Source organism: Sorangium sp. So ce1335 (genome assembly GCF_051521615.1).
Classification (GTDB): Bacteria; Myxococcota_A; Polyangia; order Polyangiales; family Polyangiaceae; genus Sorangium.
This window is the reverse complement of the sequence record NZ_CP150363.1, coordinates 8,214,617-8,328,262: the sequence shown is the minus strand read 5'-3', so window position 1 is coordinate 8,328,262 and position 113,646 is coordinate 8,214,617. Positions and strand designations below refer to the sequence as shown.

Here is a 113,646-nt window from a genome sequence, read left to right as displayed (position 1 = left end):
CGCTGTGCGCGCGGGCCCCGGGCCCTGCTCGTCGAGCCATGCCGCGAGCGCCTGCGCGCCGTGCGGGTTGTGCGCACAGTCGAGCAGGACCTGAGCGCCGCCCGCGTCGATCGGCTCCAGCCGGCCGGGCCAGCGCGCCGCGGCGAGCCCCGCCGGCAGCGCCCGATCGATCTCGGGCCACCGGCCGGCGAGCTGCCATGCCACGCCGCACGCCACGCCCGCGTTCTCCGCCTGGTGCGCCCCCGGCAGGCCGAGCTCCACCTCGACGGCGCGGCCCCCCGGCCCGGCGACGCGCGTCGCGCGCGCTCCACGCCCCGCGCGCCCCACCGCGATGTCGCCCGCGCCCTCGCCCGCCCGCGCCACGCGCAGGCGCGGCCCCGCGTGGGCCGCCTGCGCGACGGCCTCGATGGCGGCGTCCGCCTCGGGGTCGAGCGGGCCGAGCACCGCGGGCGCGCCGGGCTTGAGGATGCCGGCCTTCTCCCGGGCGATGTCGGCCAGCGTCGGGCCGAGCAGCGCCTGGTGATCGAACGCGATCGACGTGATCGCCGTGCAGAGCGGCGCAGCGATCACGTTGGTCGCGTCGAGCCGCCCGCCGAGCCCCACCTCGAGGATCGCGAGATCGACCCCCGCGTCGCGGAACGCCACGAACGCGGCCACCGTCAGCGCCTCGAAGAACGTGAGCGGCGAGGGGACCCGCTCGAGCGCGGCGGCGAGCGCGGCCTCGAACGCCGCGTCGCCGATCGGCTCGCCGCCGACGCGGATGCGCTCCGCGAAGCGCGACAGGTGCGGCGACGTGTAGAGGCCGGTGCGGAGCCCGGCCGCGCGCGCGATGGACTCGACCATCGCGCACACGCTCCCCTTGCCGTTGGTGCCGGCGACATGGATCGCGGGGAGGACGGCGTGCGGGTCGCCGAGCGCCGCGAGCGCCGCGCGCACCCGGTCGAGCCCGAGCTCCATGCCCCGCGGCGCCCGCTGCCCCAGCGCCTCGAGCAGCGCCGGCAGCCGCGGCGCCGCGGCGCTCATCGCCGCGCCCGGCGACCGCCCGCGAGGTGCTGGAGCAGCGTCCCGAGGTACGCCTTCATCTCGAGGCGCGGCACGATCGCGTCGACCATCCCGTGATCGAGCAGGAACTCGGCCCGCTGGAAGCCCTCCGGCAGCGTCTGCCGGATCGTGTTCTCGATGACCCGGGGGCCGGCGAAGCCGATCAGCGCCTTGGGCTCGGCGATGTTCACGTCGCCGAGGAAGGCGAAGCTCGCCGCGACGCCGCCCGTCGTCGGGTGGAGCAGCACCGAGATGAACGGCAGCCGCGTCTTGCGGTAGCGCTCGAGCGCGGCCACGGTCTTCGCCATCTGCATCAGCGACAGGATGCCCTCCTGCATGCGCGCGCCGCCCGACGACTGGAGCAGCACCACCGGGAGCTCCTCCCGCGTCGAGCGCTCGAACAGCCGGGCGATCTTCTCGCCGACGACGGAGCCCATGCTCCCGCCCATGAAGGCGAAGACGAACGCGCCGTAGCCGATGTCGCGACCGCCGAGCCGGGCCCGGCCGATCTCGATCGCCTCCTTCGTGCGGCCCTTCTTGTGGAGCGCCGCGACGCGGTCGCGGTAGCTCTTGCCGTCGCTGAACCCGAGCGGATCGTTGGGGACGAGGTGATCGTCCCACTGGGCGAGCTCGCCGTCGTCGAGCAGGAGCCGCCGCCACCCCTCGGCGTCGAGCTTGTGGTGGTGGCCGCACTGCGAGCACACCTCGAAGGTCCGGGCGAGCTCGGAGGCGTCGTGCGTGTGCGCGCAACCGTCGCAGCGACGGAACACGCCCGCTCCCAGCGAGCGCTTCTCGCTCGCGTCGGTCGTCGGCAGGGTCTTTTCGGGCCAGGTCATCGGCGCACCTTCAGGCGCTCCGGAGGTCCATCTCCCTCACGTCGGAGGGGACCCGGAGCGTTGGTTGTGTCTTCTCCTGCACCTCTCGGGCGCTCACGCCGGGCGCGAGCTCGCGCAGCAGGAGCCCCTCGGGCGTCACGTCGAGCACGGCGAGGTCGGTGATGATCCGGTGGACGACGCCCCGCCCGGTGAGCGGCAGCGCGCACTCGTTCAGGATCTTCGGCGCGCCGTTCTTCGCCGCGTGATCCATGATCACGACGACGCGCTTCGCGCTCACCACGAGGTCCATCGCCCCGCCCATCCCCTTCACCATCTTGCCGGGGATCATCCAGTTGGCAAGATCGCCCTTCTCGGAGACCTCCATCGCCCCGAGGATCGCGAGGTCGATGTGGCCGCCCCGGATCTGCGCGAACGACTCGGCGCTCGAGAAGATCGCCGACCCGGGGAGCATCGTCACGGTCTCCTTGCCGGCGTTGATGAGGTCCGGGTCCTCCGAGCCCTCGGCAGGATACGGGCCGATGCCGAGCAGCCCGTTCTCGCTCTGGAGCACCACCTCGATCCCGGCGGGGATGTAGTTGGCGACGAGCGTCGGCATCCCGATGCCGAGGTTGACGTAGTAGCCGTCCCTGAGCTCCAGCGCGGCGCGCTGCGCGATCTGTTCCCGCGTGAGTCCCATCGTGTCCCCTGTCCCTGCGCCGCGCGGCTAGGCCGCCGAGGCCTTCCGCACCGTGCGCCGCTCGATCCGCTTCTCGTAGCGCTCGCCCTGGAAGATCCGGTGCACGAAGATCCCGGGCGTGTGGATGTGGTCCGGGTCGAGCGAGCCGACCTCCACGAGCTCCTCGACCTCGGCGATCGTCACCTTCGCGGCCATCGCCATCATCGGGTTGAAGTTCATCGCGGTGTGACGGTAGACGAGGTTGCCGAACCGGTCGCCCCGCCAGGCCTTCACGATCGCGTAGTCGCCGCGGATGGCCGGCTCGAGCACGTAGTCGCGGCCGTCGAACCGCCGGATCTCCTTCTTCTCGGAGTACTTCTTCACCGTGCCGTCGGCGTTGTAGAGCACCGGCAGGCCGCCCTCGCTGATGGCCGTGCCCGCGCCCGTCGGGGTGTAGAACGCCGGGATCCCGGCGCCGCCGGCGCGGATGCGCTCGGCCAGCGTGCCCTGCGGCGTGAGCTCGACCTCGAGCTCCCCGCTGAGGTACTGCCGCTCGAACTCCTTGTTCTCGCCGACGTACGACGAGATCATCTTCCGGATCTGGCGGTTCTGCAGGAGGAGCCCGAGCCCGAAGCTGTCGACGCCGCAGTTGTTGGACACGACCACGAGATCCTTCGTGCCGAGCTCCCGGAGCGCCGCGATGCAGTTCTCCGGGATGCCGCAGAGGCCGAAGCCGCCGGCGAGGACCGTGGCGCCGCTCGGGATGTCCCTCACCGCATCCAGCGCGCTCTTGTAGACCTTGTCCATGGCCGCACGAGAGGTACCCCAACTGGCCGCGAGGCAAAAGCCTCCGCTGCCGCCGCGGCACGCCGTCACGCCGGCGCCGCAGCGCGGCACAGGGGCCGGGCGGCGCCTGCCATGCGCGCTGCGCCGCGGCGCCCCGCGGTGATCCGCGCCGGCCGCGGCGCAGCGCGGCGCGGCGCGACGCGGCGTGCGAGGATCGCCCGCCCGCGCGCCTGAGGACCGAGGCGCTCGTACGTCCACGGTCGCCTCCGGCGCGGGGCGCGACAGGGGCCGCCGGCTTCTTGGCCCTGCCCGCCGAAACCCCGTAACGGACCGGTGTGCCTCGACCGCTCCCCCTGCTGCTCACGATGCTGGCGCTCTCGTTGCCCGGCTTCCGGTCAGCCGACGCCGCGCCGGAAGCGCCGGCGCGATCCGCCGCGAGATCGGCCGCGGAAGCGCCGGCGCGCGGGGCGTCGCCGCGCGCCGCGGGCGCCGGTGCGCGCGGCGTTGGCGCCGGCGCGCGCGGCGTTACAGCGCGCACGCCGCGCGCGCACGTCGCGAAGGAAACGGTCAAGGGCCACCGGCCGCGCGCTGGCGGCGCAGGCGCGCGAACGGCCGAGCCCGCAAAGACAAAGGCCGCGCCCCGCAAGCCCGCCGCGTCGGTCGGCCATCCCAACGAGGGGCGGCTCGAGGGGGGCGTGCGGCTCGACACGTCGCGCAAGGACATCCGCGTCGTGCCCGCCTACGCCCACGCCGACGTCCAGTGGGGGTTGCCGTCGCTCGTCGGGATGATCGAGCGCGCGGCGCGCGGCGTGGCCAGGCGATACCCGGGCGCCGTCCTCGAGGTCGGCGACCTGTCGCGCCGGCACGGCGGCGAGGTCCACCGGCACGGCTCCCACGAGAGCGGCCGCGACGTCGACCTCGGCTTCTACGCGCTCGACGCGCGCGGCAAGCAGGTGCACGCGCCGTTCTTCCTGCGGTTCAACGCGCGGCTCGCGTCGACGAACGTCCCGGGGGCGCGCTTCGACGTGCCGCGCAACTGGCTGCTCGTGCAGCACCTGCTCACCGATCCGCGCGCCCGCGTGAGCCACATCTTCATCTCCGATCCGCTGCGGCACGCGCTGATCTCCCACGCCAAGCGCATCGGCGTCTCCCGCGCGCTGATCGTCCGCGCGCAGCTCGCCATGATGCAGCCGACCGGCGCCGAGCCGCACGACGACCACATGCACGTGCGCATCTCGTGCCCCGGCGCGATGCGCGGCACCTGCATCGAGCTCGCGAAGAACGCGCCCTCGCAGCGCACGCGGACGGCGAAGGCGACAAAGGCGCTCCGGACCCCGGCCGCGCGCACCCCGGCCGCGCGCGGCGGCAAGGCGCCCGCTGCGTCTGTGGCGACCTCGGCGCGGCCCCGCGAGACCGAGGCCGGCCGGCGCGAGCCAGCGAGGCGAGCGCGCCGCGAGGAGACGCGCCGCGAGGAGACGCGCCGCGACGGCTCGCGCCGCGACGGCTCGCGCCGGGAGGAGCCGCACCCCGGGAAGGAGGCGCGCCGCGCCTCGCCGCGCGCGGGCGACCGAGATGCGCTCCCCGTCGCCGCCGCGCGCGCGGCGGCGCAGCAGCCCATGGGCGGCCTCGATCTTTCGTTCCTTCGCCCACCGGCGCCCTCCGCGTCCCAGGAGGAGCTCGAGGCAGACTCCGACGGCGCCGACGCGGGCGGCGTCGTCGACGAGAGCGGAGCGCTCAAGATCACAGACTGAGACCCGCGTCGCGCTCCGCACCCACGCGGGGGCACATACCCCATAACGCGTTGCGTCGAAGGTGGCTCCGCATTCTGGAACCGGGCGTTCTCCCATCTAGACCCGGCGAGAAATGCACGTGCAGACTGGGATGGTCGAGCGGGGGTGCTCATGCGTCAAGCGGACTCCCACACCACGATTCCCACGCTTCCATCCGCGCCCTCGCTCATCGCGAGGGGCCATGATCGCCGCGCGTTGCTCGCGGCGCTCACGTTCGTCGATCGTCCGCCCCAGAGCGCGGCGGCGCTCGCGGCGTGGTTCGAGAAGCACCTCGTGGCGCCCGGGTGGATGCCGCGCCCGGCCCACGTCACCGAGGGCTTCTCCGAGCAGGTGACGCTCGCCCCGCCCGCCGCCGCGGATCCGGAGGAGCCCGAGCTGCGGGAGCTCGTCGGCGCGGCGCGGTTCCGTGTGCTCGCCTCGCTCCGCGCCTTCATGCCCCCCGCCGCGGACGATCGCTTCCTCACCGCGGCCATCCGCGCGGGGCGCGTGCGCCCGGCCGGAGACACGGCGCTCTGGGAGCCGTGCCCGCGCGCGGAGGACCTGCTCAGCGACATCGTCCTCAGCCTCTTCGCCGCCGACATCCTGAGCTACCGCGAGTTTCACGACGCATACCTCTGCGTCTGCAAGACGTGCCTCCGCATCGACTTCGATCCGAGCACGTCCGGCCGCACCGGCTGCCCCGAGCACCAGCCGACCGCCACGGTCAGCGTGATGCGCCGCAGCCGTCCGCCGCTCTGAGGCGCTGGCGCGCACCGAGGCGCTGGCGCGCACCGAGGCGCGGGCGCGGCCCCGCGCTCAGAGGCAGCCGAGGCGGCACCTGGACGCCTCCTCCAGGCACGTCGACAGGCAGCCCTGGTAGCGCTCGTACTGGCTGCTCTGCGTGGGCTCGCGCCCGCACCGCGTCGTCCTGCACGCCTTGTGGCGCCGCTCGCACGCGCCAACACACCCGGCGTTGCCGGCGGCGACGGGGTTGCCGGCCGCCGCGGGCGCGCGGCGCTCCGCACCCGCGGCCGCGGGCGGCGGGCTCGGGGGCTCCGCGGTCGGCAGGTCGCCCTGCGCCGCCGGCGCCCGCTGCGCCGGCAGCGCGGGCGCCGGGCCGCAGCGCGCGAAGGCGCGGCGCATCACGTCCTCCGCCGCGCCCGGCGGGATCTCGCACGCCCGCGCCACGCTCTCGATGCGGCGCTCGAGCGCGGCGACCGCGCGCGCCGTGAGCCCGTCCGGCCGGATCGCCGGCGGCGCGGCGCTCGCAGGCGCGGCGGCCGCGCGGGCGTCCACCCCGCGCGCGGCCTCCTCGCCCGGCCCGCTCGAGGCCCTGCCGATCAGGAAGGCGACGACAAGGCTGGCCACCACGAGCCCCAGGGCCGCGAGCAGCAGCCGGGAGTCGACGCGGCGCGACCCGCGTGCCGGCGCGGCGCCCGGCGACCCGGCCGGCCGGGGCGCCGGCGCGGCGCCCGGCGCGCGCGCCCTCGCGAGCTCGGCGCCGGGGACGACCGGCGTGCGCGTCGTCGGCGGGATCGGCGGCGGCGCCAGCGTCGGAGGGAACTGCGCGGCCGGCGCGGGGGCCGCCGCCGGCGAGAGGTCCGGCAGCGGCGCCGGCCGCGGGATGTCGGTGTGCGCCTGTCCGACCGACGACGCGGGCGGCACCGTGCGTAGGTCAGGCCACTCCACGAGCGGCCTCACGGCGCGGAGGTGCTCGACGAGCGACCAGAGCTCGCGGCGCTGCTCGAAGCGGCGGACGAGCTCGTGCGCAGCGCCCTTGATCCCCTGCTCCCAGGGGATGTCCGGCACGCCGAGCTCCTGCGCGAAGCGCCGCAGCTCGGCCAGGCTGAAGCATGCCGCGATGCGCCCGCGGATCTCCGCGGCGTCGCGCGCCGCGCTTGCCGCGTTGCGCGGCGCCCCCGTGACGTCGTCCTCCACGCCCTGCAGTTTACCGCACGCGCCACGGAAGCCGAACCTGGTATAGGCTCCGAAGAACATCGCGCCCCGCGCTGCGGCAGCCGGGGAACGTGGAGGCCAAAGGGGAGATGAGCCGAGAGGACAGTGCAACTGGCGCGGCGCCGCCCGCGCGCGCACCGCTGATCGGGCGCGAGGCCGAGCTGACGGCGCTGGCCCGCGCCCTCGAGGCCGTCGAGAGGGGGCGCTCCACCCGCACCGTGACGCTCGTCGGCCCCCCCGGCATCGGCAAGAGCAGGCTCGTGCGCGAGTTCCTCGAGCGGCAGCGCGCGGGCGGCTCCGCGCTGCGCGTCACCTCGGGCAGCGCCGGCGACATCGCGTCCGCGTACGGCATCTTCACGCGGCTCTTGCGCGCGCGCTTCGGCCTCTCGGACGGCATGGACAAGGACGCGGCCCGCGCCGAGATCCGCGCCCAGGTCGCCCACGTGATGGGCGACCGCAAGGTCGGCGACCTCATCTACTTCCTCGGCCAGTTCATCGGGCTCGCGTTCGGCGACAGCCCGCTCACCCGCGCGGTGCAGGACGACCCGGCGCAGGCCGACCTCCTCCGCCGCGCCATCCTGAAGGCGTTCCTCGAGGCGGACGCCGCCCACGGCCCGCTGTGCCTCGTCTTCGAGGACCTCCACGCGGCCCACGACGACTCGCTCTCGCTCCTCCGCTACCTCGTCGAGTACCTCACGGGCCCGGTGCTGATCGTCTGCGTCTCCCGGCCGGACCTGCTCACCCGCCAGGACGACTGGGGCAAGGTCGGCGAGCGGCGCCACGCGCTCGTCGAGCTCGCGCCGCTCGGCGAGGCCGAGTCGGCCGAGATGGCGAGGGCGCTGCTCGCGCCCTGCATGCCGCGCGGGAGCGAGGACGTCGTCGTGATCGACGCCCTCGGCGCGCAGTCGCAGCCCCGGCCGGGCGCGCCGCCCGAGCTCGTCGAGGCGGCGTGCTCCTTCGCGAACGGCAACCCGGCGCTGCTCGAGCAGATGGTCCAGATCTGCCACGACCAGGGCGTCATCGAGGAGCTCACGCCCGACTCCGCGGGCGGGCCGCGCTGGCGCGTGCACCTCGGGAAGCTGTCGACCGCGCGCCTGCCGATGACGGTCGATGACGCCGTCAACGTCCGCCTCGCCGCGCTCGATCAGGACAGCCGGCTGCTGCTCGAGCAGGCCGCGACGATCGGCCCGGTGTTCTGGAGCGGCGCGCTGTTCGTGCTCGGCCGGGCGGGCAGCCAGGCCCCCGAGCTGTGGGGCGAGGAGGAGAGCGACAGGGATCTCGACCGCATCCACGCCGCGCTCCGCTCGCTGTGCGACCGCGGCTACCTGCGCAAGCAGAGCGAGTCGAGCTTCGCGGGCTCGGACGAGTACGTGTTCGTGCACGACAAGGAGCGCGAGGCGCTCCAGCGGCGCATGAGCGCCGCGGCCCAGCGGCGGTACCACCACGCGATCGCCGAGTGGCTGGAGCAGCAGGTGGCGGTGCGCGTCAGCGAGGAGTATCTGGCGCAGCTCGCGATGCACCGCGAGCGCATCGGCGACGCGGTGCGGGCGGGGCTCTCGCTGCTCGACGCCGGGGACGTGGCGCGCGGGCGCTACTCGAACGCGAAGGCCGCGGAGTACTACGCCCGCGGGCTGTCGCTGCTCGGCGACGCGCACGTCGCGCGGCGCATCGACGCGCTCCACGACTACGGCGACGTCCTGCAGCTCGCCGGGCGGATCGACGACGCGCTCGCCGCCTTCCGCGAGATGTTGACGCTCGCCTACCGGCTCGACAACCGGCGCAAGGGCGGCGCCGCGCACAACCGCATCGGGCGGCTCTACCGCGACAGCGGCTCGCTCGACGAGGCGGGCAAGCACCTCACGACCGCGCTGCGCCTGTTCGAGGGCGCGCGGGACGAGCGGGGGATCGCGTCGACCATCGACGACATCGGCAAGCTGCACTGGCTCCGCGGCGAGTACCAGGAGGCGCTGAAGTGGCTGCGGGACGCGCTCGCCCGCCGCGAGCGGATGGGCGATCGCCGCTCGATCGCGCTCTCGCTGAACAACCTCGGCCAGGCCCTGCAGGACTCGGGCGAGTTCAGGCAGGCGCTCGAGACGTTCGAGCGGGCGCTCGCGATCCGGCGCGAGATATCGGACCTGCTCGGCGTCGTGATGAGCCTGAACAGCCTCGGCATGATCGCGCAGGACCAGCGCGACCACCGCCGCGCGCTCAAGCTGTTCGAGGAGGCGCTCGAGGTGGCGCGGCAGGTCGGCGATCGCAACCGGACGGCGCTGATCCTGACGAACATCGGCGGGACGCTCTACCGGAGCGGCGATCCGGACCAGGCGGTGCGCGTGCTGCAGCAGGCCGAGGAGCTCTGCGACGAGCTCGGCGACCGGCTGGGGCTCGCCGAGGCGCGGCGGGCGCTCGGCAAGGCGTACATGCTGCGGGGCGACCTGGAGAAGGCGCGCGACTCGATCAGCCGGGCGGTGGATCTGTTCGCCTCGGTGCGGAGCAAGGTGCACCTCGGGATCGCGCTGCGGACGCTCGGGGAGATCACGGCGGCGGGCGGCTGGGGCAGCGCGAACACGAAGAGCGCGCGCGCCTATTTCGCGCGCTCGGTGAGCATCTTCGAGGAGACGGGGAACGAGCTCGAGCTCGCGCGCACCTTCCAGGCCTACGCGCGGTTCCTGACGACCGACCGGAGCTTCGTCGCGAACATGGCGGCGCGGCGCGAGGCGGTGACGATGAACGATCGGGCCGAGGCGATCTTCGCGCGGCTCAAGGTCACGGCGGCGCGCCTCGAGGACGAGCCGACGCTGCCGACGGGCCCGCCGGGGCTCGCGGCGAAGCCGCCGGTCGGGTCGAGCGCCGGGCGCGCGTCCTCCACGTCGGAGGAGCCGTCGCTCCCGGGGCCAGGCGCGGCGTCGACGTCGAGCTAGCGCCGCCCGGCCGGGGGGGCCGAGCGGGGGGGATCCGGGGGGCGATCGGGCCGCGGCGCGCGGGCCGGCGTGCTCTGGCGCGGGCGGCCGCCCGTGATACGGATGCCGGGTGAAAGCCCAGCAGGACAAGCGCGCCGCCGATTCGGTCACGACGATGACCGAGTACGTCCTCCCGACGCACGCGAACGCGCTCGGCTCGATCTTCGGGGGCCAGGTGCTCGCCTGGATCGACCTGTGCGCCGCCATCTGCGCGCAGCGGCACACCGGCAGCACGGTGATCACCGCCGGCATCGACGACCTCTCGTTCGACCGCGGGATCAAGGTAGGCCAGGTCGTCCGCCTGTCCGCGCGGGTGACGGCGACATTCCGCACGTCGCTCGAGATCCTCGTGACGGTCGAGGGGGAGGACGCCGCGACGGGCGACGTCTGGCCCACGGTCACGGCCTTCGTGACCTTCGTGGCGGTCGACGCGTCGCTGAAGCCGACGGCGGTGCCGCCGCTCCGGCTCGAGACGGACGAGGATCGTCGCCTCGCCGAGGCGGCGGCCGAGCGGCGCGCCCGCCGGCTCTCCCGGCGCAGCGGCGGCCGCGGCGGCGCGTGACCTCCGGCGCTCCCGGCGCGGCGGCGCGTATCCGCCGGCGCTCCCGGCGCGGCGGCGCGTATCCGCCGGCGCTCCCGGCGCGGCGGCGCGTATCCGCCGGCGCTCCCGGCGCGGCGGCGCGTATCCGCCGGCGCTATTGCTTGACGGTGATGCGGTCCGGATTGCCGAGGAACTCGAAGTGCATCGTGTCCTCGAGGTCGTCGTGCCCGAGCCAGTCGAAGCCGTAGCGCTCGAACGCCTTGATCCAGCAGCGGGTGAGCGCGGAGCGCTCGTAGGCCGAGCGGTTCTTCTCCTGGCACAGCGGGCTCGTGGGCCACGGATCGACGCAGCCGCAGCACGGGTTGCGATCGGGGTCGATGTCCACGGCGATGCCGAAGAGGTGGTTCGAGATCTCCGCGCCGCGGTAGCTGTTCGCCGTCCGGAACCCGCCGACCGCGCGCGGCGTGTAGCGGTGCGACTTGCTGGAGCACGTCTTGCGGATCCGCTTCTCGACGCAGTGGAGCGCGGGGGCGATCTTCTCGTGGATGGAGAGCGGCAGGCCCATGAACTGCACGGTCGTGGCCTGCGAGCGGGCGCTCTCCGCGTTGTAGCGCCGCGTCTCGTCGGTCTCGACGTGGCCGTAATGCTCGACGAGGTAGCGGACCGCCTTGGCGTGCTTCTTCGGGTTGAGCATGCCCTTCTGCACGAAGGTGCGCCGCTTCAGGAACTTCTGCGGAGACTGCAGGCGGCACGCGACCTGCGTCGTCTTCTTGTTCTTGGCCCGGGCGGCCTCCTTGGCCTCGGCCACGGGCCCGTCGCCGAGCCCCACAGGGCCGGCCGCGAGCAGGGCGATCGCTGCTGCCACGAGCAGGTGCACCCGTGTCCGGCCGTTCGCGTTCACGCGCCGAGGTTAAGCAGGCCGCGCGAAGGGCGGCAAGGACTTGCCGGTACATGTCCGTCAGGAAGGCACCGTCAGGAGGCGGGGCGTTCCCAGCCGGTGGATGGCGCGCTGCGTCGCCGGACGCGGCAGCGCGCTGGCGAGCTCAGCGCCGGGACGCGCTGCCGGCGCCGGATCTCCGCGCGCGGAGCGGCCTTGTCGCGCGGCGCGCCGCGGCCGGTCTCATGAGGGGATGCTCCACGGCGAGCAGATCTCCACGAGCACGCCGTTCAGATCGCGCACGTAGGAGATGCGCTGGCCCCACGGCACGTCGTGGGGCTGCGCGACGGGCGTCGCCCCGGCGTCGACAGCGCGCTTGAACGCCGCGTCGACGTCCTTGCTGGCGACGCAGAGCTCGAACCCGCCGGGGCGCGCGCCGGCCCGGTTCTGCGCGAACTCGGGGAGGCTCTTCCGGGCGAAGTCCTCGTGGACGAACCCGAGGGGCACCTCGCCCTGCATCTGGCAGTACTGGTTGTCGGGGGAGACGAATGTTCGCTCGAAGCCGAACGCGCGCTCGTAGAACGCCGCCGCCGCCACCGGGTCGGGTACATAGACGAACACACCGCCGAATTCTGCGCTCATGAGGTCCTCCTTGCGGGCCGCTGGCCCGCACGTACGGGGCATCATGGGACCGCCCTCCTGACAGCGTGCTGTCAGGAGATGAGCGCATGGTCCGGGGCGAGGACGGCGCGCGATACTCCCGCCCATGAACTCACTCTCGACGTTCCGCTCCATGGCCGAGAACAACGCCTGGTCGAACCACAGGCTCCACCGCGCGTGCGCCGAGCTCACCTTCGACGAGCTCACGGCGGAGCGGACCAGCTTCTTCCCCTCCATCCACAGGACGCTGACGCATATCCTCCACGTCGACTGGTACTACCTCGACGCGCTCGAGCGCGGCGGACGCGGCCTCGGCATCTTCAAGGACGCCGCGCCGTTCACCGAGTTCGCCGCGCTGCGACAGGCGCAGCGCGAGGCCGACCGCCGCCTCGTCGCGTTCTGCGAGCAGCTCTCCAGCGACGCAGCGCTCGACGCCGAGGTGCAAATTCAGCGCGCGAGTTACGTGCAGGTCGATCGGGTGGGGAGCGTGCTGCTTCACCTTTTCGTGCACCAGATCCACCACCGTGGGCAGGCGCACGCGATGCTCGCCGGCACGCGCGTGAAGCCGCCGCAGCTCGACGAGTTCTTCATGGCGGCGGAGCTGCCGCTGCGCGAGGCAGAGCTCCGCGAGCTCAGTCTTCCGGTGCGATGACGCGGCGTGCCTCCGGCGGGCGTGCGTGCGGTTCTGTGCCCGCGCACACGCGCGCGCACGGCCGGAACGGAGGTGCGGATCGCCCTCGACATCGGCGCCGGTTGCAGCGCTGAAGCGGCGTTGCATCCATGCAAGGGAATTCTGCCGAGAACCCCCGTGGTTTGCGCGGTACGCGTCTCAGGGTGAGACGGCATGGCCATTGCAGCGTGGGGGACGTTCCCTCCGCTGCGGTGGTTGCCGCAAGCGGCCCTGAGTCGAGACTATTTCCGCGGCGAGCTCCCCATGAAAGAGGTCCGAAGCGACCAGCGCCGGCACGCGAACGAGACACCGATCCCCAGGAGCGGTGTCGTGCGCACGGCGCCCCGCAGCATCATGCCGTCGAGCGCGCCGGCCAGCGAGGGTACGCTCGTCGGGCCGAACGGCGCGTCGTTCGAGGTACGTCCGTCCGATCCGCTCCTCGGCAACATCGACATCGACGCCGTGGTGGCGGGGGTCCCCGACTACTACGCGATGAAGGGGATGTTCTTCAACGCGCTGGCGGCGACGCTCGGGGAGCGGTTCGTGCAGGTGGTGCCGACGCTGTCGAGCCCGCCCCGCGGTGGGCTCTACCTGCCGTTCTCGGACTATCCGATGCGCGACTTCCTGCGACTCTATGACGCGGCGGCGCGGCTCTCCCACCCGAACCGGAGCTCGCGCGAGGCGTACCGTCGGCTCGCGCGGCAGCAGGTGACGGCCTTCCGGGAGAGCGCGCTCGGCCGGATCACGATGCACCTCGCGACCGATCCGGGGGCGGCGCTGATGCGCTACACGGGCAGCCTCGGCGCCCTCGTGAAGGGGCCGTTGGCGCGGGCGCGGCAGCTCGGACCGTCGGAGGTGCAGATCGACCTCGGCAGCTTCCGCGGTGTGCTGGAGTACCCGCTGGGGAACTTCGAGGCGCTCGTCATGGGCTACGGGGCCAAGCCGACCATCTCGGTGGAGCTGCGAGGGCCCGATGCGCTGCAGTTCGTCGTGAGCTGGTAGCGCCCGCGTGGCGCCCGCGCCGGCGAGAGGGTCGGCGCGGCGGGGGCGGGTGGGCGCTCGCCATCCGCCAAGACGGGCGGCCGAAACGCTCGCGCATGGGAACACCGCCCGGCATGTCTCCCTTCGGGCCATGCCACCTGGGACGTTTCGTCGCGCGCCACACAAGGCGCGCCTGAGACGTGGAGCCCCTCGAATCCTTGTGGCACCTCGGTCGGTGCTGGATCGCGCCCACCCGCCCCCGCCGCGCCGACCCTCCCGCCGGCGCTACGGTGGTTGGAAGGGAGGGGAGAGCCGGGGGCGGAGCGCTCGGTGAAGAAGCTGAGCGCTCGGTGACGCCGAGCCCCTGCCCGTACAGCTCGGTCCAGCGCCGCAGGCGACCCACCTCGCCCGAGAGCCCGAGCCGCTCGACTGCCGCCTTCACGTCCTTGCGATAGGGCGCCTTGATCATCGCGCCCATTGCTGCGCGTGGTGAACCCATGTGTCCGCCGATCGCGCGAAGGCCACGTCGGCCCCATCTCACGCGCTCAGCTTTCGGCCGCTCGGACATCGACAAGCCCAGTCGTGAGATCCATTGTCCGCTGCCCTGGCTCGAACAATCTCCTCCGACAACATCGTTGATGCCGCTCCCTCGGCTCGCAGCTCCCGTCATGCCAGGTGCAACATTCCTCTGGCGCTCCAGCGCGCGGCGATCTCGCCGGCGTCCTCCCGGCCGGTCTTGCGCTCGGTCCCTGCCTTTGCGAGGGTCGTTGCCGGGCCGACGGGCCCGTCCCGAGGATGACGCCATGACCACCAGCGAGATCGCGCTCTTCGTCTACGACAACCTCATGAAGGGCGAGGACCAGCACGAATGGCTCGCGTCGGCCCGCCCGCTGGGGGAGGCGACAACGACACCCCGGTACGCGCTCGTCGACCTCGGCACGAGCGGCGCCCTCGTAGAAGGCGGGCTCGTCGCCGTGACCGGGGAGCTCTACGCCCTCTCGCCCGCCGCCCTCGCCGCGCTCGACGTCCATCGGGGACACCCGATCTTGCACCGGCGATCAGCCATCCGCCTCGCCGATGGGCGGGAAGCCCAGGCCTACCTCCTCTCGATGGAGCAGGCCGCTGGGTGCCGGCGCGTCCGCGAGGGCGACTGGCGGAAGCGCCGCGGCGCGCCCGGCGCCGTGCGCTCCCGGGACAACAGCCCGCTCGTGAGCTGGGCGAAGCGCCGCTTCGATCCCCCCCGCTGACCGCACGGCCCGCGCGTTTCTGCGCGACCGCCGCGCCCGACGCATTGTCCCGTCCGGACCGCAACGACCGGTCATCCGCTCGAGCGGCGCCTCCCTGCCCAGGTGCTAGGCCATGATGTGAGGCACGCGTGACGAGATCCTCGGGACATGACCGGCTCCCGGGCGCTACCGGAGAGCCGGGATCGGCCGCTCCGCTCGCGGAAGCGATGGCGGAGGCGTCCGCCGCCCTCTCCGACAAGCTCGACCCGCAGGAGCTCCACCGCACCGCCGTCGAGCTGGCCGCCCGGCTCTAGGAGGCGCGGTCCGCGCTCGCCGAGGCGGAGGGCCGCCTCGCCGCCGAGCGGCAGTGGCTGCGCAGCGTCATCGAGGGCTTCCCCGTCGCCATCGCGATCTTCGACGAGCGCGGCGGCCGCTCGCTCCTCGCCAGCCGCCGCTGCGAGCAGCTCTGCGGCGGCGCGCACCCGCTCAGGGCACCCGAGCTGCCCGAAGGCACGCCGTACGCTCGCCTGTGCGAGCCAGGAGGACGCCCGCTTCTGCACAACGAGATGCCCCTCGTCCGCGCGGTGCGCGGCCAGGCGACGACCTGCGAGGAGCTGTGGTTCCACAGGCCCGACGGGAGCTTCGTCCCCGTCATCGTGAGCGCCGGCCCCATCCGCGACGACCACGGCGCGATCCTCGGCGCCATCGCCAGCTACGAGGACGTCACTCACTACACGGAGCGCGCGCGGCTCCGCGAGGAGTGGACCTCCATCGTCGCGCACGACCTGAAGCAGCCGCTCTCCGCGATCGCCGCCTACGCGGGCATGCTGTCGCGAAGGCCCGAGGCCGCCGACATAGCGGGGTGGAGCCAGAAGATCCTCGCCAGCACCCGACGCCTCGAGCGGATGATCGAGGACCTGCTCGACGCCTCGAAGATCGAGGCGCGGCGCTTCTCGATCGAGCGGCGGCCGACCGATCTCGGCGCCCACCTCCGCGCCGCCGTCGAGCTCGCGGCCGCCGAGCGGCCCGAGCGCGCCGTCGTGTTCGCCGTGGACGAGGGCGTGCCGCCCGTCCTCGTGGACCCGGCGCGCATCGACCAGGTGATCGGCAACCTCCTCCTCAACGCCGCAAAGTACGGCGATCCCATCGCGCCGATCCGCGTGACGCTCTCGCGCCGCGGCGCCGAGGTGGAGATCGTGATCGAGAACCGTGGCCGCGGCATCCCCCCGGACGAGCTGCCCCGGCTGTTCCAGCGGTTTCAGCGGCTCTCGTCAGGCGAGTCCAGCAAGGCCCCGCCCGGCAGCGGCCTCGGGCTCTACATCTGCAAGGGGATCGTCGAGGCGCACGGCGGCCGGATCTGGGCGCGGAGCACGCCGGACGAGACGACGTCGTTCCACTTCACGCTCCCGCTCGCGGGCGGCTGATCCAGGGCCGTGCCCGCGCCCGTCACGCCGGCCGCAGGGCCGTGCCCGCGGCCGTCACGCCGACCGCAGGGCCCCCGCCGCGTCGGTCCGCCGCTCTCGCGGCGCCGCTCAGCCGTTCTTGATGCGCGCCACGATGGCGTCGGTGAGCGTCTTCGTGTCCGCCTTGCCGCCGAGATCGCGCGTGCGCACCCCGTCGCCGTTCAGCGCCCCGTCGATGCCGGCGCGCAGGCGCCTCGCGAGCTCCTGCTCGCCAACGTGGTCGAGCATCATCGCGGCGGCCAGCATGAGCGCGATCGGGTTCGCCACGCCCTTGCCGGCGATGTCCGGCGCCGAGCCGTGCACCGCCTCGAAGATCGCGGCGTTCTGCCCGATGTTGGCCCCCGGCGCCATGCCGAGGCCGCCGACGAGGCCCGCGATCTCGTCCGACAGGATGTCGCCGAAGAGGTTCGTCGTCACGATGACGTCGAACTGCCACGGGTTCAGCACGAGCTGCATCGCGCACGCGTCCACGATGCGCTCGTCGGTCGCCACGCGGCCCTCGAACGACCGGCCCACCTCGCGCGACGTCTCGAGGAAGATGCCGGTGAGCGCCTTCATGATGTTCGCCTTGTGGACGATGGTGACCTTCTTGCGGCCGTTCTTCTCGGCGTAGTTGTAGGCGAACTCGGCGATGCGGCGCGAGCCGACCCGGGTGTTCACGCCCGAGCCGATCGCCACCGCGTGCTCGTCGCTCCCGATCGGGATGTAATGCTCGAAGCCGACGTACAGGCCCTCGAGGTTCTCCCGCACGAGCACGATGTCGATGTTCTCGTAGCGACCCCCGGGGATCAGCGTGCGCGCGGGCCGCACGTTCGCGAAGAGCTGGAACTCCTGCCGCAGGCGCACGTTCGAGGACCGGTATCCGCCGCCGATCGGCGTCTCCAGCGGCCCCTTGAGCGCGAGCTGCGTGCGGTGGATGCTGTCGAGCGTGGCCCGGGGCAGCGGGTCGCCGAAGTCCTTCACGCCGGCCATGCCGGCCACGCACGTCTCCCACTCGAAAGGCGAGCCGAGCGCGTCGAGGGCGCGCAACGTCGCCTCCACGATCTCGGGGCCGATGCCGTCACCAGGGATGAGGGTCGCTGTGTGCTTCTGTGATGTCACGGGCTGTGTCTCTTGGGCTCGGGGTCAATCGCGTCCACCAGGAAAGTCGCACGCATAGCCGAGGTCCGTGCCGCGATCTACCTCCCGGGACGGTAGATCTCGCCCTCGACGGAACGCTGTTCATCCTGCGTGCTCCACATGTTTCAATTGTTTCACGCGATCCGCGTTGGTCCGTATTGGCCCGCATCGCTCGGCGCCTGCAGCATCGCCCGGCGCTCGCCGCGTCGCTCCGCGGTGGTCCGTCGTGTTTCACGTGATGGTCCGCGTTGTTTCAGGTCGATCCACGTACGGTTGCCCACCGGGGCGCATGTCCCTTGAGGATCCCCGCCCCCGCCGCCATCATGTCGCGCGCCCATGATCTGCCCGCGCTGCCACCGCGGTTACGCCGACCGTTCGTACGCGTTCTGCCCCGACGACGGCGCCCGCCTTGTCCAGTCGCTGTCGGCCGCGCCGCCCGCGCAGCCGACGCGGCAGTTCGGCGCCGTCCTCGAGGATCGCTACGTGATCCAGGGCTTCATCGGCGCGGGCGGGATGTCGCGCGTGTACCTGGCCTCGGACAGCCACACGAAGGAGCAGGTCGCGATCAAGATCCTGAACCGCAACTTCGCCGCCGACCGGACCCAGCGCGAGCGCTTCCTCCGCGAGCTCGAGGTGGCGGCCGAGCTCGGGCACCCGAACATCATCCGTGTCCTCGACGCGGGCGAGCGCAAGGACGGCTCGCCCTTCATCGTGCTCGAGCTGCTCACCGGCGAGTCGCTCGGGGTCCTGCTCCGCCGCGAGGTGGCCGTGAGCGAGGCCGTCGCGCTGCCGCTGATCCGGCAGGCGGCGTCGGCGCTCGCCGCCGCGCACGCGGCCGGGATCATCCACCGCGACGTGAAGCCGGACAACATGTTCCTCGTCCGCACCGCCGGCGGCCCGCGCGTGATCAAGATGATGGACTTCGGCTTCGCGAAGGTCCGATCGGGCCCGACGACCGCGGCCGGCCTCGTGCTGGGCACCGTCCCCTACATGGCCCCGGAGCAGGCCCTCGCCGACCCCGTCGACGGCCGCACCGACGTCTACGCCCTCGGCGTCACCATGTTCCGCATGCTCGCGGGCCAGCTCCCCTTCTCCTCGCCGGACGACGTGGTGGTCGTCGCCCAGCACGCGTGCGCCCCGGCCCCCCGGCTGAGCGCGATCCGCCCCGGCATCGACCGGCGCATCGAGGCGCTCGTCGCCACCGCGCTCCGCAAGCTGCCCGGGAACCGCTTCGACTCGATGCAATCGCTCCTGGAGGACGTCGAGCGCATCCTCGGCGTGCGCCCAGGCGAGCCGATCGGCGCGCCGCTCCGGAAGAGCCCGGACGTCTATGAGCCGGTGAACCCGGCCGCGCGCGAGGCGCTGAAATTCCTGCGCCGCCAGCTCCCCTGAGCGGACCGGTCGCCTCGCGCCGGAGCGCTCGGGTCAACGCGCGCCGAGATCCTCGATGCGGTAGCCGTCCGGGTACGTGCGCGTCTTCTTCGCTGTGAGCAGGCGCGGCGAGCGCCGGCGGGGCATCGCCCGCAGCACCGGGACGCGCGCGCGGATCGCCCCCTCGACGAGCCGGCGCAGCGCAGGGGAAGGCCGCGGCAGCCCGAGCGCGTCGAGCAGGCGATCGTCGAGGATCGCGTGGACGACCCGCGCCCCGAGGGGCCGAAGGGGCCTCGGCAGCACCCAGCTCAGCAGGAGGTCCCGCGTGGCGACGGCGAGCTTCCGGTTGTCCTCCGAGAACCGCATGTGCTCCGCCTCGAAATCGACGTTGAAGCGCTCGAACGCCTCGTAGCTCGGCGGGATGTCCCTGATGTTCATGAGCGCCCCGACGCGCGCCCAGTAATGGTACGTCGCGAGCTTCTCCTTCTCCGTCAGCGGGCGCCAGCCGAAGCGCTCGTTCCAGCGCACCGGCTCGAACACGAACGTCGACAGCGTGTACAGGTACTCGTCGTTCGGGATGGTGTGGCGCCTGTGCTGCTGGTTCATGCGCCGCAGCGCCGCCCGGCCGCGCTCGCTGTCGTATCCGTTCTCCAGCATCTCGGAGAGGATGAGGACGGTGTCGTCGTAGCGCTTCTGGGTGCGCTCCAGGAACTCCCCGGTCTGCACCAGGAGCCGTGAGCTCCGCGCGATGCCGAAGACGCGGATCAGCGCGAGCTCCAGGGCGCGCTGCGTGTCCCACGGGAAATCGTAGCACGTCGAGAGGAAGGTGATCTCCTGATGATCTTCGACCGGTTCGAGGTTCGCCTCGATGTGGTCGCGGATGGCGTGGCGCGATCGCGATCCGGGAGGAATCCAGCGCATGAAGATGTCCTGACGCGTATCCCCGCGAAGTCGACTCGGTATCTGTAGATATACGTCCGTGGTCCCGTCCCGGAAACGTCATTGACGTCGTCGCGCGCTCGTCGAACGCTGCTTATTGAAGCGAGGAGATGGGGGGAGGGCGCACGCGGCGCGCTCCGGCCGTGGCGCGGGCGAGGCGCCGCCGGGCCGGCAGGCCGGGGCGGCCCCGGGCCGGCGGCCGGGCGCTCGCGGACACACGACCGGGGCGCTCGAGAGACTCAGTCGTGCGGGCATCGGGGCGTGCGCGGCCTGGGCGCAGGTGCCACCCTAGCTCCGTGCGGCCTGTCATTGACGACATGATCCAGGAACTCCTCACACGCCACCGCTCTAGCGGCCGGGTGGACCTCAACGACATCGCCGAGGTCATCGACCGGCGGGCGGTCTCGTACGAGGAGGTGGAGTACATCATCGATCGGCTCGAGTCGGAGGGCCTCCGGGTCGCCGAGCCGCTGGACCCAGGTGACGTCGAGGTGCTCCGCGCCGTGCTCGCGAGCGCCAGGCGGCTCGCCGCCGAGCTCGGGCGCAGGCCCACCATCGGCGAGGTCGCGCTGGCCTGTGGCCACGCCCCGCACGCGGTGCGCCGGGCGCTGGAACAAGCGGGGCGCGCCAAGACTTGTTGAACTTGTCGAGACGACGGCTGCGGTCCGCGCCGGGCGCGTCGCGGCGCGTCTCGACACGGCGCGGCGCGGGGCGGGGCGGGGCGGGGCGGGCGCGGAGCGACGGCGCACGGGAGCGCACCAGAGCGAAACCAAGAAAACGAAAGGACACCCTCGTTTGCAGGACCGTAGCTCTACAGGGGTGTTACTATAGAGATGGAGGGGTGCTCTGTAGCCGTAGTCGATTGTTTCATCTACGCATCAGCGGAAGGAAGGCTGGCCCGATGAACATCACGATCACGTTCCGGCACATGGTGGGTACGGAGGCCGTCAAGCGGCACGTTCACGAGAAGGTGGCCAAGCTTCAGAAATTCCTTAGGCAGGCGATGACGGCGCAGGTGACCCTCTCCGTCGAGGGCCTCGATCACATCGCCGACGTTCGCATCTCGTCCGGCAGCCTGGCGTGCCAGGCGACGGAGCGGGGTGAGGACATGTACGCTTCGATCGACATGGTGCTGGACAAGCTCGAGCGGCAGATCCGCGATGGCAAGGGACACACCATCGCCCGTAAGCGCAACGGCACGAGCGCCGGCGAGTACGCCGCCGAGGTCGAGCGAGAGGCCGCGGCGCGCTCCAGGACGTGAGCCGCCTCGCCGGCCCCTGAGACCGCGGCGCGCTCACGGAGGTGAGCCGCGCCGCCGCCGCGGCCCGCCGCCATGGCCGCGTGATCTGCCGCGCCGGTCGCGGGCGCGGCAGCGGCGCGGGCCGCTCGTCATCGCGTGCGCCCCCGCGCGGCCTGCCGCGCGTGCGCCTCGGCGCAAGCTGCCGCGCGTGCGCCGAGGCGCAAGCTGCCGCGCGTGCGCCGAGGCGCAAGCTGCCGCGCGTGCGCCCCCGCGCGCAAACCTGCCAAGGGAACGCTGCCGCCTTGCGGCGACCGCAACGAGCGCGACGGCCGCCCGCGGCGACCGCGACGCGAACGCGGAAGATCACCTCCCTCCGGACGGCGCCTCGCGATAGCGTGCTTGAGTCGCGTACCCGAGGTACCCAGGGTACGATGGCAACGTCGGCGCGCCTGGCCCCGGCCGAGCGCAGCGCCGTCCGTGCCACGTGCGCCATCCCCGTGCCCCTCACCTCGTCAGAGCGCCGAAACCAGCATGCAAGTCTGCGACATCTTGACCGCGCACCAGGTATCCGTCGCCAGCGAGCAGGAGGGGGTCGTCCGCTCGAAGGCGGACGCGCTCCGCAGGCTCGCCGCCCTGCTCGCGACAGGGCAGCAGGGGATCAAGAGCGAGGACATCGAGCGGGTGCTCGCCGAGCGCGAGCGGCTCCAGTCCACCGGCGTCGGCAGCGGCGTCGCCATCCCCCACGGCGCCATGGAGGGGGTCGAGCGGCTGATCGGCGCGGTCCTGCTCTGCCCGAAGCCGATCGACTTCGACGCGATCGACGGGGCGCCGGTGTCGATCCTCGTCGCCGTGATCGGGCCGAAGCGGGCCACCGGCGAGCACCTCAAGACCCTGGCGCGCATCTCCCGTCTCCTGCGGGACGAGGCGTTCAGGAAGCGGTTGCTCGGCGCCTCGACCGGGCGGGCGGCGTACGAGCTCATCGCCGCTGAGGAAGGGAGGTCGGTGTCGTGAGCGGCGCGCACGGCAGCAGACAGGAAGGCGGCGGGGGCGCCTCCCCGGCCGGCGGCGGGCGGATGGACCGCCCGGCCCTCACCGTGCGGAGCCTGATGGCCGACGAGGGGCTCGGCATCGAGCTCTCGCTCATCGCGGGCGCCGCGGGCCTCGACCGGCCCATCATGAACACCCGCATCCAGAAATCGGGGCTCGCGCTCGTCGGCCACTTCCACGGCATCGTCCCGACGCGGGTGCAGATCCTCGGCCAGACCGAGCTCTCGTTCCTCCACAAGCTCTCGCGCGAGGACCGGCTCCTCTCGCTGCGCGGCTTCTTCGAGCTCGGGCTGTGCTGCGTCATCCTCACGCAGGGCGATCAGCCGTTCGACACGAACAGCTCCGGGATCGGCTTCTTCCCCGTGCCGGAGCTCGCGCAGTGCGCCGAGGAGTCCGGGACGCCGCTCCTGATGTCGGCCGTGCGGTCGAGCGTCACGATCACCGCGCTGCACGCGCTGCTCGACGATCGCCTGGCGCCGCGCATCCGCCTGCACGGCGTGCTCGTCGACGTCTTCGGCGTGGGCCTCTTGCTCATGGGGTCGAGCGCGATCGGCAAGAGCGAGTGCGCGCTCGACCTCGTGATGCGCGGCCACCGGCTCGTGGCCGACGACGCCGTGGAGTGCGACTACCGCCCGCCCGGCATGGTCTTCGGCGCGCCGGCGGAGCTGCTCCGCTACCACCTCGAGGTGCGCGGCCTCGGCATCCTCAACGTGAAGGACCTCTTCGGCGTCACCTCGATCCGCGAGCGCAAGCGCATCGACGTCGTGGTGAAGCTCGTCGAGTGGTCGAAGGACACCGAGTACGACCGGCTCGGGCTCGACGAGCGGTACCACACGATCCTCGGCGTGAAGATCCGGGAGCTCGTCATCCCGGTGCGGCCCGGCCGCGACATGGCGTCGATCCTCGAGGTCGCCGCCCGCAACGAGCTCCTGAAGAACGCCGGGTTCCACGCGGCGCGCGAGTTCTTCGGCAACGTCGAGGGCGAGCTGCTCGGCGAGCGCTCGCCGGAGGAATCGTCGGTGCCGCCGCCGGCGCGGCTCGCGGAGGAGTGGACCCAGCGGAGCGCGGCGCCGCCCGGCGCGCCCCGGCCGCCGCGGCCCGGCCAGGGCGCGGACGCGCCGGTCCCGCCGAGCAGCGCCTTCCGGCAGCCTCCGGATCGCGGGAGGCCGCCCTCCGACCGCTCCGGCACCGGGTTCGTCGCCACGGAGTCGTCCGTGAGCCTGCCGCGGCCGAGGAGGCGAGGATGAGCGGCGCGAGCGGCCCCCCCCAGGCGCCGTCCGACGCCCCGCCGCGGCGGGTCGTCGTCGTGACGGGGCTGTCCGGCGCGGGAAAATCCACGGCGCTCCACGCCCTGGAGGACCTCGGCTTCTTCTGCGTGGACAACCTCCCCACGTCGCTCGTCCGCGCGGCGGTCGAGGCGTGCGAGGCGGGCGGGATCACCCGCATCGGGCTCGGCATCGACGTCCGGGTCGGCTCGTTCCTCGCGGGCGCGACGGCGGCGCTCGACCAGATCCAGGTCGGCCGCGACGTCGTGATCCTCTTCCTCGACGCCTCGGACGAGACGCTGCTCCGGCGCTTCAGCGAGACGCGGCGCCCCCACCCGCTGACCACCGGCGGCAGCGGCGCCATCGCGATGCTCGACGGCGTCCTTCTCGAGCGCGAGCGGCTCGCGTCGCTGCGCGCCAGGGCGACCATCGAGCTCGACACGACGCGGCTGTCGACGCACGACCTGCGCCGCGTCGTCCTCGAGCGGCTGCGCCCGGCGAAGGTGGATCTGCCCCTGATGTCCACCCGCTTCGTCTCGTTCGGCTACAAGTACGGCATCCCGCTCGACGCCGATCTGCTCCTCGACGTCCGCTTCCTCGACAACCCCTATTTCGTCCACGGCCTGCGCGAGCTGACGGGCAACGACGAGCCGGTGCGGGAGTACATCCTCAAGAACCCGGATGCCCTCGAGTTCATCAGCAAGACGGAGCAGCTCCTTTCGTTCTGCATGCCGCGCTACGCGAGCGAGGGAAAGAGCTACCTCACCGTCGGCATCGGCTGCACCGGCGGTCGGCACCGGTCCGTGGTGCTCACCAACGTCCTCAGCGACAGCCTGCGGCGGAAGACCGGGCTCCCGATCACGGTCGTGCACCGGGACGTCGCCCGGGCGGGCGGGAGTATAGTACCCTCGGTGGGCGAGGGGTTGGCCGGGACCCCGAGCGTGGACCTCCGGCTCACGCCGTCGGGGGTGTCCGCGCCGGAGTCCCGCCCGGCATCGGACAAGAGCGCGACGGGGGGCGAGCGGTGACGACCGAGGCGGTGACGAGGCGTTTCACCATCATCAATGTGCGAGGGCTGCACGCGCGCGCCGCGACGAAGCTCGTGCAGCTCGCCGGGCGGTACGACTGCGAGATCTCCCTCACCGGGCCCGACGGGCAGTCGGCCAACGCGAAGAGCGTGATGGGCGTGCTCCTGCTCTGCGGCTCGATGGGCACGCAGATCGAGGTCAACGCGACAGGCGATCAGGCCGCCGACGCCGTCGACGCCATCGGCCAGCTCATCGCCTCGCGCTTCGGAGAGCCCGAGTGAGGCGCGGCCCGAGCGCGCTCTCCGCGGGGGGCGACCCTCCCGCCCCGGCGGACGCCGCCTGCGGCGAGCTCGTCGAGTCCGGCGTCCGGAGCGACTCGAGGCCACCCGCGGCCCGGAGCGACTCGGTGCCACCCACGGCCCGGAGCGACTCGGTGCCACCCACGGCCCGGAGCGACCCGGCGCCGCCCGGGACCCGGAGCGACTCGATGCCGCCCGGCGCCCGGACCGAGACGCTGCGGGGCATCTCGGGGTCGCCGGGCGTCGCCATCGGCTCGGCCGTCGTGATCGGCGGCCACAGGACGGATCACCCCCGCCGCCGCGTCAGCTCCAGCGAGATCGCGGCGGAGCTCGCGCGCTTCGAGGCCGCCGTCGAGCGCGCGCAGGACGAGCTCCGCGACATGGCGAAGCGCCTCAGCAACCACCGCGCCGAGGCGTCGATCCTCGAGGCGTACCTCCTGATGCTCGGCGACGAGACGCTCGCCGACGCCGTGAAGCGCCAGGTCATCGAGGAGCGGCGCTGCGCCGAGTGGGCCGTGGCGACCGCGTGCGAGGCGATCGCGGGCCGCTTCGCCGCGCTCGACGACCCGTACCTGCGCGAGCGCAGCCACGACGTCATGTTCGTCGGCGAGCGCCTGCTGCGCGCCTTCACCCTCCCGCCGCAGGAGCCGCCGTCGTCGCGGGACACGTCGCCGCTCTCCACCCGCAGCCTGATCGAGCTGCAGAACTCGATCGCCATGCCGGTCACGTTCGGCGCGGCGATCCCGCGCTTCTCGGGGCCGACCATCGTCATCGCGCACGACCTGTCGCCGGCGGACACCGCGGCGATGGTCGACGAGCCGGTCGTCGGCTTCGTCACCGAGGTCGGCACCCGCACGAGCCACACCTCGATCATGGCGCGCGCGCTGGAGATCCCGGCCGTCGTCGGCGTGAACGACGTGCTCCAGCGCGTGATCACGGGGGACGTCGTCGTGATCGACGGCCTGCGCGGCACGGTCATCGTGCGCCCCGGGCCCGCCGAGCTCGCCGAGGCGCGCGCCCGGGCCGAGCGCCACGTCGCGCTCGCCAAGGAGCTCTCCGAGTCGCGGCACCGCGCGGCCGAGTCGAAGGACGGCGTCAAGGTGTCGCTCCGCGCCAACGTCGAGCTCCCGGCCGAGGCGATCCTCGCGCGCGACCAGGGCGCCGACGGCATCGGCCTCTACCGGACGGAGTTCCTCTACATCGATCGCACGTCCCCGCCCAGCGAGGACCAGCAGTTCGAGATCTTCCGCGCCGTCGTCGAGGCGCTCCGCCCGAAGCCGGTCACGCTGCGCACGTTCGACATCGGCGGCGACAAGTTCGTCTCCACCTTCCAGGTGCCGCCGGAGATGAACCCGATGCTCGGCCTCCGCGCCGTCCGGCTCGCGCTCTCGCGCCCCGACGTCTTCCTCGAGCACCTGCGCGCCATGGTGCGCGCCTCGGCCTACGGCGACGTGCGGATCATGATCCCCATGGTCGCGGGCCTCGGCGAGCTCCGGCAGGTGCGCGCGATGCTCCGCCGCGCGCAGGAGCAGGTGCGCGCCCGCGGCCTGCCGTGCGCCGACGACATCCCGCTCGGCGTGATGATCGAGGTGCCCGCGGCGGCGATCATGGTCGACCACTTCGCGCGCGAGGCCGCGTTCCTGAGCCTCGGGACGAACGACCTCATCCAGTACGCGCTCGCCGTCGACAGGACCAGCCGGTCGCTCGCCTACCTCGCCTCGCCGTTCGATCCGTCGATCCTCCGGCTGATCACGAAGGTGATCCAGGCGGGCCAGGAGTTCGGCCGCCCTGTCTCGCTCTGCGGCGCCATGGCGAGCGACCCGCTCGCCGCCGTGCTCCTCCTCGGCCTCGGCCTCCGCGACTTCTCGATGGAGGCGGCGGCGATCCCGGAGATCAAGGAGACGCTCCGGCGCGTGTCGGTCGCCGAGGCCGAGGCGGTCGCGGCGGAGGCGCTCGCGTACGCCACGGCCGAGGAGGTCGAGTGCTGCGTCGCCGCGGCGTTCGCCCCGGATCTCTACGACCTGCTCACGGGAGAGCGCGACACGAAGTGACCTGCACCGCAGGCCGGCCGCCTCGCCGCGTTCACCTCGTTTTCGCTTGAGCTCGCGTGGTGGGCTTCCTAGCGTGGCCCTCGCTTCATGAAGCCCCGTAAAGCCATGGGCGCGGCGCCGTCCGCGTCCCGCGTGACGCGCGCGCTGGCCAGCGGCGCGCTGGCGCTCGGCCTGTGCGCGGCGGGCTGCGAAGAGGAGAAGCCGCCGACGCGGCTCGTGGGGCAGGCGCACCTGACGCTGCTCCACACGTCGGACATCCACTCGCGGCTCTTCCCGTACAACCTGCAGCTCGGCCAGGTCGACGCGGGGCTCGGCCTCGGCGAGGCGACCTCGATCGCGAACGTCGGCGGCGCCGCGCGGATGAGCCACATCATCGGCCGCGAGCGCGCGCGGTCGTCGCGCGTGCTGCACCTCGACGGCGGCGACTGCTTCCAGGGCGCGCCGATCTTCAACTTCTACGCGGGCGAGGCCGAGATCCGCACCCTCGGCGCGATGGGCGTCGACGCGATGATCGTCGCCAACCACGAGTTCGACCGCGGCGCGCTGAACCTCGGCATCCAGCTCCAGCAGAACGCGAGCTTCCCCATCCTGGCGGCGAACTACCAGCTAGAGGACCCGGCGCAGCCCGGCGCCTCCCCGCTCGGCGCGATCCTCCAGCCGTTCACCGTCTTCGACCTGGAGGGCCTCCGCGTCGGCGTCATCGGGATGGGCAACCTCTCCAGCCTGACGTCGATCTTCGAGGCGCCGAACCGGCTCGGTGTCACCCCGCTGAACACCACCGAGGTCGCCCAGTTCTACGTCGACCTGCTCCGCCCCACGGTGGACGTCATCGTCTTCGTCACCCACCTCGGGCTCGACGTCGACGAGCGGATGATCGAGACGACGACGGGCATCGACGTCGTGCTCGGCGGGCACAACCACATCGTGCTCCAGCCGCCGAAGCGCGTGCGCGACTGCTCGCGGTACTACGACGAGGAGAAGCAGAGCCACTACATCCTGCTGAACGACGAGCGCTCGCCCGAGGCGGGCGAGAAGCTCCGCCGTTACTGCAAGCCGCGCGACGTCGTGCTCGCGCACTCCGGCGCCTTCGCCAAGTTCGTCGGCCGCCTCGACCTCGTGCTGTCCAAGGACCCGTCCGAGCTCGGCCCCGACCACGACCCGCTGAACGGCTACGAGGTGGTCTCGAACCGGTACGAGCTCTTCCCGGTCACCGAGGACGTGCCCGCCGATCCGATCGTCGCCTCGGTTCTCGAGCCGTACGGGCAGGGGCTCGACGCGCTCGCGAACCTCGATCTGCTCGTCGGCTACGCGCTCGACGGCTCGAGGCGCGTCTCGACGAGCGGCGGCGACTCGCCGCTCGGCAACCTGATCGCCACCGCGATGTGGCTGCGGCTCGGCATCCAGACCGACTTCGCGCTCACGAACACGACGGGCATCCGCGCCGACCTCGTGCCGGGCCCCGTCACGGTCGAGCAGATGTTCAACATCTTCCCCTTCGACAACTCGATCTCGAAGATGCAGCTCTCCGGCCTGGAGGTGCAGGACCTCTTCGACTTCGTCGCGCGCCGCTCGGCCGGCCGCGGGTGCGTGTCGCAGGCGCAGATCGCGGGCGCGCGGGTCGTCATCGACTGCGCGGCGCGCGCCTCCGCTGGCGCGGCCCCGGGCGTCGCGACCCGCGTCTACATCGGCGCCCACGAGCCGCCGATCGCGTGCCCGAACGGCGACGCCGACTGCCCGGGCGGCCTGGTCGGGAGCTGCGACGTCGAGGCCAACCGGTGCTGGCAGCCGATCGATCCGATCGGGACGTACGAGCTCGCCACGTCGAACTACCTCGCGCAGGGCGGCAGCGGTTTCCGGGTGCTCCAGCGCAACACGACGCAGTTCGACACACAGGTGCAGCAGCGCGACGCGCTCATCGACTACATCCGCGCCGGCAGCCCGTGCGGCGCGGGCGACGACGGCAGGCTGCCGACGTGCAGCGTGGACGGCGACTGCGAGGCGGCGCTCGGCGAGGGCTATGTCTGCGCGTGCCCCGAGTCGGTCGTCGAGGGGCCCGTGTGCCGGACGGGCGACGCCCCGTGCTCCGCGGGGGCGTGCGTGCTCGCGCGCTGCCGCGACGACGTGGCCGCCTACCAGCGCGACGTCTGCGCGGCGGCGCCCACGGCCTGGCTCAGGCAGCAGTGCGAGGGCGCGCTCGCCCCGTGCAGCGCCGCGGGCGAGCAGTGCAAGTACCTCGCGTGCGTCGACCGGCGGCTCGGCAACTTCTCCGACGGCCGCCTGCGGATGGTGGGCCAGTGACGGCGCGGGCGCGGCGCCGGGCGGCGCTCACGGCGGTCGCGGCGATCTCCGGGATGGTGGCCGCGTCCCTCGCCGGCTGCGGCGGCGATGGCGGGCCCCCCCGCGGCGTCTCGAGCTTCTGGGTCAAGGTCGAGAGGGTGAACGGCGAGGCCCCGCCGCCCGCCGACGAGCCCCTGCCCGCGAACCGCGGCGACACGGTGGACACCTGGCGCTTCCGGGTCGAGGCGCGCGACCCCGCCGGCCGCCGGGCGGACTTCGACGGCATGGTCCGGCTCAGCGTCGAGCCCGGGGCCGTGATCGACGTCGAGGCCGACGGGGAGGGCGTCGCGGTCGGGCGCAACGTCCGCCTGCGCGACGGCGTCGCCGTGGGCGCGGTCCACGTGACGGCCGTCTACGGCCCCGCGCGGCTGTGGGCCGAGGACATCGGCTACCTGCCCGCGCGCGACCGCCCCGCGTGCTCGAACGGCGTCAACGACGACGGGCCGGGCGACGTGCTCATCGATTTCCCCGCCGACCCCGGGTGCGCCTTCGCCGACGACGACACCGAGGAGGGAGGCACCTTCAGCGCCGGCGCCTCGGAGCCCGTCGCCTACGCGCTGCCGCGCATCGCCGATGTCCAGGGCGGCGGCTCGACGACGCCGTACCCGTTCGAGGGGATCCAGATCAACACCGCGGCCCCCCAGCGCGTCGTCGTCACGCGCGTCGCGAGCGACGGCTTCTACGTCACCGATCTGGCCGGCCAGGACGGCGGCTATAACCACCTGTTCGCGTTCAACTTCAACACCCCCGCCAACATGCGTGTCTGCGACAGGCTCGAGTACCTCGCGGGCACCGTGAACGAGTTCTTCGGCTTCACCGAGCTCTCGTTCCCCTCCTACGAGATCGCGCGCGCCGAGGAAGGGGAGGCGTGCGAGGTCCCGGAGCCGGCCCTGCTCGACGCGCAGACGATCGCCGACGCCGGGGCCATGGAGCGCCTCGAGAGCGGGCTCGTGCGCGTCGAGGGGGTGCACATCAGCAAGAACTTCGGCCCGCGGCCCGCGCGCGACAACGTCTTCGGCCCGGATCAGTCGAGCTGCGACCTGAACGGCGACGGCCAGGTCGACTTCGAGAGCCCGGCCGAGGGGCGCTGCGCGAACGCGTGCTCGCGCGACCCCGAGTGCAGCGAGTGGACGAGCTACTCCGCGCGCGGCAACTACAAGGTCACGGACGGATCGACCATGATCCAGATCCAGACGGGCACGGTGAGCGACTTCGATCCGACGTCGCACCGGGGCCGGGAGCTCGGCTCGGTGACGGGCACGCTCCGGAACTTCTCGGGCGGCTCGCTGAACTGGACGGTCGAGGCCCGCTGTCCGGACGACCTCGTCTGCGACGCGCCCGGCTGCGCGCCCGTCGCGAAGACCTCGAAGGAGGCCTGCGTGAGGCCGCGCAGCCTCAACGACAACGACGCGGAGACCAACTAGCCCCCTCTCGTTCGCCGCGGCCGCGCTGCCCTGCCGCAATACCCAGGCCCCAAGGAAGCCCACCGCCCGCCATGCACCGAAGCGCGCTCCTCGCCCCCGCCGTTTCCGCGGCCTTGCTGCTCACGCTCGCGCCGGCGGCGCAGGCCCAACCCCAGCCCGCCCCCGACCCGGTCGCGCCTGCGCCCCCGCGGGAGCCCGCCGCGCCTGCGCAGGCGCCCGTCCCGCCGGTCCAGGAGCCCGCCGCGCCCGCGCAGCCGCCCGCCGCGCCCGCGCAGCCGCCCGCTGCGCCCGCCGCGCCCGCCGTGGCCCCGGCGCTCGCCCCGCCTGCGCCGGCCGCGGCCCCGGCGCTCGCCCCGCCGCCTCCTCCTCCGGGGCTGCCCCCGGCCCCCGCCGTGGCCCAGCCGCCGCAGCTGCTGCCGGAGCCGCCGCTCGAGCCGGAGGAGCCGCACGTCCGCGTCGGCGACGCCATGGACACGCGGCTCACCTGGACGCTCGGCGACGACGACCTGCTCCACGAGACGGGCCAGGCGCAGCCGATCTCGCCGGACCTGAGCGTCGGCGATCGAAAGCAGTACCGGCTGTTCTTCGACAACCTCAACTCCCGCTTCAGCGGGCGCGAAAACCTGACGCACCTCGCGCTCTACAAGCGGATGCCGGGGTTCATCCCGCGGCTTACCACCGAGGCTTCGCTCGTCCTGCGCGTCGACCTCGCCGCGCTGTCCAGGAACAACAACAACGTCAACCAGGCGTTCTACGACGCCGGCTCGTTCATCCGCGCCTTCTACCACACGGACGGCAGGGCCAACGGCAAGACCGGCGTGGGCGTCACGCTCTGGCCGCTCGACACCGACCGCTTCCGGCTCGGCTACCTCTACGACATCTCGTGGGGCGGCACGAACGCCTCGATCAATCAGTCGATCTTCCCGCGCATCATCGGCACCGCGCCCGGCGCGAAGATCCAGGTCGACGCCGAGCGGTTCAGCGCGTTCGCCGGGTTCAAGGTCGCCAGCATCACCCAGCTCCAGCGCGTGCTCACCCCCGGCACGAGCGAGGTCGAGGAGATCCGCATCGCGCAGACGAACTACGGTTTCCTCGCCGGCGGCGGCGTCGATCTCCACCCGTACGTGCACGCCGACCTCGGGGTCGGCTACTTCCAGCAGGGCCGGTTCGACTGGCCCGACGTCGCCGGAGAGCCTGTCTACACGTACGGCGCCTCGGCCCGGGTCGTCGCGCACACGAAGAACGAGCCGATCCCGCAGTCGGTGGACTTCGTGCTCTACCGCAACGACCCGGAGCGGCCGCAGATCCTCTTCAAGCCCGAGACGTACACGCCGGGCAAGACGACGTGGGCGGTGAGCCTCGAGGCGTCGAACCTCTACCAGAACCTCAAGGACTTCGAGTCCGCGGGCGTGACCACCCTCCAGCCGGCCCGCGCCGCGGCGCTCCAGGGCGTCATCAAGTCGGGGTACGCGCGCGCGAGCGTCACCGGCATCTACCGGGATCTGCCGTTCGTGCTGCGCAACCAGCCGAGCTTCATCCCGTTCCAGACCATCCCCGACACGCGCGGCGCCTCGACGTCCGATGAGCTGTTCTTCGCCCTGGCGGCCGACTACTACATCGCGTCCGCGCGGCTCACCCCGGGCCTCGGCGCGGGGCTCCAGCTCCCCGCCACCTTCCGGACGACCTCGTTCGACGTGATGAGCGCGCCGATCGCGCGCACGGTGGTCGTGCGCGAGCAGGGCAACCTGTCGATCCTGCCTTACAACACGTCCGCCGTGCCCATCTTCCAGGCCCGGGCGAGCCTCAAGTGGGACATCAGCCGCATCCTCTCCGCTGTCGCGTGGGTCCAGTACGTGCGCGACAACAACGGCACCTTCATGGAGCGCGACCCCTCCGAGGGCACCCTGGCGCTGCGCACCTTCGTGAGCCCCGACTTCCTCGGCGCCGGCGCGAGCGCCCAGGCCCGCTTCTGACGCGGCGGCCGCGCGCGGCCTCCCCTCGGCACCTCATCGCGGCTGGAACGCCTTGAACGCCGCGACGGCGCGCGGCGTCGTGCTCACGGTCTCGACGATGCGGAAGCCGCCGCGCAGGTAGAACCCCTCGAAGTGCAGCACGCTCTCCCCCTCGGCGGGCTCGATCTCCCAGTAGCGCGCGAGGTCCTTCGACGTGCCGAGCACGGCGATCCGCCGCCACCCCGACGGGATCATGCCGGTCCACTCCGCCCCGCGCTTCTCCGTCAGCTCGAAGTCGTCGCGGCTGTGCTTCACCCGGAAGCTCGCGTCCGGCCCCGAGCCGATGCGCGCGTCGAGCGGGCCGCCGGGCGGCCCCTTGGCCTCCTGGTCCTGCCGCCGCGGCCCGCGCTTGCTCACCCGGTAGCCCGCGACCGACTGCGGATCGAGGTAGTAGGTGCCCCCCTCCTTGCTCGCGCGCAGCCGCCCCGCGTAGATCGCCTGGCGCACCGCGCTCTCCGAGATGCCGAGCTGCTGCGCGGCCTCCGGCACCGTCACCGTGTAGCGCGTCCGCGGCGTGGACACCGCCGCGTCCCCCGGCAGCCGCTTGCGCGCCACGCAGTCGAGCATCACGTGGAACGTCGGATCGCGGTACACGTCCGCCGTCGCGACGCTCCGGCCCGCGACCGCCGTCCTGTCGAGCAGCGGGTTCTCCGGGCCGAAGACGAGATCGTTCAGCTCGGCCTCGGACACCGCCGGGTCCTTGGCCGCCGCCAGCACCCGGCACAGGAACGTCCCGAGCTCGCCGGTCGGCGTCGCGAACTCGACCGTCTCGCCGGACAGCAGCGTGTATTGCGTCTTCATCTCGCCCCTTCGCAGCTCGTCGTGTGCGCTCTCACCGCCGCGCGCCGCACGCGTGCCCGGGGCCACGCGAGCCCGATCCGTCCGCAAGGCGGACGAAGTCCCTTGATGGCGCCGCACCGGCGCCCACAGGCGGATCTCACCCGTCCAGGGAGGCCAGGCCGGCGGCGCCCGGCCTCCATCGACGCGAAGCTCGACTCGAGGCACGGGGCCGCCCGCACGCCACCCCGGCGGGCACGCGTTCAGCACCGCAGCTACGTATTACTGTATGCGTGTTCAGATAGTTCCGTCTAGTGCCTTCGCGCACCGGTAGGACAAAACCCGTCCGGTGTCGGAGCGGCAGCCCCGTCCGCAACTATCTGAAAACAATCATTTATTCTGCGTGCTCAGAACGCTGGAAGTCCGCGGGAAAATCGTCGACCCCCTTCGAGACGGGGGGCGGGCGAGGCGGCGCGGTGGTCCTCATGACGCCGTCTGCGGCACGTTGTTCAGTGGTTGGAGCGCGTCGTTTGTTCAGGTGGCGGGCCTCTGCCGGGTCTCGGCGAGGGCCTCGATCGTGTCGGGGTCGTGGTCGCGGATGAGGTCCACGCCGTTGCGCGCGAACTGGACCGCGGCGGCGAGCGCGGTCCGGCTGCGCTCGCGGTCCATGGCCCACGCCGCGTGCCGCACGAGCAGCGCGAGCTCCAGCGCGCGGCCCAGGGTGATGGCGACGCGGCGGGCGCCCGCCTCCAGGCCGGCGCGGTCGGTGGCGGCCATCTCCTTGAGCCAGGCGCGGGCGTGCGACACGGCCCGCGACGCCGCCGTCTCGGCCTCCGCGAGCTTCGGCTCGACCACGCCGGTGAGCAGCCGCGCCACCTCGGCCGCGAGCACGTCGAGCGAGCTGTCCTTCTGGATCACCCGCAGCGCGTCCAGCGAGAGCACGTTCGTCGTTCCCTCCCAGATCGTGAGCACCTGCGCGTCCCGGAGCAGGCGCGGCAGCCCCGTGTCCTCCACGTAGCCCGCCCCGCCGAACGCCTCGAGCACCTCGCTCAGCACCCCCACGGCCTGCTTGGCCGTCGTCAGCTTCGCGATCGGGATGATGAGCCGCAGCAGCTTGGCCTCCGACTCGGTGAGCGAGCCCGTCTCCTCGCGCCCGAGCAGCTCGATCGCGCGGAAGGTCAGGTGGAAGGCGCCCTCGAACTCGGCCTGCAGCTCGGCGAGCGTGTCCATGTGCAGCGGCTTGTCGGCGAGCGGCGAGCCGAACTGGACGCGGCGCTGCGCGTACGAGCGCGCCAGCGCGAGCCCCCGCCGCATCGCCGCGACGGCGCTGACGGCGTTCCAGGTGCGCGTCACGTTGAGCATCGGCGCGATCGCCCGGACGCCGTTCCCGAGCCCCGCCACCGGGATCGCCAGGGCGCCGTCGAGCGCGATCTCGGCGGTCGGCACCTTCCGGGTGCCGAGCTTGTCCTTCAGCCGGTTGATCGCGATGCCCTCGCGGCGCCCGTCCTCGCCCGCGAGCTCCAGGTAGAACAGCGCGAGCCCGCGGCTGCCCTCCGGGTTGCCCTCGGGCCGCGCGAGCGCGAGCGCCATCTCGGACGTCGCCGACGACGCGAACCACTTCGTCCCGTAGAGCCGGTACGCCCCGTCCGGCCCGGGCCGCGCCACGGTCTCGCTCCGCCCGACGTCCGAGCCGCCGGTCCGCTCCGTCATCCACTGCCCCGACGTCCAGGCCTTCGCGGGGTCGCGGCTCGTCAGCCGGGGGACGGCCCGGTCGATGAGCGCGCGGTTGCCGCTCGCGAGCAGCGTGCGCGCGGCGCCGTCGGTCATCGCGAGCGGGCACGTGTACACGTCGCTGGACGGATCGAACAGGTACGCCAGGGCGAACTGGTGGACCCGGGAGAAGGCGCCGTGCGCCCGCTCGTACGCCGCCGCGACGACCCCGCGCTCGCAGGCGATCCGCGCCGCCTCCTTCCAGAGCTGTGTCACCTCGATCCTGTCGACGCGCTGGCCCCAGGCGTCCCACGACGTGAGCTTCGGCTCGTTGGCGCGGTCGGCGAGCTGCAGGCGGTAGAGGGGGCCTCCGGCGAGCTCGCCCATCTCTTGCAGCGAGGGCGTTATCGACGCGGCTACCTCGCGCGGCAGCACGCGCGCGAGGTAGGACCGCAGCACGCGGTCGTCGTCGTACTGGTTCCCTAGCGTGGGGGGGTCTTGATAGAAAGCCACCGGCCGACTCCTGGGTTGTTGCGCCGCAGCCCGAGCGACGCGGGGTGATCGCGTCGCCCGGGTTCCGCGCGCCCATGGGGGGCACGCGCGGCGACTCGCAGCCTCGATACAATCGAAGCTACTGAACCCGTCCCGTCCGGTTCAACAGGAAGCCGAAGCCCTGTCGCGATGACAGAGCGATCGGTGAACCTCTGCTGTCAATTTCGCTGCGATCGCTGCCCGCTGTGCGTCAGCTGTGCGGTATCCGGGGGCCTTGTCGCATGGAACGAAGCGCAAGTGGCTGCCTGTGCGGTTCTTGACTTCCCCGATGTACCAATGCATAGGACTGCCGGTGAAGCTCTCGAACAAGGGTCGCTACGGTGTGCGCGCATTGTTCGATATCGCGTTCCACAACGACGGGCGGCCGACGCAGATCCGCGAGATCTCGGAGCGGGAGCTCATCCCGGCGCGCTTCCTCGAGCAGATATTCCAGGACCTGAAGCGGGCCGGGCTGATAAGCTCGAAGCGGGGGCCGCGCGGCGGCTACCACCTCGCGCGGCCCGCGAGCGAGATCAGCCTTGGCGACGTTGTCCGCGCGCTGGAGGGGCCGGTCGCGGTGCTCGCGCCGGACGACGACGGCGGCCCGGAGGGCTCGCCGCTCGACCCGCCCACGGCGGTGTTCCAGGACCTTGCGCTCGCGATCGAGCGCTGCTTCGACTCGGTGTCCATCGCCGACGTCTGCGAGCGCGGCGTCGAGCTCGGCGTGCGCCGCAAGGGGCGGCCCGAGCGGTCGACCTATGTGATCTGAGCCGACGACCATGACAAGCCCCGACCGAGCCGACCCATCCCCCGGCGTCCCCCGCGTCCCCGGCGCTCCCAGCGCACCTGCGGAGGGCGCGGCTGAGCTCCCGCCGCTGCCGTCGCACCCCCGCGTCGTCGACAGCCTGCTCGATCTCGTGGGCGACACGCCGCTCTTCGAGATCCGCCGCGTCGACGCGGCGACGCCCCGCGGGCGCGTCTTCGGTAAGGCCGAGCAGCAGAACCCGGGCGGCTCGCTGAAGGACCGCATCTGCCTCGCGATGATCGAGGGCGCCGAGGCGCGCGGGCTGCTCGGCGCCGGGCGGGGCGGCGTGGTCATCGAGCCGACGTCGGGCAACACCGGCATCGGGCTCGCCATCGTGTGCGCGGCGAAGGGCTACCGGTGCATCCTGACGATGCCGGCGAGCATGAGCCTCGAGCGGCGGCAGCTCCTCGAGGCCTACGGGGCGGAGGTCGTGCTGACGGAGCCGGAGCAGCAGATGGAGGGCGCCATCGCGAAGGCGCGCGAGCTCGCGGCCGAGATCCCGGGCGCGGTCATCCTCGGCCAGTTCGACAACCCGGACAACCCGCGCGTCCACGCGGAGACGACGGCGCGGGAGATCCTGCACGCGATGGCCGCCCTCGACGACGCGCCCCTGCGGCCCGGCCCCCGGCAGTCGCTCACGATCGACGCGTTCGTCGCGGGCGTGGGGACGGGCGGGTCGGTGAGCGGGGTCGGGCGCGTGCTCAAGCGGGTGCGCCCCGCGACGCGGATCATCGCCGTCGAGCCCGAGTCGTGCGCGACGATCTCGCGCGGCGAGCGCGGGCCCACGAAGATCCAGGGGCTCGCGGCCGGGTTCATCCCCGACAACTACGATCGGAGCGTCGTCGACGAGGTGCGGACGGTGAGCGATCGCGCCGCGTACGAGACGAAGACGGCGCTCGCCCGGCAGGAGGGGCTGCTCGTCGGCATCAGCGCCGGCGCCGCGGTGCGCGTCGCGCTCGACGTCGCGCGCGAGCTCGGCCCGGACGCGAACGTCGTGACCGTCCTCTGCGACACGGGCGAGCGCTACTTCAGCCTCGACGAGTATTTCCGATGAGCGGCGGCGACGGCGAGACGGTCCGCGGGGGCGTGCTCCTCGTCGGCGCGGGGGGCATCGGCGGGCCCGCCGCGATCGCGCTCGCCGCGGCCGGCGTGCGCGATCTCCGGGTCGTCGACGACGACCAGGTCGAGATCACGAACCTGCACCGGCAGATCCTGTACGGCGACGACGACGTCGGCCGGCCGAAGCTCGAGGTGTTCGCCGAGGCGCTGCGCCGCCGCTTCCCGCGGCTCCGCGTCGACCGCCGGAGCGGCCGCTTCACGCCGAGCGCGGCGGCGGCCCTGATGCCGGGCGTCTCTGTCGTCGTCGACGCGACCGACAACTTCGCGTCGCGGTTCCTGATCGCCGACGTGTGTCGCCTCACGAGGACGCCGGTCGTGCACGCGGCGGCGGTGCGCTGGCGCGCGACGGTGATGGCGGTCTCGGCGGACGGGGGGCCTTGTTACCGCTGCCTGTTCGAGGACCTGCCGACCGGGGACGCGCCGGACTGCGCGACGGCCGGGGTGGCGGGCCCCGTGTGCGGTGTGGCCGGCGCGCTCGCGGCGGACCGGGCGCTCGCGATCCTGGCGGGACAGCGCTCGATCTTCGGCCGCATCGCGACCTACGACGGCCTGACCGACTCGCTGCGGAGCGTCCCCGTCGCCGCGCGCTCCACCTGCGCCCTCTGCGGCGAGCGCGCCGCGATCTCGACGATCGACGCCTCGCGTTACGTGCTCGCGTGCGCGAGTGAAAGCGAAGGGGACCGCGACAGCGGATCCCCGACCGATGTTGAAGGGGACCGCGACAGCGGATCCCCGACCCACGTCGAAGGGGGCGGCCCTCCGATCCCCGTTGAAAGGAGCCGCGAAGGCGGCTCCCCGATCCACCTCAACACTGGAGACCATGACCATGGCTGACACAGCGACTGTCCGCATCCCGACCCCGCTCCGCACCCTCACCGGCGGACAGGACGAGGTAAACGCCGCCGGCGCCACCGTCGGCGAGCTCATCGAGAACCTCGAGAAGAGCTACCCGGGCATCCGCGACCGGCTCCTCGACGAGAAGGGCGTGCGGCGCTTCGTGAACATCTTCGTCGGCGACGAGGACATCCGCTTCCTCGACGGGCTCAAGACGCCGGTGAAGGGCGGCGATCAGATCGCGATCGTGCCCGCGATCGCCGGGGGCTGAGGTGGACGACCCGCGCTATCTCCGCCAGGTGCTGCTCGCGGAGATCGGTCCAGAAGGGCAGGCGAGGCTCGGGGCGGCGACGGCGCGCGTGCTCGGCGGCAGCGGCGGCGCCCCGCCGCTCGCGCACGAGGTGGCCGAGCGCTACGCGCGCGGCGCCGGCTTCGGGGCGCTCGCGGCGGGCGCGATCGACCTCGACGCGCTCGCGCCCGCCGACCTCGTGACCTCGCCCCCCGCGCGCGCGGTGCTCGCCGGGGCGCGGGCGGCGCTCGCCGAGATGCGCGCCGCGCTCGGCCTTGGCAGCGCGCGGCCGGGGAGCGTGCGGCCCGGGAGCGCGCGGCCCGGGAGCGCGCAGGAGGCCGGCAGGTGAGACGCTCGCTCGTCCGTTCTCGCCGGATGGCGTCGGTCATCGACGCCGTGGGCGACACGCCGCTCGTGCGCCTCTCGCGGATCGGCCGCGAGACGCCGTCGGTCGAGGTGTACGCCAAGCTCGAGTTCGCGAACCCCGGCGGCTCGGTGAAGGACCGCGCCGCGCTGCGGATGATGAGCCGCGCGGCCGCCGATGGCCGCCTGACGAGCCAGAAGACGCTGATCGACTCGACGAGCGGCAACACAGGCGTCGCCTACTCCCTCTTCGGGGCGGCGATGGGCTTCAAGATCGCGCTCGTCCTGCCGTCGAACGTGTCCAAGGCGCGCAAGGACATCGCGCGCGCGTTCGGCACGGAGCTCATCTTCAGCGATCCGATGGAGGGATCCGACGGCGCGATCCGCCTCGTGCGCAAGCTGGTCGAGGAGAATCCGGAGAAGTACTTCTACCCGGACCAGTACTCGAACGAGGACAACCCGCTCGCGCACTACCACGGCACGGCGCGGGAGATCCTCGACGCCGTCGGCGACCGGATCACGCACTTCGTCGCCGGCGTCGGCACGAGCGGCACCATCGTCGGGACGAGCCGCCGGCTCCGCGAGCACCACCGGCCGATCCGCTGCGTCGCGGTGGAGCCCGCGGACGCGCTGCACGGGCTGGAGGGGCTCAAGCACCTGCCGAGCTCCCTGGTCCCGGCGATCCACGACGCGGGCGCGTACCACGAGACGATGCGGATCACGACGGAGGAGGGCTGGGACATGTCCGATCGCCTCGCGCGCGAGGAGGCGCTGCACGTCGGGCACTCGGGCGGCGCGGCCGTCTTCGCGGCCTTCGAGATCGCGAAGCGCCTGCACCGCGAACAGCAGGGAGGGTGCGTGGTCGCGATTGTCCCGGACCGGGGCGACCGCTATTTTGCGCCCATGAAATGGGAGAAGCGCTACGTATGGTGATGTCTCACCCGTGGACCGCCGGTGGGGTCGTCCTCAAGGCGAGCGTGCTCAAGGCGGTGGAGGACGAGGCGCTCGCCGGCTACGCGCGCGACGAGGAGGCCTGCGGGTACCTGAAGGGGCCCGCGGGCGAGCCGCTGCTCTGCGACGAGCACGTCCGGATGGAGAACATCGCGAACAAGCTCCACGCCATCGACCCGGAGCGGTACTTCCGGACGGCGCGCACGTTCTTCGACTTCAATGGCAAGCGCTTCTCCGACGCCGTCGAGAAGGGGGCCGCCGAGGGGCGCCCGGTCAAGGTGCTCTACCACTCGCACCTCGACGCCGGCGCCTACTTCAGCCCGACCGACGCCGCCATGATGAGCGGCGGCGAGCCGCCGGCCGAGGAGGGCGGCCAGATCGTGATGGGGCCCGGGCCGGCGTTCCCGCTCGCGTTCCTCGTCACGAGCGTCCGCGGCGGCGCCGGCGAGGGGCGCCCCGACGCGGCGCCGCGCATCGCCGAGCACCGCCTCTTCGTGTGGGACGGCGCCGCGTTCGTCGCGTCGACGTTCTCCGTCGTCGACTGATCACACCGCGCCGGGGTCGCTTCCGCGCGCCCCCGCGCCGCCCGCATCCGCTCGCAGGGGCTCTCGGCACCGAGGCCCTGAGAGGCCGAGTCCGTAGTCGTCACTTGAATCGAAGGAGTTGCCTAAATGTCAGGTTTTGTTGTCTGGTTCACCGGTCTGAGCGGCGCAGGCAAGAGCACGCTCGCGGCGATGCTCTCGGCCGAGCTCCGCGCCCGCTCCGTCCACGTGGAGGTGCTCGACGGCGACGAGGTGCGCACGAACCTCTCGAAGGGCCTCGGGTTCTCCAAGGAGGATCGCGATACGAACATCCGGCGGATCGGATACGTGGCGAAGCTCATCTCCCGGTCGGGCGCGTGCGCGATGACCGCTGCCATCAGCCCGTACAAGGCGATCCGTGACGAGCAGCGGGCCCAGATCCCCCACTTCGTCGAGGTCTACTGTTCCTGCGCGATCCCGGTGCTCGCCGAGCGCGACGCGAAGGGGCTCTACAAGAAGGCGCTCGCGGGCGAGATCAAGAACTTCACGGGCATCGACGACCCGTACGAGGCGCCCGAGAACCCCGAGGTCGTCGTCTACACGGACAAGGAGACCAAGGAGGAGAGCCTCGCGAAGATCCTCGCGAAGCTCGAGGAGCTCGGGTACGTGCCGAGCCGGGGCGCGGCGGTCGCGGTGTCCGGCGCGGCGGCGGCGGGGGCGGCGGCGGGCGGGGCCCGAGGGCTCATCGCGCCGCACGGCGGCGAGCTCGTGAACCGGTGGGTCGAGGGCGCGGAGAAGGCGGCGCTCGCGGAGCGGGCGAAGGGGCTGCCGGTCATCGAGCTCGACGAGCGCACGGAGAGCGACGTCGAGATGATCGCGGTCGGCGCGTTCTCGCCGCTGCGCGGCTTCATGAACTCGAAGGACTACCTGCGCGTCGTGCGCGAGATGCGGCTCGAGAACGGCCTGCCGTGGTCGATGCCGATCACGCTCGCCGTCTCGGAGCAGGCGGCCGAGGGGCTCCGCGTGGGCGCCGAGGCGGCGCTCCGCACGCGCGACGGCCGCATCGTCGCGGTCATCGAGCTGAGCGACAAGTGGCGGCCGAACAAGGAGATCGAGGCGCAGGAGGTCTTCCGGACGACCGAGACGAAGCACCCGGGCGTCGCGTACCTGATGAGCACGGGCCCCGTGTACGTCGGCGGCGAGATCCGCGTGCTCGAGCGGCCGGTCGAGTCGCCGTTCCCGGCGTACCACCGGGACCCGGCGGTGACGCGGGCGTACTTCGCCGAGAAGGGCTGGCGCCGCATCGTCGGCTTCCAGACGCGCAACCCGATCCACCGGGCGCACGAGTACATCACGAAGACGGCGCTGGAGATCTGCGACGGCCTGATGATCCACCCGCTGGTCGGCGCGACGAAGTCGGACGACATCCCGGCGGACGTGCGGATGCGGTGCTACGAGGAGCTCATCTCGAAGTACTATGTGAAGGAGCGCGTGCTCCTCTCGATCTACCCGGCGGCGATGCGCTACGCGGGCCCGCGCGAGGCGATCTTCCACGCGCTCGCGCGCAAGAACTACGGCTGCTCGCACTTCATCGTGGGGCGCGATCACGCCGGCGTGGGAAGCTACTACGGCACCTACGACGCGCAGGAGCTCTTCAATGTCTTCAGCCCCGGCGAGCTCGGCATCACCACGCTCAACTTCGAGAACGCGTTCTACTCGACGGTGGTCGGAGCGATGGCCACGGCCAAGACGGCGCCGGGCGACGCGTCGACGCAGGTCAACCTGTCGGGCACGAAGGTGCGCGAGCTGCTCCAGCGCGGCGAGCTGCCGCCGCCTGAGTTCTCCCGCCCGGAGGTCGCGCGCATCCTCATCGAGGCGATGCGCAAGTCGTCGTAGCCCTCCCTCGCTGATGGCCGCGGCGCGGGGCCCCGTCGATCGGGCCCGCCCGGCGGTGTCGCACGCGGCGCGCTTCGGCCGCGCGGCGCGCGCCGCGGCCCTCTCGCTGTTGACCGCGCTCGCCGGGCTCTCCGTGGGGATGCCGGCGCGCGCGGATCTCAGCGACGACGCCGCGCGCGTGGCGCGGATGTGGTCGCTCTCCGGCGCGCGGGTCGCGCGCCGGCCCCCTCTCTTCGTCGAGCACGGCCGCTCCAGGCTCGTCGCGATCTCCCCGCCGTCAGCCGCCGCATCCGGCGCTGCCGGCGCGTCCCGTTCGCCGGGCGCTGCCGGCGTGTCCCGTTCGCCGGGCGCTGCCGGCGCGTCCCGTTCGCCGGGCGCTGCCGGCGCGTCCCGTTCGCCCGGCGCTGCCGGCGCGTCCCGCGCGGAGGCGAACGAGTGCCTCACCGTCGCGTTCCTCGCGCCCCGCATCGTCGAGTTCACGGTCGAGCCCGAGCCCGTCCCGGGCGACGCCTCCGCCCTCGAAGGGCTCGTTCACCGGCTGCGCGGCCGGGATCCCGACGACGACCGCCGCGTCCACAGCGCCGCCGGCGCCGCGATGATCACGCGGTGCGGGCCGGCGCGCGACGAGCTCCGGCGCGTGACGGTCGACATGCTCTCGCCGCGCGGCGCCCTCGAGGTCGTCGTCGCGGCGTCGGCCGGGGCGCCGGACCGCCTCGAGTCGATCTTGCCGGAGCGCGCGTTCGGGCCCGTCGCGCCGCGCGGCGACCCGGGGCGGCCGGCCGAGCCCGGTCCGCTCGACGCCCGCGTCGCGCGGGCGGCGCGCCGGGCGCGCGCGGAGGGGGCGCTGCGCGTGGTGCCGACCGACATGCGCGCCTCGGTGGTCGGGACGGGGCAGTTCTCGGTCAAGCTCTCCGAGGGCTGCCACCGCATCGACCTGATGGCCGAGGTGCCGAGCGCCGCGGTGCGCCGCGCGACCGACATCGACGCCGAGGCGCGGGAGGCGGGCACGGCTCGGGTGCTCGATCGCGACAGGTCCGACGCGCCCAACGCGCGGCTCGACTTCTGTCTCGGCGAGCCCGGGGTCGTGGAGGTGCCGTTCCTCGGGGCCGCGGGGCCGGTGAAGGTCGTGCTGTCCGACGCGCAGTGGCCGCTCCCTGCGTACGTGCCGGGGCACTTCGGCGCGCGCGCCCGCGGCAACCTGGCCGCCGCGCTCCACCGCCGCCACGCGCCCTCGCCCCGCGCGCAGCCGATCGCCGAGGCCGTCGGCATGCAGGGCGACACGCTCGTCCCCGTGCAGGTCGAGCCGGGCCGCTGCTACTTCGCGGCCGCTGCGCTCGTCCGGGGCGAGCTGCGCGCGCTCCGGATCTCCGCCGCGCTGGGCGATCGCGCCGCGCGCGACGACGCCGGCGAGCGCGGCGAGGGCGCCGGCGTCGCGTTCTGCTCCGAGCTCGAGGAGAGCGCCGCCGTCCGCGTGGCCGCGCGCGGCAACTCGCCCGTCTGGGTGCTCGCCGTCTGGCCGATGGACTGACGCCGGAGGAAGAAAAGAGAGATTTGAACCACAGAGGGCACAGAGGGCACAGAGGAAGAGAAGAGAGAAAGATAGATATTTTCTCTCTCTCCCTCTGTGCCCTCTGTGCCCTCTGTGGTTAAATTTTCTTTCTCTGCTTGAATTTGCCAACGCCGGCTCACCCGGGGAGCGAACGGCGGCCGCGCGGGCGATCGGGGACGGGGTCGGAGCTCGGGCCGGCGACGGCGCCGGACTGGGCGCGCTCGGGCAGGAGCTGGCGGAGCTGCCAGGCTTGCAGGAAGGCGCGGCGCTCGGCGTCGCGCAGCGCCTGCTGGTGCTGGCCCATCATGAACGCCGGCACGACGAGCATGAACAGGGTCGTCAGCGTCAGCGCCGTCATCGTCGGGATCTTCGAGTGCTCGACGGCCTGCGGCAGGATGACCATCGCGCCGTCCGTGAACTCGTAGGAGCGGGGCAGGACGCCCGAGTACTCGATCCAGGCGGCGGCCAGCACCGCGGCGCAGCCGGTCACGACCACGGCGATGCGGTACGCGTTCCGGTACGTGAACGAGTTGCCGTACGTGAAGATCACGAGGAGCATCGGCATGAAGAGCAGCGGCCCGAAGCCGCGCCCGATGCACAGGAAGCTCAGCACGTTGAAGACGAACCCGGCGTAGGCGTACCACTCCGCCGACGGCCGGTGGACGAGGCGCGCGGCGATGCCCTTCATCAGCGCCGCCAGGGCGGTGAAGGCGAGGATGAAGCCGAAGACCTGCCACTCCCGGATGCCGAGCCACACCGCGGCCACGAGCGTCGCGATCGCGGTCGCGAGCAGCTCGGCGCGGATGCCCGCGTGGAGCTGCAGCCGGTGGCGCGCCGCGGCGGCCGCGTCGAGCTCGGCGAGCACCTCTTGCGGCATCTCGCGCGGCGGCTCGGTCAGCACGCGCCGGAGCGTCTCCAGGGCGCGATCGTTCGACGGGTCGAGGGCGAGCGCCTGGCCGACCTCGCTGAGCAACGACTTCCGGGCGCCCTCGGCCTCCTTGCCGCCGGCGAGCGCCATCGCGATCTTCTCCTCGGCGATGCCCGCGTGCCGCGCCGCGAGGCCGCGGCGCAGCTCGACGTCCTTGTCGCCGTCGAGGAACCGCTCGACCGCCTCGTAGAGCGCGCGCGCGGACGGGTAGCGCTCGGCCGGATCGCGCCGCGTCGCCTTCACGCAGATGGCGTCGAGCTCCGGCGGCACCTGGCGCTCGGGCGCGCGCACCGACGCCCGGGCGTCGGCGCCGTGCAGCAGCGAGTCGAACATCTCGTTGCGGTCCTTCTTCGGGTGCAGCGGCTTCAGCGTGAGCAGCTCGAAGAGGATGGCCCCGAGCGAGTAGACGTCGCTGCGCGCGTCGAGCGTGTCGACGCACCCCTGCGCCTGCTCCGGCGACATGTAGCCGAGCGTCCCGAGCACGTCGCCCGGGATGGTCCGCGTGCTCATCGGATCCTCGCCCATGTCGATCGTCTGGAGCGGCGTGTCGATGAGCTTGGCGACGCCCCAGTCGAGCAGGTACACCTCGCCGAAGTCGCCGAGCATGATGTTGGCGGGCTTCAGGTCGCGGTGGAGCACGCCGCGCGAGTGCGCGAAGTCCACGGCGATGCAGATCGACGAGAACGCGGTGAGCAGCTTGCGGCGCGAGAAGCTCTGCGTGACCGCCGCGTCCCCCTCGCGGAGCTCGTTCAGGATCCTCGACAGGGTCATGCCCCGGAGGCGCTTCATCGTGAAGTACGCCGAGCCCTTGGGGTCCACGCCGAGGTCGTAGACGGGCACGATCGAGGGGTGCTCGAGCTGGCCCTGCACCCGGGCCTCGCGGATGAACCGGTGGCGGAGCGTCGTGTCGCCCTGGTGCTCCGTGCGGATGACCTTCATCGCGACGTCGCGGCCGATGCGGCGGTCCCGGCAGAAGTGGACCTCGCCCATCCCGCCGACGCCGAGCAGCGAGCGCACCTCGTAGCGGGGGCCGTCGCTGGCGATGTCCGAGAGCTCCGCCCGCGCGCGGCCGGGGTTCACGGGCGTGGGGCTCTGGCCGTGCGAATCTCCGCCCTTTCCGCGAGATTTTCGCATCTCGGGGAGCTGCTCGAGCGTCTCGAAATCGTCGTCGAACAGAGCCATGGCCTTCGGGAAGCCAGGCCTCAGCCGCGCCGTGCCAGCAAAACCCCGCACCGGCAGGGCTCCGCGTGACGACCCCCCCGACCTCCCGGCAGACGGCCGCGAGAAGCGCTGCGGATCGCTGGGCTTCCTTGACGGAAGGATCTCGTATCGGGTGGTGATGTCAACGGGGTGATGCGTCCGTGGAAGACAGCGGACGAGCCATGCGCCCTCGCGATCGGCCCGCATGATCTGGGTGAAGTGGTGTGGACCACATGAATCCACGCGAAATGAAGGGCGATGTCGGGCGCATGGCGCCGCGGTGCGCTCAGCGGCTCAACGTCCGACGAGCGCGAGCAACGTCTGCTTGTTCGTGAGGCCGACGTGCCGTTTCACCGGCTCGCCGTTCTGGAAGGCGACGACGGTCGGCAGGCCCCGGATACCGAACTGCTTCGCGGCCGCGGGCGACTCGTCCACGTCGAGCTTCACCACCTTGACCTGGCCCGCCGTCTCCTCCGCGATCTCGTCGACGATCGGCGCGAGCCGCTTGCAGGGGGCGCACCAGGACGCGGAGAAATCCACGAGCACCGGTGTGTCGGTCTCCAGGACCTCGCGAGCGAAATTCAGATCGTTGACTTCAATGACGTTCCTGCTGCCCATGGCGCTGTCCTTTCAGTTCATCTCGGGAACGAGCGGCCCTGGCCGCGGCGCGCCGGCTCGACGCCGGCTCGCTCCTCGGCGAGCCCCGCTCGCATGAACTGTTATAAGTACGGTTTCAGTTTCCGCCAGGGGAGGGGGGCGCCTCGGCGCGGCCTAGGACCTTGCCTTGGCGGGCGCGGGGCGGCCGAGGTGCTGCGCCCGGCGCGCGATGTCCGCGACCGTCTTGTGCGCGAGGCCGCGCAGGAGCCCCTCGTTGGCCGCCGCAGCGACCTCGTCGAACGCGCGCTGGATCCCCGCGCCGATCGGGCACTTCGCGCTGGGCTCGCACGGGCTCGGCGCGATGGCGCCCTCCGGCTCCACGGCGGCGTACACCTCGTTCAGCCGGATCGACGCCGCCGGCCTGGCCAGCCGATAGCCGCCCGCCCGGCCCTCGCGCGCCTCGATGAGCCCGGCCTGCGCCAGCCTCGCGAGGATGCGCCGCAGGAACGCCGGGTTCGTGTTGATGCTCGCCGACAGCGCGTCGCTCGCGCAGCTCTCCTCGGCCTGCGCGAGCAGCGCGAGCGCGTGCGTGGCGATGGCGAAGCGACCCGAGGACATCGTGAGGACCTCTCGGTGGAATCCACGCATCCACGCGGCGGCGCCTGCTCGGCGAGATCCGAGCGCGATGCGTGAGCCCGTGGAGGATGGCGGGATGAATCTCAGTGCCCGGGGGCACCCGGTGTCAAGCGATGCAGCGGCGCCGGTCGGGGCGCCCCGGCCGCGCTCAGGGCGTCCTCGCTGTCGTGCGGGTCAGCACGAGCGCCTCCCCCTTGCCCGCGGCGAGCCGGAGCTCGATCGAGGCCGGGACGGGGGCCGCGCCGGCGCAGCGGCTGTCGGACACGACGTGGCGCGCGCGGGCGAGCGAGCTCTCCCCCGTCGAGGTGTCGACGAGCCGCAGGTCGACGCCGGCGCCCTCGGCGTCGAGCGCCGCGATGACCTCGACGCACGTGTTGGGCGGGATCTGCAGCGGGAGGATCTTCAGGCGCGCCGCGTCGAGCGCGACCGCCTGCGCCGCGGCGGCCGCGCCGGCGTCGCCGGCGCCTGTCGCGCTCATGCGCCCGAGCAGCCGCGCGGCGGCGATCGGGCGGGCCACGAGCGCCGGCGGGGCCTTGAGCTCCTTGCGGACCTCCACGGCGAAGGGACCGGGCTGCGCCATCGACTCGACGTCGACGCGGGCGGGGCCGCCGGCGCCGCACGTGAAGAGCGTCGCCTGGGCGCCGCCGCGGGCGCGGCCGAGCAGGGTGTGATCGTCGCTCCAGAGCTCCGCGAGCACGTCGGCGAGCGGCCTGCCGGCGAGCACGTCGATGCGGGCGCAGCCGGCCGGCAGCTCGATGGGCAGCGTCGTCCGGCTGCCGAGCCGCGCGGCCCCGGTCGACACGCGCGGCGCGCCGTAACCCCGGCTCGCCATCGCGCGGCCGTGCTCCGCCCGCACCTCGGCGAGGTCGCGGCCCTCGGTGACGCGCGCGATCGGCGCGGCGCCCGTGACCTCCGCCTCGGCGCCCGGCTGCGAGCGGCCGACGACGACGGCGACGAGGCCCTGCGTGCCCCGCGAGCGGACGGCGATCGAGAGCTCCACGGCGACCGTCGAGCAGAGGAGCAGCGTGCGGTCCGGGCCCCGCTCCCGGGCGCGCGCGACGATCCTGCCGGTCTCGTCCTCGGCGACCACCTCGAGCGAGGCGACCTCGTCGCTCGGCGAGACGAGCACGTCGAGGCAGCGGCCGCCGTCGAGGGTGGCGCCGATCCGGCTCGCGGTCCGCGAGCCCACGGGCAGCGTGACGCGCCGGATGTCCTCCCAGCGCGCGCCGATCGCGCCGCGGTGCGCCCGGACCTTCGCCTCCAGCCCGGGCCACGACTCGAGCCGGCCGCTCTCGTCGCCGGCCCTGCCCCGCGCGCCGACGGCGCGGGCGACGGCGTCCGCCGCCTTCTCGGGGACGCCCTGCACGCCGACGCTGACCGCCCCGGCGCCCGACATGACGCGCGCCATGACGTAGAGCCGCCGCGGGTGCGGCGGGCAGACGAGGATCGAGGCGCGCGCGTCGGCGGCCTCGTCCGTGGAGAACGCGCTGCCGTCGTCCTCGAAGGCGAACAGGTCGACGTCGCCGATCGTCGGCGAGACGCGCGCCATCGCGAGCATGCACTCGCCGGCGGGCACCTCGACGAAGGCGCCGAGGCGGTCGCCCTCGGACACCATGTCCGCGCCGACCACCCGGAGCGGGCCCGCGCCGGCCTGGACGGCGCGCTGCGCGTCCCGGCCGAGCAGGGTGCTGCCGTCGATGCGATCGGGCAGCGCGCGCAGCACCTCCGGCGCCGGCGCGCCCGCCGAGGCGGCCGCCCCGCCCCGGCAGCCGGGAGCGACGGCGAGCAGGGCCGCGAGCGCCAGCGCCGCGCGGGCGGGCGACGGGCGGGGCGCAGGCGCCGGAGGAGGCGCGGGCGACGGGCGGGGCGCTGGATGTCGGGGACGCAAGGTCGTGGGCTCGTCGGGGCGCGCTGTCGTCGCGGCGCGCTGTCGAGAGACGAGGTTCTACTTCAGGGCGGGTACGGCATCCAGCGCGCGCGGGGGGCCACCTCGGCGCGTCACGCCGCGGCCACCTCGGCGCAGAGCCGCCCGAGCGTCCGGACCGCGTGCTCGATGAGGTCGGTGAACGGGTAGCCGCAGTTCACCCGGATGTAGTTCGAGAACCGGTGCTTGGCCGAGAAGATGGGCCCCGGCGCGACGCTGATGCCGTGCTCGAGGGCGCGCTCGTGGACGTCCAGCGCGCTCGTGCCGGGCGGCAGCTCGACCCAGAGCACGAAGCCGCCCGCGGGGCGGGAGACCCGGGTGCCGGCGGGGAAATGCTCGGCGATCGCCTCGCTCATGCGCGCGACCTGGGCGGCGAGGCGGCGCCGGAGCGCCCGCAGGTGGTGGTCGTACCCGCCGATCTCGAGGAACTCGGCGACCGCCATCTGCGGCAACGTCGCGCACGCCACGCTCTGCCCGAACTTCAGCTGCTCGACCTCGTCGAGGAAGCGGCCGGGGGCCGTCCAGCCGACCCGGTAGCCCGGCGCCATCGTCTTCGAGAACGACGAGCAGAGCATCACGAGCCCCTTGCGATCGAACGCCTTGGCCGGGCGGGGGCGGACGTCGCCGAAGTGCAGGTCGCCGTAGATGTCGTCCTCGATGAGCGGCACCTCGCGGCGCGCGAGCATCGCGACGAGCCGCTCCTTCGCCTCGTCGGGCATGGCGCTGCCGAGCGGGTTGTTGAAGTTCGGGATCGCGAGGCACGCCTTGATGCGGTGGCGGCCCAGCATCTCCTCGAGGACGTCGAGGTCCATGCCCGTGCGGGGGTGCGACGGCACCTCGAGCGCCTTGATACCGAGGCTCTCGATGAGCTGGAGGAGCCCGTAGTACATCGGCGACTCCAGCGCGACCGTGTCGCCGCGGCGCGCGACGGCGCGCAGGCAGAGGTGGAGCGCCTCCATGGCGCCGACCGTCGTCACGATGTCGTCCGCGCCGAGCGCGACGCCCCACTCGACCGAGCGCCGCGCGATCTGCCGCCGCAGCGCCGGCAGGCCGGGCGGCGGGTCGTACGAGACGCCCGCGCCGCCCGCGCCGCGCGCGATCGCGCCGAGGATGCGGTTCAGCTTCTCGGTGGGAAGGAGCTCGGGGCTCGGGCACGCCGCGCCGAAGGGGACGATGTGCGGATCCCGCGTGGCCCGGTAGACCTTCGTGACGAGGGCCTTCACGCTGACCCGCGTGGCGGTGCTGCTGGCGCGCGCGGCCCGCGGCTCCGGGAGCGTGACGGCGCGGCGGGCGCGGACGTAGTGCCCCGACTGCGGGCGCGCCTCGATGAGCCCCCGGTTCTCGAGCTGCAGGTACGCCTGGAGCACCGTGGCGACGCTGACGCCCTGCTGCCGGCTCAGCCGCCGCACCGACGGGATCCTGTCGCCGGGCCGCAGCGTGCCGCGCGCGATCAGATCGGCGATGTGCGCGGCGACGCGATCGTAGAGGTGGGCGTCGTCCTGAGGCTCGATGGGCTGAGGCTCGATGAGCGCCTGCACGACGGGCGAGTGTACAACCGGGCGACCCCTGCGGCACCGGTACAGCAGGCGGGCGTAAGGACCAGCACAGCCGTCTATTCCCGCAACTGTACCGGTCTCAATGCCCGGAGGACTGCCTCTGTGCCGGTCGCCCGCCAGACCGCAAGCTCCGGTACATGAAATTGACCTCACTTGCTCCGGAGGCGCAGGCGCGCGTCCGAGGCGCAGCGCGGATCGATCTCCTGGGGAAGGGGAGCCTGTGGACGCACCGACTGCGGGGCAGCCCGCTGCTCCTGAGCTGTACCGCCGGCACGGTCTGGATCACCCGCGAGGGGGCGCCGGACGACGTGGTGCTGGAGGCGGGGGCCAGCTACGGGGGCGAGGGGCGAGGGCTCCTCGTCGTGGAGGCGCTCGAGCCGGCGCAGCTCGAGGTGGCGGCGGACGGCGCGGGGCGGACGGCGCGGGCGGCGCTCGACAGGGCGCGGGCGGCGCTCGAGAGGGCCCGGGCAAGCTGGCTCGTGCTCCTCTCGCTGGCGGCGCTGTACGTCGTCTGGGGCTCGACGTACCTGGCCGTCTCGGTCGCGCTCGAGACGTTGCCGCCGTTCCTGCTGGCCGGGGTGCGCTTCGTGACCGCGGGCGCGCTGCTGTACGGGGCGCTCCGGCTGCGCGGCGTCCCGCGCCCGACGCTGCGGCAGTGGGGCGCGGCGGCGCGCGTCGGCGTGCTGCTGCTCGTCGCCGGCAACGGGCTCGTCGTCGTGGCGCAGCAGTGGGTGAGCTCCGGCGTCGCCGCGGTCGTCGTGTCGACGATGCCGCTCTGGCTGGCGCTGTTCACCACGCTGCGGGCCGCGCGCGGCGGCGCGATCGGCCCGCACGCCGCGCCGGAGGTGTCGCGGGGCGAGTGGGCCGGGCTGCTCGTCGGGTTCGCTGGCGCGGCGCTGCTCCACCTCGGCGGCGACTTCCGCGCGGAGCACGCCGGGGCGCTGCTCATCGTGCTCGCCCCGGTCGCGTGGGCGCTCGGCTCGCTGTACAGCCGGACGACGCCGCTGCCCGACGGCCCGATGGCGGTCGCGGCGGAGATGCTCGCCGGCGGCGCGGTGATGCTCGGGATCAGCGCGCTCGCGGGCGAGCGCCTGGTCGAGGCGCCGTCGTCGCGGTCGCTCCTCGCGCTCGCCTATCTGGTCGTGTTCGGCTCGATCGTGGGCCTCAGCGCGTACACGTACCTGCTGAGGAACACGCGCCCGGCGATCGCGACGAGCTACGCCTACGTGAACCCGATCATCGCCATCGCGCTCGGCATCGTGCTCGGCGGCGAGCGCGCCTCCGCCGCGACCTGGGTGGCGGCGGCCGTCATCGGCGCCGGCGTCCTCATCGTGTCGACGGCGCGCCGTACGCCGTAGGCAATGCGGGGGGGCGCCGTGTAGTGTGCGCCGCGAGGAGGCGAGTCGATGAACAGAGGTTACCGGCTGCTCGGATGGGCGCTGCTCCTTTCGGGGGCGCTCCCGGCGTGCGCCGGCGATGGCAGCAGCGCGGCGGGCGGCGCGGCGTCGAGCGGCGGAGGCGAGGCCGGCGCCACGACGACCTCGAGCGGGGGCGGCGGGGGAGCCGGCGGGGCGGGCGGGACGACGGACGTGAGCGCGGGCATCGGCGGGGCCGGCGCGGGCCCGACGGGCGAGTGCGCGGAGCTCGTGGCAGGGCCCCTCGAGCCGACGCGGATCACGGACGTGTTCAGCGGTAGCGAGGATTTCGCGTTCAACGGCCGCGGCCACATCGTGGCCAAGCAGGGGCCGAACCTCGTTCGCTATGACGCCACCGGGCAGACGTCGAACTTCGCGTCGCTGCCGGGCACCGTGCTCGGGCTGAGGTACCGGCCCGACGGGACGCTCGTGGCCGCGCAGCCGGACAGCGGGGCCGTCGTCGAGATCTCGACGACCGGCGCCGTCGACGACTACGTGGAAGGCCTCTCGGCGCCGAACGGCCTCTCCGTGGACGCGGACGGCAACGTCTGGGCGACCGAGATGGGCGGCAACCGGGTGGTTCGCCTCAACCCGGACGCGAGCGTCGACGAGATCGCGGCCGGCGAGCCCGAGGTGAGCAAGCCGAACGGCATCGTGTTCGACCCGGCGCGGCGGGTCGTCTTCTATACGAACGCCTCCGCCGGCGAGATCCGCAGGATCGACCTCGCCGCGCTCGATGAGGAGCGCGAGCGGCCGGCGCTCGTGGCCACGGTGACGTCCGCCGTGCTCGACGGGCTCGTCCTCGATTCGTGCGGTCACCTGTACACGATCGACACGAGGGACAAGGAGCTCTATCGCGTGCGGCTCGACGCGGGCGGCGCCGCCCTCGGGGAGCCGGAGTTCCTCGCGACCTTCCCGACCTCGGTCGCCAATGCGCAGTTCGGATCGGGCCCCGGCTTCAACCCGAGGACCCTCTACGTCGGCGGCGTGGCCGGCTCGATCTACGCCGTCGCGCTGGACATCGGCGGCGCGCCGGTCCCCGCGCCGCCGGAAGCGCCCTGATGAGCGCCGCCCGGCGGCGCGCCGGAGCGAGGATTCAGCGGGCGCCTTCGGCCGCGGCCTCGTCGCCCTTCTTGAGCTTGCCTTGAAGCTCGCCGAGCTTCCCGGCCGTGCGATCGAGGGCGCGCGCGGCGTTCTCGAGCGCGACCCGACCATAACCGATGGCCACCTCCGCCCAGGAGGTGCCCAGCGCGCGCAGCGTCTCGACGAAGGGCGGCTTCGTCGCCGGCGCCCCGGCGCTCGCCTCCGTCTGCCCCGCGGGCGCGGCGGTCCCGTTCACGCTGTTCTCGGCCTTCGGCTCGGTGATGCTCTGGATCTCACTCATGATCTGCCTCCCACTTCGTTATGTCCCCCCGCGATGCACGCGGGCGACCCGAGATGATGAATCGAGCGGTGGCCCCCGACGCCGTGCGCGTCGCTCGCTCCCGCGAGCCCGCCAGATGCGCTGTGGACCTGGAGCCCGGGGGCCCTGTGCGCGACCATGCCAGTGAACGGAGCCGGATTCGCGGCCTCGTCGGAGGGCACAAACGCGTCGTCACGACACTGCGACGCGACGCGTTAACTGTCAAGCGCCGTTGCCGATTTTGTTGCAGTCGTTTTTCACCCGGTAGTCTGATGAGGACGCTGCGGCGGCGATCGTGTTCGCTCGGCAGATCAAGGAAGGGAGTTTCCCTATGTCGCTAGCGCGCTCGAACGAGGCCGCGCGTTCAAGGCTCTCCTGGCTGCTCCTGGTGTTGTTGCTGCTCGCCATCCCCTCGCTGGCGCTGGGGCAGGCGGGGGGCGAGGCGACGGGGACGCCTGCCGCGGGCGCGGCGCCGGCGGCGCCTGCAGCGCCCGCCGCGAAGGCAGGCGCTGCGGCGCAGGCCCAGGCGGCCGCGCCGCCCGCGGACTCGTGGGCAGGGCAGATCGAGATGCTCTCGCGCTGGGTCGAGCAGCGCCGCGGCCCCGGCGGCGGGTGCACCGAGCGCTGTTATGCGCTCGACCGGCTGCGCATCACCGGCGCGGTGGGGGAGGGGCCGCTCCAGTTCGAGCTCACGGGCGGCGTGCTCTCGGACGGCCCCGTGGCCGTGCCGCTCTTCGGGCCGCCGTCGAACGTCCGCATCGAGGCGATCCTCGACGACGGGCGGCCCGCGTCGCGCCGCGAGGCCGCGCCGATCAGCTTCGAGGGGAACCATTACTATCTCTGGACGGCCGCGCGCCGGTTCGTGCTCCGGGGCACGCTGTCGCTCGAGGGCGATCTCACGCTGCTCGTGGCCGGCCCGCTCAACACGTTCGAGGCCGACGTGACCGGCGGCTCGGTCGCCGAGGGCGCGCGGCTCTCCGGTCTCTCGGGGGCGGCGCTCCACTTCAGCCCCGACGGGGGCGCGGCGGCGCAGATCGCGGGCCCGACGGTCTTCCAGCTCTCGCGCGCGGTGCGGGTCGGGCGCGAGATCGGCTTCGAGTACCGGCTCGTGCTGCGGTCGGGCACCGATCTCGGCGTGGTGCGCCTGCCGCTCGCGTTCGGGGAGAAGGTGCTCGACGTGTCCGGCGCGACCGGCTTCCGGGTCGAGGGCAGCGAGCTCGTGCTGCCCACCTCGGGCCGCGCCGCGGAGATGACGATCTCGGGCACGCTCCCGAAGGTCGGCGTGTTCTCGCCCGACCCGCGCTCGGCCTACGAGTGGTGGCTGTTCGAGTCCGACGCGGAGCACCGGCTCACCGTGAAGGGCGACGCGCGCCAGGTCGACGCGGCCGAGTCGCCGATCCCGCGCACGCAGGCGACGTCGCGGCTCTTGCTCGTCAAGCGGGGGCAGCGCGTCGAGGTCCAGGTCGAGCCGCTCGCGGGCGTCGAGGTGCTCGCCGCCGTGGTGCGCGACCACCGCCGCACGCTCGTGCTGACCGAGCGCGGGGACCTCGTGGCCGACGACGTGCTCAGCTACGAGAACAACGGCATCGACTACCTGACGTACGCGCCCGGGGGGCGGCCGATCTACCTCGCCACCGACGCCAAGGCGCAGCGGATCATGCACCAGGGCGCGGCCGCGGAGGAGGTCCTCGTCCCGCTGCAGACGGGGAGCCACACGATCCAGGTGCAGTCGCTGGCGCAGGCGGCGCTCCGCACCGTCGGCGGATCCCTGGCGCTGCCGATGCCGAGCTACCCGCTCACCGCGAGCCGGGTGGCGCTCACCGTGGGGCTGCCCGAGCGCGTGCTGCCGATCGCGCTGCTCGGCGGCGACCGGCCGGTGTGGTTCGCGGACGCGGGCGACGCGCTCGCCGTGGCGGTCGGCTTCGCCGCGGCGTGGATCGCCGTCCGCCCCGGCGCGGCGGCGGGCCGCGGCCGCCTGCGCGCGCTGCGCGTGCTGGGCGGGCTCGTCATGGCGGGCCTGTGGTTCGTGGCGCCGGCGACGTTCGTCGCGCTGATCGTCGGGATCGCGACGGCGGCGGTGGCGTGGCTCGCGGGGCGGCTCTTCCGGGGCACGGCGCGCGCGGCCGCGATGGTCGTGCTGCTCATCGCGGGCGGCCTCGCGCTGCTCATCGGGCTCTTCGCGGTCTCGGCGGGGCGCTACCAGGGGGAGCGGTGGGACGTCGCGGAGACGGCCGTCTCGACGCCCGCCGGCGTGCGCAGGGCGGCGAAGGAGTACGAGCCGGCCAAGGACGCCTCGCTCGCGCCCGGGGCCGCCGTGCTGGAGGGCGTGACGCCCGTCGCGCTGGGGCTGCCGAGCTACGCGAGGAAGCTCCAGGTGAACCGGGAGCTCGTCACGCAGGAGCGCGCGTTCCGCCCCGTGCTCTTCTACACGACGCCCTCGGCGCTCGTGCCGCTCGCGCTCCTGTGGCTGGCCGGGGTGGTGGTCCTCCTCGCCGCGCACCGCGCGCCGCTCACGGAGCTCTACCGCCGCGCGTCCGAGCGCCTCGCGCGCCGGCCCGAGGACGGCGCGCCGGTGGGCTGAGGCGGCGCGCCGGCGCCGGAGGATCGAGGACGCGCCGCCATGCGGAGGGCCGACCGGCTGTTCCAGATCGTGCAGCTCCTGCGCCGCCGCCGCGTCACGACGGCGGCGCGCCTCGCGGAGGCGCTCGAGGTCTCGGAGCGGACCATCTACCGCGACATCCGCGATCTCATCGCGTCGGGCGTGCCGATCGAGGGGGAGGCCGGCGTCGGCTACGCGCTACCCCGCGGCTTCGATCTGCCGCCGCTCATGTTCCAGGAGGACGAGATCGAGGCGCTCGTGCTCGGCGCGCGCATGGTGGAGAGCTGGTCCGATCCGGCGCTCGAGCGCGCCGCGGTGCGCGCGCTCGCGCGGATCGAGGCGGCGCTGCCCGAGCGCCTCCGGCCCAGGGTCGCCGCGAGCGCGCTGTTCGCGCCGAGCTTCCACATCCCCGAGGGCGCCACAGCGCACCTCGCCGCGCTGCGCGCCGCGGTGAGCGAGCGGCGCAAGATCCGCTTCGGCTACACGCGCGCCGACGGCGCCCGCTCGGTCCGGACGGCGCTCCCGATCGGGCTCTTCTTCATGGGCACGGGCTGGTCGCTCGCCGCGTGGTGCGAGCTGCGCGGCGCGTTCCGCGGCTTCCGCCTCGATCGCATCCACGACCTCGAGACGCTCGAGGCGCGCTTCGAGGACGCGGAGGGCCGGACGCTCGACGATTACTTCCGGTACCGCGCCGCCGAGACGGAGGGAGATCCATGAACGACAAAGGGCTTCTGCGCGCGCGGTGGTCGCCGCGGCTCGCCGTGGGGCTCGCGCTCCTCGCGCTGATCGCGCTCCGCGTCGCGCAGCTCGGCCGTCCACCGGACGTCGCGCCGGCCAGCGCGCCGACCGAGGCGTTCTCGGCCGAGCGGGCGCGGGAGCACATCGATCGCATCGCGGCGGAGCCGCGCCCGACCGGCACCGAGGCCCACCGGCGGGCGCGCGCGTACCTGCTCGCGCGGCTCGCGGAGCTCGGCGTGCGGGCGGAGGTCCAGAGCGCGTCGGTGCTGAGCCGGCAGTGGGGCCTGCCGTACGACGCCGCGCACGTGGAGAACGTCGTGGCGCTGCTTCCGGGCAGGGACAGCACCGGGGTGGTCGCGCTCGTGGCGCACTACGACTCGGTGCCCGGCAGCCCCGGCGCGGGCGACGACGGCAGCGGGGTGGCGGTGCTGCTGGAGACGTTGCGGGCGCTGAGGAGCGGCGCCCCGCCGCGCAACGACGTGCTCTTCCTGTTCACGGACGCGGAGGAGGGCGGCATCCTCGGCGGCAGGGCGTTCATGGCCGAGCACCCGCTGGCCCGCCAGGTGCGGATCGCGCTCAACTTCGACGCGCGCGGGGCCGGCGGCGTCGTGGCGATGTTCGACACGGGGCCCGGGGACGCGTGGCCCGTGCGCGAGCTCGCCCGCGTCGCGCCCTACCCGGTGGCGTCGTCGCTCTTCCCCGAGGTCGCGCGGCGCATGGGTCACGGCACCGACCTCATCGTGTTCAAGGGGGCCGGGATCCCCGGGCTGAACTTCGCCTTCAGCGACGCGGCCGCGCACTACCACGCGCCGTCGGACACGGTGAGCAACCTCGATCTCCGGAGCGTGCAGCACGCCGGGGATCAGGCGCTGTCGCTCGCGCGGCGCTTCGGCGCGCTCGATCTCGGGCAGCGCGACCGCGGGGACGCCGTGTACTTCAACACGTGGGGCGCCCACATGCTCTCGCACCCGATCGGCTGGGTGCCGTGGATCGCCGCGCTCGTCGGCGGCCTGTTCGCGGGCGTCGTCGCCCTGGCGCGGCGGCGGGGGGCCGCTTCGCTCGGCCGTATCTTTGCGGGATCGCTCGCCTTTCTGGCGCTCCTGGCCGGCGTCGCCGCCGCGGTGGGCGGGCTCGCGTGGGTGCTCAGGCGCGTGCACCCGGTGCTGCGGGTGATGCTGTTCGAGCCGTACAACGCGCCCGCGTACCGGCTCGCGCTCGCGCTGCTCGCGCTCGCGGCGTCGGCGGCGGGCTACCGGCTCGTCCGGCGGCGCCTCGGGGCCTGCGACGCCGCCCTTGGCGCGCTGCTCGTCTGGTTGCTGCTGCTCGTCGCGGCGAGCCTGTTCATGCCTGGCGCGAGCTTCTACTTCGCGTGGCCGCTCGCCTTCGCCCTGCTCGGCGTCGCGGCCGTGTCGATCCGGCGCGGCGAGGCGCCTGCCGCGCAGCCTGCCGCGTGGCCTCCTGCGTGGCCTCCTGCGTGGCCTCCTGCGTGGGCCGACGCCGCGCTCCTCGTGGTGGCCGCGGCGCCGGCGGTCGCGCTGGCCGTGCCCGGCCCGTACCTGCTCTTCGTCGCGCTGGGGCTGCCGATGGCGGCGGTGCCGGCGCTCGCTGTCGCGCTCGTCTTCGGGCTCTTCCTGGCGCACGCCGAGCTCCTCGGCGGCGGCCGCTCGCGGCGGCTCGCGCTCGCCTTCGCGCTGCCGGGCGCCCTGGCGCTCGCCGTCGCCTGCGCGACGGGCGGCTTCAGCGAGGCGCGGCCCCGGCCGGCGAGCCTCGCCTACGCGCTCGACGCCGCCGCCGGGACGGCCCACTGGCTCTCGGCCGACAGGGACCTCGACCCGTGGACGGCCGCCCACTTCGCGGACGATCGCGCGCAGGCGCCCTCGTTCGAGGTGCCGTTCGTGCGGGTGACCCGCCAGGCCGAGGCGCCGGTCGCCGCGCTGCCGCCGCCGTCGCTGACGGTGCTCGGCGACGCTGTGCGCGGCGGCGTGAGGTCGCTCCGCGTCCGCATCGCCTCGCCCCGGGGGGCCCCGTGGCTGCTCGCCGAGGTGGCGTCCCCGACCCGGGTGCTCCGCGCCGAGGTGGACGGCCAGCGCGTGGAGGAGTCGTCCCGCGGGGCGCAGGTGAAGGGCGATGTCCGGTGGGGGTTCACCTACATGGGGCTGCCGCCGGGAGGCATCGAGTGGTCGCTGGAGGTCGAGGACTCCGGTCCTGTCGAGATCCGGCTGATGGACCAGACCTACGAGCTCCCGCGCGACCTCGTGCGCGCGCCGCGGCCCAAGGACATCATGGGAGGGCCGTTCCGGCTCGCGGACTCGACGTTCGTCCGCGCGTCGTTCTCGTTCTAAACCACCGCTCACGTTGAGCGAGCGAGAAATGAAGCGCCAAGGCGCCAAGGACGCCAAGACGACGGTATCTTGGCGTCCTTGGCGTCTTGGCGGTTCGAAATTCTGCTCGTTTCAGGCGGGTTTTACCCGTTCGTCGCTCCAGCACCGCGGCGGCGCGTCGCGCCTGGTCGCACGAGAGAGGAACCGCAGAGGGCACAGAGGGAAGAGAAGAGAGAGGGAACCACAGAGGCACAGAGGGCACAGAGGGAAGAGAAGAGAGAGGGAACCACAGAGGCACAGAGAGGGATGAATAATTATTTCTCTATTCTCTCTCTCTCTCTCCTCTGTGTCCTCTGTGTCCTCTGTGGTTCAAATTCTTCTCTTCTGCGCTCCGCGCGCGCTCAGTCGACGAAGATCGGCTCGCAGTTCGTGAACGCGAGCGTCGACTGGATCGCGAAGTTCGACTCGGTCGTGTGCCGCTCGGCGTGGAAGAAATCGAGCGGGTACTCCTGGCCTGGCGTGATCCCGAGCTCGTCGGCCATCCGGTCGAGATCGAGCTCGTCGGACTGCGGGCCGTGGAGGCCGCCGAGGTCGATGGCCAGCCGGTTGTTGATGAACACCCAGAGATCGTCGTCTCCGGTGAACGAGAACACCTCGCCGCCGTTGTAGACGAACTTCATGTGGAGCTCGAACGTGAAGTGGTAGTTGTGCTCCCGGCCCTCGTTGCCGAAGCCCTCCCCGTCGATCGGGAAGAACGCCAGGTTCCTGTAGGTGGCGATGCCATCTGCGCCGACCTCGGGCGTGATGGTGAACTCGATGGGCATGTTCACCCCCTGGACGTCGCGGTACCACTGATTGAACTCTTCGGGCCCGGTCGTGTGCTCGGTGCCCCGCTGGTGCGCATAGACGGGCTTCTGATCCGCGCCCAGCTCGCGCGCGACGATGCCCTTCAGGCCGCTGCCCGTGAACGTCTCGAAGTCCGGGTGGCCGTCCCCGCCCTCGTAGGCGCGGAAGTCGCGCACGATGCCCGTGAGCTTCGCGTCGCACCCGGTGCCGTTGCCGCTGCCCGCGCCCGGCCCCACCCCCACGCCGCTCCCGAAATCGTCGCCGCCCGCGCCCGATCCGTTCCCGGCGCCGGCGCCGGCGCCCGCGTTCCCGGAGCCGCTCGACGCGTTGTCGCCGCCGCCGCAGGCGACCCCCGTCAAACCCAGCAGCGTTGCGAGCAGAACGTAGCAGTTCGATTGCAGCCGAAGCATGCGAAGTCTCCTTTTACGCGGATTGCGCGTCGTGTGCGTGACAGGCGCCAGGGCAGCCAAAGCAAACAGCCGCCGAGGGCGCAAGAGAGAAAACGATCCTATCCCGTCGCCCCGTCGAGGCGACGTAGAAATTCATCTCCATGCGGCGGTGACAGCGCGATGTCGCGGTGCGCTGCGATGTGGGTTCTTTATCGAGAGCCGCCGCCGCAGTGGGCGCCCAGCCGCCGCGACAGCGCGGGTGGGAGGCGCTCGCAGAACCCCTCCGGCCTGGGGAGCGGCTCGCGCCGCGCTGTGTGCCAGAACAGCACCGGGCCGAGCCGGCGCGCGCGCGCGTCGGCCAGGAGCGCGGCCATGGCCTTGCCGGTGTAGACAGGCTCCAGCGGGACGCCCTCGGCGGCGAGCGCCTCGCACGCGGCGAGCGACGCGGCCGTCGGCGCGCCGTAGCCGCGGCCGAGGTGGCCGTGGATCAGGTCGATCGGCGCGGCGGGGGGCACGGGCGCCACGCCCGCGCGCGCGAGGAACGCGCGGAGCCCGGCCGTGAGGGCGCGCAGGCGGAGGCGCGAGGCGAGGAGGCGCTCGACCACGGCGACGGCGACGACGCGCGAGCCGAGGCCGCCGAGCGCGAGGCCGACGGCGAGGCCGGCGGCGGTGCCGCCCGAGCCGAGCGCGACGTAGACGCGCGCGGGCTCGGGGAGCTCGCCCGCGCGGACCTGCGCGCACAGCTCGAGCGCCGCGCGCGCGGCCCCCACCATGCCGCGCGCCGACGTGGCGCCGAGCGGCACGATGGCGGCGCCGTCCGCGTCGCGCGCGCGCAGCGGCAGGAAGAGCGACGGGCGCGCGAGCGCGAGCTCGAGGCGCGACGGGTAGAAGCGGATCGAGGTCGGCCCGGAGGCCGTGAACGCGAGGTTGTCGATCACCGCGCTGGTCAGGTCGGTCCAGAACAGGTGCGCGTGCACGCGCCGGCCGAGGCGCCCCGCCGCGACGACGAGCGCCGCCACGTTGCCCGAGCCGATGCCGCCCGCCGCCGACCACGCCGCCGCCGTCGAGAGGGGGGGCGCGGCGAGCAGGTAGTCGAGCTTCCGCATCTTCATCCCGCCGTGGAGCGGCTCGCAGAGGTCGTCGCGCTTGATCCCGAGGAAGTCGAGGCCGAGCGCGGAGGCGATCCGCGGCACCGTTGCGACCGGCGACGGCCCGCCGACCCAGCCGAGCCGGGGGATGCGGTCGATCATCCGGAGTGCGTCCACGTCGCGCAACGAGGGCTCCTCGCGAGGGCGGCCGTCAGCTCAGCCCTGCTTGTCGGCGCGCTGCCCTGCGAGCATCGCGTCCGGCTCCAGCACGAGCAGGCGCACGCGCCCGGAGGCGCAGAGCCGGCCCTGCTCGTCGTGGACCGAGCCCTCCCAGACCTGCGTGCGCCGCCCGCGGTCGAGCGGCCGCGCCGTGGCGCGGAGCCGCCCCGACCGGACGGCGCGCAGGAAGCTCGTGTGGTTCTCGAGCCCGACGACAGAGCGGCCCTCCGGCAAGGCGTGGAGCGCCGCGCCGATCGACGCCAGCGTCTCGACGATGCCCGCGTGGACGCCGCCGTGCACGATGCCGTAGGCCTGCCGGTGCTGCGGGCCGATGTCGAGCTCGGCCTCCACCTCGTCGCGCGTGGCGCGGACGAGCCGCAGCCCCATGGCGTTCATCCAGCCGTCGATGCCCGCGGCGTTGATCGCGGCGGCGAAGTCCTCGGAATCCCCTTCGGCCATGGAGACCGCATGGTACACGCGCCGCCGGGATCGTCCGGCCATTTCTCGCGGGGGCGTCCGTCGGTGTCAGTCCGCGTCAGTCCGCGTCGGTCCGCGTCGGTCCGCGTCAGTCACAGGGCTGCTTCGTCAGGAGATCGCCGAACTCGTCGCGCAGCTTCGATTTCAGGAACTTGCCGGTCGAGGTGCGCGGGATGCGCTCGACGAAGAGGACCTCGTCCGGCAGCCAGAACTTCGCGAAGCGGGGCTCGAGGTGGGCGCGGAGCTCGTCCTTCGAGGCGACCTGGCCCGGCCGCAGCACGACGGCGGCGAGCGGGCGCTCGCCCCAGACCGGGTGACGCGCCGCGAACACGGCGGCCTCCTGGACGGCCGGGTGGCTCATGAGCGCGTTCTCGAGCGCGACCGAGCTGATCCACTCGCCGCCCGATTTGATGACGTCCTTCGCGCGATCCGTGATGCGCATGTACCCGTCGTGGTCGATCGTCACGACGTCGCCCGTCTTGAACCAGCCGTCCTCCGTGAAGCGGTCCTCGCCCTCGTCCCCGAAGTACGACGCGGCGACCCAGGGGCCCCGCACCTCGAGCTCACCCATGCTGCGGCCGTCCCAGGGCAGCGGCTGGTCGTCCGGGCCGACGTGGCGCTGGTCGACGAACGGGACCGGGTAGCCCTGGGAGGCGCGCGTGTCGAGCGCCGCGGCGGCGTCCAGATCGAGGCCGCTGCGGAGGTGCGCGACGGTGCCGAGCGGGTTCGTCTCGGTCATGCCCCAGGCGTGCGTGACCACGAGCCCGTGGCGCGCGAGGAAGCCGTCGATGAGCGCGGGGGGCGCCGCCGCGCCGCCGATGACCATGGCGCGGATCGACGAGAGATCCCAGCGCCTCGGGTGCTCGTCGAGGAGCGCGAGGATGCCGAGCCAGATCGTGGGGACGCCGGCGGCGAACGTGACGCGCTCCCGGGCCATGAGGTCGAGCAGCGACGCGGGGTCGAGGTGCGGGCCGGGCAGGACGATCCTGGCGCCGGTCGCGACCGCCGAGTAGGGCAGGCCCCAGCCCATCGCGTGGAACATCGGCACCACGGGCAGCACCACGTCGCTGTCGCGGAAGCCGAGCGCGTCGTGCATGCACGAGACGAGCGTGTGGAGGACGATCGAACGGTGGCTGTAGAGGACGCCCTTCGGGTTGCCCGTCGTGCCGGAGGTGTAACAGAGCATGGCGGCGGCGCGCTCGTCGAGCCGCGGGAAGTCGAAGTGATCGGGCTCGGGCGCGAGCAGCGCCTCGTAGTCGAGCCCGTCGCCGTCCACGGGCCCGTCGTCGCCGACGACGATGACGCGCTGGATGCAGCGGGCCTGGGCCGCGAACTTGCGGTAAAGCGGGAGCAGCGAGCGGTCGACGACGAGGACCTTGTCCTCGGCGTGCGAGGCGATGTACCCGAGGTCGCTCGGGTGGAGGCGCAGGTTGAGGGTGTGGACGACCGCGCCCATGGCCGGGACGCCGAGGTAGAGCTCCAGGTGCCGCGCGTGGTTCCAAGAGAGCGTCGCGACGCGATCGCCCTCGCGGACGCCGAGCCGCGCGAGCGCGTGCGCGAGCTTGGACGTGCGGCGGTGGAGATCGGCGTAGGTCGCGCGGGAGAGCGTCCTGTCCGGGTGCTGCGTCACGATCTCGCTGCGGGCGTGGTACGTCCTCGCCCGCTCGAGGAAGTGCGTGAGCGTGAGCGGATGATCCATCATGCGGCCGGCGAGCATGGGCGGTGCCTCCTTGTCCCGCGCGGGGCGCGGGGATCGGTCGAAGCTGTCGATCGGACGAGGAGGGCTGTCCGAGGGCGCCGCGACGCGCGGCGCTGCCCCCCGGGCGTAGGTTAGTACCGCGGGTGGGGGAGGTGACGGGCGATCGCAAGATCCTCCAAGATCGGCGCCGGGCGACACCCCAGGATGGCCGTCGATCGAGGGGGTCGCACCCGGAGGAGATCGTTCATGGCCGAGATCATTCTTCACCATTATCCATTGTCGCTCTTCGCGGAGAAGATCCGCCGGATCCTCGCGTACAAGAAGATCGCGTGGCGATCGGTCGAGCAGCCGATGATGGCGCCGAAGCCGGATCTGACGCCGCTCACCGGGGGATATCGGCGCATCCCGGTCCTGCAGATCGGCGCGGACGTGTACTGTGACACGGCGTGCATCGCGCGGCGCCTGGAGCAGCTCCAGCCGGAGCCCGCCTGCCTTCCGCCGCGCCAGGGCGGGCTGGCGGCGATCATCGAGGACTGGGCGGATCATCGGTTCATGCAGCAGGTCGTGCCGCCGATGGTCGTCGAGCTGTTCCCTGCGCTGCCGCCCGGCTTGCTCGAGGACCGCTCGGCGATGTCGCCGGCGCTGAGCAAGGAGGCGATCTTCGGGGCGGCGCCGCACGCCCTGAGCCAGGCGCGGCGCTCGCTCGATCGGCTGGAGGGCCAGCTCCGCGACCGGCCGTTCCTGCTGGGCGACGCGTTCTCGATCGCGGACGCGGCGTGCTTTCACCCGGTGTGGTTCATGAGGCACAGCGAGCGGCTGTTCGCCGAGGTGAAGGCGCGGCCGGCGCTCGCGGCGTGGTTCGCGCGCATCGAGGGCTTCGGCCCGGGCGACGTCCGGCAGATGACCCCCGCCGAGGCGCTCGCGATCGCCCGCGCGGCCGAGCCGGCGGACGTCGCCGGCGGGGAGACCGCGAGAGGCGAGGAGCTCCGGCCGGGAGATGCGGTGATCATCAAGGCCGACGATTACGGCCCTGAGGAGAGCCGGGGCGCGATCGTGAGGCTCTCGGCCGACGAGATCACCGTCCGGCGGCACGATGCGTCGGTGGGGGAGATCGCGCTGCACTTCCCCCGCGCGGGGTATCGCGTCACCAGGCAGTGATCCGCGCCGCCGTGGCTCACGGCGGGAGCCGCTACCGCTTCGTCTTCTGATAGGTGCCCACGAGCTCGCCATGGGCGAGCACGTGGCCGGCCATCGCCTTCTCGAGCTGCGCCTTCGTCGGCGTGCCGAGGTCGGGCAAGACCGCATCGAGGGCATAGAGCTTGTGGAAATAGCGGTGCCTGCCGACCGGCGGGCAAGGGCCGCCGTAGGCCGGGCGCTTCCAGTCGTTCAGGCCCTGCCGGGCGCCCTCGGGGAGACCGCCGTCCGCGGCGCCTGCGGCCAGGCCCTCCGCCGTGGGCGGGAGGTTGTAAACCACCCAGTGGACCCACGTGGCCCTGGGGGCGCGCGGATCGGGCGCGTCCGGATCGTCCACGATGAGCGCGAGGCTGCGCGTGCCCGGCGGCAGCGAGGACCAGGTGAGCGGCGGGGATCGATCGGCCCCCTCGCAGGTGTGATCCATCGGGATCTCGCCGCTCTGCGCGAACGCCGGCGACGTCAGGCTCAGCATCGGTTTCCCTCCTCCCGGGGGCTCCCCGGCAGCGCGCGCGCCGCTCGGAGCGCTCTCGGCCGTCGCGCACGAGGCGAGCACGAGCGCTCCGAGCATGAGACGGGCAGCACGGATCATCGGCGGACGCTCCTTCCCCCTGCGCGCCAACGTGCGTTCGAACCCGCGCCGGCGCCATGGTGCACGACGCCGGCGCTCGCCCTTTTCATGGCTGTCGCGGCTGCTCGCCGCCGCGCGCGTGCGCCCCTCGCTGGCCGAAGACGTGGCTGAAGACCTCGACGCGCCGTGGATACCGTCGGGCCCGTCGCCCTGGGCGGCGAGGCGCGCTAGCGCCCGGGGCGCGGCGCAGCGAGCCGGAACGCGCGCATGTGGAAGCGGCGCTGCGCCTCGGGGTAGATGTGCTCCTGCCCGACAGGGCACGCGCGGCGCGACAGGCACCCTCCTGTCATGCACGCTGCGCCGGCCTGCGCGTCCAGGTGACCGACACAGGCCGCGACATCGTAGCTGCCGGGGGAGAAGGCGGACACGGGGCAGCCGTGGAGACAGGGCCTGTCGGCGCACGACGCGCAGGGGCTCGGGAGATCCTCGCGCGGCGGGAGCGACAGCCGCTCCGGGAAGACGAGCGCGGCACGATAACCGTGCCAGAGGCCGAAGCGCGGGTGGATCAGGATGCCGAGGGGCGACGGATGGACCGAATCGGCGCGCTGCGCCCAGCGCTGGAAAGGCCAGTAGGGAGGGCCGGTGAAGGGGAACAGGGCGGTCGCGCCGAGCTCCGCGGCGAGGGCGGAGACGACCGAGGAGGTCCAGTCGTCGAGCGCGAGATCGGGAGCGTCCTCGCGGGCGCGCGAGAACGCGTGCCACATGGATGGGCCGGCATTGCCGAGCAGGACGAGCGTTCCCGCCGGGAGGTCCCCGGCGGGCGGGACGCCGTCGTCGTCGCACGGGTGAAAGCCGCCGCGCAGCGGGATGCCGGCGCGATCGCAGCGCGCCGAGAGCGCAGGCCAGTCGATGAGCATCGCGGCGCGCGTAGAGCGCCCGGAGCGGGGCGGCAAGGGAGCGGATGGGGGCCGGCGGGGCGGCCTCCGCTCTCCTCGATCTGACGGAGCCGGCTGACGGAGCCGCTCGCGCTGACGGAGCGGATCGAGGTGATGGATCCGCTCGCGCTGAGCCGCGCGTGGGCGCTCCTCCCCGCAGCGGACGTTCTGATCTAGAGTGGCGCCGTGGTTCGGAGGCTCCGTTGCCGGCTCGGGACGACGACGCAGGCCCCCTTCGCCCGCGCGGCGCGCGCGCTCTTCCGCGCGGCGCGCGCGCCTGCGAGCGCGCCATGAGCGCGCCGCGCCCGCTGGTCACGCTCCACTTCGCCCAGACGCTCGACGGGCGCATCGCGGCGCCGGGCGAGCGCGTGGGGCTCAGCACGCCGGCAGGCATCGAGCACGCCCACCGGGCGCGCGCGGAGCACGACGCCGTGCTCGTCGGCCTCCGCACCGTGCTGATCGACGACCCGCTCCTCACGGTGCGCGCGTGCGCTGGGCCCCAGCCGCTGCGCGTCGTGCTGGCGAGCGCCCTCGGCGTTCCAGGAGGGGCGCGCCTGCTGATGCCGCCGGGCCCGACGTCGTCGCGCCAGCCGCCGGGCGGGCGCGTGCTCGTCATCGGCGCCGCAGGGCGCGCGCAGGACGCGGCGCGCGCGCGGCTCGAGGCGCGCGGCGCGGAGGTCGTCGTCGTGCCCGCGGACGACCGCGGCTGCGTCTCGCTGCCGCACGCGCTGGCCGCGCTCCACGCGCGCGGCGTGCGCCGGTTGCTCGTCGAGGGGGGCCGCATGGTGCTCACGTCGTTCCTGCGCGCGCGGCTCGCCGACCGCGCGGAGGTCGAGATCGCGCCGCGCCTGCTCGGCGACACGGCGATCCCCGCGGTCGGCGCGCTGGGAGAGGCGCCGCTCGCGTCGGCCATCGACCTGCGCGAGCCGGCGGTCGAGCTGCTGGGAGGCAACGTGCTCTTGCGAGGGGAGATTGGCTATCCCGACTGACACCGACACGCCGCCGAGCGACGCTGGCGCGCCGCCGCGCGACGCCGGCGCGACGGTCGCCCGGGAGCTCTGGTTCGTCCGGCCCGGCCTCGTCGAGGTGCGGCAGGGCGCGCCGGCGTCGCGCGGCGGCGCGCCCGCGGCCGGCGAGGTCGTGGCGCGCGCTGTCGCCTCGGGCGTGAGCCAGGGGACGGAGCTCCTCCTCTACCGCGGCGAGGGGCCGACGCCGTTCGATCCGTCGCTCGACGCGCCCGGCGCGCCGACCTACCCGCGCCGGTACGGCTACGCGTGGGTGGGCGAGGTCGTCGCCCGCGGCGAGGGCGCGGCGCTCGCGCTCGGCGACCGCGTGTTCGCGCTGGCGCCGCACGGCGATCTGCACCTCCTCGGCCCGGGCGCGGCGCGCCGCCTGCCCCGCGCGATCCCGGCCGAGCGCGCGGTGCTGGCCGCCAACCTCGAGACGGCGATCACGTGCGTGTGGGACGCGGGGATCGGGCTCGGGGACACCGTCGTGGTGCTCGGCGGCGGCGTCGTCGGGCTGCTCGTGACCGCGCTCGCGCGGCGCGCCGGCGCAGCGGTCCGGCTCGTCGAGCCGAGCGAGCGGCGGCGGCAGGCCGGCCTCGCCCTCGGCGCCGCCGCGGCGATCCGGCCGGAGGACGACCGGCCGGCCGGCGACGCGGACGTCGTGATCGCCGCGACGGGCGACCCGGGCGAGCTCGACCGCGCGATCGCGCACGCGGGGCGCGAGGCGACGGTGACGGTCGCGTCCTTCTACGGGGCGCGCACGAGCCCGGTCGCTCTCGGGTCGGAGTTCCACCGCCGCCGGCTGCGCCTCCGCGCGAGCCAGGTCTCGACGATCCCGCCGGAGCGCGCGCCCCGCTGGGACCACGCGCGGCGCTTCGCGCTCGTCTGCGCCCTGCTGGAGGACCCGGCGCTCGACGCGCTGCTGGACCCGCCCGTCCCGTTCGACGCCGCGCCGGCCGTGTACGCGGCGCTCGCCGCCGAGCCGGGGGCGCGGCTGCAGACCGTCTTCCAGTACGGATCGCGATCGGCTACGCCGTAGGCGACCCATGTTCCTCCTCGGCGTCAGCGATCACGTGATGATCGCGCACAGCTTCTCCGATCCGTTCTTCGGCCCGGCGACCCGGATGCACGGCGCGACGTACTCCATCGAGGTCGAGATCCGCGCGACGGCGCTCGGGCCGCACCACGTGGTCATGGACATCGGCGCGCTCCACGCGTCGCTGCGCCGGGCGCTCGACACGATCGACTACCAGAACCTCGACGAGCACCCGGCGTTCCCCGGGCGCACCTCGACGACCGAGCGCGTGGCCGAGCACGTGGCCGGGCTGCTCGCCGCGGACATCGCGAAGCTCCCCGAAGGCGAGGCGCCGCTGCCGGGCGCGACGCTGCGGGTGCTCGTGCGCGAGTCGCCCACGGCGTACGCGGGCTTCGAGCGCGCGCTGTAGGGCGCGTCGCCGCGCGGCCTGCCGGGGGCATCCGGCCGCGCGGCCCTCCCGACCCATGCGCATCGCCTGGATCGTCTACGGCGCCCTCGACCAGATCACGGGCGGGTACATTTACGACCGGCTCATCGTGGAGCGGCTGCGCGCGCGGGGCGACGTCGTCGAGGTCGTGTCGCTCGATCCGGCGCCGCGGTCGCGGGCGCTGGCCGGGCTCGCGCTCGCGCGGCGCCTCGCCCGGATCGACCCCGCCGCCGCGGTGGGCGACGAGCTCTGCTTCCCGGAGCTCGGGCCGGCGTTCGCGGCGCTGCCGCGGCGGATCGCGCGCGTGCTGCTCGTGCACCACCTGAGCGCGTGGGAGCTGCCGCCCGGCGCGCGGCGCGCGGCGCTGGCGCTCCAGGAGGCGGCGGTGCTCCGGCTCTGCGACGCGCGCCTCGCGACGAGCGCGACGACCGCGGCGCGGCTCCGGCGCGAGCACGGGGTCGACAGGGTCGACGTGGCGCCCCCGGGCGCGGACCGGCTCCCCTTGCTGCCGCGTGCCCCGCGGGGCGGCGGGCCGCTGCGGATGACGTTCGTGGGGAGCTTCATCCCGCGCAAGGGGCTGCTCGGGCTGCTCGCGGCGTTCGAGCGGGTCGGCAGCCCGCGCGCAACGCTCGCGCTCGTCGGCGACGCGGACCGCGACCCGGAGCACGGCGAGCAGGTGCGCCGCGCGATCGCCGCGTCGGCGTTCCTGCGGGCGCACGTCGTCGTCCGCGGCGTGCTCGGCGACGACGCGCTCGCGGCCGAGCTCGCGGCGACCGACGCGCTGGTCCTGCCCTCGCGGCTCGAGGGGTACGGCATGGTGCTCACCGAGGCCGTCCGCGCCGGCGTGCCGGTGCTCGCCGCCCGCGCCGGCGCGATCGCGGAGGTGGTCCAGGACGGCGCCGAGGCGCTGCTCTGGGACGACGGCGAGGGCCTCGTGCGGGCGCTGTCCCGCTTCCTCTCCGACGGCGCGCTGCGGTCGAGCATGAGCCGCGCGGCCGTCGTCCGGTCCGCGGCGCTGCCCACGTGGGACGGCGCCGCCGCCGCGGTGCGCGCGGCGATCGCGCGGGCGGCGCCGGGGCGCTGAACCGTCAGCCGGGCCGCCGAGCCGTCACGGCTCCGCGACGGCGGGGGCGCGCAGGACGCAGCGCTTGGCGCGGACGAACGCGTCGAACCGCGCCTCCTGGAGGCCGTCCGCGTCGACCGTCCGGTCCTTGAGGAGGCACGCCTCCACGGAGAGCTCCCCCTCATACGGATCCTTCTCGCGCGTCGTCCTGTGGTCGAGCTGGCAGACGCCGCTCAGCCCGTCGTCCCCGAGGTTGACGGACACGTTCCAGGCCTCCTGGGTCACGTTGAGCGCTCCGCGAAGGATGATCCCCCAGAACCCCTTCTTCTCCCGGATCGGGTCGTTGAAGATCATCACCTCGAACTCATCGTTTTTTATCCCACAATCCGTGTACCAGCTCCGCTGGTGATCCTCGTCGAACGCGACAGCCGTCTCCCCGTTGTTGCCCGTGTCCAGGAAGAATTGCGTCGCTCCCAGGGTGAGCACGGCTCTCCCGGCGACCAGCGGCGGCTCGAAGTCGCTGCCGCACCCGAGCGGCGCGAGCAACAAAGCGGCAGCGATCGGTGTCCTGATCATCGGTGTCCTCAATCAGGAGGATCCTGCGCGCCCGATCCACAAGTCAATCGTCAAATCGACCAGTTTCGCCGCCGGATCGTGGCAATTTCATGATGCTTATGGGAATGACGTGCGCTGGTCGAGAATCATCGCGATGCGATCTCACCGACGGTCTGGATGAACGAGAATCCAGTCGGAGAATGGTAATCAGCTCGTGCTCATGGGAATGCTCGATTCCGGTGTGACGCACCCCGCACGTGCGTGGACTTTTCCACCATCAGCCGCGCAGCTCGGGTCCCCCGCCCAGCTGTCTACCGAGGAGCGTCCCCCGCGAGGATGCCGGCCGCCTCGTCCTGGAGCCGTCGGGTGAGCGCCGCGTCGTCGTCGCCCCCGTCCGCCAGCGCCGCCGCGTCCCGCGCCTCGCCGAGCCGCACCCGCACCTCGACGTCGTCGAAGCCGGGCAGCGCGACCTGAAGGAGCGGCGCCAGCGTGGTGATCCCCCGGCGCTCGGCCCACCGCGTGACAGCGAGCCGCTTCGCCCGCGGCGAGTGCACCCCCGAGACGGCCGCCACCGCGGCGCGCCCCCCCGCCGCCGCCGCCGCGCGCAGGAGCGCCCCCGCGCTCGGGTGCCACGCCCCGAGCAGCGGCTCGCCCGCGCCCGCGAACGCCGGATCCGCCTCGATGCGCCCCGCGGGGAAGTGGAGGAGCGCGCCGCCGCCCCGCAGGTGCCGCAGCGCGCGGCGCACGCCGGCGGTCCGCGCCGCGAGCTCGCGCCCGCCGCCGCCCCCGTCGATCGGCACGAACAGCAGCCGCCGGCTCACCTCGGGCAGCGCGCGCAGGAACCGCCGCTCGGCCGCGACGATCATGAGGTCGCCCCGGCCGATGGCCGCCATCAGCGCGAGGGCGTCGTGGGCGCCGGGGTGGTTCGACACGACGAGCAGCGCCCCGCGCGCCGGGGGCGCGGCGTCGGCCGTCCAGCGCACGCCGAGCCCGGCGAGCGTCTCGCGCGCCGCCACGTGGATCCCCGCCTCGCCCGTGCGCCGATCGAAGCGCGCGAGCGCGCGCCCGAGCGGCATCGAGGGGATCGCGAACGCCGCGCGGCCGGCGCGCCGCACCCAGGCCGGCGCCCCGCCGAGGCCGAGCGCGGCGACCATCTCCTCGCCGGACAGGTTCGCGAGCTCTCTCTCCAGCGGCCCCGACATGCCCGCCGTGTCTACCCGCCTCGGGCCCGCCACGCCAGCGCCGGCCGCGTGTGGGGTTTGCATCGGGCCACGCCGGCTCTGTATGAAGAGAGAATGAAACCCATCCGCCCTGCCGCTGACGACCCCACCCGCCGCGGCGCCGACGCTGCGCGTCCGCGGCGGACCCTCGCGGACCTCCCAGGGCCCAGGGGGTTGCCGCTCCTCGGCAACCTGCACGAGCTCCATCCCGACCGCTGGCACCTCGAGTTCGAGCGGTGGTGGCGAACCTTCGGGGACATGTTCGTCGTGCGGATGGGCCGCCAGCCGATCCTCGTCGTGGCCGAGGGCGAGATCGTGCGCGACGTGCTCCAGCGCCGCCCCGCCGTGTTCCGGCGGATGCGCACCATCGAGGACGTGTCGCGCGAGGCGGACATGGTCGGGCTGTTCTCGGCGGACGGCGAGGCGTGGCGCAAGCAGCGGCAGCTCATCAACCCGACGTTCCACGCGCGGCACGTCGAGGGCTTCTTCCCGAGCATCCGCGAGATCACGGGGAGGCTGCGCGAGCTGTGGTCGCGCGCGGCCGACGAGGGCGCGGCGCGCGACGTCCTCGGCGATCTCATGCGCTACTCGGTCGACGTCACCTCGTCCGTGGCCTTCGGGCGCGACCTCAACACGCTCGGCGGCGGGCCGGACGCGCTCCAGGAGCACCTCCAGCGCGTCTTCCTCGGCCTGAACCGGCGGATGCTCTCGCCGCTGCCGTACTGGCGGTACCTGGGGCTGCCCGCCGACCGCGCCTACGATCGCGCCCTCGTCGCAGTGAAGCGGCTCATCCTCGAGCTCGTGGCCGCGGCGCGGCGCGAGCTCGAGGGCGGCGCAGACCGGCCCGCCCGCCCGCGGACGCTGCTGGAGCTCATGATCGTGGCGCGCGACGGCGAGAACCCGAAGGCGCACCTCTCGGACGCCGAGGTCTACGCGAACGTCCTCACGATGCTGCTCGCCGGCGAGGACACGACGGCGAACACCCTCGCGTGGATCCTTTACTACCTCGGCTCGCGCCCCGACGTGCAGGCGCGCGCCCGCGAGGAGGTGGACCGCGTGCTCGGCGGCGCCTTGATACCGACCCTCGAGCAGTGCAAGCGCCTCGAGTACACGGCCGCCGTGACCCACGAGACGCTGCGCCTGCGCTCCGCGGCGCCGCTGCTCTACCTCGAGGCGAACCACGACACGGCGGTCGGCGACGTGGCGGTGCCCGCCGGCGCCGGCGTCGTGGCGCTCACGCGCGCGACCGGACGGAAGCCCGAGTATTTCGGCGATCCGGAGTCGTTTCGCCCGGAGCGCTGGCTCGCCGGTGCGACGGCGACGCTGCCCCATGAGCCGCGGATGGCGCTCGCCTTCGGCAGCGGGCCGCGCATCTGCCCGGGCCGCTCGATGGCGCTCCTCGAGTGCGCCGTGACGGTGGGCACGGTGCTCCGGAGCTTCGCCGTGCACCTCGCGGACCACACGGCGCCGGTGCGGGAGCGGATGGCGTTCGCGATGCAGCCGGAGGGGCTCCGCGTGCGGTTCACGAGGCGCGCGTGCGCGTGAGGGGTCCGGCTCGCTCGCTCGCGGCTCAGCCCAGGGGCGAGCGGTTGACCAGGGGGAACGGCTCTATCTCGGCGTCGTCGGGGTTCATCGAATCCCTGCTGTACCCCATCTCCTGCTCGGCCGTCGTGATGATGAAGGGACCCCCGATCTCCTCGGGATCCACCTCATCTTCGTAGTCCTCCGTGGTGTCGCCCTTGCCCGATGTCGCCGAGGCGAGATACTGCTCGGCGATCTGCTCGGCGAACTCGTCCACCACCTCGGTTGGGCCGTTACCGGGGTCGGGGATGAACGCGTCGCGGTCATCCGCGCGCGCCGCGCTCTTGCGCGCTGCCTCCACGAAATCCTGTCCGTGGCTCCTGGTCGTGGCCCGTTGAGAGCCGTCTTGCTTCGTCCGCATGAATGATCTCCTCGCTCGGCGGCGCGCTCCCACGCGCTTTCAGCAGCGCCGCCCGTCCGGTGTTCCGAGACAGGGAGATGCACCGCGTGTACCAGGACTGGATCGACGCCCTGAACAGCCCTTTGGCGGGGGGGATCCCATCGATGTTCGCGGGCGGTGGCGCCGGCGCTGTACCAGACTGCGTCGGATGTAGCGGCATGCCACAGGCGGCGAGACGCGCCGGTGACACGGCGGCCTGGTACCGATGTGTGGGGCGACGCCGCGGCGGCCCTTCGTCCAGCCGTTCTTCCGGCGCCGTGCGCCGATGTCGCCGGGCGGCGCTCGGACGGAGCGCCTCGACGGACGCTCCGGCGGGATCGTTGAGGGAAAAGAGGGACGACCCGCGGCGCGGGCGTGAGGGGCGCAGGGCAGGAGCGATGTCCCTGCGCCAAGCCGCATCGCGTTACCAGCCGAGCTCTTCGCTGATCGCCTCGGCGAGCTGGTCGGCCATCAGCTCGTTCGTCCTGGCGCTCGGGTGCCAGTCGCAGCCGTACCCGTTCGCCTCGCTGTGCGCGGGGAACTCGAGCAAGCGCACCCGATCGTCGCCGTCGGCGTTCCGGTCCTCCACCACCTGGCCGATGTAGGCGCGCGCCCTGGTGAGCGCCTGGGCGCCCTCCGGGTACCCGTCGCTGAGCATGGGCCCGATGGTGCAGAAGATGAACGCCTCCGGGTATTTCTCCCTGACCGTCTCGACGAGGTCCGCATAGCCGCTCGTGAACGGCTCGCGGAACTGCGCGTCGCCCGGCACGTTGATGCTGAAGTCGTTCGTTCCCAGGTTGATCACCACGACCTGCGGCACCCAGGACGAGAAGTCCCACGCGGGCTGCGCCTCGTCGGCGATCGTCCGGCCGTAGATCTCCGGCATGGTGTCGGCCACCTCGTCATCGTAGTTCCGGATCACGCCCCTTCCGGACCATGCGATGATGTTTGTGTCGGCCCCGAGCTTGCGGCCCGTCAGCGCGCTGTAGGCGAGGTAGTTGTTCTCCGTCTCGCTCGTGAACGGGCAGTTCTGATCCGGACCGTCGATGCCGTAGCCGGCGGAGATCGAGTCGCCGATCACCTCGATCCGGCGCTCGGGCGCCGGCGGGACGGGCAGGAGCGCCTCGCCCTGCTCCGGGACGAACTCGAGGAACTGGGTGACGCCGACGAGCGGCTCGGTCCGGCGGTGGAGCAGGAGGTCGTGCTCGCCGTCGGGCAGCCCTTCCACGACGGTGTAGAGCTCCTCCTGGTTGTTGACCTCGAGGACGCCCTTGGACTCGCCGTCGACAACCACCTGGAAGTAATTGGACCGATCCGAGGTCGACGCGTCGTTGAAGCGGACGCTGATCGACGTCCCGGAGAACCGGGTGACGATCGCGCTGCCAGCCCACGAGAAGCGGGGGCCCTCGGGCTGCGTCGTGTCGAAGCGCCCGATGAAGCGGACGCTGTCGCCGGACGGGCTGCCCCCGCCGGTGCCGGTCGCGCTCGAGGTCGTCGCGCCTGCGCCGCCCTGGCCCGCGCCGCCTTCGCCCCCGCCGCCTTCGCCTGCGCTCCCGGTGCTCGAGGCGCTGGTCGAGGTCGATGAGCCGCCGCCGGCGCTCGTCGCCCCGCCCGGATCGTCGTCCCCGCAGCCGGGCAAGAGCGCCGACCAGGCGATGCAGAGCGCGGAAGCGAGCCTCGGGAAGGTGAAATAAGCCTCTGTTTTCATGCGCGCGAGGATGCTGCAGGTCCCTGGCGCAGACAACAGCAATCTTCTCCTCGGAATCCGAGGAACCGGCGAAGACGCCGCGGCGCGGGCGTGAACGGCCGGGCACGCTGCCAAAGCGTCTTCGCGCGATTGTCGCTCTCCGTCCCGGAGGGAGCCGGCGCGTGGCTGGACGATGGGTGTGTGATGGAGGGGCGCGCGGGGTGGGCGGCGGACGCCGCCCGCGCGATCGGGAAGGGGGCTGCGAGCTCGCGGCGGGCTCGATCGTCGTCGAGCGGTCGTCGTCGAGCGGTCGTCGCCGAGCGGTTCAGTTCCAGGTGCGGTTCTGGTTCTGGTGCTCGGATCGACCGTTGTCGTCTTCCTGGGAGCGGTCGCCGCCCTGCGAGGCGCGCACGTCGTCGCGCTCGTGGATCCGCGTCGAATAGCCCTGCGGCACCTCGTCGCCCATGAAGCGGCCGAACCCGGGCCGGCGCTCGGGGCGGTTGTACAGGTCGCCGCGCCCGGTGCGGTCCTGGCCGTGGCCTTCGCGCTCCTCGTCGCGGCCCTGGTATCCGCGCTCGTCGCGATCGTGGCGGCCGCTGAACCGGCCCCGCTCGTCGCCCCAGCCGAAGTGGCCGGGGTTCTGGTGCTCGTCGCCGCCGCGATAACCGCGACCCTGGCCCTCGCCGCGCCCGTAGCCGCGACCCTGGTCCTCGTGGCCGCGACCCTGATATTCGTCCTGCCGGCCGTAGCCGCGACCCTGATACTCGTCCTGTCGGCCGTGGCCGCGACCCTGATACTCGTCCTGTCGGCCGTGGCCGCGACCCTGATACTCGTCCTGCCGGCCGTAGCCGCGACCCTGATACTCGTCCTGCCGGCCGTAGCTGCGGTGCTGTCCCTCGTGGCCGCGGCCCTGATACTCGTCCTCGCGCCCGTAACCGCGGTACTGGTTCTCGCGATCCTGGTAGTCCTCGCGACCCTGGAAGCCGCGGTGCTGTCCCTCGCCGCGGCCGTGGCCGCGGTGCTGTCCCTCGTGGCCGCGGCCCTGGTACTCGTCCTCGCGCCCGTAACCGCGATACTGGTTCTCGCGATCCCGGTAGTCCTCGCGCCCCTGGAAGCCGCGGTGCTGTCCCTCGCCGCGGCCGTGGCCGCGGTGCTGTCCCTCGTGGCCGCGGCCTTGGTACTCGTCCTCGCGCCCGTAACCGCGGTACTGGTTCTCGCGATCCCGGTAGTCCTCGCGGCCGTGGAAGCCGCGGTGCTGTCCCTCGTCCTCGCGGCCGTTGTCATCGCGCCCGTAGGCGCCGCGGCCCTCGTCCCGGCCCGCGAATCCGCGGTTCACGTCGCGCCCGTAAGAGCCGCGGTGCTCATCGCGCCCTCGCTGCGCCGAGCCGAACCCGCCGCGCTCGTCTTCGGCGCCGCGCCCGGCAAAGCGATTGCCCCGCCCGCCGCTCTGCTCCCATGAGGGGCTGTCCTGCCCGTACCCGCGGCGCTCCTCATGCTCGCGCGGGCCGCGCCCGCCGTATCCCCGGTAGTCCTGCCCGCCCGCGCCATGGCCGCGGTGGTCTTGCCCGTGCTGCCCGCCCGGCTGCCACGGCCCCCTGCCTCCGCCGCCACCCTGCTGCCCGTACTGCGGCTGCCCGTACTGGGGCTCCTGGCCGTGCTCGCCTTGCCGGCTGCCGCCGCTCTGGTTCGCGTAGTTGCCTCGGCTGTAGGAGCCTCGTTCGAACGCGTCGCCCCCCTCGTGGCCGCGGAAGTCGCGCTGATCGTGGTTTCCCTGAAAGCGCCCCTGCCCTTCCCGGTGACGCCAGTCGTCGCGCGCCCCCTCGTCACGGAGGCCTCGGTTCTCGTAGCGATCTCTTGCCATAGCGCTCTCCCTCCGGGTGCTCGTGAACAACCCTCGACGGCTCACACAGGCGGCACACCTCCGTGAGCGGTGGGCCTACTTGCCCAGCAACCGACGTGCCCGGAACCGGAGCCGAAACGGAGCGGAAACGCAGCGCCGACCTCCCCGGGCCGCGACCGCCGCAGCGCTCCCTCGAGCGCCGTGTCGGGCCAACACGCCACACGCTGGGGCAAGCTGTCACGCAGGCGCAGCCTCTCCCGTTCAGGACGAGCTTGCCACGCCGGCGTCACAGCCGAGCCCGGATGGGATGCGTCAGGCGGTCTCGGTGCAGGGGACGAAGGGGAGGAGAGGACGCGCGGCGCCGGGGGCAGCCGCGCTCGACCGGTTGTTCAGTACCGCGTCTCGCAGGGGTGTTGATCGGCGAACGCCTTCGTGGCGTTCTTCGCGGACGACCAGGGGAAGTTCATGTCGGTGATCGACCAGGAGAGCGCGCCCGCATACTTCAGATCGTAGAGGTCGGCCACGAACTTGTCGTAGCTGACGTTCATCCCGTCCATGTTGCTCGGGAACTCGCCCATCACGACGGGCTTGTCGGTGAGGTTGTACTCGGAGAGCGGCTTGTTGTACGGGTACCAATCGTTGACCCACCCGTACATGTGGACCTGGTAGAAGTCGACGTCCGCGTGGGTCCACGCCTGACCCCACTTGATCGCGGCGCTGCCGACGCTCACGGGCGCGCCCGTCGCTTCCCTCAGCACGGCGGCCGACTCCTTGGCGAGCGCCTCCATCTGCTGGTGCGTGACGAGATCGAACTTGCTGGCGTCGCCCTCGAAGGCCGGGTCGCCGCCATAGAGGCTCGGCCCCGTCATCGCCCACTCGGGCTCGTTGATGACGTCCCAGGCCAGCATGCGGTGCCGGTGCGGGCTCGACGCGACCGTCTGCGCGATCGGCCGGACGACGTTCTCGATGAGCCGGGCGCGACGGCTCGCGTCCGCGACGATGGGCCCCATGCTCCAGACCGAAAGTCCGTTCGGCGGGTTGTGCGTCGTCTTGTAGAAGCCGTCGAAGGAGAACAGCGTGAACATCACGTTCACCTCCGCCTGCTCCGCGAGCTCGAGCGCGGCGAGGATGTCCTGCACCGAGGTGCCCCCGAGGCCTGTCGGATTTCCCTGCCCGTCGAAGGTGATCTGGTCCCCGTAGAAGCGCGGGTAGATCCACCAGCGGACGACGTCCACGCCGTGGGCGCGCATGTCCTGCAGGTCGGCGAGCACCTGGCTCTTCTTCCCCGAGATGCCCGCCTGGCTCCACCGGGTCTGGCCGCCGAAGTCCGCGCCGAAGTCGCGCCAGGCGTAGTTCACGCCGTACATGAAGCGACGGCGGCAGTCGATCTCGACCCCGCCCTCGAACGGGCAGGTGTCCTCCACGCCGGCGCAGGCGCCCACCTCTCCGCCGCTTGCGCTGGAGCTCGTCGCGGTGGGCCCGCCGCCGCCCGTGCCCGCGGGGCCGCCGCTGCCCGTCGTCCCGCCGCCGCCGCTGCCCGCGGGCCCGCCCGTGCCGGTGCCCGTGGGCCCGCTGCCCGAGGGACCGCCGCTGCTCGCGGTGCCGCTGCCTCCCGTGTCACCGCCCGCGCCGTCCAGGCCGTCCAGGTCGACGTCGTCCAGATTGCTGACACAGCCGGATCCAGCCGCGGAGAGCTGGAGCACCCCAACAAGAAAAAGCCAATTGCGCATGCGGCCATTATCGCCAGAAGCGCGGGGTCAGCCAACCGGAATTCTTAATCGGTTCAGTGATTCGCTGCGCAACGTTCTGCTGCTGGTACAAGATCCCGATCCCAGCGGTCATGAAGGGATCATCGGTTCTCCTCACAGGGCACGACGGGTATCGCGCCTTACCGGGAAGGCACCTTACCGGGAGGGCCCGCGCGGCCTCGGGTGAATGCCCATGTACGCCGCCGCACTCTTCGCCGCGGGGTCGTCGGGATAGCGCTCGATGAGGTCTTCCGCGAGGCTGCGGGCCTCGCCGATCCGGTCGAGGCGCACGAGCGCCCGCACGCGGAGCTGCCCGCGCTCGGCGGCGCGCGGGCTGTCCCCGAACTCGCGCGTCGCGGCGTCGTCGAGGCGGAGCACCTCCTCGGGGTCGCTGGTCAGCGCGGCGCGCATGCGCTCGATGAAGCGCGCTTCCGGGTCGCTGTCCGGCGGCGCCTCCGAGGCGCGCGGCGCGGCGGTCGCGGCGGGGGTCGGGGCCGGGGGCTCGGCGGGGGGAGGACCGCGCCGCTGCGGCGTGTCGTCGTCGGTGGGCTCAGCGCTCGCCGGCCGCGCCTTCGGGACGGGGGGCTCGTCGCGGCCCATGGCGAGGAAGGCCGCCCCGGCGAGCGCGGCGAGGATCAGGACGATCTGCAGCGCGCGGCCAAGGCCAGAGGGGCGAGGGGCGTCCACGGCGGCCATGCTAACGCGGCGGGGCGGCGGGCGGTAGCTCGGGACCGCGCGGGCGGCAGGGGGCGCGAGGTGGTCAGGAAGGTGCGGGATCGAGGAGGAGAGGAGCAGGGAGCGGGGAGCAGGGGAAGGGGAGCGTGACCCACGCGAGGCGAGCAGTGGCGATTCCGGACGATCGATGTGCGGAGCGCCGGATGAAGCGATACCGGGAGGAGAGGTCGCGGCCGAACCGCGCTCCGTTCCTGAGCGTGAGTCTCCGGTCAGACGGCGGCCGGTCTGAGAGGCCTGGCGGTACGGTTGCGCTCAGGCTTCTCGCAAGAAGGGATTTGCAGGAGCTCACTGCGGTCCAGGGAGCGCCCCGTTCAGGCCGCCGCCGGATCTGCGAGCCACGCAGCGAGGGCGTCCGCGGACAGCTCCATCCGGACGTCGTCGAGGCGATCCGGCCCGAGCCGGTCGAGCCGTTCGGTCAGCACGGAGCGCTCGGTCTCGGCGAGCGGCCGGCCGAGCTTCTTCTCGAACTGCCTCGCCAGTGTCCGGATCTGCCCCTCCTTGAGGCCCTCCTGGCGGCCCTCCTTGAGGCCCTCCTTGAGGCCCTCCTTGAGGCCCTCCTGGAGCGCTTCCTTTCGCGCCTCGTCGCGGAGCGACTGCTTGAGCTGCTCGAACCACTGCTGAACTTCCGTCACGATCTCCTCCTCTTCGGCGTCGTTGGCCGCGCGAGCCGAGGGCTCGGCCGGGGTCTCGAAGCGCAAGCGTACCAGCCAGGGCAGGGCGATGCTCCTCTCCCAGGCGTCCTCGGGCAAGGCGGCGAGGTCGCGGATGGCGTCGCGGAGCACGGCGCGGGCGCCGAGCAGGCGCAGCAGCAGCGTCTCGCGGGTGCGCGGCAGCTCGGAGATGACGACGAGGTCGACGCGCCAGCCGGGGGCGGTGCGGTACAGGCCGGGGCGCGCGGGGTCCGGCTGGAAGCCGAAGGCGTCGAGCACGGTGGTGGGGCGGCCGCTGCTGAGGAGGCACAGCCGCGGGAAGGGCACCTCGCCGCCGGCGCGGCGCTCGAGCTCGTGATGCCAGTGGAGCTGCTTGCGGACGCAGCCGCGGAGCTCGCCGGGACCCGGGGTGTCGTGGAACGGCTCGAACTGGCACGGCTCGGCCGCGAGCTCGCCGAGCAGGCCGAGCTCGGCGCGCAAGGCGGCGCGGGCGGGATCGGGCACGTACCAGACATCGATGGTCTGGGAAGCGGCGATGACCTCGACCTCGGTGTCGGCGGCGCCAACGCGGGTGAGGGTATCGCGCAGGACGTTCTTGCCGAAGGCGTCGAATCTGCTGCGCATCGGGGTGGCGGGAGGATGAGAGGCCGCGAGGGGGTCAGCAAGGCAAATGTGGCGTGGTATTTGCGATTAGATTGAGATGACCGCGAGTGCTTCCAGGTAAGCGAAGGAGCAGGAGCCGCGTATTACGTGGGCTGCATCGATGTCGTGCTGGTATCGCGCTGAAGGTCCACGCTTCGCGAGGATCTTGCGGGCTTCGTCGCCCTCGGCGTCGGGGCCGCCCTTTTCCTTGGACTTGCCGAGGCTCTCCCAGCGCTCGAAAGGTGCTGACGGAGACGAGGGCGGGGCGCCTTCGGTCTGGGTGAGGTTGCAAATCAGGAACGCGTGCGCCTGCGGGGCGTGGCGCTCGAGGAGCGCGGACGCGATGGGAGGTCGCCTGTTCTCCCAGGCGTCGAGCTCGTTATCAAGCTGGCGTCGGTCGCGGCGGCGGTGGCGACCAATCCGAGCCGGGTGCGGTTGACGCGCTGGAGCAGGCGCCATCCCTCGGCGAGATCGTCGTCGGAGACGCTGTGCGCGACGAGCTCCGCGACGACCTTTGTTCCTGCGTAGCCCGATGAGCAACAGGGGCACGCGTTCCGCCCTCTGACCGAGGGCGAGCTTGGCCATGATCCACCGCCCAGCGTACGGCGATCGAGGCCGACGTCGGCCATCGACGCGTCGAGTGCGTCCGCCAGGAGAGCGACCTGCGCGGCGCGAGACGTCCCGCTCGCGCCCCCGGGACCGTGATGCCTACCCCCGCAGCACCGCCACCCGCCTTCCCGCCGCTCTCCTCGCCTCCTCGATCCGCGTCCGCTCCTCGATCGCCCCAGCGGCGCTCCTGCAATCGACGATCGCCAGCGCCCCTCGTCGAGCCCGAGCGGCGCCAGCACCGTTTCAGCGGAACGCGCCGAGGCGGAACGACGTGCACGGCTCGCCGTCGCGCGCCGCGAAGGCCCCGAGCTGCTTCTCCGGCGGGTACATGTACCCGAACAGCGTGCACATCTCGTTGTCTCCGAGGCCGAACGTGAGATCGTGCCCCGACGTGTTCCGGAACCGGCACCCATACCGGATGGAATCGCCCTCATCGAGCGCGATCGCCTGCCGGTAGACCTCGATATCGCCCTCCAGATCGAACGCGCCGCCCGCGTAAATGCGCGTCTCGCCGCCGTCCTCGCGGACGATGTCCACGTCGAAGGCCTCGGCGTAACGGTGCGTGTGGGGCATGAGCGACACGATGTTCCCGCCGAACGTCGAGCACGTCGTGCCGACGGTCCGGGTGGCGCGCGGCGGGACGAGGAAGTCGTTCACGTTCATGGCGAACGGCACGAGCTCCTCCGTGCGCTCGGAGAGGGGCATTGTGAAGAAGTCGTAGGCGAGCTCGACGACCGCGGGCTCGGCCGACGTGTTGAGAAGGTGGACGCTCGTCGCGATCTCGCGGGACGTATCGAGGGTGAAGCCCATCCCCGGCGGAAAGGAGAGCGTTTCCGTGCCGACCACCTGGGTGGAGCTCGCGAAGAGGACGTCCGGGATGACAGCGGGGAGCGCGCCGAAGGGATCGTCGGCGCCCGGATGGCAGCCCGGGTAGGGGTTCGGCCCGAACGCCGGATTGACCGGCTTGGCGATCACATTGCTGTGGTGCAGCCCGGCCGTCGTGTAGACGCGCGCCGCGTGGACGGTCGTGTTCACGAGGGCAGGGAAGGGCCAGGAGACGCAGAAGGTCGTCTCCTCGCCGGGCGCCAGGGTCCGCGGCGGCGCGATGATACGGAAGCCGCTGCGCGGCGGCTCCGGCAGCGCGAGCCGCGTGAGCGGCGCGAAGGCGACGACGTTGTCCTGGTCGACGCGCTCGTCAGGCTCGTAGCGGGCAGCGGGGTCGACGCACCGCCCGCGAAAGGGCTCCTCGCCGGGAGGGCACGTGACGGGCGGAGAGGATTCGAGTCCGGCGCAGGCGGAGAGGAACAGGGTCGAGAGGAGACACATCGAACGTGCGCTGTCCCCGGGGACGGAGCGAATCTTGGTGAGTTGCATCACAGACCATCTGCGACCGGCGGCGTCTCACCGGAACCCTCTGCGGTCGATCTCCCGTGCTGCGCCCGAGGCCTCACGCGGTCAGGGCGGAGCCCGCAATCCATCGCTGCGTGCTCGACATACCCAGGGGCGAACGCGCGCTGTCGTATCGGGCGTGCGCTGTCGTGTCGGGCGTGCGCTGTCGTGTCGGGCGCTCGGCGGCCCTCGGGGGCGCGGTCGCTGTCGGCCGCGCGGCGGCTGTCGGCCGCGCGGCGGCTGTCGTGTCGGGCGCGCGCTGGTGCTGTCCAGGCGTGAGCGGACGTCGTACCTGCGCCGGGTGAGGGCGTCGCTCCGACGCGCGCGTGACGTGACGCGACGCCGCGCGATGCGATGCGGCGAGCCCCTTGCCCGGACGCCGCCCCTGCGGTCCTGGCGCGCGGGGTTGCCCACGTGGACCCCCTGTTTGCCCGGGTCGACGCTGTGCGCAACAAGGGCGTGACGTGGGCGAGGCGGATCGTCTAGCATCCGCGGGAGGGGCAGCGTGCCCCAGGGAGGGGCAGCGTGCCCCACGTACCCCTGCATCGCCCGACGACCACGCAGCGTGGTCCCAGCTCGTGGAGAGGTAGCATTGAGCGAGCAAGCAACCGAGCCGGCCCTTCCCGTCACCGCTTTCGAGAGGCGCTTCAAGCACCCGCCGGGGCTCGTGATCCTCTTCTTCGCGGAGATGTGGGAGCGCTTTTCCTATTACGGGATGCGCGGCCTCCTCAAGCTGTATATGGCGAACTATCTGTTCGTCGCGGCGAGAGAGGCTTATCAGGGGTGCCGCCAGCACGCGCAGCCGTGCGACCTCATCCCTGGCAATCCGGACTCGGTGCTCGGCTGGGAGTTCATCCGGTGCTTTCTTCCGAGCGCGCCGGCCGAGCAGGCGTCCGTGCTCTACGGGCTGTACACGGGCCTCGTTTACCTCACCCCGTTCTTCGGCGGCATCCTCGCCGACCGGGTGTGGGGCCAGCGCAAGACGGTGGTGGTCGGCGGCGCCCTGATGGCCATCGGACACTTCGTCATGGCCTTCGAGAACTCGTTCTTCCTCGCGCTGCTCCTGCTCATCCTCGGCAACGGCGCGTTCAAGCCCAACATCTCGACCCAGGTCGGCAGCCTGTACCCGAAGGGTGATCCGCGCCGCGACGGCGCCTTCACCATCTTCTACATGGGCATCAACCTCGGCGCCTTCATCTGCAACTTCGTGTGCGGCACGCTGGCCGCCATCTACGGCTGGCATTACGGCTTCGCCGCCGCCGGGGTCGGGATGTGCCTTGGGCTCGTCGTCTACCTGATGGGGCAGAAGTACCTCGCCAAGGACAACCTGACCAAGGCGTCGGAGGGGGTGGGCGAGCAGAAGCAGCCGCTCACCAGCGACGAGTGGAAGCGCGTCGGCGCGCTCGTTGCGCTCTGCGCCCTCAACGTCGTCTTCTGGGCGGTCTACGAGCAGCAGGGCAACACGATGCAGACCTGGGCCGACGAGAAGACGGTGTGGCCCAGCGTGCTCGGCTTCCAGATCCCCTCGACGTGGTTCCAGTCGGCGAACCCGCTCTTCATCATCCTGTTCGCTCCGCTCCTCGACATCTTCTGGCGCTGGCAGGCGAGGCGCGGCACGGAGCCGACGAGCGTCTCGAAGATGGCGATCGGCTGCACCATCCTCGGCCTGTCGTTCATCGTGATGATCCTCGGCGCGCAGACCGTCGGCGACGGCAAGGGCAGCCTGTTCTGGCCGATCTTCTGCACGCTGCTCCTGACGATCGGCGAGCTTTACCTGTCGCCCATCGGCCTGTCGCTCGTGACGAAGGTCTCGCCCGTGCGGATCGTGTCGATGATGATGGGGATGTGGTTCGTCTCGAGCTTCTTCGGAAACACCCTGAGCGGCTACATCGGCATCTTCTACACGCGCTGGCCGAAGGAGATGTTCTTCCTGCTGCTCACCGTGCTCGGCGTCGCCGCCGGCGCCGCGATGTTCGCGTTCAACAAGCCGCTCCGCCGCGTGATCGGCCACCACTGACACCGCCCTCGACGCGCCCTCGTCGGAGGGCGCGCGCCGCCCCTTCCCGCCGCGCAGCCCGTCAGCGCCCGCCCCGCTCCTCAGCGCCGGCTCCGCCCTTACCCGCCGCTCCTCAGCGCCCGCTCCGCCCTTACCCGCCGCCCATCCGCGCCGGCTCCGCCCTTACCCGCCGCTCCTCAGCGCCGGCTCCGCCCTTACCCGCCGCGCTGCCCTCCGCGGCGCGTATCCGCCCTTCCCAGGACGCGCGGCCGCGTCAGGGCGACCTCGCTCCGCCGGGGTCGACGATCCGCTCGTCGAGGGTCGCGAGGCGCCCTTCGGGCAGCGTGCTCCCGATGGCGGTCACGGCGCGGCGGACGCTCTCCAGCGTGCTGCACGAGGCGATATCGACGAAGAGTCGCCCCGACTCGGGCCAGGAGTGCAGGGCGACGTGCGATTCGCCGACGACGGCGCACGCGGTGATGCCCTGTGGCGAGAACGGAACGACCACCATCTCGAGCAGGGTGAACGAGCCGGCGGCGACGGCTGCCTCCAGCGCCCCGCGGAGCGCGGCCGGGCTGTTGAGGAAGTCGAAGGGACAGCCCTCGAACAGGGCAAGCGCGATGAAGAGCTGCATCGGTGAGCGAGCGCGCGGCGGTCCGCGCCGGCTGCGTAGGGTAGCCGAGCCTGGGCGCTGCGGAACCCGAATCGGGCCGTTCCACGAAGAGGGTAGGCCCGAGGAGGCCGTGTTCGTCGCGCGGCGCCCGGAGTCTGGGCCCTCCTCGGGCCGGGCAGCTCGGCACGCCCTCTCTCTCCGTCGCCGCGCTCAGCGCCGCCGCGCTCAGCGCCGCCGCGCTCAGCGCCGCCGCGCGACGTGGATGACCTTCCGCACCCGCTGTCCACCCATGTCGAACCGCCCCTCGAGCCCCGCGAACACGAAGCTGTTCACGCGCCTCCCCGGCACTTCCCGCGCGCGGAGCGATCCCGCGGTGTTCTCCCAGAGGAACACGTTGAGCCCCCCGCCGATCGTCGGCCCCAGCGCCACGCTCTCGGACATGCGCACGTCGATCACCGCCTGCACGCGCCCGAGCTCGACGCCGTGGGTCACCGTCTCGCCCCTCACCCCCGGCGGCGCCGCGGTCCAGAGCGCCCGGTACCCGCTGCCCAGCGAGATCACCGGATCGATCCGCTCGAACGGCGCCAGGTGGAAGCTCGCCTCCGCGCCCAGCGTCACCCCGCGCACGTCGGGCCCGCCCTGCGTCCGTCCCAGCGCCATGTACTCCTCGAAGCTCGACGTCAGCCCGAGGCCGACCCCCGGCACCGCGCGGTACACGAGCTTCAAGCCCACGCCCGCCCCGGGCCCCACCACGTCGCGCAGGCTCCGCTCGCTTCCGATGTCGCCGAACCCCTGCGCGTACCCCAGGTTGAGGCCGATCTCGAGCGCGTTGGCCGGCGCCCTCAGCGGTGCCGGCAGGAAGGTCGGCGGGACGTCGCCCCCGAAGTCCTGCGCCGAGGCGACGCCCCCGCAGAGCACGGCGACCGCACCCGCGGCGATCGCGACCCCGGTGTTTGCCTTCATTGCGGATCCTCCTCGCTGCGCGGCGCCGCGAGGACGGCGGATGCGATCCGCGCCACGCCGGGAACGCCGCGCGCCGGGGCGCGAGCATCGCGTGTGCCACGGAGGCCGCGAGCAACGCCTTCCCGGTCGCGGACGGGCCGCCCGCGCCGCGGGCGTCACCCGCTGCTGGCAGCCGCCCGTGCCGCGCGCCCGCCGGCGTCACCCGCTGCTGGCAGCCGCCCGCACCCGCACGTCCGCCAGCGTCACCCGCCGCTGGCAGCCGCCCGCGCCGCGCGCCCGCCGCCGTCTACCAGCGGTGGAAGGCCGGGTGGCCTTCCTTCACGGCCACGAACGTCCCGCGGCACGTCGCCGTGACCCGCCCCCCGGCCTCCAGGGTCGCCTCGACCACGACGCGATCGCCCTCCGCCTCGGCCACCTGCGCCCGCAGGCGCAGCGGGCCGAGCGGCGTCGGCCTCCTCAGCTTCACGTGGTAGTCCGCCGTCACCGTGCACGGCGGGGCGTCGGCCCCGCGCGCCCGCATGAGGTGGTACGCCGCGGTCCAGTTCGAGTGGCAGTCGAGCAGCGCCCCGATGATCCCGCCGTTGACCATCCCGGGGAACGCCTCGTGGTGCGGCTCCGGCGTGAAGTCGCAGACCACCGCGTCGCCCTCGACGCGGCTCTTCAGCCGGAGCCCCCGGTCGTTCGCCGGCCCGCACCCGAAGCAGCGGCCCTGCGGCGCGTACCTGTCCTGCAGGCTCGCCGCAGCCTCGCTCACCGGCTGCCCCCCACGAACGCCTCGTCCATCAGCATCTTCTGCTCCAGGAGGTGGCTCGCCCGCGAGCCGGTCGCCGGGCTCGCGCTCGGCGCGCGGCTCACGCACGTGAGCGGCAGCCGGTCGCCGAGCTTGTTCCGGAGCACCGCGAGGATGAAGAACCAGGCGCCGTAGTTGCGCGGCTCCTCCTGCACCCACACGAGCGGCGTGCCGTCCTTGTAGGGCGCGAGCGCGTTCACGATCTCCTCGTTCAGCGGGAAGAGCTGCTCGAGCCGCAGGATGGCCACGTCCTTGAGGCCGCGCGCCTCCCGCGCCATCGCGAGGTCGTAGTACACCTTGCCCGAGCAGAGCAGGATCCGCTTCACGTCGCCCGGATCGACGCCGCTCGTGTCGGGGAGCACGCGGTGGAACTTGCCCTCGGAGAGGTCCGTCAGCGTCGAGACGGGGCGGTGCGGGCCCGTCGACGTCGTCGGGACGCGCAGCAGGCTCTTCGGCGTCGCGATGATGAGCGGCTTGCGCCACGGCCGGTGCACCTGCCGCCGCAGCAGGTGGAAGAGCTGCGCCGGCGTCGTCAGGTTGCACACCTGGATGTTGTCCTCGGCGCTGTTCTGCAGGCAGCGCTCGATGCGGCAGCTCGAGTGCTCCGGCCCCTGGCCCTCGTAGCCGTGCGGCAGGTACAGCACGATGCCGCTCAGCCGGTGCCACTTGTCCTCGCTCGACGTGATGAACTGATCGACGATGACCTGGGCGCCGTTCAGGAAGTCGCCGAACTGCGCCTCCCAGATGACGAGCCCGTCCGGGTAGTCGAGGCTGTAGCCGAAGTCGAAGCCGAGCACGCCCGCCTCGCTGAGCGGGCTGTTGTACGCCTCGAAGCGCGCCGGCCCCTCGGCCACGCGCGACAGCGGCGCGTAGCGCACGCCCGTCTCGACGTCGCGCAGCACCGCGTGCCGGTGGCTGAAGGTGCCGCGCTGCACGTCCTGCCCGGAGATGCGCACCGGCGTCTTCTCCGCGAGCAGCGACGCGTACGCGAGCATCTCGCCCGTGCCCCAGTCGAACGGCTCGCCCGAGACGAGCCGCTCGTGCCGCGCCTGCAGCGTGGGCAGCACCCTCGGGTGCGCCTTGAACCCCTCCGGCAGCTCGAGGAGCTTCTCGGACAGCGCGATGAGCCTCTCGGCCGGGACGTTCGTCGGCACCTCCGGCGTCGCGTGCTCGGGGCCGCCGCGGTAGTGCGACCACACGCCGCCCATCGAGTACGTCACCGGCGCGAAGCCCTTCTGCTTCACCTCGTCGAGCGCGGCGGCCAGCGCCTCGCGGCGCCGCACGACGATCTCCTCGGCCTTCTCCTCGGTGACCTGCCCGAGCTCCATGAGCCGCCGGACGTACACCTGCCGGACCGTCGGCTTCTTGTCGATCGCGGCGTACATCCGCGGCTGCGTGTAGCGCGGCTCGTCGCCCTCGTTGTGGCCGTACTTCCGGTAGCAGTACATGTCGATGACCACGTCCGAGCCGAAGCGCGCGCGGTAGTCGATCGCGAGCTGCGCGACGTGCGCGACCGCCTCCGGGTCCTCGCCGTTCACGTGGAAGACGGGGACCTTGAGCATCCGCGTGATGTCGGAGGCGTAGCGGGTCGAGCGCCCCTCCATCGGGTCGGTCGTGAACCCGACCTGGTTGTTCACGATGACGTGGACCGTGCCGCCGGTCGTGTAGCCGGGCAGGTTCATCATGTTCAGCGTCTCGGCGACCACGCCCTGCCCGATGAACGCCGCGTCGCCGTGGATGAGCAGCGGCATCACGCGGCGGCGCGCGTCGGTCGTCCCGTCGGCGAGGCGCCGGTCCTGCTTCGCGCGGACGCGCCCCTGCACCACGGGGTTCACGAACTCGAGGTGGCTCGGGTTGAACGTGAGCGTGAGGTGGACGTTGCGCCCGTTCTCCAGCGTCCTGTCGGTCGAGTAGCCGAGGTGGTACTTGACGTCGCCGCTGCCGAGGTGCCGCTCCGCGTCCTTGTCCTCGAAGGCCGCGAAGATCTCGCGCAGGCTCTTGTCCATGATGTTCGCGAGGACGTTGAGCCGGCCGCGGTGCGCCATGCCGACCACGATCTCGTCGACCTGGTGCGCCCCGGCGCGCTCGATGATGAGGTCGAGCAGCGGGATGAGGCTCTCGGCGCCCTCGAGCGAGAAGCGCTTCGTCCCCGCCCCGTAGGACTTGTGGATGAACTGCTCGAAGATCTCGGCGTCGGAGAGCTTCGTGAGGATGCGGAGCTGCTTCTGACGGTCGAGCGTCAGGCGGTTGCGCGTCGACTCCATCTGCTGCTGGAGCCACTGGCGCGCCTCGGGCTCCTCGATGAACGTGAACTCGACGCCGATCGAGCGGCAGTACGTCTCCTCGAGCCGGCGGATGATCTCGCGCAGCGTGAGCACCGGCGGCACGCCGGCGAGGTCGGTCGTCGGGAACGCGAGGTCGAGGTCCTCGACGCGCAGCCCGAAATTCGTGAGGTCGAGCTCGGGCGGCGTCGCGGGCGGCAGGCCGAGCGGGTCGACGTGCGCGAAGAGGTGGCCGCGCACGCGGTAGGCGTTCACGAGCGCGTAGACGCGCGCCTTGAGCGCCGCCTCCGCGAGCACCTTGAGATCGCGCGACGTCTCGGCCGAGGTCGGGTGCTCGCTCAGCGTCTGCGCGTACGCGGCCTCCAGCGTCTTCGCGGCCTCGCCGTTCGTCTTCCCGTGCCCGTTCCCCGATGCGGCCGGGGATCTCAGCACATGAGGCTGCACGGTCGGCAGCGGTGCAGGAGCGGGCAGCCGGCCGGGCGCGGCGATGCCGTTCTTGCTGTCGAAGAACGAGCGCCAGCCGGGGTCGACCGACTCCGGGTTCTCCAGGTACTGCGCGTAGAGCTCCTCGACGAGCCCTGCATTGATTCCAAAATCAAGCTGCATCGTGGTCGGCGTGCAAATAACGCGTGTCGGCTCGGCACGCTAGAGTCGTTTTCCGTGAGCTCTTCCGATGGCTCTGGCTCATGGGGCGGAACATCGTCCGGACAAGGGGTCCGAGCGCCTGGAGAAACGGTAGGGAGAAGCGGTAGAAGGGGGCCATGGATCAAGACCGCGCAACCGGGGGTCGAGGACCGGCGCCCGCCGTCCTCCCCTTCGACCGTTTCCGGGACCACCTCTTCCACGACCCGAGCCTCGGTTTCTGGCTGGATGTGAGCCGGATCCGCTTCGAGAACGGCTTCTTCGCCGCGATGGAGCCGCGCATTCAGGCCGCGCTCGCCGAGATGGCGGCGCTGGAGGGCGGGAGCATCGCCAACCCCGACGAGAACCGCCGGGTCGGCCATTACTGGCTGCGCGCGCCGGAGCTCGCGCCCGAGGCCGCCCTCCGCGCCGCGATCGAGGCGACGAACGCGCGGATCCTGAGCTTCGCCGCGGACGTGCACGCCGCGCGGGTGCGGCCGGAGCGCGCGGCCCGCTTCCGCAAGGTGCTCGTCGTCGGGATCGGCGGCTCGGCGCTCGGGCCTCAGTTCGTCGCCTCGGCGCTCGGCACACCCGCCGATCGGATGCAGCCGTATTTCTTCGACAACACAGATCCTGACGGGATCGATCGCGCGCTGGACGCCATTGGCGACGACCTCGGCGCGACGCTCGCGGTGATCATCTCGAAGTCGGGCGGGACGAAGGAGACGCGCAACGGGATGCTCGAGCTCGAGGCGGCGTACCGGCGGCTCGGCCTGTCGCTCGGCGCGCACGCGGTCGCGGTGACCGGGGAGGGGAGCGAGCTCGACAGGTTCGCGCAGAAGCACGGCTTCCTCGCGCGCTTCCCGATGTGGGACTGGGTCGGCGGGCGCACGAGCGAGCTCTCGGCGGTCGGCCTGCTGCCGGCGGCGCTCCAGGGGCTGCCCATCCTGGAGATGCTGCAGGGCGCGCGCGAGATGGACGAGGTCACGCGCTCGAAGGAGGCGCTCCGGAACCCGGCGGCGCTGCTCGCGCTCGCCTGGTACTCGGCGACGGGCGGCGTCGGCCGCAAGGACATGGTGCTGCTCCCGTACAAGGACCGGCTCGAGCTCTTCTCCCGCTACCTCCAGCAGCTCGTGATGGAGTCGCTCGGCAAGCGGCTCGATCGGAAGGGCAAGGAGGTCTTCCAGGGCATCGCGGTCTACGGCAACAAGGGCTCGACCGATCAGCACGCGTACGTGCAGCAGCTCCGCGACGGGCTCGACAACTTCTTCGTCACGTTCATCGAGGTGCTGCGCGATCGCGCGCCGTCGCGCGGCGCGATCGAGGTCGACCCCGGCGTGACGACGGGCGATTACCTGTCGGGCTTCCTCCAGGGGACGCGCAAGGCGCTCACCGAGAGCGGGCGCGAGTCGATCTCGATCACGATCGAGACCGTGGACGCGCGCGCCGTCGGCATGCTGATCGCGCTCTACGAGCGCGCGGTCGGCCTGTACGCGTCGCTCGTGGACATCAACGCGTACCACCAGCCCGGCGTCGAGGCGGGCAAGAAGGCAGCGCAGGAGGTGCTCGACCTCCAGGCGAAGGTGGTCGCGGCGCTCGGCGCGGGCGCGGGGCGCGCGCTGCGGCTCGAGGAGATCGCGAAGGCGGCGGGCACGGACGACGTCGAGACGGTCTTCTGGATCCTGCGCCACCTCGCGGCGAACCCGGAGCGCGGCGTCGTGCGGGAGGTGCCGCAGGGGGGCTCGCCGTTCGACGCGACGTACCGGTCGGCGCGGTGAAGGCAGCGCGGCGAGCGAGGTGAGGGCCGCGCGGCGAGGCAGGTGAGGGCCGCGCGGCGAGGGGCGGTGCGGCCTTCGTCCGCGTCGCCTCAGAAGCGGAGGCGGAGGCTCCCGCCCGTCGGGCCGACGAGGAGCTCGGGGGCGTGGAGCGACACCTTGCGCGGGATGTCGCTGCGGACCCAGACCTTCTGGTTCGAGAGGAGGCCCGCGACGAGCAGCGTGAAGCCGGTGACCTGCGTGACGCCGTCGAGGAGGATGAGGGAGCCGTTGATCAGGCCGTCTTCGCGGTCGAAGTCGACGTCCTCGCCCGTGGCGAGCGTGATGAACGGGCCTCCCACGGGCAGGAGCAACGGCGCGTAGCTGACGCTCTCGCGATCTCCCTCGCTGAGGAGGGTCCCGGCCGTCAGCGCCGCGAGCGCCCACCCGCTGCCGAGGACGATGGCCCCTGCGACCACCAGCCGGCGGTTCATCTGTGTCTCGAGGCGGTAACCATCGGGCGGAACTCCGTCGTCCCGGAAGGGCAGCGTCCGCGGCATGCCGTGGATGACGGCGGGTGCATACGGCGCGTAGGCCGGCGGCGGCGCATAGCCGGGCGGCCACGCATGGCCGGGCGGAAGCGCGTGGCCCGGCGGCGGCGCGTGGCCGGGCGGGGGCGCGTGGCCCGGCAGCGGCGCGTGGCCGGGCGGGGGCGCGTGGCCCGGCAGCGGCGCGTGGCCCGGCGCGGGCGCGTGGCCCGGCAGGGGCGCGTGGCCCGGTAGGGGCGCGTGGTCCGGCGGCGGCGCGTCCTGCGCGGGCGATGGGGCGCTCTGCGCGGCGGCCGGCGCCGCGAGCGCGAGCACGCCGAGCAGCCCGGCCATCGAGAGGACAGTGCGGATCGCGGTCACGTGCGTCTCCCTTCGGGGTGAGGGCGCCCGGCGCGGGCGCGCCGGCTCAGAATCGCCATCGGAGCTCCGCGGACGACGCGCCGATCGAGAGCGTGGGCCAGCGCGACGCGGCGTCGTCCTCGGGGCGGTGCGAGCGCACCGGGAACTGGCGCTCCAGGTAAACATCCTCGTGGGCGAGGCCGGCGGCGTACAGGAGGAGCCCGCCGACCTGGGTCACGGCGCTCATCGTGAGCCAGAAGAGGCCCGCGCCCTCGACGTCGTCGATCGTCGCCGTCGCGATCACCGGCCCGACGAACGGGATGAAGAGCGGACCGAGCTCGTCGAAGCTGTCGTCGTCGAGGGCCGCGACGCCTGCGACCGAGAACGAGAGCCCGTACGAGATGCTGAACGTGACGAGACCCGCCGTGACGAGCGTGCGGTCCGCCCGCGTCTTGAGCGCGTAGCCGCGCGGGATCGGATCCCCCTCCTCGTACGCGATGGTCCGCGGGTTGGCCCACGGCGGGAGCGAGACAGGCACCAGGTAATAGCCCGGCGGCGGGGGGATCGGCGCGCCGCCCGGCGGGGCGGGGGACGCGCCCGGAGGCGATAGGGCCGGGGCCGGAGGCGATGGGGAAGGCGCCGGAGGCGATGGGGAAGGCGCCGGAGGCGATGGGGACGACGCCGGAGACGATGGGGACGACGCCGGAGACGATGGGGAAGGCGCCGGAGGCGAGGCCGGCACCTGCGCAGCCGCAGGCGCGGCGAGCCCGAGCAGCAGGGCGAGCGCCGCGACGGCCGGCGCGCCGCGGGCGCGCGGCGCGGCGAGGCGGCGACGCGGCACGATACTCCCTTCCGTTGGCCTGAGCGGCATGCTGGCTCCCGTCGCGCTCGCGGGCGACTCCAAGGAACAACAGGTAGCTTCGGTGCAGCGAGGCCAGGATACGCGGGCCGCTCGCGAACTCAACGCCGCGCGCACGATGACCGCGCGCCGCGCCGACGCGCGACCACCGGCCACCCGCGCAGCGCGAGCGCGGCCGCGTCGCCCGCCGGATCGGCGCCGTCGAGCCGGACGTCGGGCTCGAAGCCGCGCAGCTCGACGAAGTCGCCGAGCGGGTCGCGGAACGCGCGGGTGCCGAACGAGATCGTGACGCCCGAGCGCGGGAGCCGGAAGAGCGCGACCTCGCCGACGCTCATGCCGCCGCGGGTGTTCTGTCCCGCCACGAGGACGCCCGGGATCTGGCGGACCAGGGCGAGCAGCATCTCGCACGCGGACGCACAGCCGCGGTCGACGAGGAAGACGCCGCGCGCCGACGTCGCGCCGCGCGGCCCCGGAGCCCGACCGCGGAGCAGGGCGCCGCGGGTCGTGAGGTCGGTGCGCGGCGCGGCGGACGGGCGCGCCCGCAGCGCCCCGGCGAGGCGCTCCATCGCGGCGAGGTGATCGAGGAAGCGCGGGCGCGCCTCCTCCGGGACGTCGCCGCGGGCGAGGCGCCGCCGGACGCTGTTCGCGCGCCCCTCCGCCGCCGCGACGGAGATGACCTCGCGCTCGTCGAGCGCGCGGAGCGGCGCATCGGTCAGCGCGAGCGCGAAGCGCTCGGCGAAGCGGTAGTCGCCCCCGCCGTTGCCGCGCAGGTCCACGACGAAGGCGGGCGCGCGCCGGAGCTCGGCCGCGAGCGCGGGGAGCGCCGCGAGCGCCGGCGCGGCGGCGCTGCTGAAGGTGCGGATGGCGAGGACCGGGACGCCGTCGGCGCCGCGCGTGAGCTCGACGGGCGGGCCGTGGCGGCGCGGCGGCGCGGGCGCGACGGTCCACCGGAGCGGCGCGGGGCCGCCGTGGCCGAACGCGAGGTGGCCATCGGGCGCCGCGAACAGGTCGCGCAGGAGCCGCGCGAGCTCGTCGGGGCGCCACGCCGCGCGGCCGCGGAGCGCGCCCCGGGCGCGGGCGAGCGCGCGCGGCGTCGGCAACGGCGAGCGCCCGTCGAGCCCCGCGTAGGCGTGCTCGAAGGCGTAGCGCGCGTCGTCGAGATCGCGGAGCGCCTCGGCGGCGGACACGGTCCGCGGCGCGCGATCGAGGTCGCCGTCCGGGATGCGCAGGCTCCGCAGCGGCGCGGGCGCGCTCGCGGGGGCGCGCGCCGGCGCCGGGGCGCAGCCGAGCGAGGCGCAGGCGAGCGACGCGACGAGCGCCGCGGCCGCGCCGAGGGCGGCGCGGCGCGGCCGGCGAGGCGAGCGTCGGACGGGCACGGCGCGCGAGGGTGCGACGGCGCGCTCCGCCGGCGCAAGCGGCGCCGTCCGGGCTCGTGAAGGAGGCGACCGCGCGGCAGCGAGATCCAGGGCTCCGGCGCGACAGGGAGGCGCGGCCGAGGTAGATCCGGGCACATGCGGCCCCTGTTTGCGGACCCGAAGACGGATTTCGTGTTCAAGAAGATCTTCGGCAGCGAGGAGCACACGCCGCTGCTGATCGCGCTGCTGAACGATCTGCTGGAGCTGGACGCGGCGCACCGCATCGTGTCGGTGGAGCTGCTCTCGCCGGAGCAGCGGCCGAAGGTGCCGGAGCTCAAGCACTCGATCGTCGACGTCAAGTGCGTCGACGCGCAGGGCACGCGCTACGTGGTCGAGATGCAGGTGCTCAACGTCGAGGGGTTCGAGAAGCGCGTGGTCTACAACGTGGCGAAGGCCTACTCCGGGCAGCTCGACGCCGGGCAGCAGTACCCCGAGCTGAACGACGTCATCGGTGTGACGATCTGCGACTTCGAGCTGTGGCCGCAGCGCGAGGAGCCGCGCGTGCCGATGCTCAGCCGCTGGCGGATGCAGGAGCAGCACGGCGGGGCGCGGGGCCTCGGGCAGATGCAGTTCGTGTTCCTGGAGCTGCCGAAGTACGACGCGGGCCAGGCGCCGCGGACGACGATCGAGAAGTGGGCGTTCTTCTTCCGCGAGGCGGGCAACCTGCGCGTGGTGCCCGAGGCGCTCGCGGAGGAGCCGTTCACGGACGCGCTCGAGGTGGCGCGCGTGGCGCGCTTCACCGACGAGGAGTGGGAGGCCTACGTCCGGGCGGGCATCGCGCTCCAGGACGAGCGCGGGGCGCTGTCGCTGGCGCGCAGGGAGGGCCGGGAGGAAGGGCTGCGCACGGCGATCCGTCGCGTGCTCTCGAAGCGCGGGATGACGCTGGACGCGGAGGCGGACGCGCGGCTCGCGGGCTGCGCCGACCTCGACACCCTGGAGCGATGGCTCGACCAGGCCCTCACGGCGGCGACCGCCGCCGAGGCGCTGCGCTGACGCGAGCGGCCGCGGGCGCGTCCGGCGTGAGGCCCGGCGTGGCAGGCGCGGATCGCGGTCAGCGAGCGTCCGAGAGCCGCGCGATGAAGCCGCGCGGTCCGGCGCCGAGCAGGTCGCCGAGCCCGCCGAGCTCGAGCGGCCCGTCCAGGCTCCCCGCGACATAGAGAGGGGCCCCGGCCGCCCTGCCCGCCGCGACGACCCGGAGGTCCACGGTGTCCCCAGCGAGCCTGGACGCCGAGACGAGGTTGCCGTTCGCGTCGAGCGTGAGCACGAACCCCTCCCGCCTCCCCGCCGGGGCCGCGAGCTTCCCGGCGCTCCCCAGGTCGAGCTCGCCCGAGAACAGCCCCGTGACGTGGATCGCGCCAGCCCCGTCCACGGCCACGCCGGTCGCCTTCTGGGCCGCCGTGGCGTCGCCGAAGCCGCGGCTCCACACCGCGCCGTGCTCCGAGACGCGCGCGACGAAGACGTTGTCCGTGTTGCCCGCGTCGGGCATCCCGGGGCAGGTGTCCTCGAGGTCGAGGGCACCGGCGTACCTGCCGGCGATCACGACGTCGCCGTCCGGGAGCTGCGCGGCGCCGAGCGGCTCGACGCGCTGCGCTCCCGCGAGGGCGAGCGTCGTGACCCGCTGCGGGGCGTCGGTGCTCGATGTGTGGCGCACGAGGAAGATCCCGCGCCCATCCGGGCTGCGGGACGGGTCCTCGCCGAACGAGACGGCGCCGCGCGTGGCGTCGTACTCGCCCACGACGACGACGGACGCTGGCCCCGCCGGGGCGCCGGCGAGCGCGCGCACCTTCACCGCCGCGGGCGCCCCGAGGCTTCGATGCCACCTGCACGCGCCGGTCGCCGGATCGAGCGCGGCGAGGAACGAGGCGTCCTCCGGGACCCCGGGCCTCATCGCGCACGGGCCGTGGCTCTTGCCCTTGCCCGACGACTCGACGGCGAGGACGACCGCATCGGAGAGCGCCGCGACGCCGCGCACGGCGGTCCCGCCGTCGGACGCGACGCTCCACGCCCAGGCGCACTGACCCGCCGCGTTCAGCGCCGCCACGAAGCTGGGCTCGCCGCCGTTCGATCCGCCGCCTCCGCTCGAGCCGATCGCGCACCGCTCGCCGGAGAGCGAGGCGCCCCCGAGCGACTCGCCCGCCACGACCGTCACCCCCGGGGCGACGGCCACGTGCGTGCCCCGGAAGCCGGACGCCGACAGCCCGAACCCGTCCTGGCGCACGCCGCTCGAGCTCCACCGCGCGACCGTGAGGGATGCGGACGCGGCGGGCGAGGCTGGCGCGTTGACGACGGTCGTCACCTCGTCGTCGAGCGCCGCGACGCCGCCCATGTCCGCGCCGACCGTGTCGCCCCACAGCGCCGACGCCTCGACGGTCGCCGCGCCGCTCGCCTCGCCGCAGGTCGGCTCGCCCGCTCCGCTGCCGCCGTCACCCCCGCCGGCGCCCGGGCCGCCCGCGGACGCGCCGCCCGCGGACGCGCCACCCGCGGACGCGCCACCCGCGGACGCGCCACCCGCGGACGCGCCAACCGCCGACGAGGACGACGGCGCAGCGGCGTCGGCCGCTGTCGGATCTGCCTCTCCCACGTCGAGACCGATGAGGTCGTTGCAACCTCCCGCGGCGACGAACAGACCAGCACAGAAAACGGATCGGGCCTTCACGAGAGAGCGATTCATCACGGCGGCTCCTCTATTGCATGGAGCGGTCTCCCCTGCCATCAGCCCGCCGCGAGCTCATTGGCAGGCGCTCGTGGATACGCAAGGTGCATGCGCGCGGGACCCGAGAGCGTAGTGCGCTGCCTGAATCGATTCGTTTGCTTCAGGCGACGTCTGCCGGAAACACGTCTGTCGCACGCCAACAAACGAAGCTGATCTCGAGATCGATTACGGGATCTCCTTACGACCCCTTGCCGCGTCAGCCGAGATGGAGGTCTCCCCTGGCGCTCGAAGCGTGCCTCGGACAAGTGCGGAGGGCAGCTGGGTGAATCGTGGGTCGACCCGTTCCCCGCGGCGCGCCCCTCGGCGCGGGCGAGCTCAGCGGGACGCGGTCGGCTCCGGGGCGGGCGCGGATCAGCGCACGCCGGAGAGCCGCGCGATGAAGCCGTGCTGCGCTCGATCGCCGGTGCTGCCGAGCGGCGTGGGGAGCCCGAGATCGAGCGTCCCCGTCACCTCGCCAGCGACGTAGAGCGGCGCGCCGGGAGCCCCGTCGGTCGCGACGACCCGCAGGCCCACGGTGCCGTCGCCCTCGAGCTTCGTGGCCGAGAGGAGGTTGCCTCGAGAGTCCAGCCTCATCAGAAACCCCGCCCCCTTGCGGTCGGTCGTGAGGCTGCCGGCGCTCCCGAGCGCGATCTCCCCCGCGAACGTCCCCGTGACGTAGATCGAGCCGGCCGCGTCCACCGTCACGCCGGCCGCGGTCTGGTCTGCCGTCGCGTCGCCGAACCCGCGGCTCCACACGACGCCGGCCTCCGAGACGCGCGCTATGAAGAAGTTCTCCGTCTCGCCCGCGTCCGGCACGTCCGAGCAGCCGTCGCCGAGTTCGAGCGGCCCCCTGTACGTGCCGGCGATCACGACGTCGCCGCCCGGGAGCAGCGCGGCCCCGTGCGCCGGCACGTGCTGATCTCCCGCGGCGCTCAGCGTCGTCACCTCCTGCCGCGCGCCGTCGCTCGCGACGAAGCGCGCGACGAAGACGTCGCGGCCCTGCGCCGGGAACTCCGTGTCCCCGCCGAACGTGACGGCTCCGCTTCGCGTGTCGTAGTCGCCCACCGCGGCCACGAGCCTCGACGCGGCCCGCGCGTCGGCGGCCAGCGCCTTGACGGCCACGGCGCCTCGCTTGCCGAGGCTGTGGGCCCATTTGCACGCGCCGTTCGCCGGGTAGACCGCCGCGACGAGCGCCGCGTCCGCGGGGAGGTCGTCGCGCGCGCACGCGCCGAGGCTCTCGCCGCCCTCGACGACGTCGACGGCGAAGACGACCGCCTCGGAGGTCGCCGCGAGGCCGCGCGCGGTGGTGCCTTGCTCCGCGTCGATGCTCCACGCCCACGCGCAGAGGCCGTCCGGATCCAGCGCGGCGACGAAGCTGATCGTGGCCGCGCGATCCGACCACGCGGGGCCGACCCGACACCCGAAGAGGCCTTCGTCAGGAAAGGCGACGGCCCGCTCGGACTCCCCGGCCACGTAGGTGAGCTCGTCGCCGACCGCCAGATGCGAGCCCCAGACGTCGAGGGCCGACAGGCCGTATCGACCGTCGCGCGTCCCGCCGTCGGTCCACTTCGCGACCGAGAAGCGATAGCGCCCGTTGTCAGTCAGCTCGGTGCTGACCGCCGCCACGGCGTCGTCCAGCGCCGCGAGGTCGCCCACGTCGAAGCCGACCGTCTCGCCCCAGGCGCCCGACGGATCGAGGAGGACCCCGCCAGCGTCGCTGCACCGGGGGCCGCCGCCGCCGCTGCCGCCGCTGCCGCCGCCGTTGCCGCCCCCGCCGGTGTCCCCGCCGCCGTTGCCGCCCCCGCCGGTGTCCCCGCCGCCGTTGCCGCCCCCGCCGGTGTTCCCGCCGTTGCCGCCCCCGCCGGCGTTCGCGCCGCCCGTGCCTCCGGCGCCGGCGTCTCCCGAGGAGGAGGCCGCGCCCGCGCCGGCCTGCGATGGAGCCAGCTCGCCGACCTCGAGCCCGATGAGCGCGTTGCAGCCCCCCGCCACGGCCGCGAGCAGGCCGGCGCAGGACACGGCCGAGGGAAGCTTGCCGGGCCCGCGTCGCAGCGGAGCGGACGCTCCGCTGCGCGGCATCGTCGAGGTCGCCGCCGAGCCGCGCGGGCTCAATGGCACTTCCTGACGTAGTCAGGAAAGACAGGGGTGAACTGGCACGTGGCGTTGCAGTTGCCGAACGAGGCTCGGCCTCCGCACGGGACGTCGACCTGGAACACGTTCGTCTTCGCGGCGCAAAGCGGGAGGACGTTGGAGCACTGGACCGCCTGGAACTCCCGCTCGTCCGTGCCGCTGCAGTCGTAATCGAAGCCTCCCCCCGGGGAGATCGGCGTGCCGTAAAACGTGCTGGGCTGGTTCGGATGGACGTCGGGGTGCTCGTCGTTGCAATCGTTGCCGCCGTCGCACGCGACCGACCGATAGCCGTCGCGATCGACATCGCAGTCGACGGGGCCGCCGCCGCCCGACCCCGAGGCCGTCGAGCTGGCGCTCGCGCTGGAGCTCGCCGCGCCGCCGTCGCCGCCCGTGCCCGCCGCGCCGCCGCCGCCGCCCGAGCCGGAGCTCGCCGCGCCGCCGTCGCCGCCCGTGCCCGCCGCGCCGCCGCCGTCGCCGCCCGCGCCGGAGCTCGTCGCGCCGCCGTCCCCGCCGCCGCCGGCCGCGTCCGAGGACGCGGCGGTGCTCGCCGACGACGTCGTGGAGCCCTCGGCGCCCCCGTCGGCGCTCGAGGCGCTCGCGCCTCCGGTGAACGTCACGTCGGGGAACCCACACCCAGCGCCGGCGCTCAGCGCAGCCGCCGCAACGGAGAGAGCCATGCAGAGGACCGGAGGAAGCGATCGCATCATCGGATGGAATGCCATCGTTCCCACCGGCGTCAACCGGCGGCTCGGGCCGCGCCCTGGCGGTCTGGTCGCAGCGTCTACGGCGTCGTGGGGAAATGTGATGGGCCGCTGGCCAGGCACGCTGCAAGCCGGCCGGAGCCGGGCGCCCCGGTCACGGGACGCCTGCGACGCGCGCGATGAACCCTCCGTTGGACTGCGCGCCGGGGACGAGGTGGAATGTCTCCGTCATCTCACCCGCAATGTAGAGGGGATCGCGCACGGTCGGGCCCGGCGCGACCGCCCACATCCCGACCGTGCCCTCCCCGACGAGCTCGGAGGCCGAGAGGACGTTGCCCTTGTCGCTGAGGACGAGCAGAAAGCCCGAGATCTGATCCTCCGGGGCGGTGAGCCTCACCTCGTCTCCCAGGTCCATCTCGCCTTCGAGGTGCCCTGTCACGTAAATCGAACCAGCCGCGTCCACCGCCACGTTGGCGACGAGCTGATCCTCGGCGACGTCGCCGAAGCCGCGGCTCCAGACCAGGCCCTCCCTGGAGACACGCACGATGAAGATGTTCTCCTCCTCCTCGGAGGCAGGCGGCATCGGGGCGCATTCGTCCTCGAAATCGAAGGACGGCCCCGTGTAGGTCCCCCCGATCACGAGGTCGCCGTCCGGGTGCAGCGCAGCCCCGTGCCGCGCCACCGACTGGGCCCCGGGAGCGTTGATGGCGAAGATATCCTGAAGCTCACCGTCCAGGAGGCGGAAACGCGCGATGAACAGGTCGCTCCCCTGGGAGGCGGGGAGCGGCCGGCGCTGCACGAGGAGGGGCCCATCCGGCGAATCGTAGTCGCCGACCGCCAGCACCTCGTTGTTCGCGGGGTCGATGACGAGCTCTGCGATGCGCAGGGCGCTCGTCGGCCCGAGCGAGCGGCGCCACCGGCATGCACCGGACGTGTCGATCGCGACGAGGTCCGCAGAGGTCTTCGCCTCGATCACATCGCTGACGATGCAGCTCGTGGTGCTCGTGAGCGACAGCCCCGCCAGGGAGACCGCGAAGACGACCTGATCGGGCGCCGCCGCGAGGCCGAGCGGGTAGGTCGTGGACTCGGCGTCGACGCTCCACGCCCACTGGCACGTGCCCCTCTCGTCGAGCGCGGCCACGAAGCTCGGCTTCGGGGGGTCGCTTGCCTTCGCGGTGATCTCGCACCCGGCGGCCAGCAGCGGTGTGGTCAGCGCCGCGTCATCGAGCGGGCGCGCCGTTCCGGTGACGTAGGTGAGCCCTCCCGCCATGGCCAGGTGCTCGCCGGTGAGGTCTCCGCGCTGCTCGGGCGTGTCCATCCCGAAATCGTCGGCGCGCGACCCGTTGTCGTTCCACCTCGCGACGGAGAAGCCTGTCGCCCCGTTGACGAGGGCCGTCACACCGCCCTCGTGCGCTTCGATATCGATGATGTGATCGCCGGCCAGGTCTCCCCACAGCCCCGAGGGGGGCCGGGCAGCCCCCTCGCGGGTATCGCGACAGAGCGCTTCCTCGCCGCCGCCCTGGCCGCCGCCGCCCTGGCCGCCGCCCCCGCTGCTATCGCTGCCGCCCTCGCCGCCGCCGCCGCCCTGGCCGCCGACGCTGTGATCGCCGCCGCCCGTGGACCCGCTCGACGCTGTCGCGCTGCTCGTCGATGGATCCAGCTCACCGACCTCGAGCCCGATGATCGTCGTGCAGCCTCCCACGGAGGAGGCGAGCAGCCCAGCGCCGCAGAGGGCTCGAACGCTCCTGAGATCGCGCTTCATCACTTCGGTTCCCCGACGCGCGGCGCCGTCGCGGTCGCCGCTGAAAGACCGCCGCCGCCGGACCTGCGGTGTGCGCGCAGGCCGTCGCCCTGGAGGTCGAAGAGGTCTCGACACATCGCCCGATGAGAGCCGCCGCCCTCCCTGCCGTCAACGGCCCACAGGAGCGCGCGGCGCGGCGCGGCGGGCAGCCTGTGAGGCGCCGTGGTGGCGTGTCGTGATCCCTGTGCACGGCGCGCTCTGGGCCGGCGCCCGCGCGCCCGCGTCTCGAGCGCGCGGCGCGCGCGCCGTCACGCGCCGTCACGCGCCGCGCGCGCCGTCAAAAGACGACCGTGGCCACCGCGCCGCCCGGCACCACGCCGAGCGTCGCCGTCGGGGCCGAGGACGCCGGCCCCGAGGAAGGCGCCGTGAAGACGAGCACCGCGCCCGCGCCGAGCGCCGCGGCGCCGACGAGGAACGCGACCGTCGAGATCGTCCCCGCGGTCGCGCCCTGCTCCTGCAGCCGGATCCCCTCCGCCGCGCAGACGTTCGCCGCGCTGCAGTACGGCTTCGCGTCGTCCTTCTTGCCGATCGCGCGCAGGCCGAACACCGCGCCGAGGCCGATCCCGACCACGCCTGCGCCGGCGCTGATCCAGCCGGCCGTCCGCCACGTGGAGCTCGCCGTCGCCTGCGGGGCCTCGTCCGGGGGGAGCGCAGGCCCCGCGCCCTCGGCGGCCGCGGGCTCCTCCGGTGCGACGAGCAGCTCGGCCTGCGCGCCCTCGGCGAGCTGGATCGTGAAGGTCTTCTGCTTCCGGCCCGGCGCCGACGCCGTCACCTGGACCTCGCCCGGATCGACGGGCAGCGGCGAGCCCAGCGAGCCCACGCCGACCGGGATGCCCCCGCGCTGCACGGCCGTGTCCGCAGGCGCGCCGGGCGCGAGCCGGATCGTGAGCCTCGGCACGCGGGTCTCCAGGGCCGTCGCGCGCGCCTGCGCGATCGGCCGCCGGTCGTCGCTCGCCGGCAGATCGCGCGCGAGCTGCCGGAAGATCGACCACGCGGTCGCGACCCTGCCGCGCTTCTCCTCGCAGTCGGCGAGGTTGAGGAGCGCCCCGGGCGCCGGATCGAGCTCGTAGCTCTCCCGGAACTTCGGGCACGCGGCGTCGTAGTCCTTCGCCTGGAGCGCCGCCCGGCCGGCGTCGAAGAGCGCCTCCGCGGCCGCGGGATCGCGCGCCTGCGCGGAAGCGTCGGGGCAGGCGAGGAGCGCGGCTCCTCCCAGGGCGAGCACCCCGGCCGGGAATCGTCTACGCGAGCTCGATCTACGCATCCGTCTACGCATCCGTGGGACCTCAACGTCTCCTGTTGAACGGGTCGTCCGCGGGCGCCGGCGGGGCCGCCGGCGTCGGCGCAGGGGGCGTCTTCGCCGCCGGTGCGCTCGCGGTCGGCCGCGGCTTCGGCGCCGCCGGCCGCGAGGCGGGCGCCGTGTTCGCGGCGGGCCGCGAGGCGGGCGCCGCGCTCGCGGTCGGCCTCGAGGCGAGCGCCGTGCCCGCGGGCTGCGGGGGCGGTGCGCTCGCGGCCGGCGCGATCGCGTCCGCGCTCGTGGGCGGCGCGGACGCGGGAGACGACGGCGCGATCGCCGGGATCGCCTCGCCGGACGGCGGCTGCGCTCCGGCCCCGGGCGAGACCGCGGGGCCCGGCGGCTCCGGCGGCGCCGCGGCGCCCGTCGGCGGTGGGCGCGTCTCGGCCTCCACCCCCGAGGCGTGCGACGCGTCCCCGGAGTCGCCCGTGCCGCCCCCGCGCTGCCACAGCACGACCGCGATCAGGGCGCCCACGGCGAGCGCGCCGGCCCCGGCGAGCAGCGCGCCCGTGACCGCCGAGCGCGGCGCGGCGCGCTCCGCGCCGGCCGAGCGCTCCACGACCGGCGAGACCGTGCCGGCGCTGGCCGCGCCCCCGACGACCGGGACGCCGGGCGTGACGGCGGCCGCGCTGCCGCTGGCCGTGTTCGCCGTCGTGAACTCCGTGCCGCGCGGCCCGCTCCCCGGCCCGTTCGCCGGGCCCCGGACCTGGACCGACGCGCGCCCGGGCTCCGACTGCGCCGACGCGCGCGCGGCGTCTGCGAACGAGCCCGACGGCGCCGACGCGCGCGCGGCGTCTGCGAACGAGCCCAGGTGCGCCGACGCGCGCGCGGCGTCCGCGAAGGCGCCCGGGATCGCGTCGAGCCCCGCGCTGCCGCGCGCCTGGCGGAGCGCGCGCTGCATCGCGCGGGCGTTCGGCCAGCGCCGGTCGGGCTCGAACGCGAGCGCCACGTCGATGACGCCGGCGACGGGCGGCGGCAGGGCGGGCAGGATGGTCGCCACGGGCGGCGCTGGCTGGGTCATGGCCGCGAGCAGGAGCAGCGGGAGCGTCTCGGCCTCGTGGACGTAGCGCCCGGAGAGGAGCTGGAACATGGTGCTGCCGACCGCCCAGAGATCGGTGCGCGCGTCGACCTTGTCCCATTGCCCCTTCGCCTGCTCGGGCGGCATGAACTGCGGCGTCCCCATCATGGTGCCAGCGCGCGTGGACGCGTTCGACGGGCTGGAGAGCTCGCGGAGCCGCGCGATGCCGAAGTCGAGCACCTTGAGCTGCCCCTGGCGCGTGAGGAACAGGTTGTCGGGCTTGAGGTCGCGGTGGACGATGCCGCGCTCGTGGGCCACGGCGAGCACGTCGAGCAGGTCGTCGACGATGCCGAGCACCTCGCCGACGCCGAGCACGCCGGCCGGCGTGCGCGCGCGGCGGGCCTCGACCGTCTCGCCCTCGAGCAGCTCCATGACGAGGAACACCGAGCCGTCGTCGGTCGCGTCGTCGTCGAGCACCCGGACGATGCCCGGGTGGTCCACGCGGTTCGCGACGTAGCCCTCGCGGAGGAACCGCGCGCGCGCGTCCTCGTCGCCGGACAGCTCGCGGCGGAGGATCTTGACCGCGCCGCGCATCCCGTTGCGGTGCGTGCCGGCGTAGACCATGGCCATGCCGCCGAAGCCAAGGAGGCGGTCCAGCCGCCACTTCCCGCGCAGGACCTGGCCTACGAGCGCCTCCGGCCGGAGGCCCTCAGGGTTGACTCGGCTCATCGGCGAAGACCACCCCCTGGCGTGGCCGCGCGGGCCGTCGCCTCGCCAGCGAGGCCCGCTCCGCCGGCAATGCCCGCGAGACCGGCGGGGCTCGATGGACGGGGAGGGCTGACGGCAGCGCGAGGCATGACGGGCGCATGTTAACCCGGTCTGGCGCGGCGCGGCGCGAAACCGTCCGAAGCACGCGCGCGGTCGGAGCCGCGCGCCAGCGCGGGCGGGGCGGAAGGCGCGGGGGAGCGGCGTGCGTCGCGCGGGGCGCGATGCGCGCGGGGGAGCGGCGCGCGCGGCGTCGACTGCACGCCGCCCGACGGCCTTGACGTCGCGCGCCAACAACGGGGAGACGCCGCGTGCTTCCCGGGGAAAACGGCAGCCACGGCTTGCAACCTCCATCGAGCGAGCGAGCGCGCGCGCTGTCCGCCAGCGGGGTTACAGGGATGACCCCCGCGCCCCCGTCACGCTGACGCCGCCGGGTCTTGTGCCACGAAGCGGTCGATCTGCTCCAGGATCTGCGGGATCCGGGCTGGTCCCCAGCTGCGTACGGCTGGATTCGTGCTCGAGACGATGAAGCCCAGCGTCGTGAGGAGCCGGACCGCGATGTAGTCCCGGAGCGCAGCATCGACGTCATCCGGGAGCGGGCGCAGGTGATGATAGCCTTCGAGCAGGGCGGCCCGGAGGAGTGTCCGGTCCCCTTCCGAGCGAGCGAGGCGACGGCAGAACGACTCGACCACCGCGGCGAGGTCCAGCAGCGATGGACCTGTTCCGCAGTCGTCGAAGTCGATGAGCCCCACCGCGCCGTCCTGGACCAGGATGTTGTCGCGATGGAGGTCGCCGTGGATGAGCCCCCAGGCCCCGGGGCGCGCACCGTCGCTCGAGAAGCGACGCTCGAGGCGGGCGATCGCCGCACCTATCCTTTGCTGGCCATGATGTCCGATGGCTACCTCCCACAGCTCCGTCCTCGCGAAGACGGAGCCAGGCCCGAACAGCGTCTCGAAGCCCCACTCCGGGCGTGCCACGTCGCGGGCGCTGGCGAAGACCTCCCCCCGCTGGTGCAGCTCCGCGGCGAGCGCGCCGATGCGCCTCGCGACCTCGACCGGGACGCCGGGCTCCGGCGGGTCGCCGGGTACCCAGCGCAGGAGGACGCACGGCCGCGCTTCCACGAGATCCGGAAGATCGACGGCTTCCACCGTGTCACCGGAGAGGCTGACGGTCGGGTCGGGGACGGAGAGCCCTGCCCGGCGCAGGTCCGTGAGCCAGTCCATCTCGGCGCGCTGCTCTTGCACCGACCAGCCGTTCGCGGCCCCCACCCTCAGCGCCCAGCGCTGGCCGCCCGCCGTGACGCAAAAGACGGCGTTGTCTTCGTGCTGGATGAGCGTGATGGAGTCGGCGACGAGGCCCCATCTCGGCAGGGCAGCCTCGGCCAGCATCTGCATCCTACGGTCCTGCTCGTCCGGGCTCGGCATGTCGAACCAAACCATCACGCACCTTGAAACGCCAGCGTCGAGGCCTCTCAACACCGCCCGCGATGGCCGGCGGGCGCTGTGCGCGGGCCGCGCTCCTCGATCCTGCGGCGCAGCGCCGCGCCCTGGTCGCAGAGCTCATCGAGCGCTCCCCGGAGGTCCCCCCTGCGCTTTTGCTCCGATCAAGACCCGCAGGTCATCTGCGTAGCGCGGATCGTCGCCCGTGCAGGCGAACAAGCCTGCCGGTATGTGGTCGACGCTTGCGCCCACGATCGCGCGATACGCCCCGTTCGCGTCGATATCGCCCTCGTGACCGTCGAGGATCGACGCGGCCGGGACGTCGTTGACCCAGAAGCGCATCCGTGCTCTGCGGAGGCTCAAGCATTCGTCCTGGACCTCCACGGGGCATCCTTCCTCCGGGCCGAGCACCATCCCGATCGGCGAGAAATAGCCATCGCCTGGCCCGAATGGCGTCTCGTGGCCAGCGCGAATGCCCCCCGCGAGCAGCGCGCCCGTGACCTCGGAGCCGGCGCGCACCTCGAACCATTGGTAGTGCTCGGTAGACTCCGCGTCGTACCGCGCCGCCCGCAGGAACACGGGACCGCTCGGGGGAATCGCACCGGCGATGCGCGAATCGGCGATGGTGAGCGTCACGCTGTGCTCGGCGCCGTCTCCGTCGGTACAGCGAAGGTCGCGCGACGTCGGGGTGGCCGCCTCCACCTGGCAGGGCGCGGCGACGTTGTACAGGAAGGCACCGAGCGTGTCGCCCGGCCAGCCCTCGATCGTGAGCTCGAAATCTGCCGAGAGTCCGGCCTGTCGGGGCTCGCAAGCGGACGTCGGCTCCGGGCTCGTCGGGTCGTCGCTGTCGTCCGTGATGCCGGGCTCCGACGTCTCGACGGGACCACACGCCAATGCCGTGCAGAGCGGGGCGAGAGACATGAATGCGAGAGCAGAAATGGAGGTGCGCCTCATGCGGCGGCGTGTACGCAACCCGTGTGCCAGCGCGGACACGGACAAGAACCCTGGTTCTGGCGCCGATCGGCCCCGCGGAGTGGCTCAAGCTGTGATGGGGTGAGACGGAATGTGCCGTGCCCCTTGCGGGCGGACGGCGGCGCGTCGTTGAGCACCATCACGACGGACGCGTCGATGCCTCGCGACGCGCCGAGCACCGCTGTGGAGGCGCGCCGCGGCCCGGGGCGATCACCGCTCGTCCTCGACCTCGTCCGACGCGCCGTCTTCCGTCGCGTCTTCCTCCGACGCGCCGTCGTCGGCTGCGTCCTCCTCCGACACGTCGCCTTCCTCCGCGGCGGTTTCCTCCGCGGCGGCCTCGCCTTCCTCCTCCTCCTCTCCGGTGGACGCGGCGCCGCGGGAGACGGGGAAGGGCGCATAGTCCTTCAACTTGTCGGTGCCGGCATACCAGTACTCCGCGGCGGCGCGCAGCCGCCGCTCGGCGTGCACGACGAGCGTGTACGCGGCGTCGCGGAGCTTGCGCGAGCGCTGCGCCTCGGGAGAGAGCGTCTTGTCGGCGAGCATGCGCGCGAGCTGCGGGGAGAGCTCGCGGAGGCGCGCCGCCGCGTCGGCCTCGCCGCGAGGCGCCTTGTGAAGGGCCTCGGCGTGCTCGGAGCAGAGCAGGAGGAGGTCGGAGACGTCCTGGACCAGATCGGCGTCGCCGCTGCCCGCGCGGATCGTCATGAGCCGCTTTTGCCCCTCGGGGCTCTTCTTGAAGCGGAGATCGAAGAAGCGGAGGAGCGTTTGCCGGTGCAGGGCGGCCTCGGCGGCCGGCTTCGCGAACGTCGCGGCGGCCCGCTCCTGGCGCTGCTGCGCGGCCTGCCAGCGCGATTGCGCGGCGCGCAGGAGCTCGATCTTGTCGCGGAGCGCGTGGATCTCCTCGCGCGTGAGCGGGGGCTCGTCCTCGGGGAAGGGGGTGCGGACGAGATCGGCGGCGTCGCGCTCGGCGGCGAGCTGGATGCGGCTCGCCCAGACGACGCGCCGGGCGAGCTTGCCTGGAAAGACCACGGTGTTATGGCCGAGTGACTCGGCCTCTCGGAGGAGCTCGGCCTCCCGGGCGGCGCTCAGCGTGTATGCTGCTGCTCTCGTCGAGGAGCGCGGCGCGCCGCGCGTGTCGCGCGAAGCGGGCTTCTTCGCGGCCTTGTTGGTCCTGGGCGACGTGGTGGTGGATGCCTTTGCCATGGTAAAGATACGCCTCCTTGTCGGGGCCAGTGCCCCTCGGAATGAGGGGCCGGAAGATCGGCGAGGGTATCGGCGAACAAGGCATTGGCCAGAGGAGAGCACGAGTCGGGCGCGTCGCGAGAGAGGCGCTGGGGGCCGAGGGGTGGAGAGGGTTGGGAGGGGCGATGTGCTGTGATACCGAGAGGAGCGGCGTGCCCGGCGCCGCGGGCAGCGGGCACGGAGCCGGCGAAGGGCTGGCGAAGGGGGGCGCGGGGCGCAGGAGGGGGAAACTGTCGCGCAGCACACGTAAAGGGTGCGCGAGACGGCACCGAGGCCGCGCAGGAGACCACCGGGGCTGCGCAGGAGCCCGGCGAGTGTAACAAAGGACACCAACGGGTGTGCGCAGGAGGGGCACGGGGCCGCGTAGGACGGCGGCGAGTGTTGCGTAGGACACCAACGTGGGTGCGCAGGAGGGCGCCGAGGCTGCGCAGGAGGGCGCCGGGGCTGCGTAGGAGGGTCGATGGGGCCGCGTAGGAGGGCGGACGGGCTGCGCAGGAGGGTCAAGGGGCCGCGCAGGAGGGGCGGCGGGGCTGCGCAGGAGGGCCGACGGGGCCGCGTAGGAGGCCGCCCGGGGCTGGCCGAGGGCCGACGGGCTGTAGCGGGCCACGAGGACTCGCAGATACTGGACGCGAACTCCGGAAGCCGAGGGGCCGAGCGCCGACGGCGCCCCTTGCTCGATGCGCCGAGCGTTCGTGCCGTGCTTGGGCGCGCCAAGGGGCAGCTTCGCCGCCCGCTTCGCGGCGATGCCCTTGACGCCGAGCTCCACCGGGGCCGCGCGCTCGCGCTCCCCCGCACCGGAGTCACGGCGCGGTTAGCTTGAACTCTGGGAACCCGAGCCACTCCTCTGTGAGCCACGAGAGCCGGCCCGCACTCTCATACTTGACGAGCATCGACGGGATCAAATAGAGCGCGCTGTACAGCGCCTGGATCCCATCGATACCGGCTCCGTGGGTCTTATGGGTATCCCCGGCTCCAGCGACTTCTACGTCAGCGACCCAGCACCGAAAGTGGGCGCTGTACTCGGGGGCCCATACTCGAACTCGGATGCTCTCTTGCGTCCCGCTCGGAACTGTCAGCTCCAGGGTACGTTCCGCGATCACGTCCGGCATGCCCCAGCAGCTAGCGCGCTCGTCGGCGATGTCAAGCATCCTGGCTCAACAGGACTCAAGGCACTTCTTCTGCCCGTTTCGTCGCGCCTGCTCGCAGATGCTCCGGACAGCGTTGATCAGGATGAGCGGTGAGCCGGGGTGGAGCGTGTTGCCCTGGCCTTCAACGACATACTGCCCACCTCCGGCGAACCCGTCGATGAGCATCAATTTAAGCGGTACAGTGCCACCCTTGGTCAAGATAGGAATGTACCGCTCTATGTATTCCCTCAGGATTGTATGCTTCGCCAAGCTGTGGGCCCCCAGCGTCGCTGGGCCGTCAGACCAATCGTATTTCGCCATGGCGCGTTCCTACTCCGCCGCCATTGCCCGACGCTGGAACTGGTCCCGGATCATTGCAAGCCGCTGCGCGCGCACCGCCGCAGGCGGCGGCGCGGCCGGTTCGATCGCAGGGTACTCGTCGTACGTTCGCTTTCCAAGCTCCCTGCCGGCGCGTGATTTTTGGACCCCTCCCCACTGCTTGAAGAAGAACGGGACGCCCGCCTCTCGGCACTGGTCGCGGAGCGAGATCACCCAACGCTCCTCCATGGGACGAGCCCTTGGACCGCTCTCACCGCCCACGATCACCCAGTCGATTCCCTCGAGATCGATCCGGCCCAGGTCTTCGAGCAGCGGCTCGATGGAGAGGAAGCGCACCTCCGCTGGAGTCCTGCGGAGCTCGTCGATCCTCGGAACGCCGTAAGCCCGGTCCTCCACGCTCACCCCAAGCCAGATATGCTTGCGGCGAACGAGCTCGGGTGGCATCTGCGACGTGAGCGTGCGGAGGCGTGCCGCACGCTTGGTGAGCATCTGGTAGATGTGCCAATCTGCGGAGGCCATGACCTCGAAGACCTGGCGGACATACTCCTCCGGGACTTCGTCCTGGAAGAGGTCGCTCATGGAGTTGACGAAGATCCTGCGCGAGCGGCTCCATCGGAACGGCTCGAAGAGCTTCTCGGGCACCAGCCGCAGGTCGAAGCCTTGCTCGTACGGATGGCCAGGCACGCCCCGGAAGCGTTCCGCAAAGATCTCCGCGTAGCAGTGCTTGCAGCCAGGGCTGATCTTCGTGCAGCCGCGGAGGGGGTTCCAGGTCGCGTCCGTCCACTCGATGGTGCTGCCGTCGCTCATGGCTTGCACAGGTGTACAGTATCGACCCGGGGGGCGGCAAGTGGGGACGCTGACGCGGGGCGTGCGCCCGGTGCGTCAAGCCCGCACCAGCTCTCGATGCGCGAGGCGCACCTCCTCGGCGTCCGTGGCTTCCCCGGATGCACACGAGCCGACGACGGAGATGGAGGCGCCTGCCGCTCGCCTCAGGCGGCACGACGTGAAGGTTAGAAGTCTGCAGTTCGGGGTGGCTGTCGACAGCGTGGATGCGCGTGTCCGGTACAGCGCACCTTGCCTCTCTCGCGGTCATGGACCGCTGCGAGCGTCGTCACCGGTTGCGGCGCTTTTCTGGGCAGAAAACGAGAATTTTCGTCGCTCGATCGCAATGGATGGCTCGAAACACACGGCATTTCTGCACGCTCGACCGCGTCGGCGTGGTGGTATGAAAGCAGCGCCGCGCTGGATGGGCCAGCGCGGCGCTGTGGTCCCCCTCGCTTGCTCCGAGGTGAGCTGTGCGCGCTGCCATTCCACGGGTCCATCCGCGGCGAGCGGCGGCCCTGGCCGTCGTCCTTGCCTCCGCGCTGCCCGTACAGGCCGCGGCCGCGGACCCTCCTCCCCGGTCCCGCGAGGTCCAGGAGCTCATCGAGGAGGCGGAGAAGGCCGCCAGGCGGCTCGACCTCGCCCGCGCCCGCGAGCTCTGGGCGCGGATCAACGAGCTCGAGCCCTCGACGATGGCCGTGTGTCAGCTCGGCGTGTTCGACCTGCGCCTCGGCCGGCTCGAGGAGGCCGCGGCCGAGCTCTCCACGTGCGTCGCGAAGATGCCCGCGCCGACCAACGACGTCGAGCGCCGCCGCCACGAGGTCCGACGCGCCGACCTTGCGGCCGTCCGGCAGCGCGTGGCCGAGCTCCACGTGAGCGCCCCGCCGGGCACCGCGCGGCTCCTGGTGGATGATCGCGAGGTGAGCGGGGGCGGCCCCGTCTTCGTCGCCCCTGGGCAGCACGAGGTCACGGCGACGGGCAAGCAGGGGCAGGTCGCCCATGCGCTCGTCAAGGTGACGGCGGGAGCGTCGCGGCGCGTCGCCCTCGCCTTCGAGGCCCCGAAGGCCGCCAGCGCGCCAGCGCGGGCGCGCAATCCGTGGATCCTCGGCTCCGGCGCGGCCGCCTCGGCGGCCCTGCTCGGCGCCGGCGTCGGCCTTCACCTGGCCGGCGACGCCGCGGAGACCGAGACGGCCGCCAAGGTGTCGCGCCTCTCGGACGGCTCGATGCTCCCGAGCAGCGCGCAGTTCCGCGAGACCTACGACGAGGCGCACGCGGCGAACACACGAGCGGGCCTGTTCCATGGCTTCGGCTCGGCTGCGCTCGTCGTCGGGGCAGCGGTCGGCGCCGCGACGGTCGTCTATGCGGTCTGGCCGCGGAAGGCCGAGATCCGCACGAGAGGCGCCGGCGCGGAGGTCAAGCTCGTATGGTAGCCGCCGGCGACGTCTGGGAAGGCCACGAGCTGCTCAACGAGGAGCGCGGCTTGCTCCGTCACTTCCTCGCGCGGCAGGTCGGCGACACGGGGGCCCTGGTCTGGTTGCACCTCCTCGAGGGCGCGCGTCTCGATGCGGGCCTGTTCGCCGAGGAGATCGCGCGCCTGCAGCGCCTCGCTGACGAGGTCCAGGAGGTCGTCCCCGTGCTCTACGGCGGGGTGAACGGCGACGTCGCGTGGGCCGCGTCGCCCGTGCTCGACGACGCGATGCCGCTCCTCGACGCCACGCGCGGAAACGACCTCGGGCCGGCGGATCTCGAGGTGCTGATCGCCGTCGGCCGCTGCCTCGTGCGTGCTCATGAGCTGTCCTTCATCCACGGCGCCCTCAGTCCCGACCGGATCTTCGTCAGGGGCGATGGCCGATACGCGATCACCCACTTCGGGTTTGCCCGTCTCTTTCAGCTCGGCCCGGACGACGCTCGCCACGACCCGTACGGGTACGCACCG

At 73.1% G+C, this 113,646-nt stretch carries 97 protein-coding genes (2 of these 97 only partly in view); 45 read left to right on the top strand and 52 right to left on the bottom strand.

What is annotated here, in order from left to right; all coding sequences use genetic code 11:
• The 4 genes in view from WMF24_RS30730 to WMF24_RS30715 are tightly spaced (at most 27 nt apart) and all read right to left on the bottom strand, a layout consistent with a single transcriptional unit that may run on beyond the window.
• A protein-coding gene (locus WMF24_RS30730) for a bifunctional folylpolyglutamate synthase/dihydrofolate synthase (RefSeq protein ID WP_437730976.1) crosses the window boundary here: on the bottom strand, positions 1-1,023 show its 5' portion. The gene continues 294 nt to the left of window position 1, outside the view; the window shows 1,023 of its 1,317 coding nt (coding positions 1-1,023); its start codon is at positions 1,021-1,023; the stop codon falls past the left edge of the window.
• Complete coding sequence (accD, locus tag WMF24_RS30725; RefSeq protein WP_437730975.1) at positions 1,020-1,877, bottom strand: acetyl-CoA carboxylase, carboxyltransferase subunit beta; 858 nt, start codon at positions 1,875-1,877, stop codon at positions 1,020-1,022. Before accD ends, WMF24_RS30730 begins: the two co-directional genes overlap by 4 nt.
• Positions 1,878-1,887: 10 nt before the next feature.
• Positions 1,888-2,553 carry a CoA transferase subunit B gene (locus tag WMF24_RS30720; protein ID WP_437730974.1) on the bottom strand — a complete coding sequence of 222 codons (666 nt, stop codon included), beginning with the start codon at positions 2,551-2,553 and terminating at the stop codon, positions 1,888-1,890.
• A 27-nt stretch (positions 2,554-2,580) separates the two neighbouring features.
• Positions 2,581-3,339 carry a CoA transferase subunit A gene (locus tag WMF24_RS30715; RefSeq protein ID WP_437730973.1) on the bottom strand — a complete coding sequence of 253 codons (759 nt, stop codon included), beginning with the start codon at positions 3,337-3,339 and terminating at the stop codon, positions 2,581-2,583.
• A 314-nt stretch (positions 3,340-3,653) separates the two neighbouring features.
• On the opposite strand from WMF24_RS30715, the gene WMF24_RS30710 reads away from it, so the two are divergent.
• Both WMF24_RS30710 and WMF24_RS30705 read left to right on the top strand, forming a co-directional pair.
• Positions 3,654-5,069 (top strand): penicillin-insensitive murein endopeptidase, encoded by a 1,416-nt coding sequence (locus tag WMF24_RS30710; RefSeq protein ID WP_437730972.1) that lies wholly within the window; start codon positions 3,654-3,656, stop codon positions 5,067-5,069.
• Between the two features lie 234 nt (positions 5,070-5,303).
• Positions 5,304-5,846 carry a hypothetical protein gene (locus WMF24_RS30705; RefSeq protein ID WP_437730971.1) on the top strand — a complete coding sequence of 181 codons (543 nt, stop codon included), beginning with the start codon at positions 5,304-5,306 and terminating at the stop codon, positions 5,844-5,846.
• A 57-nt stretch (positions 5,847-5,903) separates the two neighbouring features.
• Here the strand turns inward: WMF24_RS30705 and WMF24_RS30700 are convergent, their stop codons facing one another.
• A complete protein-coding gene (locus WMF24_RS30700) occupies positions 5,904-7,085 on the bottom strand; it encodes a hypothetical protein (RefSeq protein WP_437730970.1) in 1,182 nt (393 codons plus the stop codon).
• 47 nt (positions 7,086-7,132) lie between these two features.
• On the opposite strand from WMF24_RS30700, the gene WMF24_RS30695 reads away from it, so the two are divergent.
• Positions 7,133-9,964, top strand: a complete 2,832-nt coding sequence (locus tag WMF24_RS30695) for an ATP-binding protein (RefSeq protein WP_437730969.1) — start codon at positions 7,133-7,135, stop codon at positions 9,962-9,964.
• Between the two features lie 109 nt (positions 9,965-10,073).
• The gene (locus tag WMF24_RS30690; protein WP_437730968.1) at positions 10,074-10,565 is read left to right on the top strand and encodes an acyl-CoA thioesterase; all 492 of its coding nucleotides are present in this window, start codon (positions 10,074-10,076) and stop codon (positions 10,563-10,565) included.
• A gap of 133 nt (positions 10,566-10,698) precedes the next feature.
• Here WMF24_RS30690 and WMF24_RS30685 read toward each other — a convergent pair whose 3' ends face one another.
• Entirely contained in the window at positions 10,699-11,445 is a 747-nt protein-coding gene (locus WMF24_RS30685; RefSeq protein ID WP_437730967.1) for a M15 family metallopeptidase, read from the bottom strand.
• Positions 11,446-11,664: 219 nt separating this feature from the next.
• Positions 11,665-12,063, bottom strand: coding sequence for a VOC family protein (locus tag WMF24_RS30680; protein ID WP_437730966.1), 399 nt, complete (start codon positions 12,061-12,063; stop codon positions 11,665-11,667).
• A 124-nt stretch (positions 12,064-12,187) separates the two neighbouring features.
• On the opposite strand from WMF24_RS30680, the gene WMF24_RS30675 reads away from it, so the two are divergent.
• From WMF24_RS30675 to WMF24_RS30655, 5 genes are all read left to right on the top strand, one after another.
• Positions 12,188-12,733: a DinB family protein gene (locus tag WMF24_RS30675; RefSeq protein ID WP_437730965.1), complete on the top strand. Its 546-nt coding sequence runs from the start codon at positions 12,188-12,190 to the stop codon at positions 12,731-12,733.
• A 348-nt stretch (positions 12,734-13,081) separates the two neighbouring features.
• The gene (locus WMF24_RS30670; RefSeq protein WP_437730964.1) at positions 13,082-13,753 is read left to right on the top strand and encodes a DUF2378 family protein; all 672 of its coding nucleotides are present in this window, start codon (positions 13,082-13,084) and stop codon (positions 13,751-13,753) included.
• Positions 13,754-14,535: 782 nt separating this feature from the next.
• On the top strand, positions 14,536-14,979 hold the full coding sequence (locus WMF24_RS30665) for a gamma-glutamylcyclotransferase family protein (protein ID WP_437730963.1): 444 nt from the start codon (positions 14,536-14,538) through the stop codon (positions 14,977-14,979).
• 128 nt (positions 14,980-15,107) lie between these two features.
• Entirely contained in the window at positions 15,108-15,272 is a 165-nt protein-coding gene (locus WMF24_RS30660) for a hypothetical protein (protein WP_437730962.1), read from the top strand.
• 57 nt (positions 15,273-15,329) lie between these two features.
• Positions 15,330-16,382, top strand: a complete 1,053-nt coding sequence (locus tag WMF24_RS30655; RefSeq protein ID WP_437738877.1) for an ATP-binding protein — start codon at positions 15,330-15,332, stop codon at positions 16,380-16,382.
• Between the two features lie 108 nt (positions 16,383-16,490).
• On the opposite strand, the gene WMF24_RS30650 is transcribed toward WMF24_RS30655, so the two are convergent.
• On the bottom strand, positions 16,491-17,522 hold the full coding sequence (locus WMF24_RS30650) for an isocitrate/isopropylmalate dehydrogenase family protein (protein ID WP_437730961.1): 1,032 nt from the start codon (positions 17,520-17,522) through the stop codon (positions 16,491-16,493).
• Between the two features lie 354 nt (positions 17,523-17,876).
• Here WMF24_RS30650 and WMF24_RS30645 point away from each other — a divergent pair, with 354 nt between their 5' ends.
• Entirely contained in the window at positions 17,877-18,932 is a 1,056-nt protein-coding gene (locus tag WMF24_RS30645) for a serine/threonine-protein kinase (protein ID WP_437730960.1), read from the top strand.
• 33 nt (positions 18,933-18,965) lie between these two features.
• Here the strand turns inward: WMF24_RS30645 and WMF24_RS30640 are convergent, their stop codons facing one another.
• Positions 18,966-19,832, bottom strand: coding sequence for an oxygenase MpaB family protein (locus WMF24_RS30640; protein ID WP_437730959.1), 867 nt, complete (start codon positions 19,830-19,832; stop codon positions 18,966-18,968).
• A gap of 335 nt (positions 19,833-20,167) precedes the next feature.
• Between WMF24_RS30640 and WMF24_RS30635 the strand changes: the two genes are divergently transcribed.
• From WMF24_RS30635 to WMF24_RS30590, 10 genes are all read left to right on the top strand, one after another.
• A complete protein-coding gene (locus WMF24_RS30635) occupies positions 20,168-20,491 on the top strand; it encodes a sigma-70 domain-containing protein (RefSeq protein WP_437730958.1) in 324 nt (107 codons plus the stop codon).
• A gap of 260 nt (positions 20,492-20,751) precedes the next feature.
• On the top strand, positions 20,752-21,111 hold the full coding sequence (hpf, locus tag WMF24_RS30630; protein ID WP_437730957.1) for a ribosome hibernation-promoting factor, HPF/YfiA family: 360 nt from the start codon (positions 20,752-20,754) through the stop codon (positions 21,109-21,111).
• Positions 21,112-21,621: 510 nt separating this feature from the next.
• A complete protein-coding gene (locus tag WMF24_RS30625; protein WP_437730956.1) occupies positions 21,622-22,101 on the top strand; it encodes a PTS sugar transporter subunit IIA in 480 nt (159 codons plus the stop codon).
• The gene (gene hprK, locus WMF24_RS30620) at positions 22,098-23,384 is read left to right on the top strand and encodes an HPr(Ser) kinase/phosphatase (RefSeq protein ID WP_437730955.1); all 1,287 of its coding nucleotides are present in this window, start codon (positions 22,098-22,100) and stop codon (positions 23,382-23,384) included. The genes WMF24_RS30625 and hprK overlap by 4 nt, the downstream gene beginning before the upstream one ends.
• Entirely contained in the window at positions 23,381-24,430 is a 1,050-nt protein-coding gene (gene rapZ / locus WMF24_RS30615) for an RNase adapter RapZ (RefSeq protein ID WP_437730954.1), read from the top strand. The genes hprK and rapZ overlap by 4 nt, the downstream gene beginning before the upstream one ends.
• A gap of 11 nt (positions 24,431-24,441) precedes the next feature.
• Positions 24,442-24,711 (top strand): HPr family phosphocarrier protein, encoded by a 270-nt coding sequence (locus WMF24_RS30610; protein ID WP_437730953.1) that lies wholly within the window; start codon positions 24,442-24,444, stop codon positions 24,709-24,711.
• Entirely contained in the window at positions 24,708-26,780 is a 2,073-nt protein-coding gene (ptsP, locus tag WMF24_RS30605) for a phosphoenolpyruvate--protein phosphotransferase (protein ID WP_437730952.1), read from the top strand. The genes WMF24_RS30610 and ptsP overlap by 4 nt, the downstream gene beginning before the upstream one ends.
• An 87-nt stretch (positions 26,781-26,867) precedes the next feature.
• Positions 26,868-29,078: a bifunctional metallophosphatase/5'-nucleotidase gene (locus WMF24_RS30600; protein ID WP_437730951.1), complete on the top strand. Its 2,211-nt coding sequence runs from the start codon at positions 26,868-26,870 to the stop codon at positions 29,076-29,078.
• Positions 29,075-30,541: a hypothetical protein gene (locus WMF24_RS30595; protein ID WP_437730950.1), complete on the top strand. Its 1,467-nt coding sequence runs from the start codon at positions 29,075-29,077 to the stop codon at positions 30,539-30,541. Before WMF24_RS30600 ends, WMF24_RS30595 begins: the two co-directional genes overlap by 4 nt.
• 71 nt (positions 30,542-30,612) lie before the next feature.
• Positions 30,613-32,514 carry a hypothetical protein gene (locus WMF24_RS30590; RefSeq protein WP_437730949.1) on the top strand — a complete coding sequence of 634 codons (1,902 nt, stop codon included), beginning with the start codon at positions 30,613-30,615 and terminating at the stop codon, positions 32,512-32,514.
• Between the two features lie 33 nt (positions 32,515-32,547).
• Here the strand turns inward: WMF24_RS30590 and WMF24_RS30585 are convergent, their stop codons facing one another.
• Entirely contained in the window at positions 32,548-33,354 is an 807-nt protein-coding gene (locus WMF24_RS30585) for a helix-turn-helix domain-containing protein (RefSeq protein WP_437730948.1), read from the bottom strand.
• Between the two features lie 510 nt (positions 33,355-33,864).
• A complete protein-coding gene (locus WMF24_RS30580; RefSeq protein WP_437730947.1) occupies positions 33,865-35,553 on the bottom strand; it encodes an acyl-CoA dehydrogenase family protein in 1,689 nt (562 codons plus the stop codon).
• A gap of 331 nt (positions 35,554-35,884) precedes the next feature.
• On the opposite strand from WMF24_RS30580, the gene WMF24_RS30575 reads away from it, so the two are divergent.
• From WMF24_RS30575 to WMF24_RS30535, 9 genes are all read left to right on the top strand, one after another.
• Positions 35,885-36,340, top strand: a complete 456-nt coding sequence (locus tag WMF24_RS30575) for an RrF2 family transcriptional regulator (protein ID WP_437730946.1) — start codon at positions 35,885-35,887, stop codon at positions 36,338-36,340.
• 10 nt (positions 36,341-36,350) lie between these two features.
• Entirely contained in the window at positions 36,351-37,430 is a 1,080-nt protein-coding gene (cysK, locus tag WMF24_RS30570; RefSeq protein ID WP_437730945.1) for a cysteine synthase A, read from the top strand.
• A complete protein-coding gene (locus WMF24_RS30565; RefSeq protein WP_437730944.1) occupies positions 37,427-38,329 on the top strand; it encodes a HesA/MoeB/ThiF family protein in 903 nt (300 codons plus the stop codon). The genes cysK and WMF24_RS30565 overlap by 4 nt, the downstream gene beginning before the upstream one ends.
• Positions 38,322-38,600 (top strand): MoaD/ThiS family protein, encoded by a 279-nt coding sequence (locus WMF24_RS30560; RefSeq protein ID WP_437730943.1) that lies wholly within the window; start codon positions 38,322-38,324, stop codon positions 38,598-38,600. The genes WMF24_RS30565 and WMF24_RS30560 overlap by 8 nt, the downstream gene beginning before the upstream one ends.
• Before the next feature lies 1 nt (position 38,601).
• Positions 38,602-38,967 (top strand): hypothetical protein, encoded by a 366-nt coding sequence (locus WMF24_RS30555; protein ID WP_437730942.1) that lies wholly within the window; start codon positions 38,602-38,604, stop codon positions 38,965-38,967.
• Positions 38,964-39,914, top strand: a complete 951-nt coding sequence (locus tag WMF24_RS30550; protein ID WP_437730941.1) for a PLP-dependent cysteine synthase family protein — start codon at positions 38,964-38,966, stop codon at positions 39,912-39,914. Before WMF24_RS30555 ends, WMF24_RS30550 begins: the two co-directional genes overlap by 4 nt.
• Positions 39,908-40,477 (top strand): Mov34/MPN/PAD-1 family protein, encoded by a 570-nt coding sequence (locus WMF24_RS30545; RefSeq protein WP_437730940.1) that lies wholly within the window; start codon positions 39,908-39,910, stop codon positions 40,475-40,477. The genes WMF24_RS30550 and WMF24_RS30545 overlap by 7 nt, the downstream gene beginning before the upstream one ends.
• Positions 40,478-40,603: 126 nt before the next feature.
• On the top strand, positions 40,604-42,349 hold the full coding sequence (gene sat / locus WMF24_RS30540; RefSeq protein ID WP_437730939.1) for a sulfate adenylyltransferase: 1,746 nt from the start codon (positions 40,604-40,606) through the stop codon (positions 42,347-42,349).
• Between the two features lie 13 nt (positions 42,350-42,362).
• Complete coding sequence (locus WMF24_RS30535) at positions 42,363-43,877, top strand: hypothetical protein (RefSeq protein WP_437730938.1); 1,515 nt, start codon at positions 42,363-42,365, stop codon at positions 43,875-43,877.
• Between the two features lie 157 nt (positions 43,878-44,034).
• Here the strand turns inward: WMF24_RS30535 and WMF24_RS30530 are convergent, their stop codons facing one another.
• The 5 genes from WMF24_RS30530 to WMF24_RS30510 all read right to left on the bottom strand — a co-directional run bounded on the left by WMF24_RS30530 (position 44,035) and on the right by WMF24_RS30510 (position 50,721).
• Positions 44,035-46,008, bottom strand: a complete 1,974-nt coding sequence (locus WMF24_RS30530) for a serine/threonine protein kinase (protein ID WP_437730937.1) — start codon at positions 46,006-46,008, stop codon at positions 44,035-44,037.
• 312 nt (positions 46,009-46,320) lie between these two features.
• The gene (gene trxA / locus WMF24_RS30525) at positions 46,321-46,644 is read right to left on the bottom strand and encodes a thioredoxin (protein WP_437730936.1); all 324 of its coding nucleotides are present in this window, start codon (positions 46,642-46,644) and stop codon (positions 46,321-46,323) included.
• A gap of 153 nt (positions 46,645-46,797) precedes the next feature.
• A complete protein-coding gene (locus tag WMF24_RS30520) occupies positions 46,798-47,241 on the bottom strand; it encodes an Rrf2 family transcriptional regulator (protein WP_437730935.1) in 444 nt (147 codons plus the stop codon).
• Between the two features lie 166 nt (positions 47,242-47,407).
• Positions 47,408-49,147, bottom strand: coding sequence for a hypothetical protein (locus WMF24_RS30515; RefSeq protein WP_437730934.1), 1,740 nt, complete (start codon positions 49,145-49,147; stop codon positions 47,408-47,410).
• 110 nt (positions 49,148-49,257) lie between these two features.
• Positions 49,258-50,721, bottom strand: a complete 1,464-nt coding sequence (locus WMF24_RS30510) for a PLP-dependent aminotransferase family protein (RefSeq protein WP_437730933.1) — start codon at positions 50,719-50,721, stop codon at positions 49,258-49,260.
• 155 nt (positions 50,722-50,876) lie between these two features.
• On the opposite strand from WMF24_RS30510, the gene yedA reads away from it, so the two are divergent.
• On the top strand, positions 50,877-52,097 hold the full coding sequence (yedA, locus tag WMF24_RS30505; RefSeq protein WP_437730932.1) for a drug/metabolite exporter YedA: 1,221 nt from the start codon (positions 50,877-50,879) through the stop codon (positions 52,095-52,097).
• Between the two features lie 48 nt (positions 52,098-52,145).
• On the top strand, positions 52,146-53,216 hold the full coding sequence (locus WMF24_RS30500; protein ID WP_437730931.1) for an SMP-30/gluconolactonase/LRE family protein: 1,071 nt from the start codon (positions 52,146-52,148) through the stop codon (positions 53,214-53,216).
• Between the two features lie 34 nt (positions 53,217-53,250).
• Here WMF24_RS30500 and WMF24_RS30495 read toward each other — a convergent pair whose 3' ends face one another.
• Positions 53,251-53,538 carry a hypothetical protein gene (locus WMF24_RS30495; RefSeq protein WP_437730930.1) on the bottom strand — a complete coding sequence of 96 codons (288 nt, stop codon included), beginning with the start codon at positions 53,536-53,538 and terminating at the stop codon, positions 53,251-53,253.
• A gap of 349 nt (positions 53,539-53,887) precedes the next feature.
• Between WMF24_RS30495 and WMF24_RS30490 the strand changes: the two genes are divergently transcribed.
• The 3 genes from WMF24_RS30490 to WMF24_RS30480 are packed head-to-tail and all read left to right on the top strand — an operon-like array spanning position 53,888 to position 59,235.
• The gene (locus WMF24_RS30490; protein ID WP_437730929.1) at positions 53,888-56,137 is read left to right on the top strand and encodes a hypothetical protein; all 2,250 of its coding nucleotides are present in this window, start codon (positions 53,888-53,890) and stop codon (positions 56,135-56,137) included.
• 39 nt (positions 56,138-56,176) lie between these two features.
• Positions 56,177-56,872 (top strand): helix-turn-helix transcriptional regulator, encoded by a 696-nt coding sequence (locus WMF24_RS30485; RefSeq protein WP_437730928.1) that lies wholly within the window; start codon positions 56,177-56,179, stop codon positions 56,870-56,872.
• Positions 56,869-59,235, top strand: coding sequence for a M20/M25/M40 family metallo-hydrolase (locus WMF24_RS30480; protein WP_437730927.1), 2,367 nt, complete (start codon positions 56,869-56,871; stop codon positions 59,233-59,235). Before WMF24_RS30485 ends, WMF24_RS30480 begins: the two co-directional genes overlap by 4 nt.
• 380 nt (positions 59,236-59,615) lie before the next feature.
• Here the strand turns inward: WMF24_RS30480 and WMF24_RS30475 are convergent, their stop codons facing one another.
• The 4 genes from WMF24_RS30475 to WMF24_RS30460 all read right to left on the bottom strand — a co-directional run bounded on the left by WMF24_RS30475 (position 59,616) and on the right by WMF24_RS30460 (position 63,950).
• Entirely contained in the window at positions 59,616-60,470 is an 855-nt protein-coding gene (locus WMF24_RS30475) for a fibro-slime domain-containing protein (RefSeq protein ID WP_437730926.1), read from the bottom strand.
• Positions 60,471-60,658: 188 nt separating this feature from the next.
• A complete protein-coding gene (locus WMF24_RS30470; RefSeq protein ID WP_437738876.1) occupies positions 60,659-61,714 on the bottom strand; it encodes a pyridoxal-phosphate dependent enzyme in 1,056 nt (351 codons plus the stop codon).
• Between the two features lie 39 nt (positions 61,715-61,753).
• Positions 61,754-62,215, bottom strand: coding sequence for a PaaI family thioesterase (locus WMF24_RS30465; RefSeq protein WP_437730925.1), 462 nt, complete (start codon positions 62,213-62,215; stop codon positions 61,754-61,756).
• A gap of 106 nt (positions 62,216-62,321) precedes the next feature.
• The gene (locus tag WMF24_RS30460) at positions 62,322-63,950 is read right to left on the bottom strand and encodes a long-chain fatty acid--CoA ligase (protein ID WP_437730924.1); all 1,629 of its coding nucleotides are present in this window, start codon (positions 63,948-63,950) and stop codon (positions 62,322-62,324) included.
• 228 nt (positions 63,951-64,178) lie between these two features.
• Here WMF24_RS30460 and WMF24_RS30455 point away from each other — a divergent pair, with 228 nt between their 5' ends.
• Complete coding sequence (locus WMF24_RS30455) at positions 64,179-65,090, top strand: glutathione S-transferase family protein (RefSeq protein ID WP_437730923.1); 912 nt, start codon at positions 64,179-64,181, stop codon at positions 65,088-65,090.
• A 31-nt stretch (positions 65,091-65,121) separates the two neighbouring features.
• On the opposite strand, the gene WMF24_RS30450 is transcribed toward WMF24_RS30455, so the two are convergent.
• Both WMF24_RS30450 and WMF24_RS30445 read right to left on the bottom strand, forming a co-directional pair.
• Positions 65,122-65,598, bottom strand: coding sequence for a YbhB/YbcL family Raf kinase inhibitor-like protein (locus tag WMF24_RS30450; protein ID WP_437730922.1), 477 nt, complete (start codon positions 65,596-65,598; stop codon positions 65,122-65,124).
• A gap of 323 nt (positions 65,599-65,921) precedes the next feature.
• Positions 65,922-66,611: a hypothetical protein gene (locus WMF24_RS30445; protein WP_437730921.1), complete on the bottom strand. Its 690-nt coding sequence runs from the start codon at positions 66,609-66,611 to the stop codon at positions 65,922-65,924.
• Between the two features lie 308 nt (positions 66,612-66,919).
• On the opposite strand from WMF24_RS30445, the gene WMF24_RS30440 reads away from it, so the two are divergent.
• The 4 genes from WMF24_RS30440 to WMF24_RS30425 are packed head-to-tail and all read left to right on the top strand — an operon-like array spanning position 66,920 to position 70,183.
• Positions 66,920-67,618 (top strand): RibD family protein, encoded by a 699-nt coding sequence (locus tag WMF24_RS30440; protein ID WP_437730920.1) that lies wholly within the window; start codon positions 66,920-66,922, stop codon positions 67,616-67,618.
• Positions 67,602-68,675, top strand: a complete 1,074-nt coding sequence (locus WMF24_RS30435; protein WP_437730919.1) for a zinc-dependent alcohol dehydrogenase — start codon at positions 67,602-67,604, stop codon at positions 68,673-68,675. Before WMF24_RS30440 ends, WMF24_RS30435 begins: the two co-directional genes overlap by 17 nt.
• Positions 68,676-68,682: 7 nt before the next feature.
• Positions 68,683-69,081, top strand: a complete 399-nt coding sequence (locus WMF24_RS30430) for a 6-pyruvoyl trahydropterin synthase family protein (RefSeq protein WP_437730918.1) — start codon at positions 68,683-68,685, stop codon at positions 69,079-69,081.
• Positions 69,082-69,136: 55 nt separating this feature from the next.
• Positions 69,137-70,183 (top strand): glycosyltransferase family 4 protein, encoded by a 1,047-nt coding sequence (locus WMF24_RS30425; protein WP_437730917.1) that lies wholly within the window; start codon positions 69,137-69,139, stop codon positions 70,181-70,183.
• 24 nt (positions 70,184-70,207) lie between these two features.
• Here the strand turns inward: WMF24_RS30425 and WMF24_RS30420 are convergent, their stop codons facing one another.
• Both WMF24_RS30420 and WMF24_RS30415 read right to left on the bottom strand, forming a co-directional pair.
• Positions 70,208-70,738 carry a hypothetical protein gene (locus tag WMF24_RS30420; protein ID WP_437730916.1) on the bottom strand — a complete coding sequence of 177 codons (531 nt, stop codon included), beginning with the start codon at positions 70,736-70,738 and terminating at the stop codon, positions 70,208-70,210.
• A 290-nt stretch (positions 70,739-71,028) separates the two neighbouring features.
• Positions 71,029-71,919, bottom strand: coding sequence for a 1-acyl-sn-glycerol-3-phosphate acyltransferase (locus WMF24_RS30415; RefSeq protein WP_437730915.1), 891 nt, complete (start codon positions 71,917-71,919; stop codon positions 71,029-71,031).
• Positions 71,920-72,012: 93 nt separating this feature from the next.
• Here WMF24_RS30415 and WMF24_RS30410 point away from each other — a divergent pair, with 93 nt between their 5' ends.
• Positions 72,013-73,482 carry a cytochrome P450 gene (locus tag WMF24_RS30410; protein ID WP_437730914.1) on the top strand — a complete coding sequence of 490 codons (1,470 nt, stop codon included), beginning with the start codon at positions 72,013-72,015 and terminating at the stop codon, positions 73,480-73,482.
• A gap of 25 nt (positions 73,483-73,507) precedes the next feature.
• Here WMF24_RS30410 and WMF24_RS30405 read toward each other — a convergent pair whose 3' ends face one another.
• The 8 genes from WMF24_RS30405 to WMF24_RS30370 form a co-directional block, all read right to left on the bottom strand.
• Positions 73,508-73,879 carry a hypothetical protein gene (locus WMF24_RS30405; protein WP_437730913.1) on the bottom strand — a complete coding sequence of 124 codons (372 nt, stop codon included), beginning with the start codon at positions 73,877-73,879 and terminating at the stop codon, positions 73,508-73,510.
• 442 nt (positions 73,880-74,321) lie between these two features.
• Positions 74,322-75,605, bottom strand: coding sequence for an SGNH/GDSL hydrolase family protein (locus WMF24_RS30400; RefSeq protein WP_437730912.1), 1,284 nt, complete (start codon positions 75,603-75,605; stop codon positions 74,322-74,324).
• 304 nt (positions 75,606-75,909) lie between these two features.
• The gene (locus WMF24_RS30395; protein WP_437730911.1) at positions 75,910-77,445 is read right to left on the bottom strand and encodes a hypothetical protein; all 1,536 of its coding nucleotides are present in this window, start codon (positions 77,443-77,445) and stop codon (positions 75,910-75,912) included.
• A 368-nt stretch (positions 77,446-77,813) separates the two neighbouring features.
• Positions 77,814-79,154, bottom strand: coding sequence for an endo-1,4-beta-glucanase (locus WMF24_RS30390; protein ID WP_437730910.1), 1,341 nt, complete (start codon positions 79,152-79,154; stop codon positions 77,814-77,816).
• 174 nt (positions 79,155-79,328) lie between these two features.
• Positions 79,329-79,859, bottom strand: a complete 531-nt coding sequence (locus tag WMF24_RS30385) for a tetratricopeptide repeat protein (protein WP_437730909.1) — start codon at positions 79,857-79,859, stop codon at positions 79,329-79,331.
• A 359-nt stretch (positions 79,860-80,218) separates the two neighbouring features.
• Positions 80,219-81,181, bottom strand: coding sequence for a hypothetical protein (locus WMF24_RS30380; protein ID WP_437730908.1), 963 nt, complete (start codon positions 81,179-81,181; stop codon positions 80,219-80,221).
• A gap of 66 nt (positions 81,182-81,247) precedes the next feature.
• The gene (locus WMF24_RS30375; RefSeq protein WP_437730907.1) at positions 81,248-81,658 is read right to left on the bottom strand and encodes a hypothetical protein; all 411 of its coding nucleotides are present in this window, start codon (positions 81,656-81,658) and stop codon (positions 81,248-81,250) included.
• 393 nt (positions 81,659-82,051) lie between these two features.
• Positions 82,052-83,182, bottom strand: a complete 1,131-nt coding sequence (locus WMF24_RS30370; RefSeq protein WP_437730906.1) for a hypothetical protein — start codon at positions 83,180-83,182, stop codon at positions 82,052-82,054.
• A 607-nt stretch (positions 83,183-83,789) separates the two neighbouring features.
• Here WMF24_RS30370 and WMF24_RS30365 point away from each other — a divergent pair.
• Positions 83,790-85,214, top strand: a complete 1,425-nt coding sequence (locus WMF24_RS30365; RefSeq protein ID WP_437730905.1) for a peptide MFS transporter — start codon at positions 83,790-83,792, stop codon at positions 85,212-85,214.
• Between the two features lie 253 nt (positions 85,215-85,467).
• On the opposite strand, the gene speD is transcribed toward WMF24_RS30365, so the two are convergent.
• The 4 genes from speD to WMF24_RS30345 all read right to left on the bottom strand — a co-directional run bounded on the left by speD (position 85,468) and on the right by WMF24_RS30345 (position 90,447).
• A complete protein-coding gene (gene speD / locus WMF24_RS30360) occupies positions 85,468-85,827 on the bottom strand; it encodes an S-adenosylmethionine decarboxylase (protein ID WP_437730904.1) in 360 nt (119 codons plus the stop codon).
• A 219-nt stretch (positions 85,828-86,046) separates the two neighbouring features.
• Entirely contained in the window at positions 86,047-86,769 is a 723-nt protein-coding gene (locus WMF24_RS30355; RefSeq protein ID WP_437730903.1) for a hypothetical protein, read from the bottom strand.
• A gap of 286 nt (positions 86,770-87,055) precedes the next feature.
• On the bottom strand, positions 87,056-87,523 hold the full coding sequence (locus tag WMF24_RS30350) for a PaaI family thioesterase (protein WP_437730902.1): 468 nt from the start codon (positions 87,521-87,523) through the stop codon (positions 87,056-87,058).
• Positions 87,520-90,447, bottom strand: coding sequence for a 2-oxoglutarate dehydrogenase E1 component (locus tag WMF24_RS30345; protein ID WP_437730901.1), 2,928 nt, complete (start codon positions 90,445-90,447; stop codon positions 87,520-87,522). Before WMF24_RS30345 ends, WMF24_RS30350 begins: the two co-directional genes overlap by 4 nt.
• Positions 90,448-90,602: 155 nt before the next feature.
• Here WMF24_RS30345 and WMF24_RS30340 point away from each other — a divergent pair, with 155 nt between their 5' ends.
• Positions 90,603-92,240, top strand: a complete 1,638-nt coding sequence (locus WMF24_RS30340) for a glucose-6-phosphate isomerase (protein ID WP_437730900.1) — start codon at positions 90,603-90,605, stop codon at positions 92,238-92,240.
• A gap of 89 nt (positions 92,241-92,329) precedes the next feature.
• Here WMF24_RS30340 and WMF24_RS30335 read toward each other — a convergent pair whose 3' ends face one another.
• The 3 genes from WMF24_RS30335 to WMF24_RS30325 form a co-directional block, all read right to left on the bottom strand.
• A complete protein-coding gene (locus WMF24_RS30335; protein ID WP_437730899.1) occupies positions 92,330-93,124 on the bottom strand; it encodes a hypothetical protein in 795 nt (264 codons plus the stop codon).
• A gap of 46 nt (positions 93,125-93,170) precedes the next feature.
• Complete coding sequence (locus WMF24_RS30330) at positions 93,171-93,641, bottom strand: hypothetical protein (RefSeq protein ID WP_437730898.1); 471 nt, start codon at positions 93,639-93,641, stop codon at positions 93,171-93,173.
• 422 nt (positions 93,642-94,063) lie between these two features.
• Positions 94,064-95,338, bottom strand: a complete 1,275-nt coding sequence (locus tag WMF24_RS30325; protein WP_437730897.1) for a S41 family peptidase — start codon at positions 95,336-95,338, stop codon at positions 94,064-94,066.
• A 135-nt stretch (positions 95,339-95,473) separates the two neighbouring features.
• Here WMF24_RS30325 and WMF24_RS30320 point away from each other — a divergent pair, with 135 nt between their 5' ends.
• Positions 95,474-96,370 (top strand): Rpn family recombination-promoting nuclease/putative transposase, encoded by an 897-nt coding sequence (locus WMF24_RS30320; protein WP_437730896.1) that lies wholly within the window; start codon positions 95,474-95,476, stop codon positions 96,368-96,370.
• Positions 96,371-96,428: 58 nt separating this feature from the next.
• Here the strand turns inward: WMF24_RS30320 and WMF24_RS30315 are convergent, their stop codons facing one another.
• From WMF24_RS30315 to WMF24_RS30260, 12 genes are all read right to left on the bottom strand, one after another.
• Positions 96,429-98,048, bottom strand: a complete 1,620-nt coding sequence (locus WMF24_RS30315) for a hypothetical protein (protein WP_437738875.1) — start codon at positions 98,046-98,048, stop codon at positions 96,429-96,431.
• A gap of 393 nt (positions 98,049-98,441) precedes the next feature.
• Positions 98,442-100,085, bottom strand: coding sequence for a hypothetical protein (locus tag WMF24_RS30310; protein ID WP_437730895.1), 1,644 nt, complete (start codon positions 100,083-100,085; stop codon positions 98,442-98,444).
• 89 nt (positions 100,086-100,174) lie between these two features.
• Positions 100,175-100,873 (bottom strand): hypothetical protein, encoded by a 699-nt coding sequence (locus WMF24_RS30305; protein ID WP_437730894.1) that lies wholly within the window; start codon positions 100,871-100,873, stop codon positions 100,175-100,177.
• 178 nt (positions 100,874-101,051) lie between these two features.
• On the bottom strand, positions 101,052-102,659 hold the full coding sequence (locus tag WMF24_RS30300; protein ID WP_437730893.1) for a hypothetical protein: 1,608 nt from the start codon (positions 102,657-102,659) through the stop codon (positions 101,052-101,054).
• A gap of 316 nt (positions 102,660-102,975) precedes the next feature.
• Positions 102,976-103,959 carry a tetratricopeptide repeat protein gene (locus WMF24_RS30295; RefSeq protein WP_437730892.1) on the bottom strand — a complete coding sequence of 328 codons (984 nt, stop codon included), beginning with the start codon at positions 103,957-103,959 and terminating at the stop codon, positions 102,976-102,978.
• Between the two features lie 22 nt (positions 103,960-103,981).
• Entirely contained in the window at positions 103,982-105,736 is a 1,755-nt protein-coding gene (locus WMF24_RS30290; protein WP_437730891.1) for a serine/threonine-protein kinase, read from the bottom strand.
• Between the two features lie 452 nt (positions 105,737-106,188).
• Positions 106,189-107,211, bottom strand: coding sequence for a phosphotransferase enzyme family protein (locus tag WMF24_RS30285; RefSeq protein ID WP_437730890.1), 1,023 nt, complete (start codon positions 107,209-107,211; stop codon positions 106,189-106,191).
• Positions 107,212-107,331: 120 nt separating this feature from the next.
• The gene (locus WMF24_RS30280; RefSeq protein WP_437730889.1) at positions 107,332-108,165 is read right to left on the bottom strand and encodes a hypothetical protein; all 834 of its coding nucleotides are present in this window, start codon (positions 108,163-108,165) and stop codon (positions 107,332-107,334) included.
• 228 nt (positions 108,166-108,393) lie between these two features.
• Positions 108,394-109,383 (bottom strand): ATPase, encoded by a 990-nt coding sequence (locus WMF24_RS30275; RefSeq protein ID WP_437730888.1) that lies wholly within the window; start codon positions 109,381-109,383, stop codon positions 108,394-108,396.
• 839 nt (positions 109,384-110,222) lie between these two features.
• On the bottom strand, positions 110,223-110,570 hold the full coding sequence (locus WMF24_RS30270) for a DUF6968 family protein (RefSeq protein WP_437730887.1): 348 nt from the start codon (positions 110,568-110,570) through the stop codon (positions 110,223-110,225).
• A 6-nt stretch (positions 110,571-110,576) separates the two neighbouring features.
• Positions 110,577-110,870 carry a three-Cys-motif partner protein TcmP gene (gene tcmP, locus WMF24_RS30265; protein ID WP_437730886.1) on the bottom strand — a complete coding sequence of 98 codons (294 nt, stop codon included), beginning with the start codon at positions 110,868-110,870 and terminating at the stop codon, positions 110,577-110,579.
• 9 nt (positions 110,871-110,879) lie between these two features.
• On the bottom strand, positions 110,880-111,695 hold the full coding sequence (locus WMF24_RS30260; protein WP_437730885.1) for a DUF5131 family protein: 816 nt from the start codon (positions 111,693-111,695) through the stop codon (positions 110,880-110,882).
• Positions 111,696-112,183: 488 nt separating this feature from the next.
• Between WMF24_RS30260 and WMF24_RS30255 the strand changes: the two genes are divergently transcribed.
• Positions 112,184-113,140, top strand: a complete 957-nt coding sequence (locus WMF24_RS30255; protein WP_437730884.1) for a hypothetical protein — start codon at positions 112,184-112,186, stop codon at positions 113,138-113,140.
• A protein-coding gene (locus WMF24_RS30250; protein WP_437730883.1) for a protein kinase domain-containing protein crosses the window boundary here: on the top strand, positions 113,134-113,646 show its start. 1,062 nt of this gene lie beyond the right edge of the window; the window shows 513 of its 1,575 coding nt (coding positions 1-513); it begins with the start codon at positions 113,134-113,136; its stop codon lies beyond the right edge, outside the window. The genes WMF24_RS30255 and WMF24_RS30250 overlap by 7 nt, the downstream gene beginning before the upstream one ends.

What these genes read in the sequence shown, in the direction of transcription:
- accD (WP_437730975.1), bottom strand. Translation starts at nt 1,877, where the DNA reads ATGACCTGGCCCGAAAAGACCCTGCCGACGACCGACGCGAGCGAGAAG.
- WMF24_RS30720 (WP_437730974.1), bottom strand. Translation starts at nt 2,553, where the DNA reads ATGGGACTCACGCGGGAACAGATCGCGCAGCGCGCCGCGCTGGAGCTC.
- WMF24_RS30715 (WP_437730973.1), bottom strand. Translation starts at nt 3,339, where the DNA reads ATGGACAAGGTCTACAAGAGCGCGCTGGATGCGGTGAGGGACATCCCG.
- WMF24_RS30700 (WP_437730970.1), bottom strand. Translation starts at nt 7,085, where the DNA reads ATGTTCTTCGGAGCCTATACCAGGTTCGGCTTCCGTGGCGCGTGCGGT.
- WMF24_RS30695 (WP_437730969.1), top strand. Translation starts at nt 7,133, where the DNA reads ATGAGCCGAGAGGACAGTGCAACTGGCGCGGCGCCGCCCGCGCGCGCA.
- WMF24_RS30680 (WP_437730966.1), bottom strand. Translation starts at nt 12,063, where the DNA reads ATGAGCGCAGAATTCGGCGGTGTGTTCGTCTATGTACCCGACCCGGTG.
- WMF24_RS30675 (WP_437730965.1), top strand. Translation starts at nt 12,188, where the DNA reads ATGAACTCACTCTCGACGTTCCGCTCCATGGCCGAGAACAACGCCTGG.
- WMF24_RS30665 (WP_437730963.1), top strand. Translation starts at nt 14,536, where the DNA reads ATGACCACCAGCGAGATCGCGCTCTTCGTCTACGACAACCTCATGAAG.
- WMF24_RS30645 (WP_437730960.1), top strand. Translation starts at nt 17,877, where the DNA reads ATGATCTGCCCGCGCTGCCACCGCGGTTACGCCGACCGTTCGTACGCG.
- WMF24_RS30640 (WP_437730959.1), bottom strand. Translation starts at nt 19,832, where the DNA reads ATGCGCTGGATTCCTCCCGGATCGCGATCGCGCCACGCCATCCGCGAC.
- WMF24_RS30635 (WP_437730958.1), top strand. Translation starts at nt 20,168, where the DNA reads ATGATCCAGGAACTCCTCACACGCCACCGCTCTAGCGGCCGGGTGGAC.
- hpf (WP_437730957.1), top strand. Translation starts at nt 20,752, where the DNA reads ATGAACATCACGATCACGTTCCGGCACATGGTGGGTACGGAGGCCGTC.
- WMF24_RS30625 (WP_437730956.1), top strand. Translation starts at nt 21,622, where the DNA reads ATGCAAGTCTGCGACATCTTGACCGCGCACCAGGTATCCGTCGCCAGC.
- rapZ (WP_437730954.1), top strand. Translation starts at nt 23,381, where the DNA reads ATGAGCGGCGCGAGCGGCCCCCCCCAGGCGCCGTCCGACGCCCCGCCG.
- WMF24_RS30600 (WP_437730951.1), top strand. Translation starts at nt 26,868, where the DNA reads ATGAAGCCCCGTAAAGCCATGGGCGCGGCGCCGTCCGCGTCCCGCGTG.
- WMF24_RS30590 (WP_437730949.1), top strand. Translation starts at nt 30,613, where the DNA reads ATGCACCGAAGCGCGCTCCTCGCCCCCGCCGTTTCCGCGGCCTTGCTG.
- WMF24_RS30585 (WP_437730948.1), bottom strand. Translation starts at nt 33,354, where the DNA reads ATGAAGACGCAATACACGCTGCTGTCCGGCGAGACGGTCGAGTTCGCG.
- cysK (WP_437730945.1), top strand. Translation starts at nt 36,351, where the DNA reads ATGACAAGCCCCGACCGAGCCGACCCATCCCCCGGCGTCCCCCGCGTC.
- WMF24_RS30565 (WP_437730944.1), top strand. Translation starts at nt 37,427, where the DNA reads ATGAGCGGCGGCGACGGCGAGACGGTCCGCGGGGGCGTGCTCCTCGTC.
- WMF24_RS30560 (WP_437730943.1), top strand. Translation starts at nt 38,322, where the DNA reads ATGGCTGACACAGCGACTGTCCGCATCCCGACCCCGCTCCGCACCCTC.
- WMF24_RS30545 (WP_437730940.1), top strand. Translation starts at nt 39,908, where the DNA reads ATGGTGATGTCTCACCCGTGGACCGCCGGTGGGGTCGTCCTCAAGGCG.
- sat (WP_437730939.1), top strand. Translation starts at nt 40,604, where the DNA reads ATGTCAGGTTTTGTTGTCTGGTTCACCGGTCTGAGCGGCGCAGGCAAG.
- WMF24_RS30535 (WP_437730938.1), top strand. Translation starts at nt 42,363, where the DNA reads ATGGCCGCGGCGCGGGGCCCCGTCGATCGGGCCCGCCCGGCGGTGTCG.
- WMF24_RS30530 (WP_437730937.1), bottom strand. Translation starts at nt 46,008, where the DNA reads ATGGCTCTGTTCGACGACGATTTCGAGACGCTCGAGCAGCTCCCCGAG.
- trxA (WP_437730936.1), bottom strand. Translation starts at nt 46,644, where the DNA reads ATGGGCAGCAGGAACGTCATTGAAGTCAACGATCTGAATTTCGCTCGC.
- WMF24_RS30520 (WP_437730935.1), bottom strand. Translation starts at nt 47,241, where the DNA reads ATGTCCTCGGGTCGCTTCGCCATCGCCACGCACGCGCTCGCGCTGCTC.
- yedA (WP_437730932.1), top strand. Translation starts at nt 50,877, where the DNA reads ATGAAATTGACCTCACTTGCTCCGGAGGCGCAGGCGCGCGTCCGAGGC.
- WMF24_RS30500 (WP_437730931.1), top strand. Translation starts at nt 52,146, where the DNA reads ATGAACAGAGGTTACCGGCTGCTCGGATGGGCGCTGCTCCTTTCGGGG.
- WMF24_RS30495 (WP_437730930.1), bottom strand. Translation starts at nt 53,538, where the DNA reads ATGAGTGAGATCCAGAGCATCACCGAGCCGAAGGCCGAGAACAGCGTG.
- WMF24_RS30490 (WP_437730929.1), top strand. Translation starts at nt 53,888, where the DNA reads ATGTCGCTAGCGCGCTCGAACGAGGCCGCGCGTTCAAGGCTCTCCTGG.
- WMF24_RS30485 (WP_437730928.1), top strand. Translation starts at nt 56,177, where the DNA reads ATGCGGAGGGCCGACCGGCTGTTCCAGATCGTGCAGCTCCTGCGCCGC.
- WMF24_RS30480 (WP_437730927.1), top strand. Translation starts at nt 56,869, where the DNA reads ATGAACGACAAAGGGCTTCTGCGCGCGCGGTGGTCGCCGCGGCTCGCC.
- WMF24_RS30475 (WP_437730926.1), bottom strand. Translation starts at nt 60,470, where the DNA reads ATGCTTCGGCTGCAATCGAACTGCTACGTTCTGCTCGCAACGCTGCTG.
- WMF24_RS30465 (WP_437730925.1), bottom strand. Translation starts at nt 62,215, where the DNA reads ATGGCCGAAGGGGATTCCGAGGACTTCGCCGCCGCGATCAACGCCGCG.
- WMF24_RS30460 (WP_437730924.1), bottom strand. Translation starts at nt 63,950, where the DNA reads ATGCTCGCCGGCCGCATGATGGATCATCCGCTCACGCTCACGCACTTC.
- WMF24_RS30455 (WP_437730923.1), top strand. Translation starts at nt 64,179, where the DNA reads ATGGCCGAGATCATTCTTCACCATTATCCATTGTCGCTCTTCGCGGAG.
- WMF24_RS30450 (WP_437730922.1), bottom strand. Translation starts at nt 65,598, where the DNA reads ATGCTGAGCCTGACGTCGCCGGCGTTCGCGCAGAGCGGCGAGATCCCG.
- WMF24_RS30445 (WP_437730921.1), bottom strand. Translation starts at nt 66,611, where the DNA reads ATGCTCATCGACTGGCCTGCGCTCTCGGCGCGCTGCGATCGCGCCGGC.
- WMF24_RS30440 (WP_437730920.1), top strand. Translation starts at nt 66,920, where the DNA reads ATGAGCGCGCCGCGCCCGCTGGTCACGCTCCACTTCGCCCAGACGCTC.
- WMF24_RS30430 (WP_437730918.1), top strand. Translation starts at nt 68,683, where the DNA reads ATGTTCCTCCTCGGCGTCAGCGATCACGTGATGATCGCGCACAGCTTC.
- WMF24_RS30425 (WP_437730917.1), top strand. Translation starts at nt 69,137, where the DNA reads ATGCGCATCGCCTGGATCGTCTACGGCGCCCTCGACCAGATCACGGGC.
- WMF24_RS30420 (WP_437730916.1), bottom strand. Translation starts at nt 70,738, where the DNA reads ATGATCAGGACACCGATCGCTGCCGCTTTGTTGCTCGCGCCGCTCGGG.
- WMF24_RS30415 (WP_437730915.1), bottom strand. Translation starts at nt 71,919, where the DNA reads ATGTCGGGGCCGCTGGAGAGAGAGCTCGCGAACCTGTCCGGCGAGGAG.
- WMF24_RS30410 (WP_437730914.1), top strand. Translation starts at nt 72,013, where the DNA reads ATGAAACCCATCCGCCCTGCCGCTGACGACCCCACCCGCCGCGGCGCC.
- WMF24_RS30405 (WP_437730913.1), bottom strand. Translation starts at nt 73,879, where the DNA reads ATGCGGACGAAGCAAGACGGCTCTCAACGGGCCACGACCAGGAGCCAC.
- WMF24_RS30400 (WP_437730912.1), bottom strand. Translation starts at nt 75,605, where the DNA reads ATGAAAACAGAGGCTTATTTCACCTTCCCGAGGCTCGCTTCCGCGCTC.
- WMF24_RS30395 (WP_437730911.1), bottom strand. Translation starts at nt 77,445, where the DNA reads ATGGCAAGAGATCGCTACGAGAACCGAGGCCTCCGTGACGAGGGGGCG.
- WMF24_RS30390 (WP_437730910.1), bottom strand. Translation starts at nt 79,154, where the DNA reads ATGCGCAATTGGCTTTTTCTTGTTGGGGTGCTCCAGCTCTCCGCGGCT.
- WMF24_RS30380 (WP_437730908.1), bottom strand. Translation starts at nt 81,181, where the DNA reads ATGCGCAGCAGATTCGACGCCTTCGGCAAGAACGTCCTGCGCGATACC.
- WMF24_RS30375 (WP_437730907.1), bottom strand. Translation starts at nt 81,658, where the DNA reads ATGGCGCCTGCTCCAGCGCGTCAACCGCACCCGGCTCGGATTGGTCGC.
- WMF24_RS30370 (WP_437730906.1), bottom strand. Translation starts at nt 83,182, where the DNA reads ATGCAACTCACCAAGATTCGCTCCGTCCCCGGGGACAGCGCACGTTCG.
- speD (WP_437730904.1), bottom strand. Translation starts at nt 85,827, where the DNA reads ATGCAGCTCTTCATCGCGCTTGCCCTGTTCGAGGGCTGTCCCTTCGAC.
- WMF24_RS30355 (WP_437730903.1), bottom strand. Translation starts at nt 86,769, where the DNA reads ATGAAGGCAAACACCGGGGTCGCGATCGCCGCGGGTGCGGTCGCCGTG.
- WMF24_RS30345 (WP_437730901.1), bottom strand. Translation starts at nt 90,447, where the DNA reads ATGCAGCTTGATTTTGGAATCAATGCAGGGCTCGTCGAGGAGCTCTAC.
- WMF24_RS30340 (WP_437730900.1), top strand. Translation starts at nt 90,603, where the DNA reads ATGGATCAAGACCGCGCAACCGGGGGTCGAGGACCGGCGCCCGCCGTC.
- WMF24_RS30320 (WP_437730896.1), top strand. Translation starts at nt 95,474, where the DNA reads ATGCGGCCCCTGTTTGCGGACCCGAAGACGGATTTCGTGTTCAAGAAG.
- WMF24_RS30315 (WP_437738875.1), bottom strand. Translation starts at nt 98,048, where the DNA reads ATGAATCGCTCTCTCGTGAAGGCCCGATCCGTTTTCTGTGCTGGTCTG.
- WMF24_RS30305 (WP_437730894.1), bottom strand. Translation starts at nt 100,873, where the DNA reads ATGGCTCTCTCCGTTGCGGCGGCTGCGCTGAGCGCCGGCGCTGGGTGT.
- WMF24_RS30300 (WP_437730893.1), bottom strand. Translation starts at nt 102,659, where the DNA reads ATGAAGCGCGATCTCAGGAGCGTTCGAGCCCTCTGCGGCGCTGGGCTG.
- WMF24_RS30295 (WP_437730892.1), bottom strand. Translation starts at nt 103,959, where the DNA reads ATGCGTAGATCGAGCTCGCGTAGACGATTCCCGGCCGGGGTGCTCGCC.
- WMF24_RS30290 (WP_437730891.1), bottom strand. Translation starts at nt 105,736, where the DNA reads ATGAGCCGAGTCAACCCTGAGGGCCTCCGGCCGGAGGCGCTCGTAGGC.
- WMF24_RS30285 (WP_437730890.1), bottom strand. Translation starts at nt 107,211, where the DNA reads ATGGTTTGGTTCGACATGCCGAGCCCGGACGAGCAGGACCGTAGGATG.
- WMF24_RS30280 (WP_437730889.1), bottom strand. Translation starts at nt 108,165, where the DNA reads ATGAGGCGCACCTCCATTTCTGCTCTCGCATTCATGTCTCTCGCCCCG.
- WMF24_RS30275 (WP_437730888.1), bottom strand. Translation starts at nt 109,383, where the DNA reads ATGGCAAAGGCATCCACCACCACGTCGCCCAGGACCAACAAGGCCGCG.
- WMF24_RS30270 (WP_437730887.1), bottom strand. Translation starts at nt 110,570, where the DNA reads ATGCTTGACATCGCCGACGAGCGCGCTAGCTGCTGGGGCATGCCGGAC.
- tcmP (WP_437730886.1), bottom strand. Translation starts at nt 110,870, where the DNA reads ATGGCGAAATACGATTGGTCTGACGGCCCAGCGACGCTGGGGGCCCAC.
- WMF24_RS30260 (WP_437730885.1), bottom strand. Translation starts at nt 111,695, where the DNA reads ATGAGCGACGGCAGCACCATCGAGTGGACGGACGCGACCTGGAACCCC.